Origin of the sequence: Aeromonas sp. SCS5 (assembly GCF_001887375.1) — a bacterium.
In the GTDB taxonomy this organism is placed as follows: Bacteria; Pseudomonadota; Gammaproteobacteria; order Enterobacterales; family Aeromonadaceae; genus Aeromonas; species Aeromonas jandaei.
The window spans coordinates 168,698-277,846 of the sequence record NZ_LFCS01000007.1; the positions used below are offsets into that span (position 1 = coordinate 168,698).

The 109,149-nt window shown below is 59.8% G+C and carries 119 protein-coding genes, 4 tRNA genes, 1 other RNA gene and 1 pseudogene (2 of these 125 only partly in view); 80 read left to right on the forward strand and 45 right to left on the reverse strand.

Annotated features, from left to right (window positions below):
• Together BS300_RS10675 and BS300_RS10680 are read right to left on the reverse strand one after the other, a co-directional pair.
• A protein-coding gene (locus BS300_RS10675; RefSeq protein WP_071912655.1) for a LysR family transcriptional regulator ArgP crosses the window boundary here: on the reverse strand, positions 1-375 show its 5' portion. The gene continues 525 nt to the left of window position 1, outside the view; only the first 375 of its 900 coding nucleotides appear in the window; the start codon lies at positions 373-375; its stop codon lies off the left edge, out of view.
• A 205-nt stretch (positions 376-580) separates the two neighbouring features.
• Positions 581-1,219 carry an acyl-homoserine-lactone synthase gene (locus BS300_RS10680; protein ID WP_041209189.1) on the reverse strand — a complete coding sequence of 213 codons (639 nt, stop codon included), beginning with the start codon at positions 1,217-1,219 and terminating at the stop codon, positions 581-583.
• 61 nt (positions 1,220-1,280) lie between these two features.
• Between BS300_RS10680 and BS300_RS10685 the strand changes: the two genes are divergently transcribed.
• Complete coding sequence (locus BS300_RS10685; RefSeq protein ID WP_041209188.1) at positions 1,281-2,063, forward strand: LuxR family transcriptional regulator; 783 nt, start codon at positions 1,281-1,283, stop codon at positions 2,061-2,063.
• Positions 2,064-2,281: 218 nt separating this feature from the next.
• Positions 2,282-2,890 (forward strand): L-lysine exporter, encoded by a 609-nt coding sequence (gene lysE / locus BS300_RS10690; RefSeq protein ID WP_071912657.1) that lies wholly within the window; start codon positions 2,282-2,284, stop codon positions 2,888-2,890.
• A gap of 58 nt (positions 2,891-2,948) precedes the next feature.
• On the opposite strand, the gene BS300_RS10695 is transcribed toward lysE, so the two are convergent.
• Positions 2,949-4,958: a methyl-accepting chemotaxis protein gene (locus BS300_RS10695; RefSeq protein ID WP_071912658.1), complete on the reverse strand. Its 2,010-nt coding sequence runs from the start codon at positions 4,956-4,958 to the stop codon at positions 2,949-2,951.
• Positions 4,959-5,212: 254 nt separating this feature from the next.
• Here BS300_RS10695 and ruvA point away from each other — a divergent pair, with 254 nt between their 5' ends.
• The 17 genes from ruvA to BS300_RS10780 all read left to right on the forward strand — a co-directional run bounded on the left by ruvA (position 5,213) and on the right by BS300_RS10780 (position 16,956).
• The gene (ruvA, locus tag BS300_RS10700; protein ID WP_071912660.1) at positions 5,213-5,827 is read left to right on the forward strand and encodes a Holliday junction branch migration protein RuvA; all 615 of its coding nucleotides are present in this window, start codon (positions 5,213-5,215) and stop codon (positions 5,825-5,827) included.
• An 8-nt stretch (positions 5,828-5,835) separates the two neighbouring features.
• The gene (ruvB, locus tag BS300_RS10705) at positions 5,836-6,846 is read left to right on the forward strand and encodes a Holliday junction branch migration DNA helicase RuvB (RefSeq protein WP_033115129.1); all 1,011 of its coding nucleotides are present in this window, start codon (positions 5,836-5,838) and stop codon (positions 6,844-6,846) included.
• 936 nt (positions 6,847-7,782) lie between these two features.
• Positions 7,783-9,339, forward strand: coding sequence for a cytochrome ubiquinol oxidase subunit I (locus BS300_RS10710; protein WP_041209184.1), 1,557 nt, complete (start codon positions 7,783-7,785; stop codon positions 9,337-9,339).
• Between the two features lie 11 nt (positions 9,340-9,350).
• Positions 9,351-10,487: a cytochrome d ubiquinol oxidase subunit II gene (cydB, locus tag BS300_RS10715; RefSeq protein WP_041209183.1), complete on the forward strand. Its 1,137-nt coding sequence runs from the start codon at positions 9,351-9,353 to the stop codon at positions 10,485-10,487.
• A gap of 14 nt (positions 10,488-10,501) precedes the next feature.
• Positions 10,502-10,618 (forward strand): cytochrome bd-I oxidase subunit CydX, encoded by a 117-nt coding sequence (cydX, locus tag BS300_RS10720; RefSeq protein ID WP_026456928.1) that lies wholly within the window; start codon positions 10,502-10,504, stop codon positions 10,616-10,618.
• Positions 10,605-10,916, forward strand: a complete 312-nt coding sequence (locus tag BS300_RS10725; protein ID WP_041209182.1) for a cyd operon YbgE family protein — start codon at positions 10,605-10,607, stop codon at positions 10,914-10,916. The genes cydX and BS300_RS10725 overlap by 14 nt, the downstream gene beginning before the upstream one ends.
• A 105-nt stretch (positions 10,917-11,021) precedes the next feature.
• Complete coding sequence (ybgC, locus tag BS300_RS10730; RefSeq protein ID WP_033113515.1) at positions 11,022-11,417, forward strand: tol-pal system-associated acyl-CoA thioesterase; 396 nt, start codon at positions 11,022-11,024, stop codon at positions 11,415-11,417.
• The gene (gene tolQ / locus BS300_RS10735; RefSeq protein WP_041209181.1) at positions 11,418-12,107 is read left to right on the forward strand and encodes a protein TolQ; all 690 of its coding nucleotides are present in this window, start codon (positions 11,418-11,420) and stop codon (positions 12,105-12,107) included.
• Positions 12,107-12,553 carry a protein TolR gene (tolR, locus tag BS300_RS10740; RefSeq protein ID WP_033113513.1) on the forward strand — a complete coding sequence of 149 codons (447 nt, stop codon included), beginning with the start codon at positions 12,107-12,109 and terminating at the stop codon, positions 12,551-12,553. Before tolQ ends, tolR begins: the two co-directional genes overlap by 1 nt.
• Positions 12,554-12,558: 5 nt before the next feature.
• Positions 12,559-13,683, forward strand: a complete 1,125-nt coding sequence (gene tolA / locus BS300_RS10745; protein WP_041209180.1) for a cell envelope integrity protein TolA — start codon at positions 12,559-12,561, stop codon at positions 13,681-13,683.
• Positions 13,684-13,686: 3 nt separating this feature from the next.
• Complete coding sequence (tolB, locus tag BS300_RS10750; RefSeq protein WP_041209179.1) at positions 13,687-15,012, forward strand: Tol-Pal system beta propeller repeat protein TolB; 1,326 nt, start codon at positions 13,687-13,689, stop codon at positions 15,010-15,012.
• 49 nt (positions 15,013-15,061) lie between these two features.
• Positions 15,062-15,586, forward strand: coding sequence for a peptidoglycan-associated lipoprotein Pal (gene pal, locus BS300_RS10755; protein ID WP_033113510.1), 525 nt, complete (start codon positions 15,062-15,064; stop codon positions 15,584-15,586).
• 12 nt (positions 15,587-15,598) lie between these two features.
• Positions 15,599-16,408, forward strand: a complete 810-nt coding sequence (gene ybgF / locus BS300_RS10760; protein ID WP_071912662.1) for a tol-pal system protein YbgF — start codon at positions 15,599-15,601, stop codon at positions 16,406-16,408.
• 174 nt (positions 16,409-16,582) lie between these two features.
• Positions 16,583-16,658 (forward strand) — tRNA-Lys (locus BS300_RS10765).
• A 31-nt stretch (positions 16,659-16,689) separates the two neighbouring features.
• Positions 16,690-16,765 (forward strand) — tRNA-Val (locus BS300_RS10770).
• A gap of 23 nt (positions 16,766-16,788) precedes the next feature.
• Positions 16,789-16,864: transfer RNA gene (locus tag BS300_RS10775), tRNA-Lys, on the forward strand.
• A gap of 16 nt (positions 16,865-16,880) precedes the next feature.
• Positions 16,881-16,956 (forward strand) — tRNA-Val (locus tag BS300_RS10780).
• A 266-nt stretch (positions 16,957-17,222) separates the two neighbouring features.
• Here BS300_RS10780 and BS300_RS10785 read toward each other — a convergent pair.
• Positions 17,223-18,536, reverse strand: a complete 1,314-nt coding sequence (locus tag BS300_RS10785) for a sodium-dependent transporter (protein ID WP_071912664.1) — start codon at positions 18,534-18,536, stop codon at positions 17,223-17,225.
• A 416-nt stretch (positions 18,537-18,952) separates the two neighbouring features.
• Here BS300_RS10785 and BS300_RS10790 point away from each other — a divergent pair, with 416 nt between their 5' ends.
• Entirely contained in the window at positions 18,953-19,672 is a 720-nt protein-coding gene (locus BS300_RS10790; protein WP_071912666.1) for a transporter substrate-binding domain-containing protein, read from the forward strand.
• Positions 19,673-19,675: 3 nt separating this feature from the next.
• Here BS300_RS10790 and BS300_RS10795 read toward each other — a convergent pair whose 3' ends face one another.
• Positions 19,676-20,986 carry a sodium-dependent transporter gene (locus BS300_RS10795; protein WP_005343219.1) on the reverse strand — a complete coding sequence of 437 codons (1,311 nt, stop codon included), beginning with the start codon at positions 20,984-20,986 and terminating at the stop codon, positions 19,676-19,678.
• 214 nt (positions 20,987-21,200) lie between these two features.
• Entirely contained in the window at positions 21,201-22,040 is an 840-nt protein-coding gene (locus tag BS300_RS10800) for a 2OG-Fe(II) oxygenase family protein (protein ID WP_042030776.1), read from the reverse strand.
• A 207-nt stretch (positions 22,041-22,247) separates the two neighbouring features.
• On the opposite strand from BS300_RS10800, the gene BS300_RS10805 reads away from it, so the two are divergent.
• The gene (locus BS300_RS10805; protein ID WP_042030775.1) at positions 22,248-22,811 is read left to right on the forward strand and encodes a DUF2799 domain-containing protein; all 564 of its coding nucleotides are present in this window, start codon (positions 22,248-22,250) and stop codon (positions 22,809-22,811) included.
• A gap of 51 nt (positions 22,812-22,862) precedes the next feature.
• Here BS300_RS10805 and BS300_RS10810 read toward each other — a convergent pair whose 3' ends face one another.
• Together BS300_RS10810 and BS300_RS10815 are read right to left on the reverse strand one after the other, a co-directional pair.
• A complete protein-coding gene (locus tag BS300_RS10810) occupies positions 22,863-23,681 on the reverse strand; it encodes a Cof-type HAD-IIB family hydrolase (RefSeq protein ID WP_071912668.1) in 819 nt (272 codons plus the stop codon).
• 109 nt (positions 23,682-23,790) lie between these two features.
• A complete protein-coding gene (locus BS300_RS10815; RefSeq protein WP_071912670.1) occupies positions 23,791-25,020 on the reverse strand; it encodes an MFS transporter in 1,230 nt (409 codons plus the stop codon).
• Between the two features lie 106 nt (positions 25,021-25,126).
• On the opposite strand from BS300_RS10815, the gene BS300_RS10820 reads away from it, so the two are divergent.
• Positions 25,127-25,750 carry a metalloregulator ArsR/SmtB family transcription factor gene (locus BS300_RS10820; RefSeq protein WP_071912672.1) on the forward strand — a complete coding sequence of 208 codons (624 nt, stop codon included), beginning with the start codon at positions 25,127-25,129 and terminating at the stop codon, positions 25,748-25,750.
• A 318-nt stretch (positions 25,751-26,068) separates the two neighbouring features.
• Positions 26,069-26,545: an Lrp/AsnC family transcriptional regulator gene (locus tag BS300_RS10825; protein ID WP_005304871.1), complete on the forward strand. Its 477-nt coding sequence runs from the start codon at positions 26,069-26,071 to the stop codon at positions 26,543-26,545.
• Between the two features lie 62 nt (positions 26,546-26,607).
• Here the strand turns inward: BS300_RS10825 and BS300_RS10830 are convergent, their stop codons facing one another.
• Positions 26,608-26,925 (reverse strand): hypothetical protein, encoded by a 318-nt coding sequence (locus BS300_RS10830; protein ID WP_041210257.1) that lies wholly within the window; start codon positions 26,923-26,925, stop codon positions 26,608-26,610.
• 305 nt (positions 26,926-27,230) lie between these two features.
• On the opposite strand from BS300_RS10830, the gene BS300_RS10835 reads away from it, so the two are divergent.
• Together BS300_RS10835 and chrA are read left to right on the forward strand one after the other, a co-directional pair.
• Positions 27,231-27,686 (forward strand): NUDIX hydrolase, encoded by a 456-nt coding sequence (locus tag BS300_RS10835; RefSeq protein WP_071912674.1) that lies wholly within the window; start codon positions 27,231-27,233, stop codon positions 27,684-27,686.
• 72 nt (positions 27,687-27,758) lie between these two features.
• Positions 27,759-28,907 (forward strand): chromate efflux transporter, encoded by a 1,149-nt coding sequence (gene chrA, locus BS300_RS10840; protein WP_071912676.1) that lies wholly within the window; start codon positions 27,759-27,761, stop codon positions 28,905-28,907.
• Positions 28,908-29,222: 315 nt separating this feature from the next.
• On the opposite strand, the gene msrB is transcribed toward chrA, so the two are convergent.
• The 4 genes from msrB to malQ all read right to left on the reverse strand — a co-directional run bounded on the left by msrB (position 29,223) and on the right by malQ (position 36,283).
• On the reverse strand, positions 29,223-29,609 hold the full coding sequence (gene msrB / locus BS300_RS10845; RefSeq protein ID WP_071912678.1) for a peptide-methionine (R)-S-oxide reductase MsrB: 387 nt from the start codon (positions 29,607-29,609) through the stop codon (positions 29,223-29,225).
• A gap of 68 nt (positions 29,610-29,677) precedes the next feature.
• Positions 29,678-31,834 carry a glycogen debranching protein GlgX gene (glgX, locus tag BS300_RS10850; RefSeq protein WP_071912680.1) on the reverse strand — a complete coding sequence of 719 codons (2,157 nt, stop codon included), beginning with the start codon at positions 31,832-31,834 and terminating at the stop codon, positions 29,678-29,680.
• A complete protein-coding gene (gene glgB / locus BS300_RS10855) occupies positions 31,834-34,011 on the reverse strand; it encodes a 1,4-alpha-glucan branching protein GlgB (RefSeq protein WP_071912682.1) in 2,178 nt (725 codons plus the stop codon). The genes glgX and glgB overlap by 1 nt, the downstream gene beginning before the upstream one ends.
• A gap of 82 nt (positions 34,012-34,093) precedes the next feature.
• Positions 34,094-36,283 (reverse strand): 4-alpha-glucanotransferase, encoded by a 2,190-nt coding sequence (gene malQ, locus BS300_RS10860; RefSeq protein ID WP_071912684.1) that lies wholly within the window; start codon positions 36,281-36,283, stop codon positions 34,094-34,096.
• Positions 36,284-36,630: 347 nt separating this feature from the next.
• Between malQ and gap the strand changes: the two genes are divergently transcribed.
• Together gap and BS300_RS10870 are read left to right on the forward strand one after the other, a co-directional pair.
• Complete coding sequence (gene gap, locus BS300_RS10865) at positions 36,631-37,626, forward strand: type I glyceraldehyde-3-phosphate dehydrogenase (RefSeq protein ID WP_033113224.1); 996 nt, start codon at positions 36,631-36,633, stop codon at positions 37,624-37,626.
• A gap of 86 nt (positions 37,627-37,712) precedes the next feature.
• Positions 37,713-38,579, forward strand: a complete 867-nt coding sequence (locus tag BS300_RS10870; protein ID WP_071912686.1) for a D-hexose-6-phosphate mutarotase — start codon at positions 37,713-37,715, stop codon at positions 38,577-38,579.
• A gap of 70 nt (positions 38,580-38,649) precedes the next feature.
• Here BS300_RS10870 and nadA read toward each other — a convergent pair whose 3' ends face one another.
• Entirely contained in the window at positions 38,650-39,723 is a 1,074-nt protein-coding gene (gene nadA / locus BS300_RS10875; protein ID WP_071912688.1) for a quinolinate synthase NadA, read from the reverse strand.
• 142 nt (positions 39,724-39,865) lie between these two features.
• On the opposite strand from nadA, the gene BS300_RS10880 reads away from it, so the two are divergent.
• Entirely contained in the window at positions 39,866-41,971 is a 2,106-nt protein-coding gene (locus tag BS300_RS10880) for a methyl-accepting chemotaxis protein (protein WP_071912691.1), read from the forward strand.
• Between the two features lie 56 nt (positions 41,972-42,027).
• On the opposite strand, the gene BS300_RS10885 is transcribed toward BS300_RS10880, so the two are convergent.
• Complete coding sequence (locus BS300_RS10885) at positions 42,028-42,483, reverse strand: NfeD family protein (RefSeq protein ID WP_071912692.1); 456 nt, start codon at positions 42,481-42,483, stop codon at positions 42,028-42,030.
• Positions 42,480-43,400, reverse strand: a complete 921-nt coding sequence (locus BS300_RS10890; protein WP_041210247.1) for an SPFH domain-containing protein — start codon at positions 43,398-43,400, stop codon at positions 42,480-42,482. The genes BS300_RS10885 and BS300_RS10890 overlap by 4 nt, the downstream gene beginning before the upstream one ends.
• A 198-nt stretch (positions 43,401-43,598) precedes the next feature.
• Here BS300_RS10890 and cysG point away from each other — a divergent pair, with 198 nt between their 5' ends.
• The 5 genes from cysG to BS300_RS10915 all read left to right on the forward strand — a co-directional run bounded on the left by cysG (position 43,599) and on the right by BS300_RS10915 (position 49,123).
• A complete protein-coding gene (gene cysG / locus BS300_RS10895; protein WP_071912694.1) occupies positions 43,599-45,035 on the forward strand; it encodes a siroheme synthase CysG in 1,437 nt (478 codons plus the stop codon).
• Positions 45,036-45,101: 66 nt separating this feature from the next.
• Positions 45,102-46,040 carry a sulfate adenylyltransferase subunit CysD gene (gene cysD, locus BS300_RS10900; protein ID WP_071912931.1) on the forward strand — a complete coding sequence of 313 codons (939 nt, stop codon included), beginning with the start codon at positions 45,102-45,104 and terminating at the stop codon, positions 46,038-46,040.
• A gap of 12 nt (positions 46,041-46,052) precedes the next feature.
• The gene (cysN, locus tag BS300_RS10905; RefSeq protein ID WP_071912696.1) at positions 46,053-47,480 is read left to right on the forward strand and encodes a sulfate adenylyltransferase subunit CysN; all 1,428 of its coding nucleotides are present in this window, start codon (positions 46,053-46,055) and stop codon (positions 47,478-47,480) included.
• A gap of 259 nt (positions 47,481-47,739) precedes the next feature.
• Positions 47,740-48,330: an adenylyl-sulfate kinase gene (gene cysC, locus BS300_RS10910; RefSeq protein WP_071912698.1), complete on the forward strand. Its 591-nt coding sequence runs from the start codon at positions 47,740-47,742 to the stop codon at positions 48,328-48,330.
• A gap of 457 nt (positions 48,331-48,787) precedes the next feature.
• Entirely contained in the window at positions 48,788-49,123 is a 336-nt protein-coding gene (locus BS300_RS10915; RefSeq protein WP_082044051.1) for a multidrug efflux SMR transporter, read from the forward strand.
• Between the two features lie 442 nt (positions 49,124-49,565).
• Here the strand turns inward: BS300_RS10915 and BS300_RS10920 are convergent, their stop codons facing one another.
• From BS300_RS10920 to BS300_RS10960, 9 genes are all read right to left on the reverse strand, one after another.
• Positions 49,566-51,194: a PAS domain-containing methyl-accepting chemotaxis protein gene (locus BS300_RS10920; RefSeq protein WP_071912700.1), complete on the reverse strand. Its 1,629-nt coding sequence runs from the start codon at positions 51,192-51,194 to the stop codon at positions 49,566-49,568.
• A gap of 271 nt (positions 51,195-51,465) precedes the next feature.
• A complete protein-coding gene (locus BS300_RS10925; RefSeq protein ID WP_071912702.1) occupies positions 51,466-52,338 on the reverse strand; it encodes a TIGR03899 family protein in 873 nt (290 codons plus the stop codon).
• Positions 52,339-52,442: 104 nt separating this feature from the next.
• Positions 52,443-52,922 (reverse strand): DUF3299 domain-containing protein, encoded by a 480-nt coding sequence (locus BS300_RS10930; RefSeq protein ID WP_071912704.1) that lies wholly within the window; start codon positions 52,920-52,922, stop codon positions 52,443-52,445.
• A gap of 32 nt (positions 52,923-52,954) precedes the next feature.
• Positions 52,955-54,202 carry an ABC transporter permease gene (locus tag BS300_RS10935; protein ID WP_071912706.1) on the reverse strand — a complete coding sequence of 416 codons (1,248 nt, stop codon included), beginning with the start codon at positions 54,200-54,202 and terminating at the stop codon, positions 52,955-52,957.
• Positions 54,196-54,885: an ABC transporter ATP-binding protein gene (locus tag BS300_RS10940; protein WP_071912708.1), complete on the reverse strand. Its 690-nt coding sequence runs from the start codon at positions 54,883-54,885 to the stop codon at positions 54,196-54,198. Before BS300_RS10940 ends, BS300_RS10935 begins: the two co-directional genes overlap by 7 nt.
• 4 nt (positions 54,886-54,889) lie before the next feature.
• Entirely contained in the window at positions 54,890-55,474 is a 585-nt protein-coding gene (locus BS300_RS10945) for a DUF2796 domain-containing protein (RefSeq protein WP_071912710.1), read from the reverse strand.
• A 30-nt stretch (positions 55,475-55,504) separates the two neighbouring features.
• Positions 55,505-55,804, reverse strand: a complete 300-nt coding sequence (locus BS300_RS10950) for a DUF2607 family protein (RefSeq protein ID WP_043849910.1) — start codon at positions 55,802-55,804, stop codon at positions 55,505-55,507.
• Between the two features lie 43 nt (positions 55,805-55,847).
• On the reverse strand, positions 55,848-56,390 hold the full coding sequence (locus BS300_RS10955; RefSeq protein WP_041210236.1) for a YtfJ family protein: 543 nt from the start codon (positions 56,388-56,390) through the stop codon (positions 55,848-55,850).
• 209 nt (positions 56,391-56,599) lie between these two features.
• Positions 56,600-57,478 carry a hypothetical protein gene (locus BS300_RS10960; RefSeq protein WP_041210235.1) on the reverse strand — a complete coding sequence of 293 codons (879 nt, stop codon included), beginning with the start codon at positions 57,476-57,478 and terminating at the stop codon, positions 56,600-56,602.
• A gap of 138 nt (positions 57,479-57,616) precedes the next feature.
• Between BS300_RS10960 and BS300_RS10965 the strand changes: the two genes are divergently transcribed.
• Positions 57,617-57,967 carry a hypothetical protein gene (locus tag BS300_RS10965; RefSeq protein WP_071912713.1) on the forward strand — a complete coding sequence of 117 codons (351 nt, stop codon included), beginning with the start codon at positions 57,617-57,619 and terminating at the stop codon, positions 57,965-57,967.
• A gap of 27 nt (positions 57,968-57,994) precedes the next feature.
• Here BS300_RS10965 and ppa read toward each other — a convergent pair whose 3' ends face one another.
• From ppa to BS300_RS10980, 3 genes are all read right to left on the reverse strand, one after another.
• Entirely contained in the window at positions 57,995-58,525 is a 531-nt protein-coding gene (gene ppa, locus BS300_RS10970; protein ID WP_005335667.1) for an inorganic diphosphatase, read from the reverse strand.
• A 198-nt stretch (positions 58,526-58,723) separates the two neighbouring features.
• Positions 58,724-60,304 carry a DUF3369 domain-containing protein gene (locus tag BS300_RS10975; protein ID WP_071912715.1) on the reverse strand — a complete coding sequence of 527 codons (1,581 nt, stop codon included), beginning with the start codon at positions 60,302-60,304 and terminating at the stop codon, positions 58,724-58,726.
• Between the two features lie 108 nt (positions 60,305-60,412).
• Positions 60,413-61,294 carry a LysR family transcriptional regulator gene (locus BS300_RS10980; RefSeq protein WP_071912717.1) on the reverse strand — a complete coding sequence of 294 codons (882 nt, stop codon included), beginning with the start codon at positions 61,292-61,294 and terminating at the stop codon, positions 60,413-60,415.
• Between the two features lie 159 nt (positions 61,295-61,453).
• Here BS300_RS10980 and BS300_RS10985 point away from each other — a divergent pair, with 159 nt between their 5' ends.
• Together BS300_RS10985 and BS300_RS10990 are read left to right on the forward strand one after the other, a co-directional pair.
• Entirely contained in the window at positions 61,454-61,858 is a 405-nt protein-coding gene (locus BS300_RS10985; protein ID WP_083593472.1) for an SMR family transporter, read from the forward strand.
• Positions 61,846-62,166, forward strand: a complete 321-nt coding sequence (locus tag BS300_RS10990; protein WP_033113059.1) for an SMR family transporter — start codon at positions 61,846-61,848, stop codon at positions 62,164-62,166. Before BS300_RS10985 ends, BS300_RS10990 begins: the two co-directional genes overlap by 13 nt.
• A gap of 69 nt (positions 62,167-62,235) precedes the next feature.
• On the opposite strand, the gene BS300_RS10995 is transcribed toward BS300_RS10990, so the two are convergent.
• The 3 genes from BS300_RS10995 to hrpB form a co-directional block, all read right to left on the reverse strand.
• Positions 62,236-62,637 carry a VOC family protein gene (locus tag BS300_RS10995; RefSeq protein WP_071912720.1) on the reverse strand — a complete coding sequence of 134 codons (402 nt, stop codon included), beginning with the start codon at positions 62,635-62,637 and terminating at the stop codon, positions 62,236-62,238.
• Positions 62,638-62,696: 59 nt separating this feature from the next.
• The gene (gene mrcB / locus BS300_RS11000; protein WP_041210229.1) at positions 62,697-65,015 is read right to left on the reverse strand and encodes a penicillin-binding protein 1B; all 2,319 of its coding nucleotides are present in this window, start codon (positions 65,013-65,015) and stop codon (positions 62,697-62,699) included.
• A gap of 73 nt (positions 65,016-65,088) precedes the next feature.
• Positions 65,089-67,536: an ATP-dependent helicase HrpB gene (hrpB, locus tag BS300_RS11005; protein WP_071912722.1), complete on the reverse strand. Its 2,448-nt coding sequence runs from the start codon at positions 67,534-67,536 to the stop codon at positions 65,089-65,091.
• 179 nt (positions 67,537-67,715) lie between these two features.
• On the opposite strand from hrpB, the gene thpR reads away from it, so the two are divergent.
• From thpR to BS300_RS11055, 10 genes are all read left to right on the forward strand, one after another.
• A complete protein-coding gene (thpR, locus tag BS300_RS11010; RefSeq protein WP_071912935.1) occupies positions 67,716-68,288 on the forward strand; it encodes an RNA 2',3'-cyclic phosphodiesterase in 573 nt (190 codons plus the stop codon).
• Positions 68,285-69,028 carry a DNA/RNA nuclease SfsA gene (gene sfsA, locus BS300_RS11015; protein ID WP_071912723.1) on the forward strand — a complete coding sequence of 248 codons (744 nt, stop codon included), beginning with the start codon at positions 68,285-68,287 and terminating at the stop codon, positions 69,026-69,028. Before thpR ends, sfsA begins: the two co-directional genes overlap by 4 nt.
• Before the next feature lie 119 nt (positions 69,029-69,147).
• Positions 69,148-69,597, forward strand: a complete 450-nt coding sequence (dksA, locus tag BS300_RS11020; protein WP_005335644.1) for an RNA polymerase-binding protein DksA — start codon at positions 69,148-69,150, stop codon at positions 69,595-69,597.
• A gap of 124 nt (positions 69,598-69,721) precedes the next feature.
• Positions 69,722-70,630 (forward strand): tRNA glutamyl-Q(34) synthetase GluQRS, encoded by a 909-nt coding sequence (gene gluQRS, locus BS300_RS11025; RefSeq protein WP_071912937.1) that lies wholly within the window; start codon positions 69,722-69,724, stop codon positions 70,628-70,630.
• A gap of 521 nt (positions 70,631-71,151) precedes the next feature.
• Entirely contained in the window at positions 71,152-72,642 is a 1,491-nt protein-coding gene (gene pcnB / locus BS300_RS11030) for a polynucleotide adenylyltransferase PcnB (protein WP_043849917.1), read from the forward strand.
• Positions 72,643-72,653: 11 nt separating this feature from the next.
• Entirely contained in the window at positions 72,654-73,163 is a 510-nt protein-coding gene (gene folK, locus BS300_RS11035) for a 2-amino-4-hydroxy-6-hydroxymethyldihydropteridine diphosphokinase (RefSeq protein WP_071912939.1), read from the forward strand.
• Entirely contained in the window at positions 73,160-73,954 is a 795-nt protein-coding gene (panB, locus tag BS300_RS11040) for a 3-methyl-2-oxobutanoate hydroxymethyltransferase (RefSeq protein ID WP_042030455.1), read from the forward strand. Before folK ends, panB begins: the two co-directional genes overlap by 4 nt.
• 104 nt (positions 73,955-74,058) lie before the next feature.
• The gene (gene panC, locus BS300_RS11045; protein ID WP_043849920.1) at positions 74,059-74,916 is read left to right on the forward strand and encodes a pantoate--beta-alanine ligase; all 858 of its coding nucleotides are present in this window, start codon (positions 74,059-74,061) and stop codon (positions 74,914-74,916) included.
• 24 nt (positions 74,917-74,940) lie between these two features.
• The gene (locus BS300_RS11050) at positions 74,941-75,291 is read left to right on the forward strand and encodes a putative quinol monooxygenase (RefSeq protein WP_041210222.1); all 351 of its coding nucleotides are present in this window, start codon (positions 74,941-74,943) and stop codon (positions 75,289-75,291) included.
• A 152-nt stretch (positions 75,292-75,443) separates the two neighbouring features.
• Positions 75,444-76,811 (forward strand): cation:dicarboxylase symporter family transporter, encoded by a 1,368-nt coding sequence (locus BS300_RS11055; protein ID WP_071912725.1) that lies wholly within the window; start codon positions 75,444-75,446, stop codon positions 76,809-76,811.
• Positions 76,812-76,876: 65 nt separating this feature from the next.
• Here BS300_RS11055 and BS300_RS11060 read toward each other — a convergent pair whose 3' ends face one another.
• From BS300_RS11060 to hpt, 8 genes are all read right to left on the reverse strand, one after another.
• Positions 76,877-77,404, reverse strand: coding sequence for a rhodanese-like domain-containing protein (locus BS300_RS11060; RefSeq protein WP_071912727.1), 528 nt, complete (start codon positions 77,402-77,404; stop codon positions 76,877-76,879).
• Between the two features lie 4 nt (positions 77,405-77,408).
• Entirely contained in the window at positions 77,409-77,846 is a 438-nt protein-coding gene (locus BS300_RS11065; RefSeq protein ID WP_071912730.1) for a MauE/DoxX family redox-associated membrane protein, read from the reverse strand.
• Entirely contained in the window at positions 77,843-78,151 is a 309-nt protein-coding gene (locus BS300_RS11070; RefSeq protein WP_071912733.1) for a DUF3343 domain-containing protein, read from the reverse strand. Before BS300_RS11070 ends, BS300_RS11065 begins: the two co-directional genes overlap by 4 nt.
• Positions 78,151-78,930 carry an acyl-CoA dehydratase activase gene (locus tag BS300_RS11075; RefSeq protein WP_071912735.1) on the reverse strand — a complete coding sequence of 260 codons (780 nt, stop codon included), beginning with the start codon at positions 78,928-78,930 and terminating at the stop codon, positions 78,151-78,153. The genes BS300_RS11070 and BS300_RS11075 overlap by 1 nt, the downstream gene beginning before the upstream one ends.
• A 9-nt stretch (positions 78,931-78,939) precedes the next feature.
• Positions 78,940-80,091: a double-cubane-cluster-containing anaerobic reductase gene (locus BS300_RS11080; RefSeq protein ID WP_071912737.1), complete on the reverse strand. Its 1,152-nt coding sequence runs from the start codon at positions 80,089-80,091 to the stop codon at positions 78,940-78,942.
• Between the two features lie 226 nt (positions 80,092-80,317).
• Positions 80,318-81,091, reverse strand: coding sequence for an ABC transporter permease (locus BS300_RS11085; RefSeq protein WP_041210215.1), 774 nt, complete (start codon positions 81,089-81,091; stop codon positions 80,318-80,320).
• Entirely contained in the window at positions 81,088-82,005 is a 918-nt protein-coding gene (locus BS300_RS11090; RefSeq protein WP_042030466.1) for an ABC transporter ATP-binding protein, read from the reverse strand. The genes BS300_RS11085 and BS300_RS11090 overlap by 4 nt, the downstream gene beginning before the upstream one ends.
• Before the next feature lie 108 nt (positions 82,006-82,113).
• Positions 82,114-82,644, reverse strand: coding sequence for a hypoxanthine phosphoribosyltransferase (hpt, locus tag BS300_RS11095; protein WP_005343302.1), 531 nt, complete (start codon positions 82,642-82,644; stop codon positions 82,114-82,116).
• Positions 82,645-82,845: 201 nt separating this feature from the next.
• Between hpt and BS300_RS11100 the strand changes: the two genes are divergently transcribed.
• Positions 82,846-83,460 carry a TetR/AcrR family transcriptional regulator gene (locus BS300_RS11100; RefSeq protein WP_041210213.1) on the forward strand — a complete coding sequence of 205 codons (615 nt, stop codon included), beginning with the start codon at positions 82,846-82,848 and terminating at the stop codon, positions 83,458-83,460.
• A gap of 68 nt (positions 83,461-83,528) precedes the next feature.
• On the opposite strand, the gene BS300_RS11105 is transcribed toward BS300_RS11100, so the two are convergent.
• Together BS300_RS11105 and mpl are read right to left on the reverse strand one after the other, a co-directional pair.
• Complete coding sequence (locus tag BS300_RS11105; RefSeq protein ID WP_071912739.1) at positions 83,529-84,140, reverse strand: flavin prenyltransferase UbiX; 612 nt, start codon at positions 84,138-84,140, stop codon at positions 83,529-83,531.
• The gene (mpl, locus tag BS300_RS11110; protein WP_071912741.1) at positions 84,137-85,507 is read right to left on the reverse strand and encodes a UDP-N-acetylmuramate:L-alanyl-gamma-D-glutamyl-meso-diaminopimelate ligase; all 1,371 of its coding nucleotides are present in this window, start codon (positions 85,505-85,507) and stop codon (positions 84,137-84,139) included. Before mpl ends, BS300_RS11105 begins: the two co-directional genes overlap by 4 nt.
• Before the next feature lie 196 nt (positions 85,508-85,703).
• Here mpl and BS300_RS11115 point away from each other — a divergent pair, with 196 nt between their 5' ends.
• On the forward strand, positions 85,704-86,405 hold the full coding sequence (locus BS300_RS11115; RefSeq protein ID WP_071912743.1) for a phosphatase PAP2 family protein: 702 nt from the start codon (positions 85,704-85,706) through the stop codon (positions 86,403-86,405).
• A 69-nt stretch (positions 86,406-86,474) separates the two neighbouring features.
• Here BS300_RS11115 and galE read toward each other — a convergent pair whose 3' ends face one another.
• The 4 genes and pseudogenes from galE to BS300_RS11135 form a co-directional block, all read right to left on the reverse strand.
• Positions 86,475-87,488 carry a UDP-glucose 4-epimerase GalE gene (galE, locus tag BS300_RS11120; protein ID WP_071912744.1) on the reverse strand — a complete coding sequence of 338 codons (1,014 nt, stop codon included), beginning with the start codon at positions 87,486-87,488 and terminating at the stop codon, positions 86,475-86,477.
• 85 nt (positions 87,489-87,573) lie between these two features.
• Positions 87,574-88,581, reverse strand: coding sequence for a hybrid-cluster NAD(P)-dependent oxidoreductase (locus BS300_RS11125; protein ID WP_071912746.1), 1,008 nt, complete (start codon positions 88,579-88,581; stop codon positions 87,574-87,576).
• A gap of 82 nt (positions 88,582-88,663) precedes the next feature.
• A pseudogene (gene hcp, locus BS300_RS11130) lies at positions 88,664-89,902 on the reverse strand (hydroxylamine reductase); the annotation flags it as partial.
• Between the two features lie 242 nt (positions 89,903-90,144).
• Entirely contained in the window at positions 90,145-90,912 is a 768-nt protein-coding gene (locus tag BS300_RS11135) for a S24 family peptidase (RefSeq protein WP_071912748.1), read from the reverse strand.
• A gap of 192 nt (positions 90,913-91,104) precedes the next feature.
• Here BS300_RS11135 and BS300_RS11140 point away from each other — a divergent pair, with 192 nt between their 5' ends.
• The 32 genes from BS300_RS11140 to BS300_RS11295 form a co-directional block, all read left to right on the forward strand.
• Entirely contained in the window at positions 91,105-91,329 is a 225-nt protein-coding gene (locus BS300_RS11140; protein WP_071912750.1) for a helix-turn-helix transcriptional regulator, read from the forward strand.
• Between the two features lie 11 nt (positions 91,330-91,340).
• Positions 91,341-93,350 carry a transposase domain-containing protein gene (locus tag BS300_RS11145; protein ID WP_071912752.1) on the forward strand — a complete coding sequence of 670 codons (2,010 nt, stop codon included), beginning with the start codon at positions 91,341-91,343 and terminating at the stop codon, positions 93,348-93,350.
• Between the two features lie 57 nt (positions 93,351-93,407).
• Positions 93,408-94,340, forward strand: a complete 933-nt coding sequence (locus tag BS300_RS11150) for an AAA family ATPase (protein ID WP_071912754.1) — start codon at positions 93,408-93,410, stop codon at positions 94,338-94,340.
• Between the two features lie 3 nt (positions 94,341-94,343).
• Positions 94,344-94,787, forward strand: a complete 444-nt coding sequence (locus tag BS300_RS11155) for a hypothetical protein (RefSeq protein WP_071912756.1) — start codon at positions 94,344-94,346, stop codon at positions 94,785-94,787.
• Positions 94,787-95,005 (forward strand): hypothetical protein, encoded by a 219-nt coding sequence (locus BS300_RS11160; RefSeq protein WP_071912758.1) that lies wholly within the window; start codon positions 94,787-94,789, stop codon positions 95,003-95,005. The genes BS300_RS11155 and BS300_RS11160 overlap by 1 nt, the downstream gene beginning before the upstream one ends.
• Entirely contained in the window at positions 95,002-95,325 is a 324-nt protein-coding gene (locus BS300_RS11165) for a hypothetical protein (RefSeq protein ID WP_071912760.1), read from the forward strand. Before BS300_RS11160 ends, BS300_RS11165 begins: the two co-directional genes overlap by 4 nt.
• A 13-nt stretch (positions 95,326-95,338) precedes the next feature.
• A complete protein-coding gene (locus BS300_RS11170) occupies positions 95,339-95,947 on the forward strand; it encodes a DUF3164 family protein (RefSeq protein ID WP_071912763.1) in 609 nt (202 codons plus the stop codon).
• Between the two features lie 8 nt (positions 95,948-95,955).
• Positions 95,956-96,462 (forward strand): hypothetical protein, encoded by a 507-nt coding sequence (locus BS300_RS11175; RefSeq protein WP_071912765.1) that lies wholly within the window; start codon positions 95,956-95,958, stop codon positions 96,460-96,462.
• On the forward strand, positions 96,452-96,733 hold the full coding sequence (locus BS300_RS11180; RefSeq protein WP_043849721.1) for a hypothetical protein: 282 nt from the start codon (positions 96,452-96,454) through the stop codon (positions 96,731-96,733). Before BS300_RS11175 ends, BS300_RS11180 begins: the two co-directional genes overlap by 11 nt.
• Positions 96,726-96,956 carry an ANR family transcriptional regulator gene (locus BS300_RS11185; protein ID WP_071912767.1) on the forward strand — a complete coding sequence of 77 codons (231 nt, stop codon included), beginning with the start codon at positions 96,726-96,728 and terminating at the stop codon, positions 96,954-96,956. The genes BS300_RS11180 and BS300_RS11185 overlap by 8 nt, the downstream gene beginning before the upstream one ends.
• The gene (locus BS300_RS11190) at positions 96,956-97,420 is read left to right on the forward strand and encodes a hypothetical protein (protein ID WP_071912770.1); all 465 of its coding nucleotides are present in this window, start codon (positions 96,956-96,958) and stop codon (positions 97,418-97,420) included. The genes BS300_RS11185 and BS300_RS11190 overlap by 1 nt, the downstream gene beginning before the upstream one ends.
• Before the next feature lie 127 nt (positions 97,421-97,547).
• Positions 97,548-97,844 (forward strand): hypothetical protein, encoded by a 297-nt coding sequence (locus BS300_RS11195; protein ID WP_143241765.1) that lies wholly within the window; start codon positions 97,548-97,550, stop codon positions 97,842-97,844.
• An RNA gene (locus BS300_RS11200) (hammerhead ribozyme type II) lies at positions 97,843-97,915 on the forward strand. Before BS300_RS11195 ends, BS300_RS11200 begins: the two co-directional genes overlap by 2 nt.
• 39 nt (positions 97,916-97,954) lie before the next feature.
• A complete protein-coding gene (locus BS300_RS11205; RefSeq protein ID WP_071912774.1) occupies positions 97,955-98,209 on the forward strand; it encodes a hypothetical protein in 255 nt (84 codons plus the stop codon).
• A 219-nt stretch (positions 98,210-98,428) separates the two neighbouring features.
• Positions 98,429-98,677 carry a hypothetical protein gene (locus tag BS300_RS11215; protein WP_071912776.1) on the forward strand — a complete coding sequence of 83 codons (249 nt, stop codon included), beginning with the start codon at positions 98,429-98,431 and terminating at the stop codon, positions 98,675-98,677.
• A gap of 37 nt (positions 98,678-98,714) precedes the next feature.
• A complete protein-coding gene (locus BS300_RS11220; RefSeq protein ID WP_071912778.1) occupies positions 98,715-99,203 on the forward strand; it encodes a hypothetical protein in 489 nt (162 codons plus the stop codon).
• A complete protein-coding gene (locus BS300_RS11225; protein WP_071912780.1) occupies positions 99,193-99,825 on the forward strand; it encodes a regulatory protein GemA in 633 nt (210 codons plus the stop codon). The genes BS300_RS11220 and BS300_RS11225 overlap by 11 nt, the downstream gene beginning before the upstream one ends.
• Position 99,826: 1 nt before the next feature.
• The gene (locus BS300_RS11230) at positions 99,827-100,258 is read left to right on the forward strand and encodes a hypothetical protein (RefSeq protein WP_071912781.1); all 432 of its coding nucleotides are present in this window, start codon (positions 99,827-99,829) and stop codon (positions 100,256-100,258) included.
• 100 nt (positions 100,259-100,358) lie between these two features.
• Complete coding sequence (locus BS300_RS11235) at positions 100,359-100,832, forward strand: Mor transcription activator family protein (protein ID WP_043849605.1); 474 nt, start codon at positions 100,359-100,361, stop codon at positions 100,830-100,832.
• A gap of 136 nt (positions 100,833-100,968) precedes the next feature.
• Complete coding sequence (locus BS300_RS11240) at positions 100,969-101,436, forward strand: glycoside hydrolase family protein (RefSeq protein WP_071912783.1); 468 nt, start codon at positions 100,969-100,971, stop codon at positions 101,434-101,436.
• Position 101,437: 1 nt separating this feature from the next.
• Positions 101,438-101,746 carry a hypothetical protein gene (locus BS300_RS11245; protein WP_071912785.1) on the forward strand — a complete coding sequence of 103 codons (309 nt, stop codon included), beginning with the start codon at positions 101,438-101,440 and terminating at the stop codon, positions 101,744-101,746.
• Positions 101,731-102,342 (forward strand): hypothetical protein, encoded by a 612-nt coding sequence (locus BS300_RS11250; RefSeq protein ID WP_071912787.1) that lies wholly within the window; start codon positions 101,731-101,733, stop codon positions 102,340-102,342. The genes BS300_RS11245 and BS300_RS11250 overlap by 16 nt, the downstream gene beginning before the upstream one ends.
• On the forward strand, positions 102,339-102,578 hold the full coding sequence (locus BS300_RS11255; RefSeq protein WP_071912789.1) for a TraR/DksA C4-type zinc finger protein: 240 nt from the start codon (positions 102,339-102,341) through the stop codon (positions 102,576-102,578). Before BS300_RS11250 ends, BS300_RS11255 begins: the two co-directional genes overlap by 4 nt.
• Entirely contained in the window at positions 102,568-102,891 is a 324-nt protein-coding gene (locus BS300_RS11260; RefSeq protein ID WP_071912790.1) for a DUF2730 family protein, read from the forward strand. Before BS300_RS11255 ends, BS300_RS11260 begins: the two co-directional genes overlap by 11 nt.
• Before the next feature lie 11 nt (positions 102,892-102,902).
• Positions 102,903-103,196 carry a hypothetical protein gene (locus tag BS300_RS11265; RefSeq protein WP_071912792.1) on the forward strand — a complete coding sequence of 98 codons (294 nt, stop codon included), beginning with the start codon at positions 102,903-102,905 and terminating at the stop codon, positions 103,194-103,196.
• A gap of 5 nt (positions 103,197-103,201) precedes the next feature.
• Positions 103,202-103,432, forward strand: coding sequence for a hypothetical protein (locus tag BS300_RS11270; RefSeq protein ID WP_071912794.1), 231 nt, complete (start codon positions 103,202-103,204; stop codon positions 103,430-103,432).
• Positions 103,429-103,560 (forward strand): hypothetical protein, encoded by a 132-nt coding sequence (locus BS300_RS21545; protein WP_275654998.1) that lies wholly within the window; start codon positions 103,429-103,431, stop codon positions 103,558-103,560. The genes BS300_RS11270 and BS300_RS21545 overlap by 4 nt, the downstream gene beginning before the upstream one ends.
• Before the next feature lie 2 nt (positions 103,561-103,562).
• Positions 103,563-104,144, forward strand: coding sequence for a DUF3486 family protein (locus BS300_RS11275; RefSeq protein WP_071912796.1), 582 nt, complete (start codon positions 103,563-103,565; stop codon positions 104,142-104,144).
• Entirely contained in the window at positions 104,144-105,733 is a 1,590-nt protein-coding gene (locus BS300_RS11280; protein ID WP_071912798.1) for a terminase family protein, read from the forward strand. Before BS300_RS11275 ends, BS300_RS11280 begins: the two co-directional genes overlap by 1 nt.
• Positions 105,730-107,298: a DUF935 domain-containing protein gene (locus tag BS300_RS11285; RefSeq protein WP_071912800.1), complete on the forward strand. Its 1,569-nt coding sequence runs from the start codon at positions 105,730-105,732 to the stop codon at positions 107,296-107,298. Before BS300_RS11280 ends, BS300_RS11285 begins: the two co-directional genes overlap by 4 nt.
• Positions 107,291-108,082 carry a phage minor head protein gene (locus BS300_RS11290; RefSeq protein WP_071912941.1) on the forward strand — a complete coding sequence of 264 codons (792 nt, stop codon included), beginning with the start codon at positions 107,291-107,293 and terminating at the stop codon, positions 108,080-108,082. The genes BS300_RS11285 and BS300_RS11290 overlap by 8 nt, the downstream gene beginning before the upstream one ends.
• Before the next feature lie 367 nt (positions 108,083-108,449).
• Positions 108,450-109,149 carry the 5' portion of a phage protease gene (locus tag BS300_RS11295; RefSeq protein ID WP_071912801.1) on the forward strand. 254 nt of this gene lie beyond the right edge of the window, so 700 of the gene's 954 nt are visible here — the first part of the coding sequence; the start codon lies at positions 108,450-108,452; its stop codon lies beyond the right edge, outside the window.

The window sequence follows — 109,149 nt, forward strand, 5'->3', positions numbered from 1 at the left end:
CAGATTGAGTTCGATGGGATGCTGCTCCAGCAAGGGGGCGATAGCGGGCAGAAACCAGGTGGCCAGGCTATCGGCATTGACGGCGATGCTGATACGGATAGGAGCTTTTGGCGTGGCGGGGGCCAGTTCGCCCGCCAGCTCAAGTTCGAGCTGGTGCACCTGACGATAGTGAGCCAGCAGCTTTTCCCCCAGCGGGGTTGCCTGCAACGGCTGATTGCGAATGATCAGCGGTTCGGCAAATTGCTGCTCCAGCTGCTTGATGCGTTGAGAGATAGCCGATTGGGTGATGTGCAGCGACCTGGCTGCCCGCTCGAAATTCTGCTCCTGCAACACGGCATCCAGTGCCCGCAGCAGTTTGTAATCCAGCTCTTTCATCCCTCATCCTCCCCTCGGCGCAGAGCCCAACTCTACGTGACTGCGCCGGGGACAACAACGGCGAGAGATGGCGCCATTCTGGCGGTGCTGTGATATCTGACAGTGGTAGAGGAGCCTTTTGGGGCAGATACTGGGCTCGTCGCGCTGGCAGCCCGGCGCGGAGTCATGGCGAGCCATTTGTCCCGGGGCGGGCTCCCGGGATTTTTTATGCTTGAGGGGTCAGTTCAGGCTGCTGATAGTGGCTGCTTTGATAGTTACCCTTGAGTGGCTGTGATACTGCCCTGGCGAAACGTTCATCGAGATGAAAGCGAATGCCAACCCCGCGAACTGCGCCCAGATCTACCGCCTGACGGTGACCAAGGCGTTCGATTGGAAGGCCAAGGCGTCGGAAAATGCGCTCTACCGGCAGGCTGACCACTGCGACCAGCTCGCGGATCCCGTGAGCGATTGCGAAAGCGTAGACTTCGCGAAAGATAACGCAGGTCAGTTCGTTGACTCCGCTTCCCATGCTGGGGGCACGGCTTGCATCTATGGCCAAACGGGTTAGCTCCCAGACATCGGAACTGCGTGGCGCGTTTTCGCCAGCCAGTGCCGTCGGGAATATCGTTGGTAGCATGTAGGCTTCGGCACAGTTGAGCATGCGGATACAGCCGCAAACACCTTCGCTATCTTCGATCAGCACCCAGTGCGTATCTGGTGAATCGAAGCTGTCACGCTCCAGTCCACGACGCGATTCGACATCCCACCCGAGGCGTTCTGAAAAGACGCTGTTGCGAAAGCGATAGAGTTCGTTCTCCACCTCGTTTCGTGGGTGTTCTCTCATTTTTCCAGTGAAAACAAACATTATGAACTCTCCATTACTCTATTCAGCGTTATAATCGGGGCCTGGTCAGGGGGACTACCACATGAAACGCGACCAACTGCTTGAATACCTCGAACACTTCACATCGGCCACAGATGGCAACCGCTTGGCTGAGCTGATCGGGCGCTTCACTATTGAAATGGGTTATGACTACTATCGTTTTGCCTTGATCATTCCCATGTCGATGCAAAGACCGAAGGTTGTGCTGTTTAATCAGTGCCCTGACTCCTGGGTGCAGGCCTATACCGAAAACAACATGCTGGCATGCGACCCCGTGATTCAGTTGGCGCGCAAACAGACATTACCCATCTACTGGAATCGCCTTGATGAACGAGCCCGCTTTTTACAAGAGGGGAGTATGGATGTGATGGGCATGGCTGCCGAATTCGGGCTGCGCAATGGCCTCTCTTTCCCTCTTCATGGCGCTGCTGGCGAAAACGGCATTCTCTCTTTCATCACTTCCGAGCGAGCATCAAGTGACTTGCTGCTGGAGTCCTCACCAGTTCTCTCCTGGATGTCCAATTACATCTTTGAAGCGGCTATACGGGTAGTGCGTTACAACATGGTGGAAACTTCGTACCCGGAGACTTTGACTGAACGCGAGACCGAGTGTCTTTTCTGGGCCAGTGAAGGGAAAACCTCGAGTGAAATTGCCTGCATTCTCGGCATTACCGAGCGCACGGTGAATTACCATCTCAATCAGGTCACCCGCAAAACAGGATCCATGAACCGCTATCAAGCGATTGCAAAAGGCGTCAGCAGCGGGATTCTGTTGCCCAACCTGGAACAGGTGGTCGTGACAAACTTTCCACTCGCACTGCAGTAAAACCCTACGACCTTGGTGGTAGCGATGGATTCTCCTGCTGCAATTGGAGGGTCACAATTGTCAGATCCTGTAATTGACAAGATGACTTGGTAAGAGCGTGGGTATTCGAGATTAAGAAATCATTAGGAAAATGAATCAATCAGTAAATCCATGAATTTCTCTGGATAGAAGCTCATCGCTATAGTGCCGTTTATTCCCAATTTCAGACGGTGCTTTTCATGTTCGCTACGACTCTGCAAGGCTTTACCCTTGGCCTTGCCATGATCATTCCCATCGGTGCCCAGAACGCCTTTGTGCTTAGCCGCGGCATTCATCGCAATCACCATCTGCTGACCGCAACGCTTTGCAGCTTCTGCGATCTCATCCTGATCGGGATCGGCGTATTTGGTGGTGCTACTGTCCTATCTGCAAGCCCCATTGGGATGGCGCTGCTGACCTGGGGCGGCGTGCTGTTTCTCTCCTGGTTCGGCGTGCGATCCCTGCGCAGTGCCTGGCGTGGTTCTCAGGTCGGGCTTGCCGACTCGCCCCAGCAAATGGGGGCCAAAAGCGTGCTGGCGATGACGCTGGGCGTCACCCTGCTCAATCCCCATGTCTATCTCGATACCCTGATGTTGCTCGGCTCCGTAGGCAGTCAGGTGGCAGACTCCTTGCGCCCGGCATTTGCCGCAGGTGCCATGCTGGCCTCGCTGGTATGGTTTTACTCACTGGCGCTGGGGGCTGCAGCTTTGGCCCCTTGGCTGGCAAAGGGGAGGGTGCAGCAGGGGATCGATCTGCTGGTCGGCATCATCATGCTGATCCTGGCGCTGCAACTGGCCAGAGGGAGTTAATTCATCCAGATAAAAAGATGCCACTCGCAGGGAGTGGCATCTTGGTTGTTCAGGGGGATCAGACCCGGAACTGCGAAAGCAGCCGCTGTTGCAGCAGGCTGGCCTGATGCAGTGACGAGGCGAGTTGCAGACACTCCTGCGCCTCCTGTTCACCGGTTTTGGCCTGCAGGCTGATGCCCGAGACTTTGTCGGAGGAGTGGCTGAGGGTGTGTGACAGCTGTCCGGTGGCAACGGCCACCTGTTGCACCATGTCGGCCAGCTGATCGATGGCACCCTGTACCTTGAACAGGATCTGCTTGGTGTTCTCGGAGTCTTGCATACCTGCTTCCACCGTCTTGAGATTGCGCTGCATCATCAGGTAGGCGGTCTCGGTTTGCTGCTGGATGCTACTAATCACCTGGCTAATCTCGGCGCTGGAGGCCGCTGTGCGGTTGGCCAAGGTGCGCACCTCGTCAGCCACAACCGCAAAGCCCCGCCCCATTTCCCCTGCTCGGGCCGCCTCAATCGCGGCATTGAGTGCCAGCAGATTGGTTTGCTCCGAGATACCGCTGATGGTGGAGATGATTTGGCCGATCTGCCCCGCCTGCTCCTTGAGGGAATTGATCGCGATGGCGCACTCGCTCACCTCCTGTACCACCCGCTGCATGCCCGCGCTGGCAGAGGCGACATACTGGCTGCTCTCGGTGGTCAGCTGGCGTACTTCATTGGCATTTTGGGCGGCCATGCTGCAGTTGTCCGAGATTCCGGTGGCAACCTGTACCATCTCTTCACTGTCATGATGCAGAGCCAGCGCGTGTTCTGCTGTCTGGCGGCTGCTCTGGCTGATGGCCTCCACCCGATTGACCGAGGTATGGACATGCTCGCTGATGTGCTGGTTGTTGTGCATCGTCGAGCTGATCATCTTCTGCAGCTTCTCGATAAAGCGATCCACGCTATTGGCGAGCGACCCGATCTCATCATCCCGCTTCAGGTTGATGCGCACGTTGAGATCGCCATCGCCTGCGGCTATATCCTCCATGCGTTTATTCACCTGTAGCAGCGGGGTGACCAGTTTGCGGGTCAGCCAGAAGCCACACAGGGTGACGATGACGAGGCTGAACACAAGGCCAGCCAGTATCAGGCTGTTGGTCTGGCCGATGATGCCATTGAGCTGGATAATCTGATCTTCCACGGTGGCATCGCCTTTTGCCTCGACATCGACCAGTTGCTGCGCTAGTCGATCTGCGCTTTGCTCATAGGTCGCCTGTTGTGTCTGATAACTGGCGAGGGCCGCTAGCCAGCTGCCCAGCAACTGTTTGTGGCGGGCCTGCAGCTCGCGGTATTGGCTCGACAGTGTATGGTCGCCGAATTCTCCGCTGCCCTGTGCATCGAACATTCCAGTGGCCAGCATCCGGCTGGCGGCACTCTCATAAAATGTGATTGCCTCTTCCAGCTCCTTTTTGATGGCATCCGAGATTCCGAGTCTACGCATCTTTTCCATGGCGTAGAGTTGGCGCAAGAAGCCGATATTGGCCTCCATACCGCCATCGGCAGCCTCCCATCGTGTTTCCAGACCGCCATTCCAGCTAATGGGTTGGTCAGGCGATTGCGTCAGGCCTTCCACGGCCTCATCACCGATGACCTCCATCTGTTCCGAGAGGCGAGCCAGTCGATCGGCATTATCGCGCAAGGATTGATCCACATCGGTATAGCTGCGATAGAGCGTCAGCAAGGCATCTTGCTGCTGTCGATAGTCCTGCTGCTGCTGCTCCATGATCTTGACTGCGGAAGGGTCGATGAGTTGCCCGTTGGCCACCCGCGTCAGTGCATCATCGGTTGCAGCCTTGGCTGAATTCAGTTTGCCATTATCGAGCGGGATCCCGTTGAGCATCTTCTGTATTTGCAGTTGCTGGTGGCCCAGTTCGATGGAGCCTTCCATGGCGCCATCTGCAGTTTGCCAGGCTGCCCCCAATACATAGGAGAGCAGATTGGCCAGTCGCTGGCTGCCGTACCAGCCGACGATCCCCATGCCCAGCGTGCAGCCAAGCAATATGGTGAGGCCCAGATTTGAGGTCGTAACAATCTTCATGTGATGGCCTTCCTTGGTGTGTTGCACTATCAGGTGCCGAATAAGTCTAATCAGACAACGCCATGTTTGCCAAAGATGCGGAGTCGGCTACCGGTTATCCCGTGCCTGAAAAAGCACAGGATCAAGCATGGTGGATCTTGCATAAAATGCTTCTCCGATGAGCGGCCACCGATAGGGCAATGCTGGATACTTATCCAGTTATTCTTTATGCTATGAGCCAATTTGCGAATTGCTGTACTGGTGAGGAGAGAGCCGTGATTGGTCGCTTGAGAGGCATTGTCATTGAGAAGCAGCCCCCCGAGGTTTTGCTGGAAGTGGGTGGCGTTGGCTACGAGGTGCAGATGCCAATGAGCTGTTTCTATGATTTGCCGGAAATCGGCAAGGAGGCGACCATCCACACCCATTTTGTGGTGCGTGAGGATGCCCAGCTGCTCTATGGTTTCAACCACAAGCAGGAGCGGGCCCTGTTTCGCGAGCTGATCAAGACCAACGGGGTCGGCCCCAAGCTGGCGCTGGCGATTCTCTCCGGTATGACGGCCAGTCAGTTTGTCATCTGTGTCGAGCGTGAAGAGATAAGCTCATTGGTCAAGCTGCCAGGGGTAGGCAAGAAGACGGCCGAACGGCTGGTGGTGGAGATGAAGGATCGCCTCAAGGGGTGGGTCAGCCATGATCTCTTCTCCCCAGCAGCGGTCACCTTGCCATCTCGCGAGCCGGAACTGCGAGCACCGGATGCTGCGGAAGAGGCGGCCAGCGCCCTAGTGGCGCTCGGTTACAAGCCGCAACAAGCGAGCCAGATCGTCAGCAAGGTCGCCAAAGATGGCATGTCGGTGGAAGATATCATCCGCGAATCCCTGCGTAGTCTGGTGTGAGGTAGCAGATGATTGAAGCTGATCGTCTCATTTCGTCCAGTGCCGCCCGCGAGGACGACATTATCGACCGTGCCATCCGCCCCAAAAAACTGGCGGACTATACCGGTCAGGATGCTGTTTGCGAGCAGATGGAGATCTTTATCGAGGCGGCGCGGCAGCGGGGGGAGGCTCTCGATCACCTGCTGATCTTCGGCCCGCCGGGTCTGGGCAAGACCACCCTCGCCAACATCGTTGCCAACGAGATGGGGGTCAACATCAAGACTACCTCTGGCCCCGTATTGGAGAAAGCGGGTGATCTGGCTGCATTGCTCACCAACCTCGAACCACACGATGTGCTCTTTATCGACGAGATCCACCGCCTCAGCCCGGTGGTGGAAGAGGTGCTCTATCCGGCGATGGAGGATTACCAGCTCGATATCATGATCGGGGAGGGGCCGGCGGCCCGCTCCATCAAGCTCGATCTGCCCCCATTTACCCTGATCGGTGCTACCACCCGGGCCGGCTCTCTTACCAGCCCGCTGAGGGATCGCTTCGGCATTGTTCAGCGTCTCGAGTTCTACAACGTCAAGGATCTCACCGATATCGTCTCCCGCAGTGCTCGCTGTCTGGGGTTAGATATGACAGAAGATGGTGCCATTGAGGTCGCTCGTCGCTCTCGCGGCACGCCGCGGATTGCTAACCGCTTGTTAAGACGGGTGCGCGACTTTGCCCAGGTCAAATCCGATGGCCGAATCGATGGCCCCATCGCAGCTCGGGCGATGGACATGTTGGACGTCGATAACGAGGGGTTTGATTTTATGGACCGCAAGTTATTGTTGGCTGTCATAGACAAGTTTATGGGGGGCCCGGTGGGTCTCGATAACCTGGCGGCGGCAATCGGTGAAGAGAAAGATACGATTGAGGATGTACTGGAGCCCTATCTGATCCAGCAGGGCTATCTGCAACGTACCCCAAGAGGGCGGATAGCGACTACGCGGGCATATGCTCATTTCGGCCTTCAGCGGCCTGATGAGAAGTAAGAAAACAGCTGTTTGAGTAAAAAACCGCCACCTGAGGCGGTTTTTTGTTATGCGGGCCAAAAAAAGCCCACGGCGGATGCGGTGGGCAAAGACAATTCAGGATGGATGTTCACAGACAGTGAGTGCGTCTGGACACAGACCGGAAAATAAACAGGTGAGCCGTCGCGAGCTCTCAGAGTCGGTTCAGTTGATAGAGCTGAACAAAGGAAAGCTTGTAGTAACGGATGGTTTTAGCAACAAACTTTTTCATCTTCGATTCCAATAGACAGGTTCAAATTGATGGTCGAATACGTACCGTGAACCCGGATTAACCGGCCTGTATCCAAGGGGATGCCCTCACTGCGAGGCGCATTGTAGGAGTTCGAATCGGCGTGGGCAAACAAGAAAAATTGCACCGTTCAGATTAGTTTATCTAATTTATTTCTCGATTGGTTTGGCTCGCATGAGTATGCATTTTTAGCAGTTTTAAATTGCGTTTTTCAGAGCAGGAGTCAGTTGCGAATAACATAAGAAAAAGAAGCTTGGCTCCATTTTTCAAATTAAATGAAGGCATTGTTGGTTAAATAATTAAATTGATTTAAATCAATAAATTACTGTTTTTGTTATTCTGTGATCTGACTCATGTCATCAGACGTTAAATAGTTTAAAAATGCCTTTTGCGGTCATCTTTTGCGGGTGCTTTTACATTGATTTCAATCAAATAAAGGTGATATAAAACCACAGTCATCATGGGCGAGAATAAATTCCAGCTGGTTGTTTTATAAATGTTAAACATTAGCTTTCTTTGTTCTCAGTTATTGCCTTGTTGTTAATGCTGGTTGTTAGTAATGGGGTTTTGTTGTGAGTGCTCATGGCGGGACCCATTTGATGGCCATCAACGGAAGCTTTGTGCTTAAAACTTAAAATAGCCGTGCCAATAATCGGTGAGGAAACATCATGATTGCTGAGCATGTGGTCGACCTATCGCGGTTCCAGTTCGCTGCGACGGCCCTTTATCACTTCTTGTTTGTCCCCCTGACGCTGGGAATGACCTTCATTCTCGCGATCATGGAATCTGTCTATGTTATGACCAACAACCCCATCTACAAGGACATGACCAAGTTCTGGGGTAAGTTGTTCGCCATTAACTTCGCCCTCGGGGTAACGACCGGTTTGACCATGGAGTTCCAGTTCGGAACCAACTGGGCTTACTACTCCCACTATGTTGGCGATATCTTCGGTGCCCCGCTGGCTATCGAAGGTCTGATGGCTTTCTTCCTTGAATCTACTTTCGTCGGCATGTTCTTCTTCGGTTGGGATCGCCTGAGCAAGCATCAACACCTGGTTGCGACCTGGTTGATGGCGCTGGGTACCAACCTCTCTGCCCTCTGGATCCTGGTTGCCAACGGCTGGATGCAGAACCCGGTCGGTGCCGAGTTCAACTTCGAATCTATGCGGATGGAGATGGTGAGCTTCGCAGACCTGGTGTTCAACCCGGTTGCTCAGGTCAAGTTCGTCCACACCGTGGCTGCTGGCTATACCTGTGGCGCCATGTTCGTTCTGGGCATCTCCTCCTACTACCTGCTGAAGAATCGTGATGTGGCCTTTGCCCGTCGCTCTTTCGCCATCGCGGCCGCTTTCGGTATGGCTTCCATCCTCTCCGTACTGGTGCTGGGTGACGAGTCCGGTTACGAGACCGGTGAAGTGCAGAAGGTGAAACTGGCTGCCATCGAAGCCGAGTGGGAAACTGAGCCTGCTCCGGCTGCCTTTACCCTGTTCGGTATTCCGAATCAGGAAGAGATGCGCACCGACTACGCCATCAAGATCCCCTATGCCATGGGCATCATCGCGACTCGTTCCCTTGATACTCAGGTCACCGGTCTCAAGGATCTGAAGAGCGAGCACGAACTGCGCGTGCGTAACGGTATGACCGCTTACGATCTGTTGACCAAGCTGCAGTCTGGTGACAAGTCTGACGAAACCCGCGCTCGCTTCGATGAAGTGAAGCAGGATCTGGGTTACGGTCTGCTGCTCAAGCGCTACACCAGCAATGTGACCGACGCTACCGACGAGCAGATCAAGGCCGCCGTGGATGACTCCATCCCGCAGGTACTGCCGCTGTTCTTCGCTTTCCGCATCATGGTTGCCGTCGGCATGCTGATGCTGGTGCTGATCGGTATGGCCTTCTATGACAGTGCCCGTCACCAGATCGGCCAGCGCAAGTGGCTGCTCAAGGGTCTGCTGTGGGGTATTCCGCTGCCGTGGATCGCTATCGAAGCTGGCTGGTTCGTTGCCGAATATGGTCGTCAGCCCTGGACCATTGCCGAAGTGCTGCCGACCTCTGTCTCCGCTTCCAATGTGCCTGCCGCTGAAATCTGGTTCTCTCTGATCGGTATCTGCCTGTTCTACACAGTGCTGCTGGTGATCGAGATGTACCTGATGTTCAAGTTTGCCCGCCTCGGCCCAAGCAGCCTGAAGACCGGCAAGTATCACTTTGAACAGCTCAAGGCATAAGGAGAGTGGCCATGTTTGATTACGAAACTCTGCGTGTCATCTGGTGGGTACTGGTCGGCGTGCTGCTGATTGGCTTCGCCATCACTGACGGCTTCGACATGGGGGTGGGCGCACTGCTCCCCTTCGTCGGCAAGAAAGATATCGAGCGTCGCGTCATGATCAACTCCATCGCCCCCCACTGGGACGGCAACCAGGTGTGGCTGATCACTGCGGGTGGCGCTCTGTTCGCTGCCTGGCCGCTGGTTTACGCAACTGCGTTCTCCGGCTTCTATGTGGCGATGATCCTGACCCTGATGGCGCTCTTCTTCCGTCCGGTCGGTTTTGACTACCGTTCCAAGCTGGAGAGCCCGAGATGGCGCAACAACTGGGACTGGTGCCTGTTCATCGGTGGTGCGGTTCCGCCCATCGTGTTCGGCGTCGCGTTCGGTAACCTGCTGCAGGGCGTGCCGTTCGAATTCAACCAGTTCCTGATGTCCACCTATCACGGCAACTTCTTCGGCCTGCTCAACCCGTTCGGCCTGCTGGCCGGTATCGTCAGCCTCAGCATGTTCCTGGCTCAGGGCGCGACCTGGCTGATGATGAAGACCGAAGGCGAAGTGCTGGCTCGCTCCCGTACCGCCGCCATCGGCAGCTCGCTGCTGCTGCTGGTATTGTTCGCGGTGGCTGGCTGGTGGGTTAGCGGCATGGAAGGCTATGTCATCGTCAAGGCTGCGGCCAACGATGCGGTCTCCAACCCGCTGGGCAAGGAAGTTGTGCTGCAGGCTGGCGCCTGGATGAACAACTACAGCCTCTACCCGTGGATGATTGCCGCGCCGGTTCTGGGTCTCTCCATGAGCCTGCTGACTGCGCTGTTCGCCATGCTGAACAAAGGTTGGGTGGCGTTCACTACCTCCTCCCTGGCGATGGCGGGCGTGATCCTGACTGCCGGTTTCTCCATGTTCCCGTTCGTGATGCCCTCAAGCCTTGAGCCGTCACAGAGCCTGACCATGTGGGATACCACTGCCTCTTTCAACACCCTGCAGGTGATGACAGTGGCCGCAGCTATCTTCGTACCGATTGTGCTGGGTTACACCATCTGGACCTACATCAAGATGTTTGGCCGGGTGACCAACAAGCACATCGAAGATAACCAACATTCGGCCTACTAAGAGGAGCCCTGATAATGTGGTATTTCACCTGGATCCTGGGTCTGCTGCTGGCCTGTGCATTTGGCATCATTAATGCGCTGTGGTTGGAACATACCGAGAACATGGATCGTCAGATCGATGAGGATAAGTGATCGACTGGCCAGGCTGGCTGCTCCACTGGAGCGCCAGCCATGGCAAGGGTTGATGTTGCTCGCGGCGGCCTTGTTGGCCGTCGCTATTTTGCAGGCCCCCAATCTGATAGCAGCCAACACCAGCAGCCACGGCCACTGGTTGTCGTTCTGGCTGATGTGGGCGGTCTGCTGCGGCATCCTGAACGGACTCGGCTTTCATCTGAAAAGCGTGTTCGGGCGGATCCTGTTCAACCCCTGGCTCGCCTGGCCCAGTTTGTTGTATGGCCTTTGGCTGACACATTCATATTTCCTCTCATAAAAAACAGGGGGAGGCAGGATTTCCCTGCTTCCCCCTGCTTCTTTCCTATTCAGCCCTGCGCTATGATAGCCCCCCATCTGACTGTCGAATGGATCACAGATTGTTATGGGGGAAGTCCATGAGTTTCCGGTGCGTGTCTATTACGAGGACACCGACGCCGGGGGCATCGTCTACAACGCCAATTATCTCAAGTTTATGGAACGTGCTCGCACCGAGTTCCTTCGTGCCAAAGGGGTCGAACAGGACGTCTTGTTGCAGGAGGGATATGCCTTCGTCGTGAGTCGAACAGAGATCGATTTCCGCTCGGCGGCCCGTTTTAATGAACTTTTGAATGTGTTAACGCAAGTGACTGAAGTGAAACGCGCATCCATGCGTTTTTCACAGCAGATCCTGGCGGCTGATGGGCGACTGGTCACTCAGGCCATGGTACAGATAGCCTGTGTCAGTCATCCGCAAATGAAACCTGTTGCAATACCTGTAAATGTGAAGGGAGTGCTGTAAGTGCACGCTGAAATTTCGTTTATTGGCCTGTTTTGGCAAGCCAGCCTGTTGGTAAAACTGGTCATGATGACCCTGATGAGCATGTCGATTGTCTCCTGGGCGCTGATTATCCAGCGCTCCAAGGCGATCAAGGCTGCCAATATCGCATCTGAGCAGTTTGAAGATCGCTTCTGGTCAGGGGTTGATCTCAATCGCCTCTATCAGGAGTCCTCTTCCCGCCGCGATGACATCGAAGGCATGGAAGATATCTTCTACTCCGGTTTCAAGGAGTATGCCCGCTTGCTGAAGGCCGGCGCCCGCGGTCAGGATGCGGTGATGGACGGTACCTACCGTGCCATGCGCGTCTCCCTCTCCCGTGCGGTGGACGATCTCGAATCCAACCTGCCCATCCTGGCGACCATCGGCTCCATCAGTCCCTATATCGGCCTGTTCGGTACCGTATGGGGGATCATGAACGCCTTTATCGCCTTGGGTCAGGTACAGCAGGCGACCCTGCAGATGGTAGCCCCCGGTATCGCGGAAGCGCTGATTGCCACCGCCATGGGTCTGTTTGCCGCCATCCCGGCCGTTATCTTCTACAACCGCTTCTCCAACAAGGTGGAAAAGCTGGAGAACGCCTACGCCAACTTCATGGACGAGTTCACCACCATTCTGAACCGTCAAATTGCACAGCAGCAGGGTGATCAGTAATGCAAACCTATCAGCGGATCCGGCGCAAGAAGGTGGCCGAGATCAACGTGGTTCCCTATATCGACGTCATGCTGGTGCTGCTTATCATCTTCATGGCGGTAACGCCGGTGATCACCCAGGGGGTCAAGGTTGACCTGCCGCAGGCGGAATCCGAGCAGTTGCCGGAAGATGCCAAGCCGCCCTTCATCGTCAGCGTCAACACCGATGGCGAATATGTCATCAAGGCTGGCGAAGCCGAGGATGAGCCGGTACCAAGCGGCACGCCCGAAGCGATGCAGCAGTACATCACCGAGAAAGCCATGGGCTATCTGGCCATCAACCAGAATGCTCCCGTGGTGGTGGCCGGTGACAAGTCGGTGCGCTACGAAGAGGTGATCCTGTTGATGGTGGCCCTCAAGAAAGCCGGTGTTCCTCAGGTTGGCCTGATGACTGATCCGGTGAATTGACGGAGATGGATGTGAAGCGTGGTATTTCCGGTTATCTCATCGCATCGTTTCTGCTGCACCTGATCATCGGCATCATCCTGTTTGTCGGTCTCGACTTCAGCAAGCCGAAGCGGCCCGAGTCGCAGGGGCAGATCGTCAATGCGGTGATGCTGGATAGCGAATTCCTGGCCCAGCAGGCGCAGCAGATCCAGCAGCAGAAGGCTCAGCCCAAGGCTGCACAGCAACAGCAGAAGAAAAAGGAAGAGGCGGAAGAGGCCAAGCGCGAGCTGGCCGAGCAGCAGGAGCGCCTGCGTATTGCCGAGACCAAGCGCAAGCAGGCCGAAGAGGCGACCCGCAAGGCCGAAGCCGAAAAGCAGAAGAAAGAGGCTGAGCAGAAGCAGGCGGAAGAGAAGGCCCAGAAAGCCGAGGAAGCCCGCAAGCTGGAAGAGCAGAAAGCCAAGAAGGCTGAAGCCGAGAAGAAAGCGGCGGAAGATGCCAAGGCGCTCGCGCTGAAGAAAAAGAAAGAGCTCGAGAAAAAACAGGCGGAAGAGAAAGCCAAGGCTGAAGAGGCCAAGGCCAAGAAAGCGGAAGCCGAGAAGAAGGCCAAAGCCGAAGCTGAGAAAAAAGCGAAGGCAGAAGCCGAGAAGAAAGCCAAAGCCGAGGCCGAGAAGAAGGCCAAGGAAGAGGCTGATAAAAAGGCAAAAGCTGACGCAGAGAAAAAAGCCAAAGCCGAAGCCGAGAAGAAGGCCAAGGCGGATGCCGAGCGCAAGCGCAAGGCAGAAGAGGCCAAGCTGCAGAAAGAGATGGAAGCCATGATGGAGCAGCAGATGGCGGCTGAAGCCAATGCGCGCAGTCAGGCTGCATCGGCGGCAGCCAAGGGTGAAGTCGACAAATATGCGGCACTCATCAAGGCCACTGTTGAGCGTTATATGATTTTGGATCCCACCATGCGGGGCAAAACATGTACTATCGGCGTACGTCTTGCGAGCAGTGGCTTTGTCATTTCGGTGGATAACGGCCAGGGTGACCCGGCGGTATGTCGTTCCGGTAAAGCGGCCGTATTGAAGGCCAACCAGTTGCCGGTGCCGAAGGATCCTGCGGCATTCGAGATGTTGAAGGAATTTAACCTCAAATTGGAACCGAGTATTTAAGCCATGATCAGAAAAGTGTTTTTTGCTTTGGTTGGTTGTTTGCTGCTGGGCCAGAGTGCCCATGCGGCTCTGGATATCGTCATCACTGGCGGCATTGACAGCGCCCGTCCCGTCGCCGTTGCCCCCTTCAAGTGGGAAGGCAACGGCCAGCTGCCGCAGGATATCGCGGAAGTGGTCTCCAACGACCTGATGCGCAGCGGCAAGTTCAAGCCGCTGGCGCGCAGCCAGATGCCGCAGACCCCGAGCAGCAGCAGCGAAATCAACTTCGCACCCTGGGCTGCCCAGGGGGTCGAGGCTGTGGTGGTAGGCTCCATCGCCGCCGTGGGTGACGGTACCTACAAGATCAACTTCGAACTGGTCGATGTGCTCAAAGGCCAGCTGGCCAAGGCGCAGGGTGGCGAGAGCAACGGTTACATCCTGGATAGCCGCATGGCGACCATCCCGGGTGCCCAGATGCGTCAGTTCGCCCACCGCATCTCCGACATCGTCTATGAGCGTCTGACCGGCGAGCGTGGTGCCTTCCTGACTCGTCTGGCTTACGTTTCCGTACAGCAGGGGACCCAGTTCCCGTACCAGCTGCGGATCTCCGACTACGATGGTTACAACGAGAAGACCCTGCTGCGCTCCCGCGAGCCGCTGATGTCCCCGGCCTGGTCGCCGGATGGCAGCAAGCTGGCCTACGTGAGCTTCGAGAACCAGAAATCCGAGATTTACGTGCAGGATATCTACACCCAGCAGCGCAGCCTGATCACCAGCTTCCGCGGTATCAACGGTGCGCCGGAGTGGTCTCCGGATGGTCGTCGTCTAGCTATCGTTCTCTCCAAGGACGGGTCACCAAACCTCTATGTTGTTGATGTCGCTAGCAAGCAGCTGACCAGGGTCACCACCAGCCGGGTGATCGACACCGAACCCTCCTGGATGCCGGACGGGCAAAATTTGCTGTTCACCTCTGAACGTGGTGGCAAACCCCAGATTTATAGCGTAAATTTGGCGACTGGCATGACTCGCCGGATGACCTGGGAAGGTGAATCCAACCAGGGCGCATCCATCACACCTGATGGCAAGATCATGGTGATGGTGACCCGGGTTCAAGGGCAATACCGTATTGCCCGTCAGGATATGGACACCAATGCCCAGTTGGTCCTGACTCAGAGTGCACTGGACGAGTCCCCAAGTGTGGCTCCCAATGGCAGCATGATCATTTATGCCACCATCTATCAGGGTCGTAAGAGTCTTGCGTTGGTGTCGACTGATGGTCGCTTCAAGGCTGTGCTTCCGACCAGTAGCGGTGAAATTCGTGCACCAGCTTGGTCGCCCTTCTTGAATTGATAAAAATCCAATTGTTTTTTGTTTTGTTATAAAGGTTTAAGGAAATAGCATGCAACTCAATAAACTGCTCAAGGGTTTGGCCATCGCACTGCCACTGTTCACCCTGGCTGCTTGTAGCTCCTCTTCTGATTCAGGCTCTGCTGGTGCCGAATCAGGTATGACCGACGGCATGGGCGGTGTACAAACCGGTGGCGCCAACGGCATGTTGTCCCCGGAAGAGCAGATGCGTCAGAAGTTCGAAGCGCTGCAGCGCGACAACGTCATCTACTTCCCGTTTGACGGCTACGAAATCCAGGGTCAGTACGCTGATCTGCTGGATGCCCATGCCAGCTACCTGCGCGAGCGTCCGAGCGTGAAAGTACTGATCGAAGGCCACGCCGATGAGCGCGGTACTCCGGAGTACAACATCGCTCTGGGTGAGCGTCGTGCCAAGGCTGTTGCCAAGTATCTGCAAACCCTGGGTGTGCAGGCCGAGCAGCTCTCCATCGTCAGCTATGGCGAAGAGAAGCCGCTGGATCTGTCCCACACCGAGGAAGCCTTTGCCAAAAACCGCCGTGCGGTTCTGGTTTACTAAGGTTCTATACGGATGAATTTTGTGTATAAGCAAGCGGCCATTTCGATGGCCGTTTTATTTGCAGTCTCTGCCCACGCCGCGGCTCCGGTCAGCGATTTGGGGGGGGATTCCGGCGGCGTTGTCCTGAGTGGCAATAACGGCGCCATCGTGCCCACCGGTAGCCTCGAAGATCGGGTTGCCCTGCTGGAGCGCACCCTGAACGCCCGTCTGCGACTGCAAGCCGACTTGCAGCAGCAGGTCGACTCCCTGCAAGGGGAGGTCTCCGAGCTGCGTGGTCAGCTGGAGCAGCAGACCTACCTGATGGAGCAGTCGCAAGAGCGTCAGCGTCAGCTCTACCAGGAGCTGGACAAGGTGAGCAGCCAGCAGCAGGCCGCTGCTCCGGCCGCCGCCGCACCAGCTGCCGCCACAGCCGCCAATCCGGCCCCGGCCGTCAACTACTCGACCAATCAGGACGAGAATCAGGCCTACGACGCTGCCGTGAACATGGTGCTCAAAGAGAAGAACTACGACAAAGCCATTCCGGCTTTCCAGGGCTTCATCAAGCAGTACCCCAGTTCAAGCTATGTCCCCAATGCACACTACTGGCTGGGCCAGCTGCTGTTCAACAAGGGTGACCGAGCCGGTGCTGCCGCCCAGTTCTCTACCGTCGCCAACAAGTACAGCAAGTCGCCCAAGCGCGCCGATGCCCTGCTGAAGCTGGGGATGCTGTCACAGCTGGATGGCAAGAAGGCCGAGGCGAAAGCGTTCTACGAGCAGGTGATCAAGGGTTACCCCAACACCTCTCCGGCACAGCTGGCGAAGCAGAGCCTGAGCAAGCTGTAACATTGCCGTATGTCACTGTTTTCGTAACGGTACTGTAAAAACAGCCTGCATTTGTACGCACAGTGAGCAAACGGATTTAAATTACGAATTTTCTGTTGCACCGGAAATTTAAATCCGTAATATAGGCCGCCGTCAGAGCCGAAGCAGTAATGCCGTCGGTACTGGTCGTGGTGAGGGTCGTTAGCTCAGTCGGTAGAGCAGTTGACTTTTAATCAATTGGTCGCTGGTTCGAATCCAGCACGACCCACCATTTTCTCCACCAGGTGGAGACAGAATTCCCAGGTCGTTTAGCTCAGCTGGGAGAGCACCTCCCTTACAAGGAGGGGGTCACTGGTTCGATCCCAGTAACGACCACCAGTTTGTAAAAAAATGATTTAGATGGGTCGTTAGCTCAGTCGGTAGAGCAGTTGACTTTTAATCAATTGGTCGCTGGTTCGAATCCAGCACGACCCACCATCATTTCAGAATCCCAGGTCGTTTAGCTCAGCTGGGAGAGCACCTCCCTTACAAGGAGGGGGTCACTGGTTCGATCCCAGTAACGACCACCATATTCGCAAGCGAGGCTGAGATATCAGCTGCGGTTGCAGAGAAAGTCCCCACTCAGATGGGGATTTTTTTTGCCTGAAATTCAGTGATCAGCATTTTCTATTGCTCGATCTCTTAACCTATCCCGCCTGCTCCAAGCGCCCTTTTCCATTCCCGCTCTTGGTCTGCTGATACCTGCTCATCTTAATTGCCGCTCCTTGACAGCCGCCTCTGGCGAGCGGCAAGAAAAAGGGCAGGCCAGAGCCTGCCCTCATCGCGATGGTCGACGTTACATGATCCCGCGGATCAGGATCCCGCTGATCAGCAGCGGAGCCACCACGCGCCAGCACCAGAGCAGCGCAAGGCGCAAGGAGGGTGACAGGCTTGCAGGCAGAATGGCATCACCCAGTCGCCAGCCCAGCAGCAGGGTCAGTACCAGACCAAACAGCGGCATCATCAGGTTGGAGGTGAGGTAGTCGAGCAGCTCGAAGATGGTTTTGCCAAACAGGGTCAGATCGCTCCATGGGCCGAACGACAGGCTCACCGGAATGCCGGAAGCCATGATGAGCAGGGTCAATACCCGGCAGGCGCCGCGGCGTGACCAGCCCCACTCCTCGGTGGTGAAGCGTACCAGATGCTCCAGCATGGAGATGGAGGAGGAGAGCGCGGCGACCAGCAGCAGCAGGAAGAAGACCACCCCTAGCCCCTGACCGAACGGCAGATGGCTGAAGACGGCAGGCATGGTCATAAAGGTGAGCCCGGGCCCGGCAGTGGGGTCGATGCCGGTGGAGGTCAGCGCCGGGAAGATCATCAGCCCAGCCAGTACCGAGATCAGGCTGGCCAGGGTAACGACCCAGACGCCGGAGCGCACCACGCCGTCGCTATTGGGCAGGTAGGCGCCATAGGTGGTATGTACCCCGAGCCCGATGGAGAGGGAGAAGAAGGCCAGTCCCAGCGCATCCAGCACGCTTTGGCCGGTCAGCATGGAGAAGTCCGGCAGCAACAGCTGGCGCACACCCGCCATGGAGCCGGGCATGGAGAGGCCAACCCCCACCAGCAGCAACATCATGATGAACAGCGCCGGCATCATCCAGCGCAGCGCCCGCTCCACCCCTTTCTGAATGCCGCCCTGCACGAACCACCAGGTCAGGCCTGCGAAGATCAGATGGGTCAGCACTGGCCACCAGGGGTTGCTGACGTAGCTGTTGAACAGGGCTGTGAGGGCACTTCCCTCGCTCAGGTTGAGCTTGCCAGCCATCGCCAGCGTGGCGTAACCCACGGTCCAGCCGCCCACCACGCTATAGAAGCTGTAGATAAAGAAGCCGCAGGCGATCCCCATATACCCCATCCAGCGCCAGTTCGGCCCCACCAGCTTGCGGAAGGCTCCGAGCACCCCGCGCTGGCTATGGCTGCCGAGCAGGGTCTCGCCGACCTGTACCGCTACCCCGAGGGTGAAGCTGAACAGCAGAAACACCAGCAGGAAGGCGCCGCCGCCATTGGTGGCGGTCACATAGGGAAACTTCCAGATGGCACCAAGGCCAATCGCTGTACCTGCTGCGGCCAACACATGACCAAGACGGGAAGACCACTGAACCTGGCTCATACAACCTCCGGGTAACACGACATCGAAGCAATACTCCTCTGTAGCAATAAACGACAGACAACAAAAAGGCCGCCCGAGGCGACCTTTGCAATGAACATTCAGAAAACTGTGCGTGCAAGGTCACCTCTCTTGCGAGATAAAAAATCGACCAAACAGCACGAGGATGGCAGACATGGGTGACAGCCTGAATAGTGAATGAGGGGACAGCCTAAACCATGGAAAGAAAAATTGACACATAAAATAAAATTTTTTTGATGGCGATCGGCTGTCTTCATGGTTCACCGCAGAGGCGGGGCTGGTGTGCCCTATCTTTTATCCCCTTTCACCCGTTACTGGGCGATACTCCAGCTAGCTTCTTGTGGAACTTGCGGTCATCAGCTGACCCGGCAGGTGCCAAACATGAGACAGGATGTCGTATGAGATGGATGGTTTTGCCCTGGCTGTTGTTGAGTCTGAGCTTGTCGGCCCAGCCGGGATTAACGCTGCTAAGTCATGATCTGCCCCCCTTTACCGAGTCCCGCGACGGCAAGCTCGACGGTCTGGCCATTCGACTGGTGCAGCAGGTGCAGCATGAGCTGGGTAGTGATTATCCCGTCCGGCTCTATCCGCTCAAGCGCGCGCTGGCGCTGACTCAGGTCGAGCCGGGTTACGCGCTCTTTGTGGTGCAGCGGATCCCGGAGCGGGAGGCGCTGTTCAAATGGGTGGGCCCGCTTTTTATCAACCGGGTCTTTATCTATCAGGCGCCGGGCAGTGCCCGGCCACTGACCGAACTGGCCCAGCTGCGTCAACTGCCGAGAGTCGGGGTGGTGCTTGGCAATGCGGATGATGTGCGGCTGACCCACGAGGGCTACACCAATCTGGTGCGCTACAAGACGGTGACAGAGGCCATCGAGCGGCTGATGCTGGGCAAGATAGATGCCTTGCCGATGGCGGAGAGAGTCATGGATGCCACCCTCGACAAGATGGGGCTATCCCGTCACAGCGTGGCCAGCAGTGGCGTGCTGCTCCATGAGGCTGGCCTCTACATCGCCTTCTCCAGAGCCACTGACGATGGTGAGATAGTCCGTTGGCAACGTGCCCTGGACAAGGTGAGAGCCATAGAGGGGCGGGCCGGTGAGCCCACCCATCATCACTGATCCTCAGATAAGACCGCGAACCAGGATCCCGCCGATCAGCAGTGGAGCAATCCAGCGCCAGCAGTTCATCAGCAGGTGATGCCAGTGGGCAGAGAGCCCTTGCGGCAGCGCCTTGCGCCCCAGTTTCCAGCCCAGCAGCAGCGTCAGCATCAGGCCGAACAGCGGCATCATCAGGTTGGAGGTGATGAAGTCGAGCAGCTCGAAGATGGTTTTGCCAAACAGGGTGACATGTTGCAGCGGGCCAAACGACAGGCTGACCGGAATGCCGCACACCATGACGAACAGGGTGATGGCACTGCAAGCGTTACGACGCGACCAGCCCCAGGTTTCGCACAGGAAGCACTGCAGGTGCTCCAGCAGCGAAATGGCGGAGGAGAGCGCGGCAAAGACCAGCAGGGAGAAGAAGATCACCGCCAGACCCTGACCGAAGGGCAACAGCTGGAACACCGCCGGCATGGTCATGAAGGTGAGGCCCGGGCCCGCAGCGGGGTCGATACCGGTCGATGCCAGCACCGGGAAGATCATCAAGCCCGCCAGTACCGCCACCATGCTGGCCAGCAGCACCACCCAGAGGCTGGAGCGACCAACCCCTTCACTGGAGGGCAGGTAGGCGCCGTAGGTGGTATGAATACCCAGACCGATGGAGAGGGAGAAGAAGGCCAGCCCCATGGCATCCAGCACGCCGGACATCCCCAGCTTGCTGAAGTCGGGCATCAGGAAGTGGCGCACCCCCGCCATGGCGTTGGGCAGGGTGAGGCCAAAGGCGACCAGCATCAGGATCATCACGAACAGGGCCGGCATCATCCAGCGCAGGGTGCGTTCCACCCCTTTCTGGATCCCGCCCTGCACCACCATCCAGGTCAGTGCCGCAAACAGCAGATGAGTGAGAATAGGCCAGACGTCACCGCTGACATAGTCATTGAAGCGGGCGGTGAGGGCCGCCGCATCCCCATGATTGAGCTGGCCGGCAGCGGCCATGCCGGTATAACCCAGGGTCCAGCCGCCCACCACGCTGTAGAAGCAGAAGATCAGCAGGGTGCTCAGCACCCCCATGACGCCGACCCAGCTCCAGCGCTTGCCGAGCAGCTCGCCAAATGCCCCCGCAACGCCGCGACGGCTCATGCTGCCAAGCAGGGTCTCGCCCATCAGCACCGCAACCCCCAGGGTGAAGCTGAACAGCAGAAAGACCAGCAAAAAGGCGCCACCGCCGTTGACGGCTGTGACGTAGGGAAACTTCCAGATTGCGCCGATACCGACGGCGGAGCCGGCGGCAGCGAGAATATAGCCGAGGCGGGAGGACCATTGGGACTGCATCGTTTGAACTCCAATCGAGGGCCCATGGCTGGGCCAGAATGGCGCTCATATTACGGAAAGGGGTCCGCAATCACTACGCAGCCTGTCAGCCGTAAATACGATTTGTTGGCATAATCGCCTAATAAAATTCGCTTATTTGCGTGATTGTGCCAACAAATAAAAACCGGAGCATTTTTGCTCCGGTTTTGGGGTGATGCCAGACTGGCAGGGCAGGTCAGATGACGCCCAGCTCGCGCAGCCGCTCCATCAGGTAGCTGTGGGCGGTATGGCGCTCGGAGAGCACCACCTCGGGCCGCGGATGGAGGAACAGCGGCAGGGAGATGCGTGACTTGCTGGCGCTGCCGCCGGTCGGGTTGATGACGCGGTGGGTGGTGGAGGGGTAGTAGCCGCGGGAGGCCTCCTGCAGCATGTCACCGATGTTGATGATGAGGGTGCCAAAGTCGCACGGCACATCCATCCACTCGCCGTCGGAACCCTTCACCTGCAGACCCGGTTCGTTGGCGGCGGGGAGAATGGTGAGCAGGTTGATATCCTCGTGGGCGGCGGCGCGGATGGCACCCGGCTCCTCGGTGCCGTTGAACGGCGGATAGTGCAGCACCCGCAGCAGGGTCTTCTGGCTATCGTCGATCATCGAGGAGAGGGGGCAGCTGTAGTTGGCGGCGATATCGGCCGGGGTATGCTGCTCAACCCAGCCCAGCAGCTCGGCGGCCAGACCGTTGGCCAGGCGATAGTACTCCATCGCCTGCTCTTTCAGCTCTGCCGGCATCTGGCCCCAGGGGTAGATGTGGAAGTACTCCTTGATGTCTTTCTGGCTATGGCCCTTGGCCACCTCGGAGACCGATGGCGGGAAGTAGCCATCCTGGGTTTCGCGGTTGAACAGAAAATCCTGTTTCTGCTCGCTCATGAAGAAGCGATACCAGTTGTCGTAAATGGATTGCACCAGCTCTTTCGGGATGGGGTGGTTGGTCAACACACCAAAGCCGGTGGTACGCAGGGATTCGGTGAAGCGTTGGGCCGCATCGGGTGAGCGGTAATCGACGGTCAGGACTTTCATTGTTTTTGTTGCGCGCCAGTTAAAAGATGGCGCAGTTTACCCTGCAAGCCGTAACAAGGAAAGGGACGCGGCCTCCAGCGGCCGCCCCCTGTCTGATAGTGATAAAAACATCAGATAAAAGAGGCGGATAGTGACGAGAGTGGCTCCCTTGTCCTGCCTGCCCATCCTCACTAGAATGCCAGCCACTGTCTTTTCCGGAGTCTGTCCATGTCCTCGAAGATCCTGTTGCTCACCCTGCCACTGCTGCTGGCCGGATGCAGCTCCCTGTCGGAAGATGAGTGCCGCACCATGAGCTGGTACAACCTTGGCTATCAGGATGGTGAGCAGGGCAAGACCCGCAATCAGGCGCGGGACTATGTCTCCACCTGCGGCGAGTATGGCCTCAAGGTGGACGAGGCGGAGTGGAAACGGGGTTACGACAAGGGGCTGGAGCTCTACTGCATTCCCGAGCTGGCCTACAGCAAGGGCAAGGAGGGGCAGGAGTATCGCGGTGTCTGTCCCAATGACGCCAGCTTCCTCAAGCAGTACCAGCGCGGCTATGAAGAGTACCAGCTGGCGACCCGGCTGCGGGAGATCAGCGACGAGCTGGAGCGCACCGAGCGGGATATCGACGATCTCGAGCGCAGCATCCGTAACGAGACCAACAGCGAGCAGCGCGACTACTACCGCGCCAAGCGCAATCGCGCCATTCGCCACTATGAATCCCTGCGCCGTGAATATGACCGGCTGCGCTACCCGGATCGGGTGATCCAGTTCTCCTTCGGCAACTAAGCCATCTCTTGTGGCCAGCCATCTCGGCTGGCCATCTTGCATCCTGTCCGCTCAGGGCAGAACCCAGCGCTGCAGCGCCAGCGCAATGCCATCCTCGTTGTGATCGGCGGTGACCTGATCGGCATGGTGCTGGATCTGCGGCGCCGCATTGCCCATCGCTACTGCCAGCCCCACCTGCTCGAACATGCTGATGTCGTTGTTGTTGTCACCGAACGCCACCACCTGCTCCATCGCAATGCCCTCGCTGGCGGCCCACCGGGCCAGCCGGTTGCCCTTGCTGCAGCTGGGCTGCACCAGCTCCACCGCATAGGGGGCTGCCCAGTCGCGGGTGAAGGGGATGAGATCGCGCTCTTCGTCCATAAAGCGGTGCAGGCGCGCCGGGTCCTGATTGAACAACTCCAGCTTCCAGACCGGGTTGTCGAGCCAGCCTGCCAGCTCCTCGACCGGATGGATGGCGATCTTGAGGTGATCCGGCTGATTGGCCGACCAGTGGCGGATGCGGGTGACATGCTCCTCGCAGCCGATGTAGCCGATCCCCTCGCTCAGGTGGAACAGGGCGCCCATCTGCTGCGCTTCGACTTGTGCCAGCAGGGCGTTGAGCGGGGCGCTGGCCAGCGGATCGCCAGTCAGAATGCGGTCTGTCGTCGGGTCGTAGAGGCAAGCGCCGTTGCTGCAGATGATGGGGGTATCGAGCGCCAGCTCGTGGTGAAAGGGGCGCGCCGTCATGAAGTGGCGCCCGGTGACCAGCAGCACCTTGATGCCGTGGGCACGCGCCTGCGCCAGTGCCGCCCGGGTGGCCGACGAGATCTTGTGATCCCGGGTCAGCAGGGTGCCATCCATATCGAGGGCGATGGCCTTGTACTCACTCATAACTCCTCCAGCATCGAACAAACCAGCAAGAGCCTTACCGTCCCAGACCCGGCGCCCCGATGCAAGTTTTGCCGCATGGCGGAGCGCCGAACTGTGATCTTTTGCCGGCTCAGGCGCAGCTGGCCAACTGCTGGCGGCGGTCGGCACGCTGGCGCAGCAGATAGAAACCGGCGGCGCTGGCAAGAGCGCACAGGGTGGCGAGGTAGAAGGGCCATTCGCTCCCTGCCAGCAGCACCAGACTACCCAGCACGACCGCCAGGATCTCGCTGCCCACCGCGAGGGCGCGGTAGAGCCCCATCGCCTGTCCCTGCTGCTCGGCATGGCTGCGGTTGGAGACCGCCACCGAGGTGGCCAGCTCCCCCAGACTCATGCCGATGCCAGCCGGAATGAAGGTGAGCGCCAGTCCCCACCAGTGGCTCGGCAGGATAAAGAGCAGCATGCCGCTCGCCATCACCAGATGGCCGACGATGCCGAGAGTGCTGCCGCGCCAGTGGCGGGCAATCCGTGAGCCGAGCCAGGAGCCCGCCATCATCGGCAGGCTCACCAGCACCGCCGCCTGCGCCAGCTGGGCCGGATCCCACGCCAGCCGCTCCACCAGCCAGATATTGAAGTAGGTGAAGTAGAGCTGCACCGCGCCATAGCTGACCAGAGTGAGGGCGAAGTAGGGGAGCAGGGCCGGCTGCAGCAACAGCTGGCGGCTGGAGAGGGTCGGTGCCTGCCGGGCGGCCGCCACCGGCGGGCGATGGGGCACCAGCCAGAGCACCAGCAGCAGGTTGAGCAGGGTCATCGCGACGGCCAGCCAGGCCGCCAGACTGTAATCCCCCGAGATCACCGCGGCGTAGCCCCCGATCACCGGCCCCACCACCCAGCCCAGATTCATGCCGATATTGATCCAGGCGAAGCTGCGCGCCTTGTGCTCCTTGCCGGCGAGATCCGCCGCCATCGCCTGCACGATGGCGATGTTGCCGTTGCACAGCCCCTCCACCACCCGGCTGAGCAGCAGCAGGGGGAGGGAGCGCCAGGCGATGCCGAGTGTCATCAGGGCATAGCCGGTCAGCACGCCAGCCAGCGAGAGCAGCAGCAGTGGCTTGCGGCCGTAGCGGTCGGAGAGCCGCCCGAGCCAGGGGCTGCCCACCAGCTGGAACAGGGGATAGAGCCCCATGATGACCCCCAGCCACACCTTGCGGCTCCAGTCGGAGGCTTCCGGCGTCAGCATCCCCTGCGCCGGATCCAGCAGCAAGGGAGCCAATACCGGGGAGGGGAGGCTGAAGCCGGCGACCGCCAGCGTGACCGTCATCACCAGCACCCAGAGGGGGTTTTTGTGCTGTTGTTTCGCCATGTTGCACCTATTAAGTAAAGTAATTGGTTTATTTATGCTGGGTGATAATCGGTATTAAGTAAAGTGAATTGTTGATTTAATAAAGGGGGCTCCCCATAATGGGGTCATGAACGCAAGCACCGACAAGATCCTGTTTCTGCTCAAGAGCCATGGCCCGCAGAGCGCCGCCGCGCTGGGGGAGCAGTTGCAGATGACCTCCATGGGCGCCCGCCAGCACTTGCTCGCACTGGAGCAGGAGGGGTGGGTCACATTCAGCGACGAGGCGCGCGGACGCGGTCGTCCCGTGCGGCTGTGGCAGCTCACCGAGCAGGCCTGGCAGCGCTTCCCCGATACCCATAGCGACCTGACCGTGCAGCTGATCGACAACGTGCGCGAGCTGTTTGGCGAGGAGGGGATGGAGCGGCTGATCCTGCAGCGGGAGCAGCAGATGCTGGCGCGCTATCAGCAGACGCTGGGCAACAGGGGGTTGTCCGGTCGGCTGGAGGCGCTCAGGGAGCTGCGCAGCCGCGAAGGCTATATGGCGGAGATCCGCCGTGAGGAGGATGGCAGCTGGCTGCTGTGGGAGAGTCACTGCCCCATCTGTGCGGCGGCGCGCAGCTGCCGCGGTTTTTGTCGCAGCGAGCTGGCGCTGTTTCGCCAGCTGCTGGCACCGGCGACGGTGGAGCGGGAGCAGTATCTGCTGGATGGTGCGCACCGCTGCCTCTATCGCATCACGCCGACCGCGCTCTGATAGCGCCGTTGGCAACCCTCCAAAAACAACAAAGCAGGCGCCGGGATGCCTGCTTTGTTGCCTTCGGGGGAGTGGATGCTCTCGTTCCAGCCCGTCGTTGCCCGATAAGGTGAGACGGCTGATGGGGCTCTTGACCCGGTAAGGTCCTTCGCCACAGAGACCCGGTCAGGTATCTGTCTTGCCACCGGAAGATGTAACCATAGTATCCCTCCCGTGCCAGTGAGTGGTTGCAAAGTAGCCACTTATTTCGGTTGTTTTTGCAATAGTTCACCCTTAACCTAGGAAAAGTGGATTAGTCATTGCAACGAGGAAGGGGTAATGCTGAAACTGGATCGCATAGACAGACACATTCTGGAACTGATGCAGGAGAATGGCCGCATCAGCAATCTCGAACTGGCCGAGCTGGTGGGGCTCTCGCCGTCACCCTGCTCCCGTCGGGTCAAGGCGCTGGAGGATGCCGGTCTCATCGACACCCACGTCACCCTGCTCAATGCCCGCCAGCTTGGTCTCACCCTCACCGCCTACATTCATATCTCCATGGACCGACACACGCCGGAGCGGTTCGAAAACTTCGACCGTGCCATCAGCGAGCTGCCCGAAGTGCTCGAATGTGATCTCATCACCGGCAACGATGCCGACTACCAGCTCAAGGTGGTGGTGCGCGACATGGAGCACTACCAGCACTTCCTGCTGGACAAGCTGACCCATATTCCGGGGGTGACCGGTGTGCGCTCCAGCTTCGTGCTGCGCCGCATCAAGCACAAGACGGCGCTGCCGCTCAACCACCTCGGCTAACGGCGGGGCGACCAAAGCAAAAGAGGAGGCCAATGCCTCCTCTTTGTTTAACCGGTTGCCGGTCAGACGGCCACTTCGCGGACCTGCTCCACCTGCAGCAGCCAGCCGCTCTGATCCTGTTGCGGCGCACCGCTTACCCGCAGCCGTTCGCCGGCGGGCACCCAGGCCCCGTCGGGCAGGGAGACCTGCAGACTCTCGCTGCCGTTGTCGAACAGCCAGCGATTTTCGCCAAGCGATTCAATCAGATAACCTTCCATCTCCACTCTGGATCCGGTTTGCCAGGATGGCGCAACGGAATCACGGCTCTCGATGAAATCCCCCTGAACACCAAAACTGGCTAGCCCCCACAGAATGGAGAGCCCGACCAATGATGACTCCATCTTGTCTCTCCTCTTTTGGAACTGTGGGGCCAGTATGGGAAGAGAAAACTGAGCGCTCTATGAACAAAACCGCAAAGTGGAACCGGGATCGCTAAAAAATCGATATCCGGTACCACTTTCGTCATTTTATGGCGCAGAGATCACACTCTCTGGCGGCTTGCTCCGTAGTGGCGGTCGTTGCTGGCGTATCTCTCTGCGGGCCGTTTTTGCGGTTGATGGCGTGCAGCGCCTCCGGCAGGCTTGTCCTGCCCGTTTATCCGCCCTAAGGTAGGCCGTTTTCATTGCGCCATCGAGGAGGCTCGCTCATGTCCACCCCCTATCCCCGCGTCGGTGTCGGCGTCATCCTGACCAACCGCGACGGTCTGGTGCTGCTTGGCAAGCGCAAGGGGAGCCACGCCCCCTACTGGTCCATCCCGGGCGGTCATCTCGAGCTGGGTGAAAGCTTCGAATCGGCGGCGATCCGCGAAGTGGCCGAAGAGACCGGGCTGGCGATCAGCGCGCCCGAGGTGGTGGCGGTGACCAACAATCTGGAGACCTGGCGCGAGAGCGGCCTGCACTATATCTCGGTCACCCTGCTGGCCGAGGTAGAGGGGGAGCCCCAATTGCTGGAGCCGGAGAAGTGCGAAGGCTGGGTCTGGTGCGATCCGCGCGCGCTGCCCGAACCCCACTTCGATGCCAGTCGCCAGTCGATCGCCTGCTGGCTGGCGGGGCGCTGCTATCTGCCAAGTGATGTGGCCATGGTGTCGGCCGGATCAGCCTGATTGTCATAAAAAGATCATCGCGCTGTCATATTATCTCCTCTCCATCGGCGTGAAAGGGACGGGAGCAGCAGCGTGGGCGAGGTCTTTTGGCGGTTTTTGTGGTTGGGATGCGTCAGTTTTGGCGGCCCGGCCGCCCATATCGGGTATTTCCAGCGCACCTTTGTCCAGCGTCTGGGCTGGCTGGAGCAAAGCGAGTTTGCCCGCCTGCTGGCGCTCTGCCAGCTGCTGCCGGGGCCAGCCTCCAGCCAGCTTGGCTTTGCCATCGGCCGCTATCGTGCCGGTCTGGGCGGGGCGCTGGCCGCCTTTGTCGGTTTCACCCTTCCCTCTTTTATCCTGCTGCTGGTGGCCGCCCTCGGGGTGGCGCTGGTGGGCAGCAATCTCTGGCTGGCGAGCGCCCTGCACGGCCTCAAGCTGCTGGCGCTGCTCGTGGTGGCCGATGCCGTGCTCGCCATGAGCCGCCAGTTCTGCGGCAACCGCTTGGCTCAGGGGATCATGGTGGCAACTGCCGCCGCGCTCTGGTGGCAGCCCGGCCTGCTGACCCAGCTGGGGATGCTGGCGCTCGCCGCGCTGCTCTCGGCCCGCTTCCAGCGCGGGGAGGGGGCACAAGGGGCTGCCGAGTCACGATTGGCCACCACCAGTCAGCCAAACTGGCTGCTTCTGCTGCTCTTTGCCGCCCTTTTTTTTGGCCTGCCGCTGCTGGGTGGCCCCCTCGGCCAGCTGGTGGCCGACTTCTATCGGGCGGGCGCGCTGGTCTTTGGTGGTGGCCACGTGGTGCTGCCGCTGCTGGCCGAGAGCGTGGGTCACACCCTCAGCGAGCAGCAGTTCCTGACCGGTTACAGTCTGGCCCAGCTGGTGCCGGGCCCCATGTTTACCCTTGCCACCTACCTTGGCGCCCAGCTGTTGCCCGGGACGCCGCTGCTCGGGGCCTTGTCGGCGACGCTGGCGCTCTTTGCGCCCGGCTTTCTGTTGCTCTGGGCGGTGGGGCCTTGCTGGCAGCAGTGGCTGGCGCGGCCCCGTCTGGCGGGGGCAGTCGCTGGCATCAATGCCGCCGTGGTGGGGCTCTTGCTGGCCGCGCTCTATCAGCCGGTGTGGCAGAGCGCCGTGCTGGCACCGACCGATCTGGCGCTGGCAGTTATCGGCTTTTATCTGTTGCGGGTAGTGAAGCTGCCGGTGCCGGCCATCGCAGGGTTGCTGGTACTGGCGGCTCTGTTGCAGGTGTGACGGGAATGTTCCCTGCTGCGCTTTTCAATGGATGTCGCTTGGCGTTTCGCTGTTAACAGTCCATAGCGGATCGGGCGCTGGCCTGTGGCGGCAGCCGACATGCCGCGAAAGGCGAGGGAGGCTGTGACTGGCTTGGTATAAGGAAAAATTGGGTCATGCAGCAAAAATCCATAAATCAAATTTATAGTGTTGGTTTGGCGGTGCGGCAGGCTCCGGGGGCGGTGATCGCCGCTTACAGAGGGCTCCCGATCCTGTCAGGCAGATACAGAAACGGCGCCTCCATGATGGAGGCGCCGTTTCTGTATCTGGTCGGGCTCAGGCGTCCGGCTCGAAGTCGAGGCTCAGGCTGTTGACACAATAGCGCTGGCCGGTCTCGGTCGGCCCGTCGGGGAAGACGTGACCGAGGTGGGAGCCGCACTGGCTGCAGGTGATCTCCACCCGCTTCATGCCGTGGCTGTTGTCCTCGGTGTAGGTCACGGTTCCCTCGATGGCGCGGTCGAACGAGGGCCAGCCGCAGCCGGAGTCAAACTTCGCATCCGAGTGGAACAGCACGCTCTTGCAGCAGACGCAGAGGTAGTCGCCACTCTTGCGATTGTGAAGCAGGGCGCCGCTGTAGGGGCGCTCGGTGCCCTTCTCCCAGCAGACATGAAACTGCTCGGCGCTCAGCTTGCTGCGCCACTGTTCCGGGTTGTTACTGCTCATACCGACTCCTTGCCATCAATAACGGAACCCAGCATAGCGACTCCGTAAAGCTGACTCCAGCATGCTTGTTATGGTTTGCCCGGATCTGTGATCGGGGTTTCAGCCATGTCCGCACTGGATGCCGGTAGCTGCGCCTGCTCCGGTGGCTGGGCATCCTCTGCCGTACAGGCCAGTGCCACCCGCTCCAGCAGCTTGAGGGAGTGGGCGCGGCCGACCGCCACCTGACGTTTGATATCGTCGGGCAGGAACGGCAGCCCGTCGTTGGTGGCGGTGTCGATGGTCTGGATCCACTCCAGCCCTTCCCCCGGTGGTGGCAGGCGGAACTGGATGTCGTAGTCGCTGGCGTTGAACAGCACGTACCAGCGCTCGCCGACGCAGTTGATCATGCCGATATCCATGGCAAACGCCTGCCCCATGGGAGCGTGCCAATCCTGATCGGTGAGCTGGTGGCCATCCGGGTGATACCAGTTGACCTGATGGCAGCTGGTGGCGGTGCCGTGCCAGCTGTCATCGCTCAGTTGCAGGTTGGAGAAGACGGTGGACTCCACCCGCAGCGCCATCATCTGCTGGGTGAAGGCGAACAGCCGCTCATCCTCCGGGCGCCACTGCCAGTTGACCCAGCTGATCTGGTTGTCCTGACAGTAGGCGTTGTTGTTGCCAAGCTGGCTGCGGCCCATCTCGTCGCCGGCGAGGAAGTGCGGGGTGCCCTGGGAGAGCAGCAGGGTGGCGATCAGGTTGCGCTTCTGCTGCTGGCGCAGGTTGTTGATGCGCGGATCCAGGGTCGGCCCCTCGACGCCGTGATTGCTGGAGAGGTTGTTGCCGTGGCCGTCGCGGTTATCCTCGCCGTTGGCCTGATTGTGGCGCTGGTTGTAGGAGACCAGATCCTCCAGGGTGAAGCCGTCGTGATAGCAGAGGTAGTTGACACTGGTGTGGGGCGAGCGCCAGTTTTTCGGGAAGAGATCTCGCGAGCCGACCAGCCGGGTGGCAAAGTCACCCATCTTGCCCGCATCGCCGCGCCAGAAGGAGCGCACCGTGTCGCGGTAGCGGTCGTTGATCTCCAGCCACTGGCTCGGGAACTGGCCGAGGCGATAGCCGAAGGGGCCGATATCCCAGGGTTCGGCGATGAGCTTGACCTGTGACAGCACGGGGTCGGCCATCACCGCCTTGAAGAAGGCACCCATGGGGTCGAACTCGCCCGCTTCGCGGGCCAGCGTCACCGCCAGATCGAAGCGGAAGCCATCCACCTGCATCTCGGTCACCCAGTAGCGCAGGGCATCGAGCACCAGTCGCAGGGTGTTGGGGTGATCCAGATTGACGCTGTTGCCACAGCCGGTGACGTTGGCGTGGCGGGTGTAATCGGGGCCGTGGGAGCCCGCCTCGAAGGCGTAGTAACCGGCGTTGTCAAAGCCCTTGAAGGAGAGCATGGGGCCGTCGAAGCCCGACTCGGCGGTGTGGTTGTAGACCACATCCAGAATGACCTCGAGCCCGGCCCGGTGCAGCTCGCGCACCATGGTCTTGAACTCGGTCACGGCATCGTCTTGTCTGGTGCCGTAACGGGGCTCGGGGGCAAAAAAAGCGATGGGGTTGTAGCCCCAGTAGTTGGTCAGTCCCAGCTCTTCCAGCCGGGGCTCCGACATGAAGGCGGCCACCGGCATCAGCTGCAGCGAGGTGATGCCGAGGGACTTCATGTGTTCGATCATCAGCGGGTGGCAGATGCCAAGATAGGTGCCCTGCAGCTCCTTGGGGATCCCCGGGTGCTGGCGGGTAAAGCCCTTGACGTGGGCCTCGTAGAGAATGGTGCGCGAGTGGCAGATGGCCGGTTTGCTCACCCCCTGCCAGTCAAAGGCGTCATCCACCACCAGCGACTTGGCGATCATGGCGGCGCTGTCACCCTGATAGAGGGCGTTGTCCCAGTAGGTGGGGCGGCTCACCGCCCGGGCATAAGGGTCAATCAGCAGCTTTTGCGGGTCGAACAGCATCCCCTCCTGGGGGATGCCATAAACCCGGTAGCCGTAGCGCTGGCCTGCTTGCACGCCGCTGACATAGCCAAAACGATACTGGCCGCGGCGGCCGGGCAGCTCGAGGCGCGCCAGCTCCTGCTCCTGTTCGTCGAACAGACAGAGTTCCACCTTGTCCGACTGGGGAGCCCAGACGCAGAAGTTGCAACCGTTCTCGTCAAGACGGGCCCCCAGCGGGTAGCCCGACCCTTTTTCCATTACCAGCATCAGGACTCCTGTTTGATGAACAAGGTCGCCAGTGGCGGCAGATCCAGCACTATGCTGTGTGCCATCCCCTGCCAAGGGGTCGGCTCGGCCGCGAAGACCAGACCCACATCATAGTTGCTGCCCCAGTAATACTCGCTGTCGGTATTGAGCACCACACGATAGTGGCCCGCCGCCGGTACGCCAATCCGGTATTCGATGCGCGGCACCGGGGTGAAGTTGCACGCCACCATGATGGCCTGTTTGCCCTCTTTATCCGCCCGCAGCCAGGCAAAGATGCTGTTGTCGGCATCGTTGTGATCCAGCCAGCGGAAGCCGTTCTGCTCATAGTCCGCCTGATACAAGGCAGGCTCATGACGGTAGAGGTGGTTGAGATCGTGGATCAACCGCTGCTGGCCGCCGTGCTTGGGATATTGCAGCAGGTGCCAGGGCAGCTGGGCATCGTGGTTCCACTCGTTGCTCTGGGCAATTTCGGTGCCCATGAAGTTGAGCTTCTTGCCCGGGTGGCCGTACATGAAGCCCATGTAGGCGCGCAGGTTGGCGGCCTGCTGCCACTCGTCGCCCGGCATCTTGTAGAGCATGGAGTGCTTGCCGTGTACCACCTCGTCGTGAGAGAGCGACAGGATGAAGTTCTCGTCATAGTGGTAAACCATGGAGAAGGTCATGTCGTTGTGGTGGTAGCGACGGTGGATCGGCTCTTTCTGCATATAGGTGAGGGTGTCGTGCATCCAGCCCATATTCCACTTGAAGCCAAAACCCAGGCCACCGAGGAAGGTGGGACGGGAGACCCCGGCAAAGGCGGTGGACTCTTCGGCGATGGTCATGGTGTGGGGGTACTTGCGATAGACCTCCTCGTTGGTCCACTTGAGCAGGCTGATCGCCTCGTAGTTGTGGTTGCCGCCATCGACGTTCGGTACCCACTCGCCGGCGTTGCGGGAGTAATCCAGATAGAGCATGGAGGCGACTGCATCGACCCGCAGACCGTCGATGTGGAACTTGTCGAGCCAGAACAGGGCGCTCGCTACGAGGAACTGGCGCACGGTGTTGCGGCCGAAGTCGTAGATGTAGGAGTTCCAGTCCGGGTGCCAGCCACGGCGCGGATCTTCGTACTCATAGAGCGGGGTGCCGTCGAAACGGGCCAGGCCGTGAGCGTCGGACGGGAAGTGGGCGGGTACCCAATCCAGAATGATGCCGATCCCGGCCTGGTGGCACTGGTCAACGAAGTATTTGAAATCATCAGCCGTGCCGTAGCGGCTGGTGGGGGAGAACATGCCCACCGGCTGGTAGCCCCAGGAGCCGCTGAAGGGGTGCTCGGAGACCGGCAGCAGCTCGATGTGGGTGTACTCCATCTCCTTGATGTAGGTGACCAGCTCCACCGCCAGCTCGCGCCAGCTCAGGCTGTCGCCGTTGGGGTGACGCTTCCAGGAGCCGACGTGCAGCTCATAGATGGAGAGCGGCTGCTCGCGCTTGTCGTTGAGCTGGCTCTCGCGCCAGGCGGCATCCTGCCACTGGTACTGGTCGTGGTCATAGACCACGGAGGCGAACGAGGGGTACTGCTCGCAGTAGAAGCCGACCGGGTCGCTCTTGTGCGGCAGCCGGTTGCCCATGGGATCTTTAAGTTCGAACTTGTAGCGATCCCCGGCCTTGATGCCCGGCACGAACAGCACCCAGTGACCGCACTGGCTGCGCTCCATCGGGTGGCGACGGCCATCCCAGAAGTTGAAATCGCCGATCAGACTCACCGAGGTGGCGCTCGGCGCATAGACCGCAAAACGGACCCCTTCCACCTGCTGACCGAGATGCTCCACGGTGCGCAGCTGGGCGCCAAGGGTGTGGTAGAGGTTTTCCGGCTGGGCGGTCAGTTCGGCAAGACCCGACCAGGCGGCATCCTGAAGCTGGTAGGGGTCGATCACTTCGGCAGTCGCTTCTGCGTAACTGACGAGCAACTGGTAGGGGAAGGCGTTCTTGCGGCGGGTGAAAACAGTTTCAAAAAGACCCGATTCATCGGTGGGCGCCAGGGTGGCAACAACTTTGCCCGACTTGAGATCCTTGACGCGAACTTCAACGGCATCAGGCAACCAGGCAGTCAGTTTGAGGCCGGGCCCATCCGGATTGGCCTGCAGGCCTAAGTGTGAGAAGGGATCGGAACAGCGGGCAGCAACCAAACGTTCAACGAGCATCGAGATTTCCTTTCATGACAGAGCGTCCGCTCCGGCCTGAGCCGGAGCGGATTTAAGTGAGTCGGCTGTAGCGGACAACCGCTCAACGACTGGCCTCATCACGGGCGCGGCTCATCTTGCCGGCCAGTGCCTTGAGTGCCTCATTGGCAAAAATATCTTCCAGGTCGGTGGAGAGCTTGCGGCGCCAGTTGGGGTATTCGTAACTGGTGCCCGGTACGTTGACCGGCTTGTCCATCTCCAGCCAGTCTTCCAGCTGGGTACTGAACAGGGCGCAGCTGCCACGGGACATGTGGATCTGCAGACCGTGGTTGAGTTCGGTATTCATACCGACCCAGTTCACGTCATGGCTGATGCTCTCGGGGATGACACCGTGGCCATGCAGGCTGTCGAGGATCCGCTGTTTGGCCTGGTGGCGATCAGCATACAGACTCTTCAGCACATCTTCATCTGGATACAAACCCAGTTGGCGGCCCAGCGCCAGGTCATCGCAGTGCCAGAAGCCCTTGAGGGTTGGCATGTCGTGAGTGGTCAGGGCAGACATCGCCTGCTCGGCATAGTGAGCCGGAGAGATGAAGCCGCCATCGGCCTTGGAGCGCTCGAAGAAGAACACCTTGTAGGAGTGGACGCCGTTCTCCTTCAGGGTCACATCGATCCCCTCCGGCACGGTACCCAGATCTTCGCCGATCAGCAGGCACTGGTTGCGGTGGGATTCGAGAGCCAGGATGCCCAGCAGATCGTTGACCGGATAGTAGATGTAGGCGCCCTTGGCGGCAGACTCTCCGGGCGGCACCCACCACAGGCGCAGCAACGCCATCACGTGGTCGATGCGCAGTGCACCACAGGAGCGCATGTTGGCACGGAACAGATCCACCATCGGCTGGTAGGCCGCTTCGAACAGCCTGTTCGGGTTCATCGGGGGCAGACCCCAGTTCTGACCAAGCGGGCCGAGGATATCGGGCGGCGCACCGACCGAGGCTTTCGGGCAGTAGAGATCCTGGTTGGCCCAGATCTCGGTGGAGCCTTCGGAGACGCCAACCGCCAGATCGCGGTAGATCCCCATCACCATGCCGGCAGCCTTGGCACGGGCATCGGCTTGCGCCAGCTGCTCGTCGGCCAGGAATTGCAGGTAGAGGTAGAAATTCACATCCTGCTGGTGTTCGGCCATCCACTTGGCAACGGCGGGATTGTGGTAGTTGCGGAACTGCTCCGGCCATACCGGCCAGCCCCAGGCATTCTCGCCCTTGCCATAGAAATAGGCTTGCAGGGCATCGAACGCAGCCTGCTGTTGCAGGCTGTCGCCACCGGCGGCGACGAAGGCATCGAAGGCGGCCTGACGCTCGGCGCTCAGGGTGGCATCGTCGAACACCTGACGCAGCATGCCAATCTTGGTCTCGACGACGCCGGTGTAATCGACGTTCTCTTTGGCGCGCAGATCGGCCAGATGCTGCTGGAAGGCGGGGCTCGCCACGTCAGCTTTCAGGCGCGCATTGCTCTGGAATTCGGGCACCGCTTCCACATTGATGTAGGCCACGTTGAGCCAGCGACGGGAAGAGGGGCTGTAGGGACTGGCGCTCTCCGGGTTGGCCGGATAGAGGGCGTGGATGGGGTTGAGGCCGACGAAGTGGGCACCCCAGTCGGCCGCTTTCTCGACCAGCTGGCCGAGATCGCTGAAATCGCCGATACCCCAGTTGTGGCGGCTGCGCAGGCAGTAAAGCTGCACGCTCGGGCCCCACACCTTGCGACCATTGGCGATAGGTGCCTGCTTGTAGCACGCCTTGGGTGCAACGATGAGGCGCATGGTGGCCAGCGGCTCGTCGTTGCCATCTTCCAGCAACACCAGCTCGTGATAACCCAGTTCCGGAGCCATCTCCAGCGTCACGCGGTAGGCTTGGCACTCCATCTCTTCAAATTCGGCCACGCCAACCAGCTCGCCCTCGATGGGGGTGAACTGGCCTGAGAGCTCGCCGCCCTGCTCCAGCTTGAGCTGCCAGGTGAGGGCGTCATTGACGAATTCGATGGGGAGGCGGACTTCGAGCGTGATGGCGTCACCGGTGCGAACCACCATGACGGGATCCAGCGCTCGCAGCCAGTGCTGGCGATGTTCCTCTTCCAGCTGCTGCATCAGGGCTGCTTCGTCATCGACGCGATAGCCCATTGCGCCCAGCATGGCAGCCTTGCTCTCTTCGGATACCTGAGCCGGCTGGCCCCAGGCATCGACATACTCGCTGGCAATGCCTTTTGCGGCAGCCAGCTGTTCAATCAGGGTGGTCATAGTTTGAGAATTCCCGCTGTGGATTCTATCTATACTATTTTGTTTGATTTTTATGGGGTGGTACTTGAACAGTGGCTCTATGGGCCATGCTAAACCGCGCACATTTTTACATATCCATCATCACGGTTGTGTGACGTGGCAGGCACTATTGTCGATCTCCGGGCGATGCAACAACTGACCTCTTTTTCGACAAAACGTGGTAATCAGTTACATAAACAGAAAATAAATTTCACAGTTTTTCATGATATAGCGCAATTTCAGACAGAATGTTGGTTGACTCACCAGAGAGTTCTAGTAAATTTACAAGCGGAATTTTCTTTGACTACTGAACAGTTAGGTAACTAAATATGACTATCAAAGTAGGTATTAACGGTTTTGGCCGTATCGGTCGTTTCGTATTCCGTCTGGCTTGCGAGCGTTCTGACATCGAAGTTGTTGGTATCAACGACCTGATCGATGTTGACTACATGGCTTACATGCTGAAGTACGACTCTACCCACGGTCGTTTCAAGGGTACCGTTGAAGTTAAAGACGGCAACCTGGTTGTAAACGGCAAAACCGTACGTGTTACCGCTGAGCGTGACCCGGCCAACCTGCGTTGGAACGAAATCGGTGTTGACGTTGTTGCCGAAGCTACCGGTCTGTTCCTGACCGACGAGACTGCTCGCAAGCACATCGCTGCCGGTGCCAAGAAAGTTGTTCTGACTGGCCCGTCCAAAGACGCGACCCCGATGTTCGTAATGGGCGTTAACCACGCTACCTATGCTGGCCAGGACATCGTTTCCAACGCTTCCTGCACCACCAACTGCCTGGCTCCGATCGCCAAAGTACTGAACGACACCTTCGGTATCGAATCCGGTCTGATGACTACCGTTCACGCTACCACTGCTACCCAGAAGACCGTTGATGGTCCGTCTGCCAAAGACTGGCGCGGTGGCCGCGGCGCGGCTCAGAACATCATCCCGTCCTCTACCGGTGCTGCCAAGGCTGTTGGCGTAGTTATCCCGGAACTGAAAGGCCTGCTGACCGGTATGGCTTTCCGTGTTCCGACTCCGGACGTGTCTGTTGTTGACCTGACCGTTAACCTGAAGAAAGCTGCCACCTACGCAGAAATCTGCGAAGCGATGAAAGCTGCTTCCGAAGGCTCCATGAAGGGCGTTCTGGGCTACACCGAAGACGAAGTTGTATCTACCGACTTCCTGGGTGAGCGTCAGACCTCCGTATTCGACGCCAAAGCTGGTATCCAGCTGACCGACAAGTTCGTTAAAGTTGTATCCTGGTACGACAACGAAATGGGCTACTCCAGCAAAGTTCTGGACCTGATCGCTCACATCACCAAGTAATTTGGGATGCGCAATCGCGTAGCTTGAAAAAAGGCGGCCATGGGCCGCCTTTTTGTTTTCCGGTTTCCCTGATGACAGGAGTCCTCATGCAATCCATTCGTCCCCTGACAGCCAGCTGCCAGCTCGCCAACAATGCAGCCGGCCTGCCCGTTCTCACCGTCAACAACGACTATGCCAAGGCCGAGATCAGCCTGTTTGGTGGTCACGTGCTCACCTATCAGCGCCATGGTGAGCCAGCCTCCATCTGGTTGAGCGACAAGGCGGTGCTGGATGGCAGCAAGCCGATCCGTGGCGGTATTCCGCTTTGCTGGCCCTGGTTTGGCCCGGCGCCGGCCCGTGTCGGTAGCGGCAAGCCCTCCCACGGTTTTGCCCGCACCACCCTCTGGATGCTGGACGGGGTCTCCGACCATGCCGACGGCACGCTCGTCCATCTCTCTCTGCGCGACAGCGACGCCACCCGTGCCCTGTGGGATCACGCCTTCGAGCTGGAGCTGGATGTGCTGGTCGGCAAGGAGCTCTCGCTGGTGCTGACCACTCGCAATACCGGTAGCCAGCCGCTGGTCTATAGCGGGGCGCTGCACACCTATTTGCAGATCAGCGCACCGGAGGCGGTGAGCGTCACCGGCCTTGGCGAGCCCTATGCCGACAAGCTGACCGGTCTGAATGGCCAGCAGCAGGGGGCGTTGACCCTGAACGGGCCGCTGGATCGGGTCTACTGGCAGCCTGAGGCGCTGGTACGCGTACAGGATGGCGAGCGCGAGATCCGGGTGGTAAGTGGCAACCATGACAGCACAGTGGTCTGGACCCCCTGGCTGGAAGGGGCTACCGCCATGGCCGACATGAGCGATGACGGCTATCGCACCATGCTCTGTGTCGAAGCCGCCATTGCTGGCGACGCGGGGGTGGCCGTCGCGCCGGATGAGGAGCACAGCTTCTCTACCGTGCTCATCTGAGCAGGATGAAGTTCAGCTAAATAAAGAGGGCTCCCGCGGGAGCCCTCTTTGCATCTCGTTATCCCGGCAATCAGGCGTTTCCCCGGGTTTTCAATTTGAGTTCGGCAGCGAAGTTGAGCATGCGGTCGAGCGGGATGAGGGCCTTTACCCGCAGCGCTTCATCGACATGGATCTCGTGGCGCTCGGCTCCATCGGTCAGCGCCTCCTTGATCGCCACCAGACCGTTCATTGCCATCCAGGGGCAGTGGGCACAACTGCGGCAGGTGGCGCCATCACCACCGGTGGGGGCTTCTACCATCTCTTTCTCCGGACAAGCCTGCTGCATCTTGTAGAAGATGCCCCGGTCGGTCGCCACGATCAGCTTCTGCTGGGGCAGCTCTTTGGCTGCCTTGATCAGCTGGCTGGTGGAGCCGACCGCATCGGCCAGCTCGATCACCGAGGCGGGGGATTCCGGGTGAACCAGCACGGCAGCGTCCGGATTCTGCTCTTTCAGCTCGCGCAGGGCGCGGGCCTTGAACTCGTCGTGGACGATGCAGTGGCCCTGCCAGCGCAGCATCTGGGCGCCGGTCTTCTTCTCGATATAGGCACCCAGATGGCGATCCGGGCCCCAGATGATCTTGTGACCCAGACTGTCAAGGTGTTCGACGATCTCGAGCGCGATGCTGGAGGTAACGACCCAGTCAGCCCGCGCTTTGACCGCAGCCGAGGTATTGGCGTAGACCACTACGGTATGATCCGGGTTGGCATCGCAGAACGCGGAGAACTGCTCGATGGGGCAGCCCAGATCGAGCGAGCATTCGGCCTCCAGCGTCGGCATCAGCACCCGCTTGTGGGGGCTCAGGATCTTGGAGGTTTCGCCCATAAAGCGCACCCCGGCGACGATCAGGGTCTGAGCCTCGTGATCGCGGCCAAAACGGGCCATCTCCAGCGAGTCACCAACAAAACCGCCAGTGGCTTCGGCCAGCGCCTGGATCTCGGGATCCGTGTAGTAGTGGGCTACCAGCACCGCCTTGCGCTCCTTGAGCAGTGCCTTGATCTCTGTCGTCAGGGCGGCTCTCTGCTCGGCACTCAGGGGCTGCGGTTTGGCCGGAAAGGGGTAGTCCATTTCGACTACCGGTGGGATACTGCTCAGTGCATTGCTCATTTGCGACTGTTCCATCAACGCTCGGGAAGGCAAAAATTATAACCAGAAGCCGGCTGCAAACCCATCAACAAATCGGGTGAGTGGCAAGTAGGGGAATATACTCAACTTATTCGTTGTTACTCTTGCCATAAGGAGTTGCCGCATGAAGCAACGTTCACTCAAGTTCAAGCTCTTGTGTCTGACCATGGGGCTCTTTCTCCTCACCGGTCTGGCCATGACCTTGCTGCAATCGGCCTCTTTCAGTTCTCTTCGTACCATGGTGATGACCCAGACCAGCGATGCGCTGGAGCAGGAGGTCTCCCACAGCCTGCAATATCAGGCTGAGCGCTATGCCATCCAGATATCCTCTCTGATGCAGAACTCCTACCAGATCCCCCTGACGGTCACTGCCCAGATTGAAGCGGCCATGGCCAAACCGGAACAGCGCTTGTCACGGCCACAGGTGGAGTCGCTGCTTGGCAGCAGCTTGCAGCAGGCGAGCGGGATCAGCTCCATCTATGCCCAATTTGAGCCGAACGGTTACGATGGCGAGGACGCCAACTGGGTGGCCGGAGCCAGCCACTCGGTGGCGGGCAAGGGGAGCCTGGAGGTTTATTTCACCAAGGGTCAGGGGGGCGCCGTTACCCAGCAGCCGATCGATGCGGCTGCCAGCGAGGCAAAGTTCGATACATCCCTCAACGAATTTGGCATCCGCAATAGCGAGTGGTATCTCTGTGGCCGCGATACCCGCCAACCCTGCCTGATGGAGCCCTACCTCTACGAGATAAGCCCGGGCAACAAGATGCTGATGACCAGTCTGACCGTGCCCGTTCTTCACGACGGCAAATTTGTCGGTCTGACCGGGGTCGACATGAACCTGCCCATCTTCCAGCAACTGGCCGAAACGCTGGGCAAGAGCCTTTATGACAACAAGGCGGATGTCACCATCGTCAGCAAGATGGGGTTGATTGTGGGCAGCAACCGCTACGCCAACAAGCTGGGTCGTCCGCTCAAGGAGGTGGGCCTAGCCCTGCCGACTGGCCAGCCGGTCAGCAGTGACAGTGACTTTATCCTCGAGCAGCCGATCCGGGTTGATGTCGCCAATGCCCAGTGGTGGCTGATGATCAAGGTGCCCAAGGCGCTGGCGCTGAGCAAGGCGCGCAGCATCAGCAGCGATCTGGGCGCCCTGCTGCAGGGTGCCCAGCAGCAGCAGGTGATGGCCATGGGAGTCATCACGCTGCTGGTGCTTGGCCTGCTGATCTGGTTTATCCAGACCATTACTGCGCCGCTGGCTCTGATCAGCCGTCATGTTTCTCACCTCTCCAGCAACGAGGGGGACCTGACCCAGAAGATAGAGATTGATACTCACGCAGAACTGATAGAGCTGGGAAGGCATCTCAACGCTTTCCTTGGCAAGCTGCGTGGCATGGTGCAGAGCAGCAAGGAGATAGGGCAGCAGGTTAACGATCAGGCCAGAGGCATGAAGCAGACCGCCAACACCATGCGCCAGAGTCTGGATGAACAGCATCTGGAGCTGGAGAGTGTGGTCAGTGCCATGCACGAGATGAGCACTACCGCGGTCAGCGTCGCAGGCTATGCCGAGCAGGCTGCCGAGGAGTCGGAGGCTGCGACCCATCACATCAACAGTGCCCAGCAGACCTTGAGCAATGCGCGGCAGGAGATCCATACCCTGGTTGAGGATATGCACGAGGCTGACAAGGCGGTGGCACTGGTGGCCCAGCGCAGCGCCAATATCAGCCGGATCCTCGATGTGATCCGGGCCATCGCCGAGCAGACCAACCTGCTGGCTCTGAACGCCGCCATCGAGGCTGCCCGCGCTGGCGACATGGGGCGCGGTTTTGCGGTGGTAGCGGACGAGGTGCGGGCACTGGCGACCAAGACAAGGGCGTCAACCGACGAGATAGGTCAGTTGATTGGTAGCTTGCAGGCCGAGGTGAACAGTAGCCAGCGCCTGATGAATACCGGCATCGAGCGCTCCAGCTCTACCGTGCAGGGAACCGAGCAGGCATTCGAGGCGCTCAATCTGGTCGTCTCCCAGATCCAGCAGATCCACGACCATATCAGCCAGGTCGCTACGGCTGCCGAACAGCAGAGCGCCGTCAGCGACGACATCAACCAGAACCTGATGCGTATTGGCGACACCGCCAACGTGATTGGTCAGGAGGCCAATGCCAGCCATCAGCTCAGCGAAACGCTGGAGCAAGCGGCAACGGCGCTGGCCAGCCAGCTGGAGCGGCTGCGTACCTGATGGTGATGCAAACAAAAGCCCGCGATATCGCGGGCTTTTTTATGGCTTGCAGGCGGTCAGGAGAGCGGTTCAACCAGCAGGATATGGGAGTCGGCTCCCACCACTCTGACTTGGGTGCCTGCCGGCAGTGGCTGGCTGCAGCGCACCGTCCAGACCGTATCATCCAGATGCACCCGGCTGGAGCCCTGCACGACATCATCGATCAGGGTCAGCTCACGGCCCAGATAGCTCTGCATCCGCTCGTTGATGGGGGCGGCGGCATCCTTTCCGGAGCGATCCCGATTGTGCTGCCAGCGCCACCAGACCCAGGTGGTGAGCAGGGATTGCAGGGCGAACAGCAGCAGTTGTGCCTGCCAGCCGAAGGGCCAGACCAGCAGCAGCAGGCCCACCTCCAGCGCGGCGATGCCGGTCCAGAGCAGAAAACCCACCGACCCCAGCACCTCGATGGCCAGCAACACGAAGCCGAGCCCCAGCCAGTGCCAATGGGTCAGCCCCTCGAACAGGGTGATCATGACTTGCCGCCCTTGCCATCCTTGAATAGCTCGGCCATACCGGCCACGGCGCCAATCAGGCTGCCCGCTTCCAGCGGCATCATCACCACCTTGCTGTTGGGACCTTCACCGATGCGGGCCAGCGCTTCGGTATATTTCTGGGCTACGAAGTAGTTGATGGCCTGCAGATCCCCTTCGGCGATGGCCTTGGAGACCATGTGGGTCGCCTTGGCTTCTGCCTCGGCAGCCCGCTCGCGCGCTTCGGCGGCGAGGAAGGCGGCCTGACGCTCACCCTCGGCCTTGAGGATCTGGGACTGTTTCTCACCTTCCGCTTTCAGGATCTTGGACTGGCGCACCCCTTCGGCCTCCAGCACTTCGGCCCGTTTCTGGCGCTCGGCCTTCATCTGGGCGTTCATCGCTTCGACCAGTGCCAGCGGCGGGCGCACATCTTTAATTTCGATGCGGGTCACCTTGATACCCCAGGGGGCGGTGGCGGCATCCATGGTGCGCAGCAGTTTCTCGTTGATGGTGTCGCGCTGGGAGAGCATCTCGTCCAGCTCCATGGCGCCGAGCACGGTCCGCATATTGGTCATGGTGAGATTGCGTATAGCGCTGGTGAGATCGTTGACCTCGTAGCCCGCTTTGCGGGCATCCACCACCTGCACAAAGCTGATGGCGTCGATGGTGACGTTGGCGTTGTCGCGGGAGATCACCTCTTGTGCCGGGATGTCCAGCACCTGCTCCATCATGATGATCTTGTGGCCGACCCGATCCACATAGGGGATCAGCAGGTTGAGGCCCGGGGTCAGGGTGCGGGTGTAGCGGCCGAAGCGCTCGACAGTCCAGTTGAAGCCCTGTGGCACTATCTTGATGCCGGCACTCAGGGTTGCGATGACCAGAAATACAAAAATCCCTAGCACAATCAATGATTCGTTCATCATTAAGCTCCTTATGAAACACAGTCCATAGCCTAGGGTTTGCCCTTTGGCACTACAAGCGACTTTCGCTCTCTTTAGTCAGTAAATGGCTTTGCTAATTACCAAAGTGTCTTAAAAAGCATTTTTTATTATTTTGAGGGATAAGTGGCCCTGCCTATAGTCGCCCCATATTAGTCGTATTCCGAGGGATGGGTCGAAATGGATTATTTGCCGATGTTTGCCAAGTTGGACGGGCGCCCGGTGCTGCTGGTGGGCGGGGGCGAAGTGGCCCTGCGCAAGGCGCGCCTGCTGCTGGCGGCCGGTGCCCGACTGACCATCGTCTCCCCGGAGCTTGAACCGGAATTTGTGGAATTTTCCGGTCGTTTTACCCATCTTGCCGAGCGTTTCACCCCGGCCCATCTGGCAGGCCAGATCCTGGTGGTGGCGGCGACCGACAACCTCGAAGTCAACGCCCTCGTCTATCAGAGCGCCAACCAGCTGGGTCTGTTCGTCAATGTGGTGGATGATCCCAAGCGTTCCAGCTTTATCTTCCCCTCGATCATCGATCGTTCGCCGCTGATGGTGGCGGTCTCCAGCGGCGGCAAGGCGCCGGTGCTGGTGCGCTTGCTGCGCGAGCGGTTGGAGAGCCTGCTGCCGCGCCATCTTGGCGGGTTGACCGAGCTCTCCGGCCGGGTCCGTGACAAGGCCAAGCGGGTGCTCTCCTCGATTTCCGATCGTCGCCGCTTCTGGGAGCGCGCCTTTGCCTCCAACACCCTAGCCAGCCTGATTGAAAAAGAGGATTGGCAAGGTGCTGAGCAGTGGCTGAGCGATGGACTCGATCAGGCGAAAAGCGAAGTGGGCGAGGTGGTGCTGGTCGGCGCGGGCCCCGGCGATCCGGGCCTCTTGACCCTCAAGGCGCTGCAACAGATTCAACAGGCTGAAGTGGTGCTCTACGACCAGCTGGTCTCCGCCGAGATCCTCGATCTGGTGCGCCGCGACGCCACTCTGGTGTCGGTCGGCAAGAAGGCGGGCGCCCACAGCGTGCCGCAGGAGGAGACCAATCGCCTGCTGGTGGACTACGCCAAGGCGGGCAACCGGGTGGTGCGGCTGAAAGGGGGTGATCCCTTTATGTTTGGCCGTGGCGGCGAGGAGCTGGAAGTGCTGGCCGACGAAGGCATCCCCTTCTCGGTGGTGCCCGGCATCACGGCTGCCGCCGGAGCCACCGCCTATGCCGGCATTCCGCTCACCCACCGTGACTATGCCCAGAGCGCCGTCTTTATTACCGGCCACTGCCAAAAAGAGGGTAAGGAGCCCGACTGGCAGCAGCTCGCCGCCACCAGCCAGACCTTGGTCATCTACATGGGGCTGATGCGCTCCGAGCATATCCAGCAGCAGCTGGTGGATCACGGCCGAAGCCAATCCACCCTCATCGCCATCATCGAGCGCGGCACCACATCCCGTCAGCGGGTGCTGACCGGCACGCTGGCCGACTTGGCTGAGCTGGCCAAACAGGCGGTGAGCCCGTCGCTTATCGTCATCGGCGAAGTGGTCGCCCTGCGCGATCGGCTGGCCTGGTTTGGAGAGCTGGGCGGCGAGCAGCAGCGCGCTAACCCGGATCTCGATGGCTGCGACCTCAAGCTGGTGCAGCTGGCCTGACCGAGAAAGAGATATTTGATGCGGCTGCCGGTGCGGCCGCGCACTGAACCACCCCGCGCCCTGACCATGCGCGTTAGTAATGACCAGAGGACCAACATGGATCGTGAAAGATTGACCCACTTGCAGCAGCTGGAAGCCGAGAGCATCCATATCATCCGCGAGGTGGCTGCCGAATTTGAAAACCCGGTGATGATGTACTCCATCGGCAAGGACTCCTCCGTCATGCTGCATCTGGCCCGCAAGGCCTTCTATCCGGGCAAGATCCCGTTCCCCTTGCTCCATGTCGACACCGACTGGAAGTTCAAGGAGATGATCAAGTTCCGCGACGAGACCGCCAAAAAGTACGGGCTGGATCTCATCGTCCACAAGAACCCGGAAGGGCTCGCCATGGGCATCAACCCCTTTGTGCACGGCAGCGGCAAGCACACCGACATCATGAAGACCGAGGGGCTCAAGCAGGCGCTCAACAAATATGGCTTCGATGCCGCCTTCGGTGGCGCCCGTCGCGACGAGGAGAAGTCCCGTGCCAAGGAGCGCGTCTACTCCTTCCGCGACAAGTCCCACCGCTGGGATCCGAAGAACCAGCGCCCCGAGCTGTGGCGGGTCTACAACAGCCAGATCAACAAGGGGGAGAGCATCCGGGTGTTCCCGCTCTCCAACTGGACCGAGCTGGACATCTGGCAATACATCTATCTGGAGAACATCGACATAGTGCCGCTCTACTTCGCCGCTTACCGTCCGGTGGTGGAGCGCAACGGTATCAAGATCATGGTGGATGACGATCGCATGCCGCTCACCGCCGAGGATGAGGCGAAGCAGGAGCTGGTGCGCTTCCGCACTCTCGGCTGCTACCCGCTGACCGGGGCCATCGAATCCGCTGCCACCACCTTGCCGGAAATTATTGAAGAGATGCTGCTCACCACCTCGAGCGAGCGGCAAGGGCGGCTGATTGACCACGATCAGGCCGGCTCCATGGAGCAGAAGAAGCGTCAGGGATATTTCTAAGGAGTCGTCAGCATGAACAGCCATATTCAGACCGCCATCACCGAACAGGGCATCGAAGCCTATCTGCACGCCCAGCAGCACAAGAGCCTGCTGCGTTTTCTTACCTGCGGCAGCGTGGATGACGGCAAGAGCACCCTTATCGGCCGCCTGCTGCACGACTCCCAGCAGATTTATGAAGATCAGCTCAAAGCGCTGGAGTCCGATAGCCAGAAGCTCGGCACCACCGGCGAGAAGCTGGACCTGGCGCTGCTGGTAGACGGCCTGCAGGCGGAGCGGGAGCAGGGCATCACCATCGACGTGGCCTACCGCTACTTCTCCACCGCCAAGCGCAAATTTATCATCTCGGATACCCCGGGCCATGAGCAGTACACCCGCAACATGGCCACCGGCGCTTCCACCTGCGATCTGGCCATCATCCTGATCGACGCCCGCAAAGGCGTGCTGGATCAGACCCGTCGCCACAGCTTTATCGCGAGCCTGCTCGGTATCAAGCAGTTCGTGGTGGCGGTCAACAAGATGGATCTGGTGGAGTTCAGTCAGGAAGTATTCGAGCGCATCAGTGCCGACTACCGCGAGTTCGCCAAGAAGCTCAGCGTCGACACCATCCATATCGTGCCGGTCTCGGCGCTGGACGGTGACAACGTGGTCAATGCAAGCGACAAGCTGGCCTGGTATCAGGGGGAAACCTTGCTTGCTCTGCTGGAGTCTGCGGAAGTGGAGCGTGAGCTGGAGCGTCACCCGGTGCGCCTGCCGGTGCAGTATGTAAATCGCCCCAACCTCGATTTTCGCGGCTTCGCGGGGACCTTGGCCTCTGGCATCCTGCGGGTGGGTGACAAGCTGGCGGTGCTGCCGTCGGGCAAGGAGAGCACGGTGACCCGCATCGTCACCTTCGACGGCGATCTGGAGTACTCCCTGCCGGGTCAGGCCATCACCGTTACCTTCGCCGACGAGATCGACATCAGCCGCGGCGACCTGCTGGTGGATGCCGCCAACCGTCCGCAAGTGACCCAGAACCTGCTGGCCCATATCGTCTGGATGGGGGAGGAGTCCCTGCAACCGGGCCGGGTCTACGACGTCAAGCTGGCCACCAAGAAGAGTCGTGGTCAGGTGGAGGCGATCCGCCATCGCATCGAGATCAACAAGCTGGATGAGCTGCCCGCAAGCGAGCTCAAGCTCAACGAGATCGGCCTGTGCGAGCTGAGCCTCACCGACCCGGTGGCATTCGACCCGTATCAGGAGATCCGCGATACCGGCAGCTTTATCCTGATCGACCGGCTGAGCAACGTCACCGTCGGCGCCGGCATGATCGTAGAGGGCTTGGCCGCGAAAGCGGTGAAGGGGCACTACAGCGAGTTTGAAATCGAGCTCAACGCCTTGGTGCGCAAGCACTTCCCGCACTGGCAAGCCCTTGCCATCGGTAACGACAGCGACAAGCAATAGCGCGCTGTTCTCCCCTCCCTGCGGGAGAGAGCAGGATGATGAGCGTCCCCCGTTATTCCCACCCCTCCTGCCACTGAGGAAAAGAGGGGGTAGGGAATCGGTGTTCCCTCTCCCTTGGGAGATAGCAGGATGATGAGTGTCCTCCGTGATTCCCACCCCTCCTGCCGCTGAGGACAAAGAGGGGGCAGGGTGTGTTCCCTCTCCCTTTGGGAGAGGGTCAGGGTGAGGGGCGGGATTGCGCCGAAAAGAAGGAGTCTGGATGAATAACGTTGTGTGGCATCAGCATGCGGTGAACAAGGCCAGCCGGGCCGAGGCCAAGGGGCAGCGACCGCTGGTGATCTGGTTTACCGGGTTGTCGGGGGCGGGCAAATCGACTCTAGCGGGGGCGCTGGAGCAGGCGTTGGCCGCCGAGGGCAAGCACACCTATCTGCTCGATGGCGACAATGTGCGCCACGGTCTGTGTGGCGATCTCGGTTTCGATGATGCCGCGCGGCAGGAGAATATCCGCCGGGTCGGCGAGGTGGCAAAACTGATGGTAGATGCGGGCCTTATCGTGCTCACCGCCTTTATCTCGCCGTTTCGTGCCGAGCGGGAGCTGGTGCGCAGTCTCCTGGGCGAGGGGGAGTTTGTCGAGGTCTTTGTCGATGTGCCGCTCGCCGTCTGCGAAGAGCGCGACCCCAAGGGGCTCTACAAAAAGGCGCGGGCAGGGGAAATTCGCAACTTTACCGGTATCGACTCCGCCTATGAGGCGCCCGAGCAGCCGGAAATTCATCTGCTTAACGCCGGCAAACCGGTCGCTGCGCTGGTGGATGAGCTGCTGACCGCCCTGCGGCAGGGGAACTACCTGTAGCTGGATCGGAAGAACCTATAACAAGCTCCCTGCGGCCCTTAAGCTGGCCACCACAGGCGTTGATGGACTGGTGGTCGCCACTATAAGCAAAAGTTGGGTCATAATCGGAAAACCCATAAATCCAGCTTATAGTGGCACCGGCAAGTCTTGACCCACCCCAAGGCGGTCGATAGCAACCCCGCAAAGGGAGCTTCCGATCCCTGCTTATATCGCGGCGGGTTATTCGCGATTGTCCGAATACGCTGCGCTATTCGAACCTACGGGCTGAAGATTGGATGGGTCACATCAACGTTTTTATGGTGTTGTTGTGGGTTTGTGAGAGTCAGCATCAGCAGTTAATTGGTTTGGGCTCCAAGGGGGTCTTATTGGTGAAGGGTCGCATTAACATGTTATTGCTCACATTTTGGCTGGGGAAAATACTGTAAATAAGTAAGAAGTTAAAAGATGTAGGGGTTTTATGATGGGGATTGGCCTGCAGAGCTGGATCTATCTTATTGCGGCTGGATTGCTTGAAATAGGATGGCCAGTGGGGTTGAAAATGGCACAGGTGCCGGGGAAAACAGTTCCTGGAATATTGATTGCAGTTATATTCATGATCGCAAGTGGTGGGTTGTTGTTTCTAGCGCAACGGCAGATCCCGATCGGGACTGCGTATGCTGTTTGGACAGGTCTCGGTGCCGTAGGAACCTTTCTTATTGGAATTATGGTATATGGCGATCCAACATCGCTGCTCCGCTATTTGGGGGTTACGCTCATTTTGGCTGGTGTTATAACTCTGAAACTTGCTCATTGATACTTGGCTTAGAACCTATCCCCAAAGGGGTTGTCAGATAACAAGGGCCTGTCTCAATATCTAGTATGTTAGGCTACGCTCTGCGCCAGCCTGCAAAAACCACGCTACCGCCCCTGAATTCCAGCCTCCAGTCTGCTGCATTTTACCTGTGTTTTGGCACTGGCTTGGTTCATGGCTGACTCCGACAAGGGGTTGCCAAGCGGCTATGTTATCGAACGGGGCTTGGCTGAAAAGCGCAAGCGAGCCATTTCCTGAGCAAGATCAACAAACTAATCGGTTACGGGTGGCGATATGTTCGTGCCAGAACCGCCGCCCATCAGCGCAGGGGGAAATCGGAAGGGGAAAGCGGGAGTGTCGCCAGCTTGTCGGCAGACATTAAAAAACCACATGGGCCCAAGGGCCCATGTGGTTTTTCTGCGGTGATTGCTTGTTTGTATCTGGCTTAGCGAACCGGCACCACGCGGGCGGCTGGCATCTCGTAGCGGCTCTGGGTTGCCGGAGCGCCTTTCTGGAACTGGCGTACCAGACGGTTGAGCTCGCTCAGCTGGGTCACCAGCTGGGTGATGCCGTGGACGGCGTGCTGGCTGCCGACGCTGGAGTCATCGGCCAAGGTCTTGATGCTGAGCACGTTGCGGTTGATCTCGTCGGTGACGTGGGACTGTTCCAGCACCGCCTGGGCAATCTGGCCGCTGCCGGAGGCAACCTGCTGCAGCATGTTGTTGATTTGCTGCAGGATGGTGCCGGTGACCGATGCCTTCTGCTGGCAGCTCTCGGCCAGTTGGCAACCCTTCTCCATCGCCTGCTCTGCTTCGCCGGAGCTGTTCTGAAGTTCGGTGATCATCTTCTGGATTTCGCTGGTAGAGGATTGGGTCTTGATGGCGAGCGAGCGGATCTCGTCGGCGACCACCGAGAAGCCGCGACCCGCTTCACCGGCACGGGCGGCTTCGATGGCGGCATTGAGGGCCAGCAGGTTGGTCTGGTTGGCGATGTTGTTGATCACATCGAGGATGCCGTCGATATCGCGGCAGTGACCGACCAGCGCGCTGATAACCGTTCTGGAGGTGGTCAGTTCGCTGTTCATGCCGGCAACGGCGGCGACGGTTTCGGTGACGCTGTCGTTGCCGCTCTTGAACAGATCGGCGGTCTCGTCCAGCAGGCTGGAGGAGTCGCTGGAGCTTTGCGATACCTCGCGAATGGACTCGGACATCTCGGTGATGGCGGTCGCTACCTGATTGGTCTCGGCCTGTTGCTGCTGCAGGTTTTCGGTGATGGACTCGGCGTTGCGCAGATCCCCCTCGGCGGCTTGCAGGATCCGGCTGCAGGTCTGCTGGGTGCGGGCCAGCACGGCGTTGAACTCGGCCTGATTCATCACCATCGAGAGCTCGATGGCGGCGATGTTGTCCACCTTGTTGGTGTAGAGCAGCTGCATCAGCGGGTTGTCGAAGCGGCTGCGGGCCATCTTGTTGAGCTTGCCGAGGCGACGGGAGAGGGCGTTGAGGGTGATGGCGGCCACGGCCAGCGGAATGGCGGCCAGTGTCAGTTGCCAGCCCACGGTATGGGTGTAGCCAAAGCTGAGGATGGCGACCAGGCTCAGCAGCAGGCAGAGGTTGATGGCCAGAGTGTGGGAGAAGGTTGGCAGTTTCAGCGCCAGCGGCAGCTTGTCATTGCGCAGGTCGGCATAGATCTTCTCGGCCCGCTGTTTGATCTCTTCACTCGGTGCAGAGCGTACCGACTGGTACTCGACGACCCGGCCATTGCCATCCTTGATGGGGGTGACAAAGGCGCTGACCCAGTAGTGGTCGCCATTTTTGCAGCGGTTCTTCACCGGCCCCATCCAGACTTTGCCCTCTTTGATATGGTTCCACAGATCGGCAAAGGCCTGTTTCGGCATGTCCGGGTGGCGCACCAGATTGTGGTGTTGTCCCACCAGTTCATCCAGTTGGAAGCCTGCAATCTCGCAGAACTCGTCGTTGGCGTAGGTGATACGACTCTCCAGATCCGTGGTGGAGATGAGGCTCTGGTGATCCGGATAGAGACGTTCGCGCTGGGTAACCGGTTGATTGACTCTCATGGCGTTGCTCCCGAACTGTGGTGGCTAAAGTTTGATCTACATCAAGAGTGTGTGCAAAGGATGGGCCATATGTCGCCTTTAATGATTTTTATGTCATTAAAGGGTTGGCGAGCGTGGTGGTGGGGATTTTGTTTTGCAAGTTGCAAAAAAATGGGGGCGGTGAGGGGAGAGCGCTCTGCATTTTGCACATCATTTTGACGGTGAGAGCAATGCAGATCGCCCTATTCGCAATAAGGGAGGGCTTGCCTCCCCGAGGTATTCAGGAACGGGTTCAGGGATGGCTTGCGGGAGTGGGCTCGGTGGCGGAGGGGGTCGGCTCGCTCGGTTGTTGCTGCACCTCTATCTGCATCCCCTGCACCAGCACGGTTTTCAGATCCTGCAGGTACTCATCCAGCGGGGCATCGGTGAGCAGCTGGGCCAGCTCGTTGCCCACCGGGGTGAGCCGGTAGTAGAGCAGGGTGATGTTGTTCTGCTTGCGTTGCAGCCGCCAGCGCTGGTTGCCAAACTCCAGCTCCACCCCATCGGCGGGCAGCGGGCCCGACTCCAGCTCGCCCTTGTGCAGCAGACCCAGCTCGAACAGCTGCAGCAGGGCGCTATAGGGCAGGCGATATTTGCCGAGCCCCAGCCGGGTTGCCTTGGCGCGGCTCAGCAGGCTGGCTCCCTTGTGCAGCCCCAGCAGCAGGCGCTGCTCGTCGCTGCCCGCATAGTGGCAGGTGAGGGAGCAGATGCGCTGGAACAGCTGGGCTTCGCGCTGGGTCATCTCCTTCAAGGTGGAGAGCGCCCGAATGGAGAAGCGACCTGGGGTGGCGATCTCCAGCGCGAAGATCCGCCCCCACAGCTGCTGCATCGGCACCATGCTGATATCTTCGGCCAGTTGCAGGAAGCGGGTCAGCCAGTCGCTGTCCATCTCGCCGCCAGCGGCGGTCTCTTCGCAGTGACGGGAGGCCATCACCATGATGGCTTCCAGATTGCGCTGGCGGGCGGCCTGATCCGCCAGATGGCGAAAGGTGGCGCGCTGTTCGAAGGTGCTGTCGGTGTTGCGGGTGAGCATGCCATCGATGCCGCGACTGCGGGCCAGACGCAGAGTCTGCTCCTGACTGCTCAGGATCGAACTCTCTTTCTTGGGGGGGGGCAGATCGGCCATGCTGACTCCATTCGCACAGGTGCAGGAGGTGAATGTTACTCCAAGCCAAGTTTGAAGATAACAAAGCGGCCTCCGTGGAGGCCGCTTTTTTTGCAAAGGGAGGATTACTCCTCGTAAACGCTCACCTCCACCGCATCCATGGCGTAGGAGGCGGTGGCCATTTCGTGGCTGGAGCTGACGGTGCGCATCTTGCCTTTGACCCAGATGGCGTCCCACAGGTCATCCACCGGCGCCCCCTTGGGGTAGCTCACATAGACCACCTGATTGGTGGGCGGGGGCGGCACGTGGATGCAGGCGCCAAAGTAGGGCACCAGCAGGAAGGCGGTGATCTTCTTGGCATCCCCCTCCAGCGGTACCACGAAGCCCGGCAGCCGCACATTTTGCTCATCCAGCTTCTTGTTCACGCCACCCACAGGTTGCGGCACCGAGGCAAAGTTGCCGTCATGGTTGATCGGCGGGGGCGGCTGGATCTTCTCCCCCTGCGGGATGAGCACATCCCAGTCGATGGTCTTGTAATCGTCTGCGGCCATGGCGGGCAGCGCCAGCAGGCTGGCGAGCAGCGCCACTATTTTCCACTTCATCATCTGTCCTTCTGTTTCTATTTTTGGGCGTCTCGCTAGACGCGAATACTCATGCCATCGCTCAGGCTGTAGCGGTAGGCGCGAGCGGCGGGGAGCAGGCCGATCACCATGCCCGCCAGCCACACCAGCCCCAGCAACTGCCACTCGTAGGCGCTTGGCAGCCCCAGACTCAGTTGCAGGCCATAGTGGCTGAGCAGCCAGGGGGTAGCAAGCCCCTGCCCGAGGTAGAGCACCGCCACCCCGAACGCGATGCCAACCGTGGTCAGCGCCATCGCCTCCAGCGCCAGCAGCAGGAACAGATGGGCGGGACCCGCGCCGAGGGAGCGCAATATGGCGAGCTCGCGGCGCCGCTCGTTAAGCCCGGCGAGCAAGGTGGTCAGCATGCCGATCAGGCCCGCCACCACCACAAAACCGGCGATGACCGACAGAGCGGTTTCTGCCACGCTCATCAGGCTCCACAGCTCCTGCAGGGCGGCGCCCGGCAGGATCGCCATCAGCGGCTCTCTGGAATAGGTGTTGATGGTGCGTTGCAGCTGGAACGCCAGAATCCGGTTGCTCAACCCCACCATAAAGGCGGTGATGGTTTTCGGGGTGAGATCCTGCGCCAGCGCCTGCTCCGGCGTCACGTTCTTGCTGTGGCGACCGGTATCCCACCCGAGATGGATCGCCTCGATCCCCGCCAGCGGCACATGGATGGTGCGATCGATGGGCGTGCCGGTCGGCGCCAGAATGCCCACCACCTTGAACGGCAGGTTGTCGTGCTGGCTGAACGAGGTGTTGCCGGCGCCGTGGGCGATGACGATGGACTGGCCAAGGTGATAGCCGAGCTTCTCGGCCACCTGGGCGCCGAGTACCGCTTCGAACGGCGTATCGAATGGTCGCCCCTCGCGCAGTTGCAGCGACTGCTGCTGGCCGTACTTCAGGTGGGTGAAGTAGTCGCCGTTGGTGCCGAGCACCCGAAATCCCTTGTGGGAGTCACCGAGGGAGAGCGGGATGGTCCAGGCGATGCCGGGGCGCTGCTTGATGGCCTGATAGGAGTCCCAGCCCACGTTGTTGGTGGGGTTGCCGATGCGAAACACCGAGTAGAGCAGCAGATTCACCTGACCGGAGCGGGCGCCGACGATGAGATCGGTGCCCGAGACGGTATTGGCAAAGCTGTCGCGTGCCTGATTGCGCACCCGCTCCACCCCGAGCAGCAGGGTGACGCTGATGGCGATGGCCAGCAGGGTAAGCCCGGCGGTAAGGCGGCGGGCCCAGAGACTTTGCAGGGCGAGAGTCAGCATGATGCCCTCCGGTTGAGCTGTTGCAGGTTTTCCACCCGCGGGAATAGCGGTTCGAGGTAAGGATCGTGGCTGACGAAGATGAGGGTCGAACCCTGCTTGTCGCACTCCTCGAACAACAGCTTGATAAAGGCGGCCCGGTTATCGGTGTCGAGGGCCGAGGTGGGCTCGTCGGCGATCACCAGTGGTGGCGAGCCGATCAGTGCCCGTGCAGCAGCAACCCGCTGCTGCTGACCGATGCTGAGGGCGTGCACGGGGCGATGCAGTGCTTCGTCCGGCAGTTGCAGCTCTGCCAGCAGGCGGCGCGCCTCCTGTTGTGGCGAGGCTTGCAGCCGACTGCGCTTCTCGGGGGAGAAGGTGAGCGCAGCGGTGACGTTATCCAGCACCGAGAGAAACGGCAGCAGGTTGAACTGCTGGAAGATGTAACCGAGATTGGCCGCCCGGAAGTGGTCACGGGCGCGACCAGAGAGCTGGGCCAGTGGCTGGCCCAGCACCTCCAGGGTGCCGTGGTTGGCGGTCTGGATCCCGGCCAGCAGGCCGAGCAGCGTCGATTTGCCGGAGCCCGACGGCCCCTTGATAAAGACCCGCTCGCCCTTTGCAATGGTCAGGGTGGGCAGGTCGAGTACAACCTCGTGACCCGGCCAGGCAAAGGCCAGATCGCGGATCTCAACCACGGCGTTTTTCATGGCGTTACCAGCTCAGCTTGTTGGCGGACGGGGTCAGTTCGGCTGCGGTCTGGCTGGTGGGCAGGATCCCCTGCACGCTCAGCTTCTCAAGGCTCGGATAGACGCTGAACAGGGTCGCTTCAAGACCGGTGAGTTTGGCCGGGGTAGCGCAGGTGTAGGTATACATGGCGCCCATATCGGCGTGACCCGCTTCGTCATGATCATGGTGGTGCTCATGCTCGCCGCTGGCAGCCTTGTCATGGTCATGGTCATGGTCATGGTCGTGATCTTCTTTGGCGGCCTGCAGCTCCTGTTGGGTCAGCTTGCAGCCGGCGGCCGGGTCGAAGCGGAACAGGGTGTCAGGCTGCTGGAGGCGGGCAATGGCCTTGGCATATTGTGCCTTCTCTTCGTCGCTCTTGGCTGCGTGCTCGAAGCCCACCAGATCGGCGGCAGGGGCTTGCAGCTCGATCATCAGCTGGTCGCCATCGACCACCAGATTGAGGTGGCCGTGGCCATGTTCGTGGGCGCCGTGGCTGTGACTTTCGTGTTCATCGTGATTGGCGTGCGCGGCAAAGGTGGCTACCGCCAGCAACAGGGTAACTGCTTTCATCTTGAATCCTTTTAATAACAAAAAGATAACTTAAACAAAGGGATAGATAAAAGCGGAGAGCGGTGGCGCACGGATTGCGTAGCTGTGGGGAGGGGTGGCATCTGCCGAGTGTTGCATGAGTGCAACAACAGGCGTGTCGGCCGTTTTATCAGCGTAACAATATGGGGCAGGGGTGATCGCCTGTTTGCCATCCAGATGGAGGGCACAGACCAGACAGTGGTGGTTGTCGTGACCGGGTAGGGCGGAGTCAAGCTGATGCCGGGCGAGCAGGGGTTGTAGCAACAACCAGCCCAGCAACAGGATCCAGATTTTCAGCTTGATACGACCCATAGACCCTTATGGAAAGGGCGCCATCAGCGCCCTTTCACTCTGATTAGAGATGGGACTTGATGAGCCCCATCACGGTTGCGATGTTGTTGGCATCGAGCTGGCCATCTTTGGCAAACAGCACCTTGCCCTCTTTATCCAGCAGGATGATGGCTGAACTCTCCGGCGCCAGATCCCAGGCGTTGCGCGCCATGCCCTTGGCATCCAGCACCAGTGCGGACCAGGGGAACTCTTTCTTGGTATCTTCGGCGCTGCTCTTCACAAAGCCGGAGGTACCCCAGATAGCGTCATTGCTGTTGATGATGGTGACGGTCTGGTACTTGTCATGGGGCAGATGAGCCGCCTTGATCGCCTCGATCATCGGTGCATTCAGCTCTTTGGCACTGGTGCGACCGGCGATGTGCTGGATCAGGAAGACCTTGCCGGTGAGCGCCTTGCTCTGCCACGGCTGGTAGCTGATCTCCTTGCCGCTGAGTACCAGCTCACCCTTGTCGCTGATATTGACCAGCGGAACCGGGTTCGCTTCCTTGATGTTGCTGGCGAAGGCGAGGCAGGGCAGCAGCGCCAAAGTAAGTACGAGATGTTTCATCCTGATGACACTCCATTTGTTATGTTATAACGAGTTTCAGATTGAGGGAATGGGCGAGCTTCATCCTAAACTGATCGGATCTGTTTAAAAAGTGTTAAATAGAATCGCAATTCGGAAGTGCCACCACCCCGTCGGTTTGACGAGGTGGGCTAGGATGGCATGACATCGATAAAAATCAATGAATTGGCTGCTGGTCTGAGCTCTCGGGTTCAGTAGAGCGGCTGGCTGACGAGGGGGATCCTGGCCAGCGCCATCTGCTGCACCATCAGCGGAGATCCGGTCAGCAATACCTGACGCTGGTTGTTGATCATCAGGGTATCGCCCTTGAGGCCGCTGTCGGCGGTGATGGCGAGCCAGGCGGGCGAGACACTGCCGATGCTGATATCGGGATAAATGATGCTGAGCACATATTGCGGCGCCAGCTCTGCCAGCAGGCTGGCCATCAGCAGCGCCTTCTCGTCGCTGTCGGCCTTGTTCTCCTGCAGCGCCTGCAGCGGAGGGGCGAAGTGATCCATCTGCTCGGGCTGGGTCGGGATGGCGTTCAGCCACTCCTGCAGCAGGCTGACGCTGGTGGCGAGATCCTTGGCGGCAAACTGGCGGGCCAGCGGCTTGAGGGAGTCCTTGAAGTGGTAGAAGAGCCGCGAGTAGTCGGGCCGCACGCAGGGTAGCTTGCGATTGGAGGGATGCACGCAGGGCACCACCATCATCTGGTAGAAGGCATCATCCTGATACTGCTGGTACGCCTGCCAGAAAAGTTGCGACTCCATGCTGTCATCGTGCAGGGTGAAGGCCTGCTCCAGCGAGCGAAACTTGGTAGCGGTCTCGGGGCTGTACTGATTGATGAGATTGATGCTGTTGTAGAGCCTGGGTCCGATGTAGGCGTACAGGGTCTCCAGCGGCTTGGTGAGGGAGGCATCGAGCAGTTGCATCTCGTGCTGGCTCGCTGCCAGGGTCTGGTCATCTGTGGTCAGCTGAAAGTGCTGGTGCTGGCCGCCCGGCGATTGCCACTGCCAGCTCATCTGGATCTCGCTGGCATGAGCGGTGGTAGAGAGGGTCAAAGCGAGCAACAGCGCGGCGATTGGCTTCATGGCGGTGTTTCCTGCCGGGGATGATAATTAACAACTAGGTGAGACGGGGCCAGTTTGGCGATGTTTCGTTTTGTGAACCGGATAACAGACTGATGTGGCTTTAAATTTAATTGTGGAAAAAAGTCACGAGGAGGGGTTATGAAGCTGTGGCTCTTGGGATGGCTGGTGGCGGTGAGCCTGCCTGCAGTGGCGGGGCCTGTCATCGTCAGCAAGGGAGATGACGGGATCGATGCCTTTGCTCTGCGCGACAAGCTGGCGCGCGAACATGAGTGGCAGGAGTGGTTGCGCTTCCAGCAGGCCATCAAGTGGCTGGAGGTGCTGCCGGTCAATTGCGAGCTGGTGAGTCAGAAGGAGGGAGGGTATCGCTGCGGGAGCGATTACTACCGTCCCTACCAGCAGCAAGATGGTCGTGAAATATATATTCAGGGGGATCCTGCTGGCGAAACGCCCCCAAATTTGTCGCAACAGCCCACTAAAAAGGCGCCATAAGGCGCCTTTTTCATCTGCGGGTTGCGCTTACTTGGCAGCGTAACGCTCGGCAGAGGTTTTGATCTCGGCTTCGGCAGCGGCCTTGTCGCCCCAACCTTCAACCTTGACCCATTTGCCTGCTTCCAGCTCTTTGTAGCGCTCGAAGAAGTGCTGGATCTGTGCTTTCAGCAGTTCCGGCAGATCGTTCACATCCTGAATGTGGTCGTACTGCTTGGTCAGCTTGGAGTGCGGTACGGCAACGATCTTGGCATCTTCGCCAGATTCGTCGGTCATCTTCAGCACGCCAACCGGGCGGCAGCGGATGACGGAGCCCGCCAGCAGCGGGTAGGGGGTCGGAACCAGTACGTCGACGGGGTCACCATCCAGCGAGAGGGTCGCGTTCACATAGCCGTAGTTGCACGGATAGAACATCGGGGTGGACATGAAGCGATCCACGAAAATTGCGCCGCTATCCTTGTCGACTTCGTATTTGATCGGGTCGGCATTCTGCGGGATTTCGATGATGACGTAGATATCGTCGGGCAGGCTCTTGCCGGCCGGTACCAGGTTCAGGCTCATGATATTTCCTTGGTTTTAATATCGGGTTTGCAGGCCGACATTATAGCGATGTGATGTTAAATGACCATATTTCAGCAGATATCGCCGCCAAAGAGAGGGGATGTTTATCGCAGGGGGAGAGTAGGTGTGCGCAAAATGCAACAAATTGGCTGTTTTGATGCCATACCGGTGGGTTGCGTCACCGGTATGGCATGAGATTCAGAGCGAGTAGGGAAGCCGCGATTCGTTGACCAGTCGGGCGAGGGCAGCCACGACATGGGGGTCAAACTGGGTGCCGGAGCGCGACTGGATGTACTCCATGGTTTGCTCCAGCGTCCAGGGCTCCTTGTAGGGGCGTTTGCTGAGCAGGGCATCGAACACATCGACCACCGCCACAATCCGCGCCGAGAGCGGTATCTGCTGGCCAGCCAGCCGTTCGGGGTAACCCTTGCCGTCAAAATGCTCGTGGTGGCCACGGGCTATCTCGGCTCCGAGCGACAGGTAGCTGGTACCTTCCACCATTTCGCCCGCCTTGTGCAGTATGTTGGCGCCAATGCCGGCATGCTGCTCCATGATGGCCCGCTCGTCGGGATCGAAACGTCCCGGCTTGTGCAGGATATGGTCCGGTGTGCCCACCTTGCCCACATCGTGCAAGATGGAGGCCATGCCGATCATCTCGATAAACTCGGGGGTGAGCTGCTCGGGGTAGGCGGCCATCTGCTGCAGCTCTTCCACCAGAGCATCGGATAGCTTCTGGACCCGCAAGACGTGTTCGCCGGTGTCCGAGTCGCGGAACTCTGCCAGTGCAGCCAGCGCCACAACAGTCGCCTCCTGGGCACGCAGCAGCTGGTTGTAGAGATAGAGGTTGTCGTAGGCGGCGGAGATACGTTGGCAGAACACATCCAGCAGGTCGCACTCGAGGGGGTCGAGGGGCTGGGTGGGGGTAAAGCTCAGTACGAATTCCCGGCCATTCTGGGCGGCGATATAGAGCGAGTCCTGCGGGTGTTCAAAGCGGTTGCAACGGGCTGCCAGCGCCTTGGTCACCGACTCGTTGAGGGTCGGGAAGTCGGTAAGACTCCCCTGACTCAGCAGGGTTTCATAGTCACCGGTAGCCGCCAGGATCTCCAGTTTCTGCTCGCCCGGGCGGCGTTCGGCACAGATGGCACCCTCGGTACCGACGTCCAGAATCGCGCTGATCTGTTTGAGCACACCGGAGGCAAACTCCTTGAGCGAATGGAGATGGTAAAGGTCTCCGGCCCCTTCCAGGATCTTGCCAAGACCTTGCCGGCTCTTGTCGATGGCACTCAGCGTTTCATACGAGCGCAGGGAGGCTATGACGGTGGTGTAGAGCTTCTGTACCGTCAGCTCGGTCTTGGTCTTGTAGTCGTTGATATCGTAATCGAGGATCACCCGCTGCTCCGGTGCTTGGCCGGGTTGGCCGGTCCGCAACACGATGCGCACCAGCGAGTTGCGCATTTCGTTGCGGATCCTGTGCACCAGCCGCAGGCCGGCGTCTTCGGTTTCCATCACCACATCGAGCAGGATCAGGGCTATTTTGGGATTGGCCTCCAGCATAGTGGCGGCTTCAGCACCGCTGTAAGCATTGAGCAGTTCGAGCGGGCGGGATTTGTACTGAATATTGGAGAGGGCAAGCCGGGTGGCATGATGAATGTCGGGCTCATCATCCACGATCAGCACCTGCCAGGGGTTGAGTGCCTTGGGGATTACGACTTCTTCGTCATCGAGTTCGATGATGTCGTCATCCAGCCAAATGTCGTCCTTGTCTTGGGCACTGCTCATATCGGTTACGCCTCCGGCGTTCAATGAGTATGTAAACAGTATGCACGATCATGCTCGGTAGACGCATCAGCTTAAATGCAGATCGTGAACTTGCTCCGTGACTTTCATCTATTCGAATGGTTCCAGATATGTCTGGATTGAGCGCTTCAACCAGGCCAGCGCCTTGCCGTGATAGGCGTTCTGCGCCAGATAGACCCCGTAATCCCGCCACTGCAGGCTGAACTTGTGTTTCAGTGTCAGTAGCGACCCCTGCCTCAGCTGACTCTGTATGAGAGGCGAGGGGAGCACCGCCCAGCCAAGTCCGTCCAGCACCGCATTGCGCATCAACTCGAAGCTGGAGAGACCGATATGCTTGCCACCCACTGGCAGCAGGCTTTTTACAGAAAACTCATCCACATAGGAGAGTGTGACCTGAGTGTGATCGGTGAGATCCTGCTGCACCACTCGCTTCAGGGCCGCCAGCTGGTGGTTGGGGGCAACCACCATCAAGGTACGGATCGGGTTGAGCAGATCGATGTGGAGGCCGCTGCGCTCCTGATCTTCGGTAATGAGGCCGAAAGCGGCATCGACAAATCCCTCCTCGACCAGCGCGGGCAGCTCGGGCGGGGAGGCGAGCACCAGCGAGATGCTGGTACCGGGAAACTGGCTGTGCAGTCCAGCCAGCATCTCGCGCCATACCTGTTCGGGGATAGCGTCATCGCGGGCGATCCGCAGTGCCACTTCGGCCCCCGAAGCGTAGTGCTCGCATTTCTGTTGCAGGCTGTTGGCGGCCTGCAGCAGGCGGGTGCAGTCATCCAGCACCAGCTCGCCGATTTCGGTCAGCCGACTCTGGTTGGCACCGCGTTCAAAAAGTTCGACGCCAAGCTCGACTTCAAGAGCCGCTATGGCGGTACTGACTGCGCTGCGGCTTTTGCCAAGGCGGCGGGCAGTGCTGGCGATGGAGCCACTATTGGCAGACTCGACAAAGAGTTCTATCTGATAAAGCTTCATGGTTTACGGCATATGACACAGTGATCCCATCTTCACCTTACCCTGCCCCCGACTGACAAGGCAAACGAGTAGCGTCGATATTATCGACGCTCAGCGACTCCCGCCGGAGAGAAGACCCGAGCTACCATCTCTCCCGTCGCAGCAACAAAAGGAAAATTTATGTTATTCAGTCGCATGGTTTTAGCTCGAATATTTTTGACGGGCGCCATAGTGACCGAGGTGGCAGGCACCTCGAGTATGGCGATGATCCCCGAGAACGATGCCGGATGGCTCAACTATTTGCCGATGTGGGTGCTGATTTCGCTCTCGTATCTGCTACTGGCCAAAGCCGCCAAAACAATCTCCATTGGTATTGCCTTTGCGTTGTGGGAGGGGCTGGGGATTGCGCTGATCACCGTCGTCTCCGTGATGTTCCTCGACTACAACCTGAGTGCTCAGGAGTTGATTGGTCTGGGGCTGGCGATAGTGGGTATTGTTATGGTGACCATGGGGGAGTGCCACGATGAGCCGACAAGTGCTCACGGTGACACCCGCAATGGCGAGGAGGTTGTATGCACCCGTTAATCATCGTTTTTGGCGCAGCGCTGCTGGATATCGGCGCCAACATGGCGATCAACCGCTCGGTCGGCTTTCGCTACAAGAGGTGGGGTTTCCTCGGCATCCTGCTGGTGCTGATGGCCTTTACCCTGCTCTCCGAGGCGGTTAGCGGTGGCAAGATCGACCTGGCCGTGGCCTACGCGACCTGGGGTGCCATCGGTATTCTCGGTACTGCGCTGGGTGGCTTGCTCATCTTCCGCGAGCGCCTCAAGCCCATCGGCTGGGCCGGCATGATGGTGATGGCACTGGCTGTCGCCATGCTGACCACCGCCTGATAAAACGCCAGCAATAAATAAAAAAGCCGCCCGGTTCGCCGGGCGGCTTTTTGTTTGGCCGATGCGGACTCAGCGCGGCGCTTCGTAGAGCTCCAGCGGCAGGCCGTCGGGGTCAGCGAAAAAGGTGAAGCGCTTGCCGGTCAGCTCATCCACCCGCACCGGTTCCACTGCGACTTGGTGGGCATGCAGATGGGTGATGACGCGGTCAAGGTCGCCGACCCGAAAGGCCAAATGACGCAGGCCGCATGCCTCTGGCGTAGAGGGGCGCTTGGGCGTAATGGGGAAGCTGAACAGCTCCAGCTGACTGCCATCCGGCAGGGCCAGATCCAGTTTCCACGACTGGCGCGCCTCGCGCAGGGTCTCCGAAATGATGGGGAGCCCCAGCACCTCGTGATAGAAGTGGCGCGAGCGAGCGTAATCGCTGGCGATGATGGCAACGTGGTGGATGGCCTCAAACAGCGGCTGGTTCATGGTGACTCCTTGTAAGCGGGTTGGCGAGACGGGCAGCCCGGGCTACCCGTCTCCCTCGGTCAGTTGAAGAATCCGCCGAACCAGTCGTCCAGCGCGCTGCGTGGCGTACCCGGGCTGCTGCAGCTGGTCGGTGAGCCCATGGTCGATACCTTGGCCGGCACCTGCAGGCTGCCCGGGCAGTCGCTGGTGACCCGGGTGCCACTGGTACGAGAGAAGTTGGCCCAGGTAACCCCTTCCGGGATCTGCAGGCTCAGGCTGTTGACGCCGCGCTGGCTCATGTAGCCGGTGAACAGCTGCAGGGCGCCGCTGGCGCCGGTCAGGCCTGCCGGGGTGTTGTCATCGCGGCCGACCCAGATACTGACCAGCTCGTTGTTGTCGAGCCCGGTAAACCAGGAGTCGCGCAGCTCGTTGGTGGTGCCGGTCTTGGCCGCCATGGTGGCGCCCGGGAACTTGGCTCCCAGCGAGCGCGCCGTCCCCTGGCTCACTGTCTTGGTCATGGCGAACAGGGTGAGCCAGCTCGCCTGACTGTCGGTCACCCGTTTGGCGGTCTGATCATGCTGATAGAGCAGGCTGCCATCCCCTTTGACCACGGCGCGGATCGCTGACAGCGGCTGGGTCAGCCCCTGATTGGCGATGGGCAGGTACATCTGGTTCACCTCCATCGGCGAGAGCGCAACGGCCCCCAGCACCAGCGACGGATAGGGCTGGATCTCCTGCTGCACCCCCAGTTTGTGCAGGGTGTCGACCACCTTCTCCAGCCCCACCTGCAGACCAAGATTGACGGTCGGCACGTTGAGGGAGCTGGCCAGCGCATCCATCAGCGGCACGCTCTGGCGGAACTTGCGATCGTAGTTTTGCGGCGTCCAGACCTGACCATCCTGACCGCGAATGCGGATCGGCTGATCTTTGAGCGGGGTCGCCAGGGTCAGGCCGTTGGAGAGGCCGGTCAGGTAGACCGCAGGTTTCACCAGCGAACCGATCTGGCGGCGGGCATCAAGCGCCCGGTTGAAACCGGCGTAGCGAGGATCGCGACCACCGACCAGTGCCACCACTTCGCCCTTGTGCCAGTCAGAGACCACCATGGCGGCTTCCAGCTTCTTCTTGCCGCGCAGTTTTTCGATGTCGGCGAGGCCAGAAGCGACCGCCTGTTCAGCGGCATGCTGGGCGATGGGGTCGAGGCTGGTGAAGATCTTGAGGCCGGACTGCTTGAGCAGATCCGGGCCGAAGCGGCTCTGGATCTCGCGCTTGAGCAGCCCCATGAAGGCCGGGGTTCGGCCGTAGCTCATCTGGCCGCGGGCGATGATGCCGAGCGGCTGCTTGCTGGCCAGATCATATTCGGCCTGGGTCAGGCTGCCGTGATCCATCAGCAGTTTCAGTACCAGATCGCGGCGCACCTTGGCCCGATCGGGGAAGCGCCAGGGATCGTAATAGGAGGGGCCTTTTACCAGACCGACCAGCAGGGCGACCTGATCAATATCCAGCTCGTTGACCGGAATGCCGAAGTAGAAGTAGGAGGCGAGGCCGAAGCCATAGACCCCTTGCGAGAAGTTCTGCCCCAGATAGACCTCGTTGAGGTAGGACTCCAGGATCTCGTCCTTGCTGTAGCGATAGTCGATCAGCACCGCCATGTAGGCTTCCTGCAGTTTTCGCCACAGGCTGCGCTCACGGGTCAGGAAGAAGTTCTTGGCCAGCTGCTGGGTGAGGGTACTCCCGCCCTGCACGGTGCGGCCGGCGATCAGGTTGGCAAACATGGCGCGCATGATGGCGATGGGGGAGACGCCGCCATGCTGATAGAAGTCGCGATCCTCGGTGGTGAGCAGGGTCACCAGCAGGCTGTCCGGCACCTCGGCGAGGCGCACCAGCAGGCGATCTTCCCGATCTTCGGTGTTGAGGCGGTCGAGCAGCACCGGGTCCATCTGGGCGTAACCGAGCTGGCGCTGGTTCTCCAGCGACTGGATCCCCTCGAGGCGCGGGCCGTTGAAGGTGAGGCGCAGGCCGCGGGCACCATCGGTGCCATCGTAGAAGGCAAATGGTCGGCGAATAAGCTCGATGCGGTTGCCGATGATGGTGTATTCACCCGGGGTATGGGGCTGGCGCACCTGCTTGTAGCTCAGCATGTTGAGCTCGCGCAGCATCTGGTCGCGCGACAGGCGCTGACCCGGATAGAGCTCCAGCGGACGGCTGTAGACCATCACCGGCAGCTGCCACTTCTCGCCGTCAAATCGCTCGCGCACCTGGGTATCGAGGTAGATGCCAAACACCACCATGAAGGCCGCTACCACCAGCGAGAGCTTGAAGCCAAGCCAGAACAGCTTGCGCCAGATGGTACGCTTGGGTGGCGCTTTCTTGGGGGCGCGCTTGCGTCGTTGGGTTGCCATAAATCCTCTTTGCTTTCCTTTCTACTTGTTATGTCGCATTCGCGAACGTCCGATCGGGCCTGGCCAATCGAACCTAGATACCCATCTTCTTCTTGGTGACCCTGGTCGGCATCGCCTCCAGCGGATTGTCCGGCCAGTAGTGGCGGGGGTAGCGCCCCTTCATCTCTTTTTTCACCTGCTCGTAGGAGCCAGCCCAGAAAGCGGCCAGATCGGCGGTGATCTGCAGCGGTCGCTGGGCGGGGGAGAGCAGCTCCACCACCAGTGCCACCCGGCCATCGGCTACGCAGGGGGTTGCCGCCTGACCGAACATCTCCTGAATTCGCACCGGGATCACCGGTGCCTGCCCCGGCTGATAACGGATCCGTACCCGGCTGCCGGTCGGTGCCGTGAAGTGGCCGGGCAGTGCCTCGTCCAGCCGTTTGGGCAGTGGCCAGGGCAGAGATTGGCGCAGGATGTCGCTCATATCGAGCTTTTTCAACTGCTCCAGCCGGGTCATGCCGCTCACCGCAGGCAGCAGCCACTGTTCGAGGGTGGCCAGCAGGCTGTCGTCATCCATGGCTGGCCACTCCTCATCGGGCAACCAGTCGCGGGCGCAGCGCAGACGGGCCAGCAGCCCTTCGCTGCTCTCATCCCACGGCAGCACATGCAGCCCCTTGCGGCGGATGCCCTGCAGCAGGCAGCGCCCCTTCTGCTCATCCGAAAGATCTGTCAGCGGTCGCTGGCTCAGCACCAGCTCGCCGAGCACCTGTTGGCGTTCGGCTCGCACCCGCTCCTCGCGCTCGTCCCAGTCGAACCACTGCCGTTCGCTTACCAGCTCCGGCAACAGGCGTGCCAGCTCATCCAGCTCTATCGGTTCGGCGATAAAGATGCGGCTGCCGCGCTCGTTCTGGCCCATCTCCACCGCAATCAGCGCACTCTGGCCCTGACAGGGGTGACCCTCGATCAGATCGCAGCTTACGCCGCCACTGAGCTGGTAACGGCTGCCGCTGCGCAGCTTGCCGATGCGATCCGGCCAGGCAAGGGCACAGAGCAACCCGAGCCACTGACCCTGTGGATTGGCCGGGCGCACGCCAAGCCGTTCAAACCAGCGGGCCGCACTCTGGCGCAGGGCTCCCTGACGGCGGTGGAACAGCACCGAGAGGCGCTCCGATCCTCGCAGATCTTCTTCCAACAACGCCACCAGATATGCGGCATCGGCGACAATCCCTGTCAGACCTTCAGCTTCCAGCTCGCGGGCGCGCAGCAGCATGCGGGCGAGCCGGGGATGGGTACCGAAGGCCGCCATGGCGCGGCCAGCCGGGGTAAGTTGTTGCTCACCCTCCGGCTTCATGGCGCCGAGGGCGACCAGCAGCCGCTGGGCGCTGGCGACGGCCGCGGCCGGCGGCATGTCGAGCAGCGGCAGATCTTCCACCTTTGCCCCCCACTGGGCGGCATCCAGCAGCAGACCGGTCAGCTCCTGAGTGAGGATGTCGGGCGGACTCTGCTCGGCGAGCCGCTCCTGCACTTCGTTGCTCCAGAGCCGGTAGCAGACGCCGGGGCCAAGACGACCGGCACGGCCCGCCCGCTGGGTGGCGGAGGCTTTGGCGATGGGGCGGGTCTCCAGTCGGGTGACGCCGCTTTTCAGATCGAACGAGGCACGGCGCTCCAGCCCGCTGTCGATCACGACAGAGACTCCTTCGATGGTGAGGGAGGTCTCCGCCACATTGGTGGTGAGCACCAGCTTACGGCGGCCCGCAGGTGCCGGCTCGATGGCCGCTTGCTGGGCGGCCATGTCGAGGCGGCCGTAGAGGGGGGCGAGGGTCACGTCATCCGGCAACCGTCCTTCCAGCCACTGCGCCAGCCGCTCGATCTCTCCCTGTCCCGGCAGAAAGACCAGCAGGCTGCCAGCTTGCCCGGCCAGCGCTTCGAGCACCACGGCGCCGACTTGCGGCTCCAGCCACTGCTGGCGATTGGCGGGGCGATAGTGGTAGCCGATGGGAAAGCCGCGCCCTTCCGAGCGGATCACCGGCGCATCCGGCAGCAGCTTTTCCAGCGCCATGCCATCCAGAGTGGCGGACATCACCAGCAGCTTGAGGTCATCGCGCAATCCCTGCTGGCTCTCGATGGCGAAGGCCAGCGCGGTATCGGCGTGCAGGCTGCGTTCGTGGAACTCGTCGAAGATGACCAGCGAGACGTCACCGAGCTCGGGATCCTGCTGCAGCATCCGGGTCAGCACCCCTTCGGTGACGATCTCGAGCCGGGTCGCGGAGCTGGTGCGGCTCTCGCCGCGCACCCGCAGGCCGATGTGCTCGCCCACCTTCTCCCCGAGCTGGCGCGCCAGAAAGCTGGCGATATTGCGCGCCGCCAGCCGTCTTGGTTCCAGCATGATGATGCGGCCGGGCAGCCGGTTCTGGCGTACCAGCTCCAGCGGCAGCAGGGTCGATTTGCCCGCGCCGGGGGGCGCCTGCAGGATCACGCTGCTGTGGCGGTCGAGGGCGGCAAAGAGTTCGGGCAGCACCGAAACGATGGGGAGTGGGGACAAAACGATCAACACCTTCTGTTGCAACCGGTAAAACGGCGCCTATTCTGCCACAGCCAGCCCGGCCACCGTGAGCAGATGTAGGGGAGCAGATGGCCCTCGGCCCGGATGGCGAGACAGGAGGAGATGGCTGCCATAGAATGGGCCACCCTCTCTGTCTGGAAAAAGGCATTTTCACCCGAATGGCCAAACTCTTCTTTGCCCTGCCCGTCGGGGAGCTCGCTCCCGAACTCATCAGCTGGCGTGATCAACGCCCCTGGCCCGGTCAGCCGGTGCCGCAAGCCAATCTTCACCTCACCCTTGCCTTCCTCGGTGAAGCGGACGAGGTGACCACCCGCCGCCTGATTGCCGCCGTTGAGCGCCAGCACTGTCCGCCTCTCACCATCAGGCTGGACGAGACCGGCTGGTTCAGCCGCGCCAAGGCTGGCTGGGTTGGCCCGAAGGAGTGGCCCAACGAGCTGACCGTGCTGGCGAAGGCGCTGCGGCGTCACGGCGAGAAGCTGGGACTTGGCAATGGCGAGCAGGGTTATCGCCCTCACGTCACCCTGTCGCGCAAGGCGGGCGAGGCGCCAGCCACCCTGCCGGCTCCCGATTTTCTGCTTAAGGCCGATCAATTTTGTCTCTATGAGTCGATCTCGACCCCGGACGGGGTGCGCTACCAGCCGCTCGCCTGCTGGCCGCTGCGGGCCAGAGCCAGGGATGAGGGAACTCGGGATGAGTGGGACAACGAACAGGCGCGGAGGGCGAACCCGTGATATTCGAGCCCCCGCTGCAATCCGGGCAGCTTGTTGCCCGCTACAAGCGCTTTCTGACCGATGTCGAACTGGCCAATGGCGAGGTGATCACCATCCACTGCGCCAACACCGGCGCCATGACCGGCTGCGCCGATCCGGGCACCCGGGTCTGGTATTCGACCTCCGACAACCCCAAGCGCAAGCTGCCCCATAGCTGGGAGATCGCCGAGAGCCCGGCCGGCCACTTTATCTGCGTCAACACCGCGCGCGCCAACCAGATCGCCCGGGAGCTTATCGAGCAGGGTGCCATCGCACCGCTGTGCGGCTATGCCAGATTGCGCACCGAGGTGAAATATGGCGAAGAGAACAGTCGCATCGACCTCTTGCTGGAAGATGAGAAGAGGGGCAACTGTTACATCGAGGTAAAATCGGTCACCCTGCTCGACGAGCGGGAAGATGCCGGCATGGGCTACTTCCCCGATGCGGTAACTGCCCGTGGCGCCAAGCATTTACGTGAATTGATGGCCATGAAAGCGGCAGGTCACAGAGCCGTGCTGCTATTTATGGTGTTGCACTCCGGAATAAGCCGGATGCGCCCTGCAGCGCACATAGATCCGCACTATAGTCTGCTAATTGAACAGGCAATTGCGGCGGGGGTTGAAATTTTATGCTATCGGCCCCATGTTGGGGTGCAAGGCATGGTGGCACAAGGATTTATCCCGTTTGAATCCAGCCACCTGTTACCCGAGGGGAGTTCATAAATATTGGAGTGGGTAACATTATTGGTACGGCTCGTTTGCTTACCCGTTACCCTTCTGCTATAGATGTCGCCCTCAATTTATGGATGGCACGGGTAGCGTGCTGAATTAGGAGACAGGGCATGCCAACAGGCGAAAACAGGAAATCTCTGGGCCCCCTGGCCATTGCGGGTGTCGCGCCTTACCAGGAAAAGCCGGGTGAGGAGTACATGAATGACCAACAGAAGGCGCATTTTCGCAAGATCCTGGGTGCCTGGCGCAACCAACTGATGCAGGAAGTTGACCGCACCGTTGATCACATGAAGGACGAGGCTGCCAACTTCCCGGATCCCGTGGATCGTGCCGCGCAGGAAGAGGAGTTCGCTCTCGAACTGCGTACCCGCGATCGTGAACGCAAGCTGATCAAGAAGATCGAGAAGACCTTGCAGCTGCTGGAAGACGACGACTTCGGTTACTGCGAGCACTGCGGTATCGAAATCGGTATCCGCCGTCTGGAAGCCCGTCCGACTGCCGACCTCTGTGTCGACTGCAAGACGCTGGCCGAGATCAAGGAAAAGCAGATGGCCGGTTGATACCGACCCGCTGCAATATGAAAAAGGGAGCTTGCGGGCTCCCTTTTTTATTGCGCATTTTTTATTGAGCTTTTGAGCGGGTCGTCCCAAAATGCGCCTCACTGAACTGCTTATCCGAACCGTCATGGCTGTGAATACCCCTTCCTCCCCCCAAATTCGCCCCTATGTGGGCCGCTTTGCGCCGTCCCCTTCCGGCCCGCTCCACTTCGGTTCGCTGATTGCGGCCCTCGGCAGCTTTTTGCAGGCGAGAGCGCAGCAGGGGCGCTGGCTGGTGCGCATCGAGGATATCGATCCGCCGCGGGAGATGGCGGGGGCGGCCGACCTTATTCTCAAGACCCTTGAGGCATATGGTCTTGAGTGGGATGGCGAGGTGATGTTCCAGAGCGCGCGCCACGGCCGCTATGACGAGATCATCGACCAGCTCTACCGGGCCGGCGATCTCTACTGGTGCCGCTGTACCCGGCGCGAAATCATGGCAAGCGGTGGTTTTTACAACGGCCACTGCCGCACCCTGGAGCTGACGGCAGAGGGCTCTGCCGCCCGCTTGCGCCAGCACCATCCGGTCTACCACTTCGATGACCGCTTGCAGGGCCATATCGCGGTACCGGCGGCGCTCGCCGATGAGGATTTCATCATCCGCCGCCGCGACGGGCTCTACGCCTACAACCTGGCGGTGGTGGTGGATGATATGGACAGCGGCATCACCGAGATAGTGCGCGGTGCCGACCTGCTGGAGCCGACGGTGCGCCAGATTGCCCTCTACCAGACCCTGGGGGCAGCGGTGCCGGACTGGGTGCATCTGCCGCTGGCGGTGCAGGCCGACGGCAACAAGCTCTCCAAGCAGAACCATGCGCCGGCGCTGGCGCTGGATGAGGTGCGCCCGGCCCTGTGGCAGGCACTGCACTTTCTCGGTCAGTGCCCGCCGCCCGAGCTGATGGCAAGCCGGATCGACGAGATCATCGGCTGGGGCATCGCCCACTGGCAGCTGGCCCGGGTGCCCGCCAGCGAGAAGATCCTGTTGCTTGCCGGCTAAATCTGGCTGCCAAAGCAAGATGAAGCGCTGCGCGAGTCGGCTTGAGCGGATCGGGCGCAGGCCTTCGAGAGCAGGCAAGAGAGAACAACGGACCCTGCGCCGCGGATCCGGTTCGGTATAAGCTGGAATTGGGTCATTTCCCGAAAAGCCATAAATTAAATTTATAGTGACGGGGTTGGCGCCATAGCCGCCTTGTTGTCGTGCCGACAGGTGCTAAAAGGGCAATGGCCGGTTTGATGGCAGTGAATGACCGCTATTTTTCCGGCAACGCCGATTCAAACGGGATCAATTGCCGTCACGGTTTTTCATTTGGTCAGGTGTGAGCTATCGGAATAGACCGCTATTTTTTCCGGCAACGCCGATTCAAACGGGATCAATTGCCGTCACGGTTTTTCATTTGGTCAGGCGTGAGCTATGGGAACAGACCGCTATTTTTTCCGGCAACGCCGATTCAAACGGGATCAATTGCCGTCACGGTTTTTCATTTGGTTAGGCGTGAGCTATGATAGGCCGCTATTTTTTTGGCCTCCCGTCAATTTGAAGTCATAACGAGGTGTACCATTTTTTCCCAGATCGCAAACTTTTGCCGCAAAGTGCTCGGCAAGGATGAGGGCGAGCAGTCGGCGGAGTCCCCCATTCCGGCCCGTGTTGCCGGACAACGTCGAACCCTGAGTCGTGACCAGCACCCGATTTCGCGCAAAGAGATCAGCGAGAATGCACTCAAGGTGCTCTATCGCCTGAACAAGGGCGGCTACGAAGCCTACCTGGTCGGCGGCGGAGTCCGGGATCTGCTGCTCGGGAAGACGCCCAAGGATTTCGACATCGCCACCGATGCGACGCCGGAGCAGATCAAGGCGCTGTTCAGCAACTGCCGCCTGATTGGCCGCCGCTTCCGCCTGGCCCACATTGTGTTTGGTCGTGACGTGATCGAAGTGGCCACCTTCCGCGGTCACCACCATCAGGTCAATACCAGCAAACATGTGTCGGCCCAGTCCGATGAAGGCATGCTGCTGCGCGACAACGTCTACGGCACCATCGAAGAGGATGCCGAGCGCCGCGACTTTACCGTCAACGCCCTCTACTACAGCGCCAAGGATTTCACCCTGCACGATTTCGAGGGCGGGCTGGAGGATTTGGCCGAGCGCAAGCTGGAGCTGATTGGCGATCCCGAAACCCGCTACCGCGAAGATCCGGTGCGGATGCTGCGCGCCGTGCGTTTCGCCGCCAAGCTCGACATGACCATCAGCCCGCGCACCGCTGCCCCCATCAGGGAGCTGGCGCCGCTGCTGCAGGATATTCCGGCTGCCCGCCTGTTTGAGGAGACCCTCAAGCTGTTCCTGGCTGGCGATGCCCTGACTACCTACAAGCTGCTGCGCGAGTACGGCCTGTTCCAGCAGCTCTTCCCGCAAGTGGCTGCACTGTTTACCCCGCACGGCAACTCGCCTTACGAGCAGTTTATCGAGCAGGCGCTGATCGATACCGATACTCGCGTTCGTGAAGATAAACGCGTCACCCCCGCCTTCCTCTACGCCACCCTGCTGTGGGGCTGCGTCGAGGCCCGTGGTCGGGTGCTGGAGAACGAGAGCGGCCTGCCCTGGTATGACGCCTTCATGCTGGCGATCAACGAGGTGCTCGACAATCAGGTGCGGATCATCGCCGTTCCCCGCCGTTTCACCACCGATGTCCGTGACATCTGGGCCCTGCAACAGCGGTTGACCCGTCGTCAGGGCAAGCACCCCGAGCGCGCCATGGAGCACCCCAAGTTCCGCGCGGCGTTCGACTTCCTGTTGCTGCGCAACCGGGTCGAGCGCGGTCTCGGCGAGCTGGCCAGCTGGTGGGAGCGCTATGTTGCTTCCAATCCGGATGTGCGCCCGCAACTGCAGCGGGAAGCGACCCGTCGCCCGGCCAGCGGTGAGCGCGGTGAGTCCCGTAGCCACGATGGCGAGAAGCGCAGCAGCAACAGCCGCAATCGCCGCCGTCCGCGCCGTCGCAAGCCGAAAGCGGCCGAGTGACCACAGACGTGATGACCGAGGTCTTCATCGCCATTGGCTCCAATCTGGCCGACCCGCTCGGTCAGGCGCGCCGCGCGGTCGCCGCGCTGGCGACCTTGCCGGAATCTGTGCTGGTGCAGGCCTCGTCGTTTTACAGCAGCCGCCCCATGGGGCCTGCTGATCAGCCGGACTACGTCAATGCCGTGGCCCGGCTCAACACCCGGCTGACGCCGCTGGCGCTGCTGGATCAACTACAAAAAATCGAGCTGGAACAGGGACGTGTGCGCAAAGAGGAGCGGTGGGGGCCCAGAACCCTGGATCTCGATCTGCTGCTCTTTGGCGATCAGGTGATCAACCACGAGCGCCTGATCGTTCCCCATTACGGCATGAAGGAGCGGGAGTTCGTGCTGCTGCCCCTGGCCGAAATCGCGCCCGCTCTGGTGCTGCCCTGCGGCACCCCGCTCGCACAACTGGTTGCCCGCTGCCCGGGCAATGATCTCGCCATCATTGCGCCGAGTGCAGACGTACAGGAGCCTTTATGAGCAAGATCACCACCGCCAGCCTGCTGAAGATGAAGCAGGATGGTCAAAAGTTCACCGCCATCACCGCCTATGATGCCACTTTTGCCAAGTTGTTCGACGATGAGGGGGCCCACGTGCTGCTCATCGGCGATTCGCTGGGCATGGTGCTGCAAGGGGGTCAGGATACCCTGGCGGTCAACATGGATGAGATGGTCTATCACACCCGCTGTGTGGCTCGCGGTGCCAGCAATGCGCTGATCATCGCCGACATGCCCTTCATGAGTTACGCCACCCCCGAGCAGACTTACCAGAACGCCGCCCGCCTGATGGCAGCCGGTGCTCGCATGGTCAAGATGGAAGGGGGCGACTGGCTCTGCGACTCCATCCGCCACCTCACCCGCAACGGGGTGCCGGTATGCGGTCACCTCGGCCTCACCCCGCAATCCGTCCACGTCTTTGGCGGCTTCAAGGTGCAGGGTCGCGACGAGTTTCAGGCCCAGGAGATCTACCGTCAGGCCCTCGAGCTGCAGGCGGCCGGTATCCAGCTGCTGGTGCTCGAGTGCGTGCCCAGTGCGCTGGCCGAGCGGATCAGCAAGGCGCTGCGCATCCCGGTGATCGGCATCGGTGCCGGTCCCGCGACCGACGGTCAAATTCTGGTGATGCACGACGCCTTTGGCGTCACCTCCGGCTATGTGCCCAAGTTCACCAAGAACTTCCTGGCCGAGACCGGTGACGTGCGTGCCGCCGTGCGCCTCTATGTGCAGCAGGTGAGCGAGGGGAGTTTCCCCGGCCCGGAACACTGCTTCAACTGATGTGATGCCCTATCGATGCGAGCGGGGGCCAGTGCCCCCGTTTCGTCATCCTGTCAGGCTGATGTAACCCGTATCTTTTTGATTCATCTGAAGGTGAACTGCCGATGTTGGTTGTTAACAATCCTGCCGCTCTGCGTGAGCAGATCTCTCAATGGCGCCGTGAAGGGCGTGCCATCGCATTCGTGCCCACCATGGGCAATCTGCATCAGGGCCACCTGACGCTGGTGAAAGAGGCGCACAGCCACGCCGAGAAGGTGGTGGTCAGCATCTTCGTCAACCCGATGCAGTTCGACAAGGCCGAGGATCTTGCCAACTACCCGCGCACTCTGGAGCAGGATTGCGCAGCGCTGGAAGCGGCCGGGGTCGATATGGTGTTCACCCCGACCCCGGAAATCATGTATCCGCAGGGGCTGGCCAGCCAGACCTTCGTCGAGGTGCCGGGTCTCTCCAATCTGCTGGAGGGGGCGCTGCGTCCGGGTCACTTCCGCGGGGTCAGCACCGTCGTCACCAAGCTGTTCAATCTGGTACAGCCGGATGTGGCCTGCTTTGGCCAGAAGGATTACCAGCAGCTGGCGCTCATTCGCAAGATGGTGGCCGACATGGCGATGCCCATCGAGATCGTCGGCGTGCCCACCGTGCGGGCCGAAGACGGGCTGGCGCTCTCTTCGCGCAACGGCTACCTGACTGCTGCCGAGCGGGCCATCGCCCCCGAGCTGGCGCGCACCATGAACTGGATCGCCGAGCAGATCGAAGCGGGTGATCACCACCTGCCCTCCCTGGTGGCGCAGGCCAGCCAGCGCCTCGACAACGCCGGTTTTCGCACCGATGCCATCGACATCGTCGATGCCGCCAACCTCGAAGCGGCTACCGACGAGAGCGAGCAGCTGGTGATCCTGATGGCTGCGTATCTCGGCAAGGCCCGTCTTATCGACAACCGGGTGGTCACGCTACAGCAAGCCTGAGCGAGTCGCCCACAGGAGGATCTCATGTCCAAGAAGGTTTATTGCATCGCCCAATTCCTGCCGAAAGCCGGTCAGGAGCAGGCCCTGTTTCAGGTGTTGCAGGCTCTGGAGCCCAACACCCTGCGTGAGGATGGCTGCCTGCAATATCGGGTAACCCGCCACATCGCCAGCCCGTTTGCCGAGGGGGAGAGCTTTCCCATCGTGTTCAACGAGATTTGGCAAGATATGGCCTCTTTCGAGGCGCACTGCCAGCGCGCCGAGATCAAGGCTTTCTTCGAGCGTTACTGTCTGGCCGACGATGGCCTGGCTGCCAAGTGGAACGTCTGCGTCTATAGCGACGAACCCGAACAGTACGACGCCCCCGTAAAGAAGTAATTCCCCCGATTGTCAGCGGACGCCTTCCCGGGCGTCCGCTGCTTTTTCACGCCTGCACTCTCCTGCATCCCGGCGTTTTGTTCTGCGGCCCTGCCCGCCTCCCCCTTTGTTTCAATCCACTCTCGGCCTGATGGCCGCTACAGGTATTCATGATGTTTGTCCTGATTGCATCGCTTGTTTTCTGTCTGCTCTGTTTTGCTCTCACCCGGTTACCCTCCGGGTTGCCGCTCTCGCGCAAGGTGCTTGCGGGTCTGCTGTTTGGCGCCCTGTTCGGGCTGGCGCTGCAACTGGGGTGGGGTGCCGATGATGCCGGCGTCCAGCAGACCCTGGAGTGGGTCAATATCATCGGCGGCGGCTATGTCAGCCTGCTCAAGGTGGTGATGATGCCGCTGGTGTTCACCTCGATCCTTTCTGCCATCAACAAGCTGGAGCAGGCCCAGTCCCTCGGCAAGATCAGCGCCGTGCTGATCGGCTCCATGCTGACGCTGGTGATGATCGCCGGTGTGGTGGGGATGACGGTGACCCATCTGAGTGGCCTCACCGCAGAAGGGTTGCTGAGCCACGGCAGCGACACGGCTGCGCTGCAACAGAGCATGAGCACCATCGACAGTGCCCAGAGCTTGCCGGCCCTGCTGCTCTCGCTGGTGCCCACCAACTTTGCCGCCGATATGGCGGGTAGCCGCGGTCTCTCGGTGATCGGGGTGGTGATCTTCACCGTGCTGGCCGGGGTTGCCCTGCTGCAGTTGAAGGCGGAGCATCCAGAGGCTGGTGCTCGCGCCGCCGTCGCCATCGACACCCTGCAACTGTGGGTGATGAAGATGGTGCGGGTGGTGATTGCGCTCACCCCCTATGGCGTGATGGCGCTGATCGCCCGGGTGGTGGCCCACTATCCCCTGAGCGAGATCCTCAGCCTGCTCGGCTTTATTCTGGTCTGCTACGTCGCCATTCTGGCGATGTTTGCGGTGCACATGGTGATCCTGCTGCTGATCGGCCAGAACCCGCTGCACTACCTGCGGGAAGTGTGGGGCGTGCTCACCTTCGCCTTTATCTCCCGCAGCAGCGCGGCTTCCATCCCGCTCAGTATCGAGACCCAGCAGCGTCTTGGCGTGCCCTCCAGCATCGCCAACTTTGCCGCCTCGTTCGGTGCCAACCTCGGCCAGAACGGCTGCGCCGGTATCTATCCGGCCATGATGGTGGCGATGATTGCCCCCATGCTCGGTATCAACCCGTTTGATCCCCTGTTCCTGCTTACTCTGCTGCCGGTGATTGCGCTGGGCTCCATCGGGGTGGCTGGTGTCGGCGGTGGCGGCACCTTCGCCGCGCTGATCGTGCTCTCCACCCTCAACTTCCCCATCGCGCTGGTGGGGGTGATGATCGCCATCGAGCCGCTGGTGGACATGGGCCGTACTGCTCTCAACGTCAACGGCTCCATCATGGCGGCCATGATCACCAAGCGCCTGCTTGGCAAACAGGTGCAGAGCGATGTCGCGGAAGGCGAAGCGTCCCGAGTCGCCAGCTGACAGCCAGCATCGAAATGAGAGAAGCCCGCAGTTGCGGGCTTCTTTTTTTGGGGCGAAAGGTCGGGTTACTCGGCCGTGACGGGGTAGCCGGCCCCTTTCCAGGCGAAGATGCCACCCGGCACCCGATAGACCTGTTGATAGCCCTGATTGACCGCCCAGGCGGCGGCATTGTGGCTGCGGCCGCACTTGACGAAGCCGCAGTAGATCACCACGGGGCGAGCTTTGTCTTCACCCAGCAGCGCCTGGAACTGCTCCGGTGTCCCGCTTCCCTCGACAATCTCGCTCCAGTTGTCGCCAGCCTTGGCCTCTTTCACGAAGGCAAAGTTCTTGGCGCCCGGGATGTGCTCCTTCTTGTAGGAGTCCTCATAGGGCATGGTGTCGATGATCACCAGCTCCTCGCCCTTGTCCATCCGGGTTTTCAGCTCGGTCACGGTCAGCAGCTGATAGCCCCCCTGCTGCGCCTCCTGTGCCAGCTGTACAGCCGATTGCTCAAGCTTCACCTCCTGCTCGAACTGGTTATCGCCACAGCCCGCGAGGGCAAAGCTGGCGGCGATCAGCGAGGCCACCAGAGTGCGGGATCGCAATGTCATCATGTCACTACTCCTTTAGAACGGGAAAAACGGGGCGGGAAGTTCGCAGCAGGGCGCCCGCAAGCGTCAGTAGCAGCAGATCCCGCACAATGGCCTCCGGCAACGAGCTGAGATCAGCCCTGCCCAGACAGCCGCAAGAGATGTCGAGCCCGATGGCAACGCCATAGCCCAACACCGGAATAAACAGGGCGAGCAGCCCGATCACCAGCCACAATCCCCAGCGCCGGTTGGCGATGACTGCAAGCCCGGCGCATAGCTCAAGGGCAATCAGCCCCCAAGCGGCGAGTGGAAGCAACGGTGGCCAGATCAGGCCAAAGGCGCCGATCTGTTCGATGAACAGGGCAGGGGAAGCCAGCTTGAACCCGGCGGAGGCGAGGAAGAATCCCCCCAGCGCCAGATTGGCCAGCATGCGCAAATAAACGGCGATGGGATAGCTCTTTATCATCCATGACTCCGACTGCCAGCCACAGGCGTTTGCTTCGCCATGTCCTGACTATCGGCCGGGTAGCGGGCCAGCTCCTGATAGCCGCCGTCTGCTTCGCAGCGAAAGACGGCGGCGGTTTCACCACTCTGGCACCACTGTTGCCACTCGTCTGGCGGGCAATGGAGGCGAATGGCGAGGCCACAGCCGGCGCTGAGCAGGCGCGGCACATCGCAGACCCGAAACTGCTGGCCATATTGCTCCAGCCGCTTGCGCAGTCTTACTGTGCCTAGGGTGGAGTGGAACAGGTAGAGAAACTCCTGATTCATCATTTGCCTCCCGTGCTGGCGCGCGCACCGAACAGGGCGGCCCCCAGCGCACCGGCAAACTGGGCATCCGGGTGGGTGGCGACCTCGCAGCCCAACCCTTCGGCCAGATAGTGGCGGAAGGTGGCGCAGTGGCTGACGCCGCCGGTAAAGAGCACGGTCGGTCTGGCACCGAGGCGGCCGATAAAGTTGGCACTGCGCCGGGCCATGGATCGGACGATGCCGGCCAGGATCGACTCGGCCGGAATGCCCGCCGAGCGCAGGCTGATCGCCTCCGATTCGGCAAACACGGTGCACATGCTGCTGATATCGTGGGGCTCGGCCCCTTGCAGCAGTTCGTCAAGCTGCTCGACCCGAGCCCCCAGGGTGCGGGTGATCACCTCGAGAAAGCGACCGGTGCCGGCGGCGCACTTGTCGTTCATCAGAAAGTCGGTGAGATTGCCCTCGCTATCTAGCTGGATCACCTTGCTGTCCTGCCCGCCGATGTCGATGACGGTGTGTACCGACGGGCAGAGCAGGCGAGCCCCCAGCCCATGGCAGGAGATCTCGGTAACCCGGCGATCGGCGAACGACGCCAGATCGCGGCCATAGCCGGTCAGGGTCAGGTGGGGGCGCTCTGGCAAATCGGCCGAGAGCTCCTCCCAGCCTTGCTCGATGGCGGCCAGCGGACGAAAGGGGGTTGGCACCAGAAAACGGCGGACGATGCGCCCGCCATCATTGTGGTCGAACAGGATCCCCTTGGTCGCGGTGGAGCCCGAGTCAATCCCGATGGAGAGTGACACGGCGCCTCCTCACAGCATTTCGATAAAGGCCGCCAGCCGGGTAGCCAGCTGTCCCTTGTCAGCGCTGGAGTAGTCGGTCTCGACCGCCATGTAGGGGATGCCATGGCGTTCTCGTACGTGACGCTTGATGGCGAGCGACTCCACCGCATAGGTGTGGCAGGCCTGCAGGATCACATCGATCACCCCGTCTGCCTGATACTCCTCCACCATCTGGCTCAGCAGCTTCATGCGCTGGTGGTTGGGGGAGATGCAAGAGCAGCCGATGGCCAGATACTTGTCGGTCAGCGCATCGAACAGGTCACCCTCCTCGCTGACGCACTGCTCGGTCGCCTTGGCGCCGGTGCAGTTCTCGTAACCTACTACCCAGCCGCCGTGTTCCTCGATAAGGCGCACCACCTTGTCGGCCGCGCCGCCGATGGGGCAGCCGGTGATGAGGATGCGCGGGCGGGCATCGAGCCGCTTGCCCTCGGCATACTCGGCCTTGATGCGGCGGGTCATCTCCTGCAGCTCGCTGATGAGCTGCTCCTTGTCGAAGCGGAAGGTGGCGCCATAGACCACCTTGAGCAGGTCGGTGCCGCTCAGCGCCGGCGGGTTGAGCTGACCCAGCCGATAGAAGTCGGCCAGCGCGCGGCGCTCGCGGTTCTTCAGCACGATGGCGTCGCGCAGCGCCTGCTCGCTGATGGGTTGGCCAAACTGCTGCTCCAGCAACTCCTTGAAGCGGACGATTTCGCTGCGCCACAGGGTGCGGGAGGCCTCGTCATCGGCGCGGTTGGGCAATTGCATCACGTGCACCGGTTTGAACTCGGCCATGTACTCGTACATCTTCTTCTTGCCGTCGCAGGTGGTTTCCCCCACCACCAGATCGGAGAAGTAGAAGTAGGGGCACTTGTCGGTCTTGCCGAAACCATAGCTGCTCTTGATCAGCGGGCAGAGGTTGCGGGGCAGATCTTTCTCGGCCTCCTCGATGGTCTCGTCGCTGGTGGAGCAGAGCGATACCACCACCGCGCCGGCGGCCATCGCCACCTCTTGCGGCATGAAGGTGCAGTAGGTGCCGATCAGGGGGATCTGTCGCTCCTTGAGTGCCATCACAGCCAGAAAGCCCTGACGACGGGCATCTGAAAAACTATCGAAAATGGCTGGCAACTCGGTGATAAGTGACATAGGCGATCCTGCCCTGATGAGAGAAATGAAGAGACGGATGCTCCATCAATAACGGCACATCCAACCGCGAGAATTATACCTTTGGGGGTAATTCGAAAATTGCGATGGATCACAAGGTGTCAGGTAAAGCCTTAATAACAGGCAGGTTATTGCGAAGGGGGCTGGCAGGTTGAAGGAGCTACAGGGGGAATAAAAAACGGGCACCGCGAGGTGCCCGTTCTGGTCATCAGTGGCGCAGACCGGTGCCGCGCGAGATAAGCCACCAGGCCAGACCGTAGAGAGCCACGATGAAGCCGGTGATGATGAGGTAGGCGGTGCCGAGCGGCACGTCGGAGATACCGAGGAAGCCGAAACGGAATGCGTTCACCATGTAGATGATGGGGTTCACCTGGGAGACCCCCTGCCAGAAGGGGGGCAGCAGGCTGATGGAGTAGAACACCCCGCCCAGATAGGTAAGCGGCGTCAGCACGAAGGTGGGGATGATGCTGATGTCGTCGAAGGTCTTGGCAAACACCGCGTTGATGAGGCCACCCAGCGAGAAGAGGATGGCGGTCAGCAGCACGGTCACGCAGACGCTGAACAGATGGTGGATCTGCAGCGGCACGAAGAACAGCGACACCAGGGTGACAATGAGGCCGACGCAGAGGCCGCGCGCCACACCACCGCCCACGTAGCCGGCGATGATGACGTAGTTGGGCACCGGTGCCACCAGCAGCTCCTCCACGTTGCGCTGGAACTTGGCGCTGAAGAAGGAGGAGGCGACGTTGGAGTAGGAGTTGGTGATCACCGACATCATGATGAGGCCGGGCACGATGAACTCCATGTAGGTGAAGCCGCCCATGTCACCGATGCGCGAACCGATCAGGTTGCCGAAGATGACGAAGTAGAGGCTCATGGTGATGGCGGGCGGCACTAGGGTCTGGATCCAGATCCGGGTAAAGCGGCTCACCTCTTTGGCCAGAATGCTCTTGAAGGCGATGTAGTAAGTGGTCAGGTTCATGCTTTTCTCCCCTCTTCGACCAGGGTGACAAACAGCTCTTCCAGCCGGTTGGCCTTGTTGCGCATGCTCAGTACCTGCACCTGCTGGTGTGACAGCTGCTCGAACAGGCTGTTGAGGGACTGGCTCTTGTCGAGATCCACTTCCAGGGTGCGCTCATCTTGCATGCGGCCGTTGAATTCGGGCACGTTTGGTACGGCAGAACCTGGCGCCAGATCGAGCAGGAAGGTCTCGCGGCCCAGCTTGCCCAGCAGGTTTTTCATGCTGGTGTTCTCGATCAGACGACCCTTGTCGATGATGCCGATGTTGCGGCAGAGCATCTCCGCCTCTTCCAGATAGTGGGTGGTGAGAATGATGGTGACCCCCTGCTCGTTGAGATCCTTGAGGAAACTCCACATGGAGCGACGGATCTCGATATCGACCCCGGCGGTCGGTTCATCGAGGATCAGCAGCTTGGGTTCGTGCATCAGGGCGCGGGCGATCATCAACCGGCGCTTCATGCCGCCGGAGAGGGTGCGGGCCGGCATGTCGCGCTTCTCCCACAAATCGAGCTGGCGCAGGTACTTCTCGGCACGAATTTTGGCTTCTGCCTTGGGTACGCCGTAGAAGCCGGCCTGATGGGTGACAATCTGGATCACTTTCTCGAACTGGCTGAAGTTGAACTCCTGCGGCACCAGTCCGAGCTGGGCCTTGGCCTCTTCCAGATGGGTATCGATGTCATAACCGAATACCTTCACCTTGCCGCCACTCTTGTTCACCAGCGAGCTGATGACGCCGATGGTGGTGGACTTGCCCGCCCCGTTGGGGCCGAGCAGGGCGAAGAAATCCCCCTGCTTGACGGTGAGATCGATGCCTTTCAGGGCTTCGACGCCCCCCTGATAGGTCTTTTTCAGGCCGCTGATTTCCAGTGCGTTCATTGCAACCTCTAACTGGCTGAACCCGTCTTGATACAGAAAAGGCGGCCGAGGCCGCCTGAGACAGAAAATGGCGCAGCGCCACCTTGTTCGGTATGTTTTTTAACCTTGTTACTCTTGCGGTACCACTTTGCCGATGAAGGGCAGGTTGCGGTACTTCTGGGCGTAGTCGATGCCGCAGCCGACCACGAATTCATCCGGAATGGCAAAGCCGACCCAGTCAACCGGCACCTGCACTTCGCGGCGGGAGGGTTTGTCCAGCAGGGTGCAGATGGCGAGGGATTTCGGCTCGCGCAGGGAGAGGATCTCGCGCACCTTGTTGAGGGTGTAGCCGGTATCGATGATGTCTTCGACGATCACCACATCCTTGCCCTTGATGTCGTCATCCAGGTCTTTGAGGATACGCACGTCACGGGTGCTGTGCATGCCGGAGCCATAGCTGGAGGCGGTCATAAAATCCAGGGTGATGGGCAGCTGGCACTGACGGCAGAGGTCAGCCAGGAAGACGCAGGAGCCGCGCAGCAGACCGATCATTACGACTTCGTCGGAACCCTGGTAGCGGGCGGTGATCTCTTCACCCAATTTGGCGATCCGGGCGGCTACTTCAGCCTCGGAGATCATCACCTCGACAGTGTGTTTCATCACTTACTCCCATATGGCCAAAGGGAAACTGGCCGTTCATGAACATCAAAACCGATGATTCTACCACCCGTGTCGAGAGGCGCCATATATACGTGGTGCTTTTATCGGCTTATTTTAATTGATAGAGTTAGCAGGCACTCAGGCATGATTAGTTACAATACTATAAACACCATAATCAATAACTATTAGATGATAAAAACTATGGAACCACGCGCAGAAATAAGACGTCGTACCCGGCTGTCGCCGGAGGCTCGTCGCAATCAACTGATGGAATGTGCCATCGAAGTGTTCTCCCGCCGCGGTATCGGTCGTGCTGGTCACGCCGAAATTGCCGAGCAGGCCAAGGTCTCTGTTGCCACCGTCTTCAACTATTTCAACACCCGCGAGGAGTTGGTAGATGAGGTATTGGCCGAGATCGAACGCTTCGTGAACCTGACGTTGTCGCAGGCATACAGCGGCAATGGTTCAATCTTCGACAAGATCAAGCGCCATGTGAGCTTGTCTGTCGATGCGGCCTACGACCAGCCCGATTACGCAGGTATTTGGCTGGAGTGGAGTTCCTCGGTTCGGGAAGAGGTATGGCCTCGCTATACCCGGCTGCTCGATCAGTGCCTTGAGCTGATCGCCAGCGAGCTGCAAACCGCCATGGATGCAGGGGAGATCACCAGCGTGCTGTCGGCACAGGATCTGGCCCGCTCTCTGACCGGTTTTGGCTATGTGATGATGCAGATGATCAATCAACCTCAGCGCCCGGCGCGCGAAGAGGTGACTGATTTCCTGTTCAAGTACGTGACTGCACCTATTCAGGCTTGCTGATACGGCTTAACGAAAAAAGGCGCCCCTCATCGAGGGGCGCCTTTTTTTATCCGGTTTGTCTGGTCAGCTCAGCCGTGGCCATAGCCCCAGCGGCTGGTCAGCTCACGCTCGACACCCAGATGATCGAGGATGCGGGCGACCATAAAATCTACCAGATCCGCGATGCTTTTCGGCTCATGATAGAAGCCCGGCGCGGCGGGCATGATGGTTACCCCGAGGCGGGCCAGTTTCAGCATGTTCTCCAGATGGATCGCCGAGAAGGGACTCTCACGGGGCACCAGGATCAGCTGGCCGCGCTCCTTGATCACCACATCCGCCGCCCGCTCCAGCAGGTTGTCGGAAGTGCCGTTGGCAATGGCCGAGACGGTGCCCATTGAGCAGGGGCAGACCACCATCTGCTTGGGGGCCGCCGAGCCGGAGGCGACTGGTGAGAACCACTCCTCCTTGCCGCAGGCGACTATCTGACCCTCTTTGGCGCCATATTGGCGACAGAGATAAGCCGATAGCTCCTTCGGTGAGCCCGGCCACTCCTGCTGTTGCTCGGTCTTGAGTACCACCCGTGCCGCTGAGGAGGCGAGCAGGTAGACCCGATAGTCCGCCTGCACCAGACACTCCAGCAGGCGCAGGGCGTAGGGGGCGCCGGAGGCACCGGTCAGCGCCAGGGTGATCGCTTTGTTCATAGTTCGCCGTGGTAATCCTTGAGGCGGGCGATCAGCTTGTCATGAATGCCGCCGAAGCCGCCGTTGCTCATGATCAGAATATGGTCGCCATCGCGGCTCTCGGCCACCAGCCGGTTGATCAGGGTCTCCAGATCGTTGAACACCTTGGCGGGTCGGGTCATATGGGCCGTTACCTCGCCGAGAGCCCAGCCAATGTTGGGCGGCTGGAAGAAGAACACCTCGTCGGCGCCATCGAAGCAGCCGGCCAGCTCCTCCTTGTGAACACCCAGCTTCATGGTGTTGGAGCGTGGCTCCAGCACGGCCAGAATACGGGCTTCACCCACCTTGGCGCGCAGACCGCCGAGGGTGGTCTCGATGGCGGTAGGGTGGTGGGCAAAGTCGTCATAGACGCTGATACCTGCCACTTCGCCCTTGAGCTCCATCCGCCGCTTGGGGGATTTGAACTGGCAGAGGGCCGCTATGCCGTGCTCTACCATGACGCCGGCATGACGGGCGGCAGCGATGGCCATCAGGCCATTGTTGACATTGTGCTCGCCGATGCACTCCCAGCGCACCTCGCCCTGCTTTTCGCCATCCAGCCACACCTCGAAGGCGGAGCCGTCATCGGCCAGCTTGACCGCTTTCCACTTGGCGTCGTCCTGACCCACCAGCTCTACCTCGCTCCAGCAGCCCATCTTGCGCACGGCGGCCAGGTTCTCGTCCCCCTTGGGGAAGAGCACTCGACCGTTGCTCGGTACGGTGCGCATCAGGTGGTGGAACTGGCGCTGGATGGCGGCGAGATCCGGGAAGATATCGGCGTGGTCGAACTCCAGGTTGTTCATCACCAGGGTGCGCGGATGGTAGTGGACGAACTTGGAGCGCTTGTCGAAGAAGGCGCAGTCATACTCGTCCGCTTCGATGACGAAGAAGGGGGCAGAGCCGAGGCGGGCCGAGACCGGGAAGTTGCCCGGCACGCCGCCAATAAGGAAACCGGGCTCCAGCTTGGCGTACTCCAGCACCCAGGCCAGCATGCTGGCGGTGGTGGTCTTGCCGTGGGTGCCGGCAACGGCCAGCACCCAGCGATCTTGCAGCACGTGCTCCAGCAGCCACTGGGGGCCGGAGATGTAGGGCAGATTGCGGTCCAGCACATATTCAACACAGGGGTTGCCGCGGCTCATGGCGTTGCCAATCACCACCAGATCCGGCGCCGGATCAAGCTGGGAAGGGTCATAGCCTTCGGTCAGCTCGATGCCCTGTTGCTCGAGCTGGGTGCTCATGGGGGGATAGACGTTGGCGTCCGAGCCGGTCACCCGGTAACCAAGCTGTTTTGCCAACACCGCCAGACCACCCATAAAGGTGCCGCAGATCCCGAGAATGTGAATATGCATACCGCTTCCTTTCGCAGTAAAGGGAAGTGCGCATTCTAGCAAGGTGACAGAAATTTGGCAGACCCAAGGGGGAGGCTGGCAGGAATTAAGTTGGTGGGGATGGGGCTTGATTTCAGATGAAAGCGCTTTAAAATGCCCCATTTTTGTGACAGCGGTAACATATTTTCGGCCGTTGCCCTTTCCGAGGAGAGTCTGCATGGGCAAGTTTCTGCTTTGCTATCTGGTCGGTGGTCTGGTGGCCATCAGTTGGGCCGCGCTGCCCGCCCATGGTCCCTGGGATCAGTGGGACCTCGCGATTTTTCACACCGTTAACGGCTGGCTCGGGCAGTCGCCTTTGTGGGCCGATCTGGTGGCCATCACCAACAACCGGCTGTTCGATCTGGTGGTGCTTGGCTGCATGGGATTGATCCTGGCTCGCTGTTTCTTTGCCCGTGATATTGCTGGTCGTCGCCAGCTGGTGGCGATGGGCATAGTGATGCTGCTAAGTGCACTGGTGATCAATCAGCTTGGTCACAGATTGCCGGTGGAGCGACCCAGCCCGACCCTGATGGTGGCCGATGCGCTGCGGGTGACCCAGATCAGCGGTATTCCGACCAAGGACTCTTCCGGTGACAGCTTCCCCGGGGATCACGCTCTGTTCCTGATGATCTTCGCCGGCTTTGCTCTGCGCTACCTGCCGCGCTGGGCGGGGATTACTGCGCTGCTGATGGTACCGCTTTTCTCCGCCCCCCGGATTTTCTCCGGCGCGCACTGGTTTACCGATGTCTATGTCGGCGCGCTGGGGCTGGCGACCCTCTGTCTGCCCTGGTTGCTGCTGACGCCGCTGGCGGATCGGCTGATAGGCCGCATCGCCCCCCGATTGGCCCGTGTGCCGTTGCTGCGCAGTCAGACCCACTGATTGAGCGTCGCAAAATAAAACGCCCCGACATCTTCATGTCGGGGCGTTTTGCTATGGCCAGCTCGGGAATTAACCCTGATAGCCGTTGGGGTTCTGGCTTTGCCAGCGCCAGGTATCGATCATCATCTGCTCCAGACCACGCTCTGCCTGCCAGCCCAGCTCGGCACGGGCCTTGTGCGGCTCGGCCCAGCACTCGGCGATGTCGCCCGGGCGACGGGGTTTGATCTGGTAGGGAATGGGTCGGCCGCTGGCCGCTTCAAACGCCCTGATCATCTCCAGCACCGAATAGCCCTGACCGGTGCCCAGGTTATAGGTAAAGACGCCGGTATCCGATTCGATGCGAGCCAGCGCTTTGAGGTGACCGATGGCGAGATCCACCACGTGGATATAGTCGCGCACCCCGGTACCGTCCGGCGTCGGGTAGTCGTTGCCAAACCCCCCCAGCTCCTTGAGCTTGCCCACGCCGACCTGACTGATATAGGGCAGCAGGTTGTTGGGAATGCCATTGGGATCTTCGCCAATCAGACCGCTCTCATGGGCACCGACCGGGTTGAAGTAGCGCAGCAGCACGATGGCCCAGCGGGGATCAGATTTGGCGAGGTCGCGCAGGATCTCTTCGACCATCAGCTTGGAGCGACCATAAGGGTTGGTGGCGCTGGTGGGGAAATCTTCCCGCAGCGGTACCGAGGCCGGATCGCCGTAGACGGTAGCCGAGGAGCTGAATACCAGCCGGAACACGCCGGCCCTGGCCATCTCTTCGCACAGCACCAGGGTGCCGCTGATGTTGTTCTGGTAGTAGGTGAGCGGGATCTGGCTTGACTCACCGACCGCCTTGAGGCCGGCGAAATGGATCACCGACTCGATCTGGTGGGTGGCAAACAGCTGCTGCAGACAAGCTCTGTCCAGCACGTCCCCTTCGACGAAGATGACCGGCTTGCCGGTGATCCGTTCGACCCGCTTGAGTGACACCGGTGAGGAGTTGGAGAGGTTGTCCAGCACCACCACCTGCTGCCCGACGTTCAAGAGTTCAACCAGGGTATGGGAGCCGATATAGCCGGCGCCCCCTGTAACCAGAATTGTCATTTTTTATCCCGTCTTCGACTGAAACTGGGGCTGCGTCTACCTGCCCGGCCCACTCGGGAAAAGCGCGAGATGCCAGGAACGCGCTTCAATAGTCGACGGTGACATCCCCGCTGGCGGTGCAGGAGCAGGCCAGAGCCACCCCGCTCTCGAGATCCTGCGCACTCAGGGTCATCACGCTCTGGCGCTCGATATCGCCTTCCGTGGTGCAGCGGCAGGCACCGCATACCCCGGCGCGGCAGGCAGCCATCATGGTCTCGCCCACAGCTTCCAGCGCTGCCAGCAGGGTCTGGCCCGGCAGGATCTTCACCTTCTTGCCGCTCTTTTTCAGGGTTAGCCAGAAGTGGTCGCTGCTGGTTGCAACTGGCGCCGTACTCGATGTAACCGCCGGCAGACCGAACGACTCCTGGTGCAACTGCGCTTCCGGTAGCCCCAGTTTCGCCAGCATGGTGCAAACTGCGGTCATGTAAGGCGCGGGCCCGCACAGATAGACGTGGCGCGCGAGCAGGTCTGGTGCCAATTCCTTCAACATGTCCGCTGTGAGCCGGCCAACCCAGGGGTGATCTGCAGGGGCCTCTTCCAGAATCAGGGCATGGCGTACACCGGGATGAGCCTCAGCCAGTGCAGCCAGCTCGTCTGCGAAGATCACATCTGCTGGCGAGCGGGCACTGTGAATAAAGCGGATGTCGGCGTCCGGCCGTTTGACCAGCTCGCCCCGCAGCATGGCCCACATGGGGGTGATGCCGGAGCCGGCGCTCAAGAGAAGCGGCCGCTCGCAGGGCAAAGCGGTCAGATTGAAGTCGCCGAAGGGGCCATCCACCCGGATCTCGTCCCCCACTTGCAGGGTCTGGTGCAGATGGTGGGAGACCAACCCCACATCCTTGATGGTGACCTGCCAGCAGGCATCCTGCGGGCTGGAGGAGAGGGTATAGGCGCGGCAGTGAGGCTTGCCATCGATCTCGGTATGCAGGGTGATGCACTGGCCAGCCAGCACGGCTGGCAAGGTTCCCGCCACTGGGGAAAGTCGCCAACTCGCCACGTCGTGGGTATCTGCCCGGCGACCGATGCAGCGCAGGGTCAAAGAGGTGGAGGTCATCGCAAGGCTCCTCTTGCTCGGAAATCGCTTTGAAAAAAGGCGAGCTCAATGGCTCGCCAAACGCTTACAACATGCTGGAATGTCAGGCCGCCAGGATCTCGGCCAAGTCAGCCTCGGCCGTGGTGGTCCCTTTCAGGCCAAACTGTTCCTCCAGCACCTTGAGCAGGGCCGGGGTGAGGAAGGCGGGGGCGGTCGGGCCGGTACGGATGTCCTTCACACCCAGTGCCAGCAGGGTGAGCAGGATGACAATGGCCTTCTGCTCGAACCAGGAGAGCACCAGCGTCAGCGGCAGATCGTTGACGCCGCACTCGAACGCCTCGGAGAGCGCCAGCGCGAGCTGGATGGCGGAGTAGGCATCGTTGCACTGACCCACGTCCAGCAGACGGGGAATGCCGCCGATGTCGCCAAAGTCGAGCTTGTTGAACTTGTACTTGCCGCAGCCCAGCGTGAGCAGCAGGCTGTCGCGTGGCGCAGCCTTGGCAAACTCGGTGAAGTAGGCGCGCTCGGCCTTGTCGCCGTCACAGCCACCCACCAGGAAGAAGTGGCTGATCTCCCCGGCTTTTACCTTCTCAATCACCGCCGGTGCGGCCTGCATCAGGGCATTGCGGGCAAAGCCGATGGTGATGAAGTACTCCAGCTCGGTGTGCTTGAAGCCTTCCAGTGCTTGCGCCTTGGCGATCACGGCGGAGAAATCATCCCCCTCCAGATGAATGACACCCGGCCAGCCGACGATGGAGCGGGTGAAGATGCGATCCGAGTAGTTGCCCACGTTCGGGTCGATGATGCAGTTGGAGGTCATCACCACGGCGCCCGGGAAGTTGGCAAACTCCTTCTGCTGGTTTTGCCAGGCGGAGCCGTAGTTACCCACCAGATGGGGGTACTGCTTGAAGAAGGGGTAGGCCAGTGCGGGCAGCATCTCGCCGTGGGTGTAGACATGAATGCCGGCCCCCTTGGTCTGCTCCAGAATGAGCTTGAGATCCATCATGTCGTGGCCGGAGACCAGAATGCACTTGCCGGGAATTGGCGTGACCCTGACCTGGGTCGGTTCCGGGTGGCCGAAGGCCCTGGTTTCACCCAGATCCAGCATCTCCATGATTTTGAAGTTGAGCTGGCCGATCTCCATGGCGCAGTTGAACAGACGACCCATTTCGCTCGGATCTGTGCTGAGCCAGCTCATGATACGGTGGAATTCGGCGGCCACCTCGTCACTCTGCTGATCCAGCACCCGGGCGTGCTCCATGTAGGCGGCAGCACCCTTGAGGCCGTAAAGGCAGAGCAGGCGCAGCCCCATGATGTCCTCATTCACCTCGTTCTTGCCCCGTGTATAGAACCTATTGAATTGATCACTGGTGACATAGATTAGGGAATAAGTGGGATCAGCAGGGATAAAGTGGGATCAAATCAGAAGTGGCGCGGCCTGCAGAGTTATTGAGACTCTTCAGGCCGTATTCGTTATGGGAGATCGCACGATTGATCACTGGATCCAAAAACGGCCGAAAATTACGAGTAGATTGATCACTAGTGATTTTTGTGAGATGGCTTTAAACGACATTTAAACCAGCATCACGTTTCGTTGATGATGCGCACAACTCGGCCGATGACCTTGCACTGTGATTCAGCGTCGCCACTCAGGGTGATCGGCTCATAGCGCGGGTTCTCACAGTTCAAGCGCCAGCCGCCAGGAATCTTCTGCACATTGCGGATAAGCGTTGCTCCATCGACCTCAACGGCCATCAGGTAGCCATCAGACAATCGATTATCGCGGCTGTTGATGATGACTATATCGCGGTGCTTTATCCGCTGCGCCATGCTGTCACCACTCTGCACATAAAATGCCAGATCGCTAGAATTAAATCCTCTGTATTTCAACCACTTGGGAGATACTGGCAGGGTTCCACCAACATCGCTAAAGAAGCGTTCAGGCTCCTCTATAAAAAAGCGAATATTGACTGATTCATCATGCTGCATTGATTTGTAAGATGATGATTTTTCTGAAACATTTGGTTCATCTTCAAAAATCCCTCCCAAATAACCAACTGTACAAGCTGCAGCTGCCGCTCCTCCAAAAAATGGAAGGCCTACCATTCCCGGTGAACTGCTGGCCGCAAGGCCTGTAGCAGGTCCAGTAACAACGGACGATAGGGTTTCAGCAGGCGTTTCTGGCTGCTCCCTGCTTACCTCTACAAGGTACTCCACGCCAGGGCCCTTAACCCCTGTCTGCTTGCGTTGCTGCCACCCATCCCGCTTCGCCTTCTTGTGTACGCCCTGGATCGTGCTGGGCATTCCAGGGAGTTCCGCGATCTCTTTTGCTGACATCCATTGGTTTATCACAAACTCTCCTTATATAAACTCAGTTTATATAAACTGATGAAAGTTTATTTCTATACAAATCAATACCTTGTCGTGCTTCTTGATGATTTTAGATATAAACCACTTGCGGCAGATTAGTTTATCAATAAACTGGTAATCAGAAACGGTTATCAGAACCGGTAAGAATCCTAAGCCAGAAGTGAGGTTAATGAAATGGAAAATAAAGATTGGCATAGGGCTGATGTGATTTCGGCGCTGAAAAAGAAGGGGACCAACATGGCTCGCCTGTCCCGTGAGAACGGGCTTGATAGCGGAACCCTTTACAACGCGTTTTCCCGCCCTTGGCCGAAAGGCGAGCGGATCATTGCTGAAGCTCTGGATGCCAAGCCTGCTGATATTTGGCCGTCCCGTTACCCAGAAATGCAAGAAGCGGTCTGACGGAGGCTGTCATGGAATGGTTCTCAATTAACGACGTAGTAGGCCTTGCCGGGCTTCCATCATCCGTGATGGGCGTTCACAAGATGGCAAAGCGTGAAGGCTGGGTCAGCCGCCGTAAAGAAGGCGTAAGAGGCAAGGCGCTGGAGTTCGCTGTATCCAGCCTTCCCCCCACCGTCCAAGCCGCCCTGCTGCGCAAGTCTGGCAAGGTCAAGGTCGGCGGCATGACGCTGGATCTGCCCAAGCCAAAGGCCCCGCGCTACTGCAAAGAGCAGCTGTGGGCCAACTGGAAGAAGGCCAACGACAAGGCGCACGCCACCGCCAAGGAACGGGTCAAGGCCGTGCAGGCCGTCCATGCCCTGGTTGCCAGCGGCAGCACCCTGATGCAGGCCTATCAGCATATCTCTGACGAGTTCGGGATCGCCTTGCCTACCCTGCGCCGCCACTGCTCAGCTGTGAAAGGCTTTGACGATAGCGACTGGCTGGCCGTGCTGGTGCCAAAACAGCAGCAGTCCGCGCTCGAAAACCGCGCCGGCAAGCTGGCAAAGGTGAGCGAGCAGGCGTGGGAGTTCTTCAAAGCCGACTACCTGCGCAACGAGCGCCCGAACGCCGCCAGCTGTTACGAGCGCCTGAAACTGGCCGCCCGCGATCAGAACTGGGTGGTGCCGAGCCTCAACAGCCTGATGCGCCGCATGGATCTGGAAGTACCGCACGCCCAGCAGGTCATGCTGCGCGAAGGCGAGCACGCCATGATGCAGCTCTACCCGCCACAGGAACGCACCATCGAAGGGCTGGATGCCATGAGCTGGATTAATGGCGATGGCTACCTGCACAACGTCTTCGTGCGCTGGTTCAACGGCGAAATATTGCGCCCGAAAACATGGTTCTGGCAGGACATCTACAGCCGCAAAATCATCGGCTGGCGCACCGATATCAGTGAAAACACTGACTCGATCCGCCTGTCACTGATGGATGTGTGCAGCAAATACGGCATCCCGCGTGAAATCACCATCGATAACACCCGGGCGGCGGCCAACAAATGGATGACCGGCGGCGTGCCGAATCGCTACCGCTTCAAAGTCAAGGAAGATGACCCGCTCGGCATGATCCCCATGCTCGGCATCAAGCTGCACTGGTCCAGCGTCCTGCTGGGCAAGGGCCACGGTCAGGCCAAGCCGATCGAGCGCGCCTTCGGCGTGGGCGGTCTGGATGAAATCATCGACAAGCATCCGGCATTGGCTGGCTGCTACACCGGCCCCAACCCGATGGCCAAGCCAGAGAATTATGGTGAACGGGCGGTAGATGCCGAAGAGTTTCTGCGCGTGGTTGCCGAAGGTGTTGCCCATTACAACGGCAAGCTTGGCAGAAATACCGAGGCCTGCCACGGCGTCATGAGCTTCGACCAGGCATTCGAGCAGAGCTATATGCAGGCCACCGTGCGCAAGGCAACCAGCGAGCAGCTGACCATGATGATGCTGCAGTCAGAAGCCTGCCGCGTCAGCAAGTACGGCACCATCAAGCTTGAATCTGGCGGCACCATCCGCAACCGCAGCAACCGTTATTACCACGAAGAGCTGGCCGCCTATCAGGGCCAGAAGGTAGTGGCACGGTTCGACCCGCAGCGTCTGCATGACGCGGTGATCGTCACCACCCTCAACGGCCTGCATATCTGCGAAGCGGCATGCCAAGAGAAAGTTGCCTTCGGCAATACCCAAGAGGCCCGCGAGCACACCCGCAAGCGCACCCAGTTCGTCAAGGCCAACAAGGCCGCCGCACTGGCTCAGAAAGGCATGTCGGCAATGGAGGCCGCCGCGCTGCTGCCCAGTATCAGCGACGAAGAGGCGCCAGAGGCCAAAGTGGTCGAGATGGTGCGCCCAGCTTCCATCGGCAATGCCGCGCTTGCTGTCCAGCCGATGGCCCAGCCGGTCGCCACACCGCGCAGCGAAATTACCGCAGACATCATGGAAGCCCGTTTTCAACAGGCCGCCGCAGCCATGGCTGCAAAACAGAAAAACCGGATTTAACCGGCATTTAAACCACAAAAAAAGCGGCCATACGGGCCGCCTGAAAGGAGTAATTCAATGACCAATGTAGTCGCACTCGACCAAACCGGCAATACCGATGCCATCACCCGCATCAAGGCACTGCTGGAACAGAGCATCGTCACCCAGGCGCAGATCGCCAAAGAGATCGGCGTCAGCCCATCCACCGTCAACCAGCTGCTGAACGGCAACTACAAGGCCGACCCGGCGCCGATGATGCAAAAGCTGGCCAACTGGCTGACCGCCCGCGACCAGCGCGCCGATGCACCACGCGATCCCGGCTTTGTGATGACCGAGACCGCCAAACAGATCATCGCGGATATGAACTACGCGTTGGCGACAGAGAGCATCGTCATCATCCACGGTATCTCTGGCGTGGGCAAAACCACCGCCCTGCGCGAGTTCCAGCGCACCAACAACAACGTGTGGGTGATCACCACCTCCCCAAGTCGCAGCACCATGACCGAATGCATGTATGAGCTGGCCATGGAGCTGGGGATGGAGAACGCCCCGCGCCTGCGTGGCCCGCTGGCCCGCGCCCTGCGCCGCCGCCTGCTCAACACCAAAGGGCTGATTGTGGTGGATGAAGCGGATCACCTCGACCGCCCCACCCTCGAAGAGCTGCGGATTCTGGTTGAGGAAGTGGGGATCGGCATGGTGCTGGTCGGCAACTCCCGCGTTTACACCCAGCTGACTGGCGGCCAGCGCAGCGAAGATTTCGCCCGCCTTTACTCCCGCGTCGCCAAGAAGCGCGCCCTGACCAAGGCTAAGCGCGCTGACGTGATGGCCGTCGCCAGCGCCTGGAATATCGACGGCGACGCCGAGCGCAGCCTGCTGGTGCAGATCAGCGAACGTCCCGGCGCCCTGCGTCTGGTCAGCAAGAACTTGAAGTTGGCCGTGGCCTGCTCTGGCGGCGAGCCGCTGACCGAGCAGGTACTGCGGTATGCGTTTAACGAGCTGGAGGGGGAGTGAGTCATGGGTAAACACACACCAGAACCGTGGGCCGTTCATCAGGATGCAAGTGGAGATGTCTTCATTTCATCAGCGGTGACGTCATTTCACATCGCTGAGGTAGGGAGCGAAGACGATGAAACAGTATTTGCAGATGCCAGCCGCATCGTTGCCTGCGTGAATGCCTGCGCAGGTCTGCCTCAAGAGGCGCTTGATGGTGGTTGGAGCGCAACCGGAATCAGTGCTTATGCAGCGGATCTTGAAAAGCAGGTTCGCCACTTTCAAGAGCGCCTCGCCGTGTTTCAAGCGCAATTCAGCATGGCAAAAGACCTGATCCACGACCTGCGCACACCAGTCGAAACAGGTCTTCACAATGCCAAGGTTATGCGCTGCGAGCTGGGAGTGGAGAAGAGGCAGGACGAGCTTCGCCGAATTGAAAACATCCTCAGTTGGAAGGAGTCGGACTGATGAACGCACCAAAGGAACAAACCAGCTTCTACGGCGTCAAGACCGCGCCATGGACGCACATCAACCTGCTCAGCGGTCGCAAGGGCCGCGTGGTGGAGCAGAGCGATGGCGAAGTGGTGATGCAAGACGAGAAAGGCTGGGCACAGAGCTATGACGAAGACCGCCTGCACCTAAGCTGGGCGCCGCTGAACAGTGATTCACAAGGAGAGCAAGCATGAACATCAAGACCCCAAGCATTTGGACCAAGTCGCATCGCATTGCCCGTAATTTGCGCAAGCTCGGTTGTCAGATTCTGGCCATCAAATCGATCCATCAGCGTCCAATCATCGAGATCGCTTACCCCACTGACGAGCTGAAAAAGGATGCCATTGAGCTAAACGAACAGGTCAATGGTCTGCGCCGCCGCGCCTACGCCGCTCGCCTGGGAGGTTGCATCATCCACTGGCATGAAGAACCGAGCCGAGACGACTTCGAGCTGACCGGCAACATGACCGCCGTTGAATACCTGCACCACCGTGCAGCCGGTTTCCCCGCTTAACAGGAGCAACAACATGACCAACCAAACCGACAAAATGCGCAAAAACGCCCTTGGCCACTTCGTGCCGGAGTCCCTGATCCCTGCTGTGGACCTGCTGCGCGATGACCTGACTACCCGCCTATGCACCGAGGCCAAAGAGGAAAAACTGCGCCTGCTGGCCCGCAAGGCCAGCATCGCCCAGGAGATTGAAGCCTTTATGGACCTGTCTGCCGCCGAGTACGGCGTGCAGTACGGCGGCACCAAGGGCAACGTCACCCTGACCAGCTTTGATGGCCGCTTTCAGGTGGTGCGGGCCATCGGCGAGCACCGCAAGTTTGACGAGCGCCTGCAGACCGCCAAGACCCTGATCGACGGCTGCATCGGCCGCTGGAGCGAGGGCAGCAGCAACGAGATCCGCGCCCTGGTGGATCACGCCTTCCGCGTCAACAAGGGAGGCCATGTTGACGTCAATCAGGTGCTATCCCTGCGCAAGCTGGACATTCAGGATGCCGAATGGAAGGAGGCCATGCAGGCCATCGCCGACGCCATCACCGTGGTCGGCAAAGCCGAGTACATCCGGTTCTACGAGAAGACCGGCACAGGGGCCTACAAGGCCATCGTCATCGACTGGTCGAAGCTGTGAGGCCTGACATGAAAAACGAGAACCTGATCTATCTGCTGGAAGTGATCGCCAGTACCGCCAGCAACGACATCGAATCAGACGAGTTCGAGGTTGTGTGGGAAGACAAGAACGGCATGGAGGGATGGACTACCGAGTCCATCACCGCCACAGCCAAGCAGGCTGCAGATGCACTCAAACATGACGTGTGTGATATCGACCGCGACCAGTTCAAGCAGCAGCTGCTGATGTCAATTCTGCTGGCAGAACGCAGCGAAACAGTCGGTACCGACTTTGAAGATGGCACCTATGAACAGGGCGTTCGGGATGCCCTGCAGTGGGTGGCTGGCTGGATCTCGTCAGCAGCTCCCCTCAATCCGGAGGAGTACCCGGAGATCGTGGCGGAAGCAAACCGTCTGGTGAAAGCCAGCGAGTGCAAGACCATGGGGCCAACCTGCCGTGGCTGCCCTGACTGCGGGCCGGTGATGGGTCATGAAACCTATCAAGAGATGTTTGGCCAGCAACAAGATGGAGTTTGAAACCCGCTATGGCCCGCTGTACGTCACCCGCCACGCCTTCGAGCGCTGGGTGCAACGTACCGGCCGCAGCGAACTGGAGATGCTGGGCGCCCTGTCACGGGCTTGGCGCCCAAGCAAACGCCAGCTGCGGCGGATCCGGCAGCGCGAGGCGGGATGGAGCCCGCGCCGGATCCTCGAATGTGACGATGCCTATTTCATCTTGAAGAACGGCTCCATCGTCACCGTATACGACAAGCAAACCCGATTTGAACAGGAGTTACACCATGGCTAATGCAGTGTTGAAGGGCGACGAGATCGCCCGCAATCCAAACGGATATCTGGCGCTGGCCACTCAGGCAGCAGATCTGGAGCGTGAGGAGCGTTACGCCGCCGCGCTGGAGATGTGGAAGGCCGCCGCCAAGGTCGCCAAGAACAGGCTCAACGTGGATTATGCCCGCCTTCGCGCGTCGCTCTGCGTGACCTTTATCCACCGCTATGGCAAGAGGGCAGCGTGATGGCTATCAGCAAAGAGCAATGGCAGGCCATCGCGGCCGAGCTGAAAAAGGGCTGGGTATCGATGCTGTTCAGACTGCATGGGCATGAAGTCTATGTGACCCGCGAGCACAAGAGCGAAAGCACAACCTGCCTTGGTGTGTATATCGATGGGTTTATGAAAGGCATCTGGTGCAAAGAGCTAAGCGATATCGACCCGTCAGACGAGTTCATGAACAAGGTGGTAAAGCAGGTTTACTTCCACAAGTTCAGAGCCCGTTACACCAAGAAAGCGTTGGAGGAACAGGCCAAGTTCAAACGTAAGTGGGGTGCGAAAGAAGCCAAGGAGATCTGGGGTGATAACCCGGAGAAAGCAGGCCACACCTACCTGTTTCCCTACTTCGGCAGCAGCACCGCGCTGGTGCGCCAGTTCAAGAAGATTGAAGGGCTGGAGCTGGTCAGCGAACTGAAAGAGGTGGCCGCATGAAAATCAGCCGCCGCACCTTTCGCATCCTCGCCGTGGTGTGGGGATTGGTCTGGGCCGTGCTGATTGTCGGCGCCGTCCACTTCGTCAAGAACGCATAGGAGCACGTATGCAAACAGCAGCCGAGAAGATGAGCCGCCAGATTGCTATCCATGTCAACAAGATTAATGCCCTGCTGTCAGGTGAAGAGATCTCAAAGCACACCGAGTCAGAGTTGAGTTTCTTGATGGGATTTATGCATGGCCTGCATAGCGCGCTGGAGTGCGGTGACATGGTTGGCATGACAGCCGCAGAGCGCCACAACGTGGTGATCGAGCTGGAGAATGCCGTGTGGATCATCCCTTCTTTTGCAGCCGATGGCCGAAAGCGGAGCGCCAATCAGCGCAAAGGCGGTTTTATCAACATCATCAAGCGAATTTTCAACTAAGCGAAACCATGCCGGGGTTGCCCGGTATGGTCTGCCCAGCGTGGTGGTTGGGCACTGATGAGCAGCCGACCGGGCCCGGTCATAACCCACTCACGATAAGCGAGGACGCTATGACCAGAAATGTGCTGAACAACCTGTTAAACCGGCTCTATGGCGAGATGGCCATAGCGATGAACTGGAAAGAAAAAGTGGTGCTGCAGCGCCGCTTTATCGCCCTGGCGCGGGGCGCCAGAAAGTACCGCGCCCACGATATTGCCGGTGATGCCCTGCGTGAAGCTGAGCAGCTGCTGGCAGAGCTGGAGGCAGATCGCCTGCAGCTGATGGATGGCAAGGGGGCCGTATGCACGGTGAATACACGCCACTGATGAAAGCGGGGCTGCTGCAAAAGCGGCTGGAGAGCGGCAAAGCCCGCATCGACCCCGATATGGGGCTGGAGAAGTTCTGCACCGGATGCAACGACTACTGGCCCCAAGACACCGCCTTCTGGTCTGTGCGCAACCATCCCAACGCGCCAGACGGCCTGCAGCACTACTGCAAGGCCTGCGAATCAGAAGGCAATGCCGAGCGAAAGAGGAAATACCGCCATGGCACTGACCCGCTACCAGCGCAAGATGGTGAATTACGTCAAAGCCAATATGCCGTGTTACGCCACCCGCGCCCGCAAGGATATGGACGAAAAGACGCTGCGTGAACGGGAGAAACAGGCCGATGGCGTCGCCATGGCCTGGCTAGACAAAACGGTACCGCGCTGGCGCGAAGGCCAGCCACCAAAGACCAATAAAGTGATTGTGACCGTCAGCAAAGACGACGAGGAAGAAGACGATGAACATTAAATCTCGCTGCAAAATGACTGAATCAAGATTGGCGCGAATGAAAAAAGAGGTGTTGGCCGTTCCGCTCTGGAACCATATGACCGGCGGCGAGCTGGCCGATGTGCTGGGTTACAACAGCCAGTATGTTTCTGGCGCGCTGGCAGAGCTGCGAGCCCGGGGTGAAATAGAGGTGGCCAGCCCCATCACTCTGCTCAAGATCCGCCGCTATCACCAGCTGAACAAGCTGCTGGAAAATCCAAGAGGCAATCATCATATCGATGCGCTGACCGTTGAGATTTATGGCAATGACGGCAAGTTTCGTGCGACTTCTCGCCGCAGCCAACTGCGTGAACTGATTGCAGACTGCAAAAACGCAGGGTTCCCTGTGCCGCATGAAAGCCGCATATTCAGTGAGCATCCGAGTTCAGGAAAGGTAAGCCAGAAGAAAATGACACTGAGCTATATCCCGCTGTCCAAGGTTGACCCTGACCACCTCGCCCAGTTCGTCAACATCTGCCAGATGAACGGGGGCCGCCATGCAGCCTGATGCCCTGCGTCTGCTCAAGATTGTGCAGGTCGGCCGCCGCGAACTGGGGCTGGATGAGGAGGATTACCGCGCATTGCTGGAATCCGTGACCGGTGCCCGCTCGGCCAAGGGTTTAAGCGCCGCTAAGCTCGAAGCGGTCATTACCGCCATGAAGGGGCTGGGATTCAAAGTCAAAGGGGGCGCTCAGGTAAACGGTCGCCGCTCCCCGCCAAGCTCTGCCAAAGTGCAGGCGCCGGAGGTGCGCAAGGTGCGCGCCATCTGGATCACCATGAGCAATGATGGCCTGCTGCAGGATGGTTCAGAGGACGCGCTGGGCAGCTTTATCCGCCGCATGACGGCCAATGCCAACGGCGGGATTGGCGTCAATCGGGCAGAATGGTTAACATCAGCGCAGGCCGAGCGGGTGCTGGAAGCGTTGAAGAAGTGGCATATCCGCCTGATGACCGCCGCCATTATCGAGCGCGGGGATATCGTCCCCGCCTCACGCGGCCACCAGATTGATGCGATGCCGGGTTACGACCTGATCCGAGAAGCCTATGAAAACCCGGGCTGGCGGCCAGCGCAGATAATGGTGATCGATGGCAGCAAGACAATCAGCGAACTACAGCAAAAGGAGAATTGAGATGGCAAAGATAAGCGGATTCGGTATTGCCGTGTTGGGTGTAATTGCGCTGGTAGGTAGTGGCGTTGCCTATCTAGCTGCAGATGAAAAGCAGCAGGTAAGCATTAGTCTGCAAGGAGAAAAGGATGGTGTTGACCGCACTTCAGCCGTCCAAGCAGGGTTTGGCCAATTGGCCAAGCTGTGCCCTGCCATTGTGAAAGCCACGGATGTAGTTGTCATTCATGAGCAAGGCGAGCTTCTTGTATGGCGAAACGAGAAGCTTGGATGGCAAAGCGATTACTACTTCAAGGCGGTTGACCGTCGTGGAGAAACCCACCACTTTTACCTGCGCGATGATGGAAAGAACGAGCTGATCATCAACGCAAAGCAGGCCAGCTTGGACTGGTGTGGCATCAAGCAGAAGATGGATGGATATTACCTTGCTACCTTCTAGCCCATGAATTGGGCGCCCAGATCCACTGCGTTATCATATAAACACCCGGCTTAGTCCGGGTGTTGCTTTATCTGCCGTTCGCACGCCGTTTGGGGGCCATATGAAAGACGAGACCGACCTGAGCACTGTTGATCTGTTTGGCGTAGGGGTTGACCTGAATGCCATCGATCCGGAAACCTACCGCATGCTGAGTGATGACACCGCCCCGGGATGGAGCGAGCAGCTGCGCGCCATGTTCGACACCATCGAGCATGTGGTCGCAGCGCACCGCGATTCGCCCATGCTGTCGTTCGTCATGCTCTCCGAGTTCTGCCGCACCTTTGGCGGGGCCCCCTTCTACGTGCCGAACGGCAAGACCCTGACCACCGTGCTGCGCTCCATCCAGATCTGGAAAGAGTTCAACGGCAAGAATCAGTTTGAACTGTCACGCAAATTCGGGGTATCGGTGCGGGAAATTCAATTTGTGCTGGCACGGATGCGCCGCAGCGAATTGCGAAAAGTGCAGCCGGATATGTTCACCGGACTGGATCCGGTTGCTGATGGAAATGGACGGCGTAATGGTCGGGCATATTAAACGACAATTCGATAGCAAATAGAGGCGGCCAACTGGCCGCTTTTATTTTGTCTGCGCTTTATACGATATCCGTCAATACACCACCCGAGCATATAAAAAGCACACTCAACGAAATTCATTATTTCTCAGGTGTGTCATGTCCATTTATGCGCTTATCAAATACGAAGAGGGTTGGCGCGAAAAACCCTATCTCTGCACCGAAGGTTATCCCACTGTAGGATTTGGATTTCGCATCGGCCCCCAAGGCGCGGATATAAAGCTCTATCAATTCACCTTGCCGCTGGCCGCTGGCGAAGCGTGGCTGGATGAATATCTGGCGAAGATGGAACGCGAGATGCGCACCATCCCGCATCTGGCCGATGCGCTCGATACCTGCGCCACATCTCCCGCCCGTACTGCCGTGCTCTACTCCATGGCCTATCAGCTTGGTGTGAAGGGGCTTGGCAACTTCAAGAACACCCTTGCCGCCGTGGCCCGTGGCAACTGGGACAAAGCCGCTGCCGGCATGCTCGATAGCCGCTGGGCCAAGCAGACGCCCAAGCGCGCCCAGCGCCACGCCGAACAGATGCGCACCGGCCGCTGGGCCAGCGTGTACGGGGGCTGATATGGGCCGCAACTGGGAGTGGAGTTTTAACCATGGCCGCGAGCAGCGGCTGAAACGCGAACGCGAGGCGGCCGAACAGGGCATCGCCGAGTGCGATGTCGATCGCCGCGTGCCGCTCCATAGCCGTGACGGCACCATGCAAAGCCAGTTCAAAAAAGGGTGGTGTTCCGTGACGCCATCCGAGATCTACGACGCCCGCAACTGTCACCGCTTCAATATCCTCACCACCTGCAACGGCAAGGCCGCAGAGCACTGCGCCAGACTGCGTGCGCTTTTCAAGAAGGATGAACCACCATGCCACTCCCGTTAATCCCCGCACTGGCCGCGCTGGCGGTGCAGCAGGGCCCCGCCATGATCCGGGGCATTGCCAGCCTGTTTGGTGGCAGCAAAACCGCGAACAAGGTCGCCGATATTGTCGAGCAGGTATCCGGCGTCGGCATGACAGCAGAACAGCAGCAGGCTGCTATCGAGCGGCAGCTTGGCGGCATTTACAGCCCGGAACAACGTGCCGAGCTTGAAAAGCTCAAGCTGGAGTTGGAGAAGGAGCAAACCCGCCGCCGCGAGCTGGAGCTGGCCGACCAGCAGGCCGAGCAGGCCGCCACCCAGCAGACCATCCGCGAAGGGGATGGCGCCACCGACACCTATGTGCGCAACACCCGCCCGTTGATGGCGCGCCAGAGCTGGTATGCCACCGCGCTCTATGTGCTGGCGTTCGAAGGGCTGCGCGTGGCCGGTTACGGTGACGGGGCGGATATCTCGATGATCGCCATGCTGTCATCCCCCGCTTGGGCCTATATGGGCCTGCGCACCCTGGACGGCTTCGCCCCGCATCCCAAATCCTCTGGCCAGAAGGTGCAGTCCGTAGTCACCGGCGCCGTCTCCAAACTACTGACGAGGGCCAAATGACCGACCTTTTCGACCGGGCACAACAACAAGAACAGGAGTTCCGCGAGCGCGCCATCACCAATGCCAGGCGCCATCGCAAGGAACAGCCGGATCAGGACGAGCACGGGAATCGCTTTTGCCTGACGTGTGGAGAGCAGATCGCCGCCGAGCGACTGCAGGCCGAGCCGGATGCAGTGCGCTGCGTGCCGTGCCAATGCCGTGTAGAGAGAGCGGGGAGACATCGCTATGGAGTTTGACTGGATCCCTCGTTGGTGGGGCGTTATCACCACGGCAGTCGCGGTGCTTGCCACCGTAGCCATGCTGTGGCTGAGCAAGACGTTCGTCCGCCGTGAGGAGTTGAAGAAGGTGGAAAATACCATGGCTGATCACAGCACCCGCCTCGCCAATGTTGAAGAGAAGTTGGACGCGATGCCAACTCAGGAAGAATTGAATGCCCTGCGGCTCGATATGGCCGAGATGCGCGGGGATATCAAGGCTCTGCGTGAAGCCCTCCATCCGGTAAATCACATTGCGCAATTGCTGCTTGAGCAGCGTTTAAACGACAAATAAACGGGGGTTGTATGAGTAGTAAAGAGTTCGTGCTAGAAGACCAGCGTCTGATCATCCTGAAAGAGTTGAAAGACCAGAACGGCTACGAGACCAACGATTCGATTCTGGATACGGTGCTTGAAAACTGGGGACACCGTATCAGCCGCGACGCGGTTCGCACCCAGATCTGCTGGCTGGAAGAGCAGAACCTGGTCACCACCCGCACCATGGGCGAGTACCTGATCGCCAAACTGACCAGCCGTGGCTTCGATGTCGCCAAAGGTGACGCCACCGTGCCGGGTGTCAAGAAACCGCGTCCGGAGTAATCACCATGAAACAAGCCATCATCCTGCTCTGCTGCGCCCTGCTGGGTGGCTGCATTGAGCATGCACAGTCAGGCAGCGAGCAGCCTAAAGAACAGCAGGTGGAAACGATAGGTAATGATATTTCTATCGGGGTCTGGCATGACGACCAGAGACAGGTTACCTGCTGGGTTTATTTCGGGTACCAGCTCGGTGGATTGTCATGCATTCCTGACAGCCAGCTGGCAGGTGGCAAGTGAAAAGCCGCCTGCTGGATATCGCCGCCATGATGGTGACCGGCTATCTGCTGGCGCTGGTCATGCTCGGAGATCCCGTCTCTGCACTGTGGGGCAGCACCGCCCCGCTGATTGACAAGCTGCTGGAGTAATCATGGCCCCCAAGAAGAACACCAAGAGCAAGATCCAGCAGCTGCCGGACGACATCCGCAGCCAGCTGGCCGCGATGCTGCGATCTGGCTCCATGTCACAGAAGGACATTCTGGCCGAAGTGAACAAGCTGATCGTGGAATCCGGCCTGCCGCCGGAAGAGCAGATAAGCCGCACCGGCCTTAACCGTTTCTCCAAGCGGATGGCAGAAGCGGGCAGCCGTATGGAACAGGCCCGCGAAGTGGCCGCCGTCTGGACGTCAAAGCTCGGGCAGGCCCCCACCTCTGAAGTGGGCAAGTTGCTGCAGGAATTCGTGCGCACCATGGCGTTTGAAACCTCCATGAAAATGATGGACGCAAGCGACGGCGAAGAGGGCAAGATGATTGACCCGAAATCGCTGGGCCAGCTGGCGCTGGTTATCCAGCGGGTGGAGCAAGCCGCCATGACCAGCCACAAGGTAGAGAAGGAGATCCGCGCCGCGTTCGCCGCCGAGGCCGCCAATGCCGCCGAGAAGATCGTGAAGCAGGCAGGGCTGACAGCCGAGACCGCCGCCCAGATTAAACAGCAGATCTTGGGGATTGCGTGATGAACCACCTGACCGCCGCAGAAAACCAGCTTCGCAACCAGTCAGCGGCCGCCATTATCGGCGGCCAGTTCAATCCTGACGAAGTGCTGCTGCCCTATCAGAAGCGCTGGATAGCGGATACCTCACCGCTCAAGATCGCCGAGAAGTCGCGCCGAACCGGCCTTACCTGGGCAGAGGCTGCCGATGCTGCCCTGACCGGCTCCATGTCGGCGGCAGCCGGTGGCGGCGATACCTTCTATGTCGGTACCACCAAGGACATGGCGCGCGAGTTTATCGACGCCTGCGCCATGTGGGCCCGCGCCTACAACTGCGCCGCCAGCGAGGTGAGCGAAGAGGCGCTGGCCGACGAAGACAAAGACATCCTGGTCTATGTCATCAACTTCGCCAGCGGCTTCAAAATCAAGGCGCTCAGCTCGAACCCCAGCAACTTGCGGGGTATGCAGGGCAACGTGGTGATCGATGAAGGTGCCTTCCACAAAGACCTTGCCGCCATCCTCAAGGCAGCTCTGGCGCTGACAATGTGGGGCAGCAAGGTGCGCATCATCTCGACCCATAACGGTATCGAGAACCTGTTCAATACCCTGATTTTGGACAGCCGAGCAGGCAAGAAGCGGTTCAGCGTGCATCGCATCGATATCGAGACGGCCATCAATGAAGGGCTTTATCGCCGTATCTGTCAGGTAACCAAGAAGCCATGGACCCAGCAGCTGCAGGACGAGTGGCTGCGCAACCTGCTGCGCGACACCGCCACCGAAGAGGATGCGCGGGAGGAGTATTACTGCGAGCCAAAGAGCGGCGGCGGTGCCTATCTGCCCCGTGGCCTGCGCGAACGGGCCTGCCGGGTCGATGGCCCTGTGCTGCGCTTTACCGGCTCGGCCGCCTTCAACGGCTCCAGCGAATCGGAGCGCAATGCAGAGATGCAGGAATGGCTGGAGGCCGAAGTATTCCCAGAGCTGATTAAGCTGGATCGCAGCCATCGCCATGCCCTGGGCGAAGACTTCGCCCGTTCTGGTGACCTGACGGTATTCGCCCCCATTGAGGTGCTGCCGGATACCCGCCGCCGGGTGCCGTTCACCATTGAGCTGAAAAACACCCCGTTCAAGCAGCAGGAACAGGCGCTCTATTTCATCTGCGATCGCCTGCCGCGCCGCGATGGTATCTGGCTCGATGCCCGTGGCAACGGCCAGTATCTGGCAGAACAGGCCGCCTATCGCTACGGCCAAGAGGTGGTGCAAGTGATGCTGTCGGTCGGCTTCTACCGCGAAAATATGCCGCGCTTCAAAGCGGCGTTTGAAGATGACGAGCTGGAGCTGCCGCGCCACGAAGACATCATCACCGATCTGGGGCAAATCCAGATCTACCGTGGCACCCCAGGCATCGACGACAGCCGCACGCAAGGGTCTGATGGCAACAAGCGCCACGGCGACTCGGCGGTAGCCATCTTCTTGGCCTATCTGGCCAGCCGTGCCGAAAACCAAATTTACGAACTGCACCGCATCGCCAAGGTGGGTGCGCCAGCAAAAGACAACGACAGCCAGCGGCAAATGAACATGACCCGTGGCCTGCGTAGCGGAGGCGGATTACTGTGACCAACATTCTCGATAGCCGGGGCAACCCCATCAAACCCGACAAGCCGCAACTGAGCGAAGATATCGCGCTGGCCCACACGACCAGCGTGCGCAATCCGCGCCCCAACAGCGTGGCCAGCACCATCACCCCGCAGCGGCTGGCTGGCCTGCTGCGATCAGTGGTGGATGGCAACAACCCGCAGGATTACATGACGCTGGCCGAGGAGATCGAAGAGCGCGATCCCCATTACGCTTCCGTGCTGCGCACCCGCAAGCTGGCGGTGGCAGCGCTACCACCCAGTGTCGAGGCCGCCAGTGATGACGCTGCGGATGTGCGGCTGGCCGATGAAGTGCGCAAGTTGATGGAGAGCGACCAGATACCCGAGCTGTTCTTCGACCTGCTCGATGGCCTTGGCAAGGGCATGGGGGTTTGTCAGATCCTGTGGGATACCACCGTCACCCCATGGGTTCCGCAAGATTACAAATGGGTTGACCCCCGCTATCTGCGGATGGATACCGATACCCTGAGCGAGATCCTGCTTATCAGCGACGATGCGCCCCAGGGCAAGCCATTGCAGCCCTATAAATTCATCACGCATCTGCCGCGCTCCAAGTCAGGTAACGTCTGGCGCAACGGTCTGACTCGCCAATGTGCCGTGCTCTATATGCTCAAGAGTTTTACGGTGCGCGACTGGTGGGCATTTGCCGAAGTGTTCGGAATCCCCATTCGGGTTGGTAAGTACGGGCCCAACGCCACCCCAGAGCAGATTGCCACCCTCAAGAACGCCATCGCCACCATCGCCAGCGATGCCGGGGCTATCATCCCGGATAGCATGATGGTCGAGCTGGTAGAGACCGCGAAGGGCAACGGCGGAGATACCCTGTTCGAAAGCATGGTGCGCTGGTGCAACGAAGAGATCAGCAAGCTGGTGCTCGGTCAGACCATGACCACAGAGAACGGCAGCAGTATGGCGCAGGCCAACGTGCATAACGAGGTGCGGCTGGATATCGCCAAGTGGGATGCCCGCCAGCTCGAATCGACCATCAACGAGTACCTGGTCAAGCCCTTCATCATCCTGAACTGGGGCGTGCAGAAGGCTTACCCCCGCGTCTGCATCCGGGTGCCTGAGCCGGAAGACCTCAAGCTGCTGGTCGATAGCCTGATGCCTCTGGTTGATCGCGGCATGAAGGTGAGCGAGAGGGAAGTGCGTGACAAGTTCGGGCTGGCCGACCCGAAAGACGATGAGGCAGTGCTGCAGCCGCTCAGCGCGATGGAGGTGGCCGCCGCGCAGCCGCTGGCCCTTAACCGCCAGCAGCCTAAGCGCTTGGCCATCAACCGGATCCAGCAACCCAATGAACAGGCCATCGAGCAGCTGACCGAAGAGGCCATGGGAGACTGGGTGGAGGTTGGTGGAGATGACTTTATGAACCCGATCCTCGAATTGTCGGCCAAGGCCACGAGCTTTGAAGAGTTCAATGATGGCCTGCTCAAGCTGCAAGAGACCTTGACCGCCGAGCAGTTCACCCCGCAACTGGCTGATTACCTGTTCCGGATGCGTGGCATGGGGGATGCGCAAGATGCCTGAGCCGAAAGCGTCCGTCTTTCCGCCAAAAGAGGCGCTCGACTGGTTCAAGAAAAAGGGGCTGCAGCCCGGGTTTGATTATCGAGATGTGTGGAAGGAGGAGCACAGCAACGCCTTCACCGTCGCCAAGATGCTCAACGCCGATCTACTGGTCGAGGTGCGGGCCCTGGTCGAGCAGGCGCTGGAGCAGGGCCAGACCTATCAGCAATTCGCTGCCGTGCTCAAGCCGCTGCTGGTCAAGTCGGGATGGTGGGGCGTGCAGGAGCTTGACGACCCGCTGACCGGCGAAACCAAGCCGGTACAACTGGGCAGTGAAGGGCGGATAAAGATCATTTACCGCACCAACATGCGCACCGCCCGCGCCGCTGGCCAGTGGCAGCGTATCGAGCGCACCAAGCGGGCCATGCCCTATCTGACCTATACCATCGGGCCAGCGCGGGAGCACCGCGCCCTGCACCTGAGCTGGCGCGGTATTACCCTGCCGGTGGATCATCCATGGTGGCAAACCCATATGCCGCCCAACGGATGGGGCTGCCATTGCGGGGTGCGCCAGATAAGCAAGTTCGAATACGCCAAGCTGCAGGGCAATAGCGGGTTCAAGTTTGCCGCGCCAAACGATGGCACCAGCGAGTGGGTGAACAAGCGAACCGGTGAAGTCGAGACCCTGCCGAAAGGGATCGAGCCGGGGTGGGATTACAACCCCGGCAAGCGCCGAGAGCAGGCCTTGCAAGCCGACCTGAAAGCCAAGGAGCAAACATTGCGCCAAACGCTCTCTAAGCCTCTGTGAGCGTTTTTGGCTACCAGCGCACGAACAATTACCCAGCTTTTGAATCTGAGGCGATTTAAATCGGTTTTAAAGATGGTGTGTGGTGGTGTCGAAGGTGCTGTTTTTGGCCTGCGCCACCATCCACCCGCCAGCGGTGATCGTCACCACGGCGACCAGATAGACCCGATCACATTGGCAAGCTGACCCGCCATCTGTATCCTGTGATGACCGGTCATCACCGCGTCCCCCCCATCAACTTCCCCTCTCAATAGCGCGAAAAGCGTCATTACAGGCCAGCCCCCCAGCTGGCCCATTATCGATTCGTCCAAACATTTGTTCACCCAACCAACCGCCACCCGGCAGGAGGTTGTTATGTGACGGAGCGATCATGCGCAAGACATCACTAGCCCTTTGCTTTGACCTTTCCCGTCAGGAAGTCCGTGACGAGAAAGTCTGGCTGCCGTTGATCCCGGCTGGCTCGTTCGCTGGCAATGATGGCCGCAGCTGGACCAACAGCAACCCCGACGCCGTGGTCGCCGCCTTTACCCGCAAGCGCCCGTTTGACGTCGAGCATTCCACCCACCTCAAAGGCCCGAAGGGCGACAAGGCCCCGGCTATCGGCTGGATCCTTGCGCTGCAGAACATCGACGGAGAAGTGTGGGGGATGGTTGACTGGAACAGCGAAGGGCGCGAGATGCTGGAGAAGAAGGAGTACGCCTTCTATTCCCCCGCATTTCTCTATGACGAGGCCGGTACGGTGCAAAGCATTGCCAGTGTCGGCTTGACCAACGAACCCAACTTGCACCAACTCCCTGCCCTGAACCGTGAGGAAACTCAAATGCCATTGCCCGTTGAACTGACCCAGGCACTGGGTCTGGGCGCTGATGCGGATACTGCTTCCGTGCTCACCGCCATCAATACCCTCAAGGCCGATCACCAACTGGCCATGAACCGCGCCAACGCTGGCCCTGACCTGAACAAGTTTGTCCCGAAAGAGACTTACGAACTGGCCCTGAACCGCGCCACTACCGCAGAAGCCAAGGTGAAAGAGACCGAAGAGGCCAAGCTGGCCGCGCTGGTCGATGAAG

What these genes read in the sequence shown, in the direction of transcription:
- cysG (WP_071912694.1), top strand. Translation starts at nt 43,599, where the DNA reads ATGGATTATTTGCCGATGTTTGCCAAGTTGGACGGGCGCCCGGTGCTG.
- msrB (WP_071912678.1), bottom strand. Translation starts at nt 29,609, where the DNA reads ATGAGCAGTAACAACCCGGAACAGTGGCGCAGCAAGCTGAGCGCCGAG.
- BS300_RS11100 (WP_041210213.1), top strand. Translation starts at nt 82,846, where the DNA reads ATGGAACCACGCGCAGAAATAAGACGTCGTACCCGGCTGTCGCCGGAG.
- BS300_RS10880 (WP_071912691.1), top strand. Translation starts at nt 39,866, where the DNA reads ATGAAGCAACGTTCACTCAAGTTCAAGCTCTTGTGTCTGACCATGGGG.
- BS300_RS10685 (WP_041209188.1), top strand. Translation starts at nt 1,281, where the DNA reads ATGAAACGCGACCAACTGCTTGAATACCTCGAACACTTCACATCGGCC.
- BS300_RS10980 (WP_071912717.1), bottom strand. Translation starts at nt 61,294, where the DNA reads ATGAAGCTTTATCAGATAGAACTCTTTGTCGAGTCTGCCAATAGTGGC.
- BS300_RS10800 (WP_042030776.1), bottom strand. Translation starts at nt 22,040, where the DNA reads ATGAAAGTCCTGACCGTCGATTACCGCTCACCCGATGCGGCCCAACGC.
- BS300_RS11185 (WP_071912767.1), top strand. Translation starts at nt 96,726, where the DNA reads ATGGCTAATGCAGTGTTGAAGGGCGACGAGATCGCCCGCAATCCAAAC.
- BS300_RS11270 (WP_071912794.1), top strand. Translation starts at nt 103,202, where the DNA reads ATGAAACAAGCCATCATCCTGCTCTGCTGCGCCCTGCTGGGTGGCTGC.
- ruvB (WP_033115129.1), top strand. Translation starts at nt 5,836, where the DNA reads ATGATTGAAGCTGATCGTCTCATTTCGTCCAGTGCCGCCCGCGAGGAC.
- tolB (WP_041209179.1), top strand. Translation starts at nt 13,687, where the DNA reads ATGATCAGAAAAGTGTTTTTTGCTTTGGTTGGTTGTTTGCTGCTGGGC.
- BS300_RS10820 (WP_071912672.1), top strand. Translation starts at nt 25,127, where the DNA reads ATGAACGCAAGCACCGACAAGATCCTGTTTCTGCTCAAGAGCCATGGC.
- hpt (WP_005343302.1), bottom strand. Translation starts at nt 82,644, where the DNA reads ATGAAACACACTGTCGAGGTGATGATCTCCGAGGCTGAAGTAGCCGCC.
- cysD (WP_071912931.1), top strand. Translation starts at nt 45,102, where the DNA reads ATGCGCGTTAGTAATGACCAGAGGACCAACATGGATCGTGAAAGATTG.
- BS300_RS11125 (WP_071912746.1), bottom strand. Translation starts at nt 88,581, where the DNA reads ATGACCTCCACCTCTTTGACCCTGCGCTGCATCGGTCGCCGGGCAGAT.
- BS300_RS11280 (WP_071912798.1), top strand. Translation starts at nt 104,144, where the DNA reads ATGAACCACCTGACCGCCGCAGAAAACCAGCTTCGCAACCAGTCAGCG.
- tolR (WP_033113513.1), top strand. Translation starts at nt 12,107, where the DNA reads ATGCAAACCTATCAGCGGATCCGGCGCAAGAAGGTGGCCGAGATCAAC.
- folK (WP_071912939.1), top strand. Translation starts at nt 72,654, where the DNA reads ATGACCGAGGTCTTCATCGCCATTGGCTCCAATCTGGCCGACCCGCTC.
- dksA (WP_005335644.1), top strand. Translation starts at nt 69,148, where the DNA reads ATGCCAACAGGCGAAAACAGGAAATCTCTGGGCCCCCTGGCCATTGCG.
- BS300_RS11150 (WP_071912754.1), top strand. Translation starts at nt 93,408, where the DNA reads ATGACCAATGTAGTCGCACTCGACCAAACCGGCAATACCGATGCCATC.
- BS300_RS11290 (WP_071912941.1), top strand. Translation starts at nt 107,291, where the DNA reads ATGCCTGAGCCGAAAGCGTCCGTCTTTCCGCCAAAAGAGGCGCTCGAC.
- BS300_RS11230 (WP_071912781.1), top strand. Translation starts at nt 99,827, where the DNA reads ATGGCAAAGATAAGCGGATTCGGTATTGCCGTGTTGGGTGTAATTGCG.
- BS300_RS10680 (WP_041209189.1), bottom strand. Translation starts at nt 1,219, where the DNA reads ATGTTTGTTTTCACTGGAAAAATGAGAGAACACCCACGAAACGAGGTG.
- BS300_RS10960 (WP_041210235.1), bottom strand. Translation starts at nt 57,478, where the DNA reads ATGAAGCCAATCGCCGCGCTGTTGCTCGCTTTGACCCTCTCTACCACC.
- cysN (WP_071912696.1), top strand. Translation starts at nt 46,053, where the DNA reads ATGAACAGCCATATTCAGACCGCCATCACCGAACAGGGCATCGAAGCC.
- nadA (WP_071912688.1), bottom strand. Translation starts at nt 39,723, where the DNA reads ATGAGCAATGCACTGAGCAGTATCCCACCGGTAGTCGAAATGGACTAC.
- BS300_RS11060 (WP_071912727.1), bottom strand. Translation starts at nt 77,404, where the DNA reads ATGATGACATTGCGATCCCGCACTCTGGTGGCCTCGCTGATCGCCGCC.
- panC (WP_043849920.1), top strand. Translation starts at nt 74,059, where the DNA reads ATGTTGGTTGTTAACAATCCTGCCGCTCTGCGTGAGCAGATCTCTCAA.
- BS300_RS11235 (WP_043849605.1), top strand. Translation starts at nt 100,359, where the DNA reads ATGAAAGACGAGACCGACCTGAGCACTGTTGATCTGTTTGGCGTAGGG.
- BS300_RS11085 (WP_041210215.1), bottom strand. Translation starts at nt 81,091, where the DNA reads ATGAACCTGACCACTTACTACATCGCCTTCAAGAGCATTCTGGCCAAA.
- BS300_RS10990 (WP_033113059.1), top strand. Translation starts at nt 61,846, where the DNA reads ATGCACCCGTTAATCATCGTTTTTGGCGCAGCGCTGCTGGATATCGGC.
- BS300_RS11160 (WP_071912758.1), top strand. Translation starts at nt 94,787, where the DNA reads ATGAACGCACCAAAGGAACAAACCAGCTTCTACGGCGTCAAGACCGCG.
- BS300_RS10975 (WP_071912715.1), bottom strand. Translation starts at nt 60,304, where the DNA reads ATGAGCAGTGCCCAAGACAAGGACGACATTTGGCTGGATGACGACATC.
- BS300_RS11275 (WP_071912796.1), top strand. Translation starts at nt 103,563, where the DNA reads ATGGCCCCCAAGAAGAACACCAAGAGCAAGATCCAGCAGCTGCCGGAC.
- BS300_RS10915 (WP_082044051.1), top strand. Translation starts at nt 48,788, where the DNA reads ATGATGGGGATTGGCCTGCAGAGCTGGATCTATCTTATTGCGGCTGGA.
- BS300_RS10835 (WP_071912674.1), top strand. Translation starts at nt 27,231, where the DNA reads ATGTCCACCCCCTATCCCCGCGTCGGTGTCGGCGTCATCCTGACCAAC.
- BS300_RS11245 (WP_071912785.1), top strand. Translation starts at nt 101,438, where the DNA reads ATGGGCCGCAACTGGGAGTGGAGTTTTAACCATGGCCGCGAGCAGCGG.
- BS300_RS11050 (WP_041210222.1), top strand. Translation starts at nt 74,941, where the DNA reads ATGTCCAAGAAGGTTTATTGCATCGCCCAATTCCTGCCGAAAGCCGGT.
- BS300_RS10965 (WP_071912713.1), top strand. Translation starts at nt 57,617, where the DNA reads ATGAAGCTGTGGCTCTTGGGATGGCTGGTGGCGGTGAGCCTGCCTGCA.
- BS300_RS11115 (WP_071912743.1), top strand. Translation starts at nt 85,704, where the DNA reads ATGGGCAAGTTTCTGCTTTGCTATCTGGTCGGTGGTCTGGTGGCCATC.
- thpR (WP_071912935.1), top strand. Translation starts at nt 67,716, where the DNA reads ATGGCCAAACTCTTCTTTGCCCTGCCCGTCGGGGAGCTCGCTCCCGAA.
- BS300_RS11080 (WP_071912737.1), bottom strand. Translation starts at nt 80,091, where the DNA reads ATGTCACTTATCACCGAGTTGCCAGCCATTTTCGATAGTTTTTCAGAT.
- lysE (WP_071912657.1), top strand. Translation starts at nt 2,282, where the DNA reads ATGTTCGCTACGACTCTGCAAGGCTTTACCCTTGGCCTTGCCATGATC.
- BS300_RS11145 (WP_071912752.1), top strand. Translation starts at nt 91,341, where the DNA reads ATGGAATGGTTCTCAATTAACGACGTAGTAGGCCTTGCCGGGCTTCCA.
- BS300_RS10790 (WP_071912666.1), top strand. Translation starts at nt 18,953, where the DNA reads ATGAGATGGATGGTTTTGCCCTGGCTGTTGTTGAGTCTGAGCTTGTCG.
- BS300_RS10985 (WP_083593472.1), top strand. Translation starts at nt 61,454, where the DNA reads ATGTTATTCAGTCGCATGGTTTTAGCTCGAATATTTTTGACGGGCGCC.
- BS300_RS11190 (WP_071912770.1), top strand. Translation starts at nt 96,956, where the DNA reads ATGGCTATCAGCAAAGAGCAATGGCAGGCCATCGCGGCCGAGCTGAAA.
- BS300_RS10710 (WP_041209184.1), top strand. Translation starts at nt 7,783, where the DNA reads ATGATTGCTGAGCATGTGGTCGACCTATCGCGGTTCCAGTTCGCTGCG.
- BS300_RS11070 (WP_071912733.1), bottom strand. Translation starts at nt 78,151, where the DNA reads ATGAATCAGGAGTTTCTCTACCTGTTCCACTCCACCCTAGGCACAGTA.
- BS300_RS10805 (WP_042030775.1), top strand. Translation starts at nt 22,248, where the DNA reads ATGTCCTCGAAGATCCTGTTGCTCACCCTGCCACTGCTGCTGGCCGGA.
- BS300_RS10955 (WP_041210236.1), bottom strand. Translation starts at nt 56,390, where the DNA reads ATGAAACATCTCGTACTTACTTTGGCGCTGCTGCCCTGCCTCGCCTTC.
- BS300_RS10795 (WP_005343219.1), bottom strand. Translation starts at nt 20,986, where the DNA reads ATGCAGTCCCAATGGTCCTCCCGCCTCGGCTATATTCTCGCTGCCGCC.
- BS300_RS11155 (WP_071912756.1), top strand. Translation starts at nt 94,344, where the DNA reads ATGGGTAAACACACACCAGAACCGTGGGCCGTTCATCAGGATGCAAGT.
- BS300_RS10885 (WP_071912692.1), bottom strand. Translation starts at nt 42,483, where the DNA reads ATGATCACCCTGTTCGAGGGGCTGACCCATTGGCACTGGCTGGGGCTC.
- BS300_RS11220 (WP_071912778.1), top strand. Translation starts at nt 98,715, where the DNA reads ATGAAAAAAGAGGTGTTGGCCGTTCCGCTCTGGAACCATATGACCGGC.
- BS300_RS10930 (WP_071912704.1), bottom strand. Translation starts at nt 52,922, where the DNA reads ATGATGAAGTGGAAAATAGTGGCGCTGCTCGCCAGCCTGCTGGCGCTG.
- gap (WP_033113224.1), top strand. Translation starts at nt 36,631, where the DNA reads ATGACTATCAAAGTAGGTATTAACGGTTTTGGCCGTATCGGTCGTTTC.
- cydB (WP_041209183.1), top strand. Translation starts at nt 9,351, where the DNA reads ATGTTTGATTACGAAACTCTGCGTGTCATCTGGTGGGTACTGGTCGGC.
- BS300_RS11175 (WP_071912765.1), top strand. Translation starts at nt 95,956, where the DNA reads ATGAAAAACGAGAACCTGATCTATCTGCTGGAAGTGATCGCCAGTACC.
- BS300_RS10725 (WP_041209182.1), top strand. Translation starts at nt 10,605, where the DNA reads ATGAGGATAAGTGATCGACTGGCCAGGCTGGCTGCTCCACTGGAGCGC.
- BS300_RS11215 (WP_071912776.1), top strand. Translation starts at nt 98,429, where the DNA reads ATGGCACTGACCCGCTACCAGCGCAAGATGGTGAATTACGTCAAAGCC.
- BS300_RS10815 (WP_071912670.1), bottom strand. Translation starts at nt 25,020, where the DNA reads ATGGCGAAACAACAGCACAAAAACCCCCTCTGGGTGCTGGTGATGACG.
- galE (WP_071912744.1), bottom strand. Translation starts at nt 87,488, where the DNA reads ATGACAATTCTGGTTACAGGGGGCGCCGGCTATATCGGCTCCCATACC.
- BS300_RS10945 (WP_071912710.1), bottom strand. Translation starts at nt 55,474, where the DNA reads ATGAAAGCAGTTACCCTGTTGCTGGCGGTAGCCACCTTTGCCGCGCAC.
- ppa (WP_005335667.1), bottom strand. Translation starts at nt 58,525, where the DNA reads ATGAGCCTGAACCTGGTACCGGCCGGCAAGAGCCTGCCCGACGATATC.
- BS300_RS10785 (WP_071912664.1), bottom strand. Translation starts at nt 18,536, where the DNA reads ATGAGCCAGGTTCAGTGGTCTTCCCGTCTTGGTCATGTGTTGGCCGCA.
- BS300_RS11065 (WP_071912730.1), bottom strand. Translation starts at nt 77,846, where the DNA reads ATGATAAAGAGCTATCCCATCGCCGTTTATTTGCGCATGCTGGCCAAT.
- mpl (WP_071912741.1), bottom strand. Translation starts at nt 85,507, where the DNA reads ATGCATATTCACATTCTCGGGATCTGCGGCACCTTTATGGGTGGTCTG.
- BS300_RS11170 (WP_071912763.1), top strand. Translation starts at nt 95,339, where the DNA reads ATGACCAACCAAACCGACAAAATGCGCAAAAACGCCCTTGGCCACTTC.
- tolA (WP_041209180.1), top strand. Translation starts at nt 12,559, where the DNA reads ATGGATGTGAAGCGTGGTATTTCCGGTTATCTCATCGCATCGTTTCTG.
- BS300_RS11240 (WP_071912783.1), top strand. Translation starts at nt 100,969, where the DNA reads ATGTCCATTTATGCGCTTATCAAATACGAAGAGGGTTGGCGCGAAAAA.
- malQ (WP_071912684.1), bottom strand. Translation starts at nt 36,283, where the DNA reads ATGACCACCCTGATTGAACAGCTGGCTGCCGCAAAAGGCATTGCCAGC.
- pal (WP_033113510.1), top strand. Translation starts at nt 15,062, where the DNA reads ATGCAACTCAATAAACTGCTCAAGGGTTTGGCCATCGCACTGCCACTG.
- BS300_RS11195 (WP_143241765.1), top strand. Translation starts at nt 97,548, where the DNA reads ATGAGCCGCCAGATTGCTATCCATGTCAACAAGATTAATGCCCTGCTG.
- BS300_RS11225 (WP_071912780.1), top strand. Translation starts at nt 99,193, where the DNA reads ATGCAGCCTGATGCCCTGCGTCTGCTCAAGATTGTGCAGGTCGGCCGC.
- BS300_RS11165 (WP_071912760.1), top strand. Translation starts at nt 95,002, where the DNA reads ATGAACATCAAGACCCCAAGCATTTGGACCAAGTCGCATCGCATTGCC.
- BS300_RS10920 (WP_071912700.1), bottom strand. Translation starts at nt 51,194, where the DNA reads ATGAGAGTCAATCAACCGGTTACCCAGCGCGAACGTCTCTATCCGGAT.
- BS300_RS11105 (WP_071912739.1), bottom strand. Translation starts at nt 84,140, where the DNA reads ATGAACAAAGCGATCACCCTGGCGCTGACCGGTGCCTCCGGCGCCCCC.
- BS300_RS11265 (WP_071912792.1), top strand. Translation starts at nt 102,903, where the DNA reads ATGAGTAGTAAAGAGTTCGTGCTAGAAGACCAGCGTCTGATCATCCTG.
- BS300_RS11250 (WP_071912787.1), top strand. Translation starts at nt 101,731, where the DNA reads ATGCCACTCCCGTTAATCCCCGCACTGGCCGCGCTGGCGGTGCAGCAG.
- BS300_RS10995 (WP_071912720.1), bottom strand. Translation starts at nt 62,637, where the DNA reads ATGAACCAGCCGCTGTTTGAGGCCATCCACCACGTTGCCATCATCGCC.
- glgX (WP_071912680.1), bottom strand. Translation starts at nt 31,834, where the DNA reads ATGCTGGTAATGGAAAAAGGGTCGGGCTACCCGCTGGGGGCCCGTCTT.
- ybgC (WP_033113515.1), top strand. Translation starts at nt 11,022, where the DNA reads ATGGGGGAAGTCCATGAGTTTCCGGTGCGTGTCTATTACGAGGACACC.
- glgB (WP_071912682.1), bottom strand. Translation starts at nt 34,011, where the DNA reads ATGCTCGTTGAACGTTTGGTTGCTGCCCGCTGTTCCGATCCCTTCTCA.
- BS300_RS11205 (WP_071912774.1), top strand. Translation starts at nt 97,955, where the DNA reads ATGACCAGAAATGTGCTGAACAACCTGTTAAACCGGCTCTATGGCGAG.
- BS300_RS10870 (WP_071912686.1), top strand. Translation starts at nt 37,713, where the DNA reads ATGCAATCCATTCGTCCCCTGACAGCCAGCTGCCAGCTCGCCAACAAT.
- gluQRS (WP_071912937.1), top strand. Translation starts at nt 69,722, where the DNA reads ATGGCTGTGAATACCCCTTCCTCCCCCCAAATTCGCCCCTATGTGGGC.
- BS300_RS10890 (WP_041210247.1), bottom strand. Translation starts at nt 43,400, where the DNA reads ATGAACGAATCATTGATTGTGCTAGGGATTTTTGTATTTCTGGTCATC.
- cydX (WP_026456928.1), top strand. Translation starts at nt 10,502, where the DNA reads ATGTGGTATTTCACCTGGATCCTGGGTCTGCTGCTGGCCTGTGCATTT.
- BS300_RS11140 (WP_071912750.1), top strand. Translation starts at nt 91,105, where the DNA reads ATGGAAAATAAAGATTGGCATAGGGCTGATGTGATTTCGGCGCTGAAA.
- BS300_RS11180 (WP_043849721.1), top strand. Translation starts at nt 96,452, where the DNA reads ATGGAGTTTGAAACCCGCTATGGCCCGCTGTACGTCACCCGCCACGCC.
- BS300_RS10935 (WP_071912706.1), bottom strand. Translation starts at nt 54,202, where the DNA reads ATGCTGACTCTCGCCCTGCAAAGTCTCTGGGCCCGCCGCCTTACCGCC.
- mrcB (WP_041210229.1), bottom strand. Translation starts at nt 65,015, where the DNA reads ATGGCAACCCAACGACGCAAGCGCGCCCCCAAGAAAGCGCCACCCAAG.
- BS300_RS10830 (WP_041210257.1), bottom strand. Translation starts at nt 26,925, where the DNA reads ATGGAGTCATCATTGGTCGGGCTCTCCATTCTGTGGGGGCTAGCCAGT.
- BS300_RS10940 (WP_071912708.1), bottom strand. Translation starts at nt 54,885, where the DNA reads ATGAAAAACGCCGTGGTTGAGATCCGCGATCTGGCCTTTGCCTGGCCG.
- BS300_RS11090 (WP_042030466.1), bottom strand. Translation starts at nt 82,005, where the DNA reads ATGAACGCACTGGAAATCAGCGGCCTGAAAAAGACCTATCAGGGGGGC.
- BS300_RS10925 (WP_071912702.1), bottom strand. Translation starts at nt 52,338, where the DNA reads ATGGCCGATCTGCCCCCCCCCAAGAAAGAGAGTTCGATCCTGAGCAGT.
- BS300_RS11260 (WP_071912790.1), top strand. Translation starts at nt 102,568, where the DNA reads ATGGAGTTTGACTGGATCCCTCGTTGGTGGGGCGTTATCACCACGGCA.
- BS300_RS10825 (WP_005304871.1), top strand. Translation starts at nt 26,069, where the DNA reads ATGCTGAAACTGGATCGCATAGACAGACACATTCTGGAACTGATGCAG.
- cysC (WP_071912698.1), top strand. Translation starts at nt 47,740, where the DNA reads ATGAATAACGTTGTGTGGCATCAGCATGCGGTGAACAAGGCCAGCCGG.
- ybgF (WP_071912662.1), top strand. Translation starts at nt 15,599, where the DNA reads ATGAATTTTGTGTATAAGCAAGCGGCCATTTCGATGGCCGTTTTATTT.
- panB (WP_042030455.1), top strand. Translation starts at nt 73,160, where the DNA reads ATGAGCAAGATCACCACCGCCAGCCTGCTGAAGATGAAGCAGGATGGT.
- BS300_RS10950 (WP_043849910.1), bottom strand. Translation starts at nt 55,804, where the DNA reads ATGGGTCGTATCAAGCTGAAAATCTGGATCCTGTTGCTGGGCTGGTTG.
- BS300_RS10810 (WP_071912668.1), bottom strand. Translation starts at nt 23,681, where the DNA reads ATGAGTGAGTACAAGGCCATCGCCCTCGATATGGATGGCACCCTGCTG.
- BS300_RS10695 (WP_071912658.1), bottom strand. Translation starts at nt 4,958, where the DNA reads ATGAAGATTGTTACGACCTCAAATCTGGGCCTCACCATATTGCTTGGC.
- BS300_RS11055 (WP_071912725.1), top strand. Translation starts at nt 75,444, where the DNA reads ATGTTTGTCCTGATTGCATCGCTTGTTTTCTGTCTGCTCTGTTTTGCT.
- BS300_RS11255 (WP_071912789.1), top strand. Translation starts at nt 102,339, where the DNA reads ATGACCGACCTTTTCGACCGGGCACAACAACAAGAACAGGAGTTCCGC.